Origin of the sequence: Lentzea flaviverrucosa, from assembly GCF_003350445.1 — a bacterium.
GTDB lineage: Bacteria > Actinomycetota > Actinomycetes > Mycobacteriales > Pseudonocardiaceae > Lentzea > Lentzea californiensis.
Genome location: NZ_QQAU01000005.1, coordinates 279,230 through 391,448, shown reverse-complemented (window position 1 = coordinate 391,448; position 112,219 = coordinate 279,230). Strand labels below are relative to the sequence as shown.

Here is a 112,219-nt window from a genome sequence, read left to right as displayed (position 1 = left end):
ACCATCCACTGAAGACTTGGTCTGACTGACGACCCCAGGCGACTGGGGGTCTAGCCCGAAAAGCTCGCGGAGAGCCTCCGCGTAGCCGGTACCACCAGGGGCGGAAGCGAGCTCCTTCACCCTGACGGTCGGCGTGTGCAGGAGCTTGTCTACAACGCGGCGCACCGTCTTGGCCAATTCACCGCGTGTCGCGGGGTCCAGTTCGGGAAGTCGCGAATCAAGACGGAGCAGTTCGGCGTCGACCACCTCGGCGGCCCGCTTGCGCAGGGCCGTGACGGTCGGCGTGACCTCGGCGGACCGCTGCCCGGCGAGGTAGGCCTTCACCTCACCGGCGACCAGCTGGACCGCCAGGCGGGTGTCCTGGCCGGCGGGCGCGTCGGAAAGGCGGCGCTGCAACGTCTCCAGGTCCACCACACGAACGTTCGGCAGCTCGGCGGCGGCCGGGTCGACGTCCTTGGGCAGGCCCAGGTCGCACACGACCAACGGCCGCGAGCGGGCGCTGATCATGTCCGCGCGGACGACCGTGTCGACCGACCCGGTGCACGCGAAGACGATGTCCGCGAGGTCGATCTCGACGGCCATCGCGGTCAGGTCGACGGCCGTCGCGGGGACGCCCTCGGCCTTCAGCGACGTGGCGAGACGCACACCGTTGGCCTGCGTCCGGTTCGCGATGACGACCTCGCCGATGCCCGCCCGGCGCAGGTGGGCGGCGGCCAGGCCGCCCATGGCACCGGCGCCGACGAGCAGCGCGCGCTTGCCGACGAGGGTGCCCAGCTGGGCCTCCGCGTCGCCGAGGGCCTCGGACACGACCGACGCACCCGCGTGGTCGATGCCGGTCTCGGTGTGCACCCGCTTGCCGACGCGCAGCGCGTTCTGGGTGAGCTCGTGGACGGTCCTGCCGACGGTGCCCGCCTCGTCCGCCGCCGCGTACGCACCGCGCAGCTGGCCGAGGATCTGGGACTCGCCGACGACCATCGAGTCGAGGCCGGCCGCGACGGAGAACAGGTGCTCGACGGCAGCGGCGGCGTAGTGGACGTAGAAGTGCTCGTAGAGCGACTGAGGCTCGATCTGCGCGTGCTGCGCCAGGACCTCGACGACCTCGGACATGCCGCCGTGGAACGACTCGACGACGGCGTAGACCTCGACCCTGTTGCAGGTCGACAGGACCATCGCCTCGGAGACGCTGGGGGCGGCGAGCAGCTGGCCGAGGACCTTGGGCAGGTTCGGCTCGGCCACGGTGACGCGTTCCAGGACCGGGACTGGGGCGGTGCGGTGCGAAAGCCCGACTACGAGCACGCTCATGCACTCACCACGTCTGCCGGAGCCGTCTGGCTCACGCTCACGGGCGAATCACCATCCCGTCCACACCGAGTCCGTTGTTGCCGACCGAGACGCTGGCAGCCTCGTCCGCACGCCGAGCGACGTGGAACGACAGGATCTGCATCTCGACCGCCAAGTCAACCTTGCGCACCTCGACGTTGTCTGGAACCTGAAGGACAACTGGTGCAAAGTTCAGAATGCACTGGACGCCCGCAGATACCAAACGGTCGCAAACCGACTGGGCGGCGGGCGGCGGCGTCGCGATGACGCCGATCGACACCTCGCGCTCCAGGCAGATCGCGGTGATCTCGTCGATGTGGTTGACGGGGATGCCCCCAACAGGGATTCCGACGAGATCGGCGTCCACGTCGAAGAGGGCGGTGACCGGGAAACCACGGCCGGGGAACCCGCCGTAGTTCGCGAGAGCGTGACCAAGGTTACCGATGCCGACGACGGCCACGGAGTGGTTGCGGGTGAGGCCGAGGATGCGCTCGATGTGGCTCACGAGGACCTCGACGTCGTACCCGACGCCCCTCGTGCCGTAGCTGCCGATGTAGCTCAGGTCCTTGCGGAGCTTGGCCGCGTTGACGCCGGCGGCCTGGCTCAGTTCCTCGCTGGAGACGGCGGTGACGCCACTCTCGGCCATGCCGGACAGCACGCGCAGGTACACGGCGAGCCGGGCCACGGCGGCCTCGGGGATCGCGCGGGCGCGCTCCTTGTCGGCAGCCTCTGCAGGGGTGGTGGTCGTCTCACCTTCGCCCCGCTGTGAAACCACGCTCTCCGACCTCCGGGTGTGCGACACCGCAGGGACCCCGCGGCGTTGGTGATGTGGACACCGTACCGCTTGTGAACGCATGCACAAAGTCGGTGATCGGGTGTCACAGCGCCGGTGACAGGGCGTGACCAGCGCTTCCTCGGTTCATGATCACTAGAGGGTGAGCGCCTACTCGACGGTGAAGGTGACCGAGTGCCATCCCGTCGCACCGTCGGGAACCGGGTCGAGGCGGGCCTGGTCCTGCGTGAAGCCGGATTTGTCGGTGGCCCGGCACTCGGCCGTGTGACTGCCCTTGCTGAGCTCCAGCTCGACCCGCCACATGCGCCAAGTCGTGTCGCTGACGTCGGCCCCGAGCTGGGCCTCCCGCCACGGTCCACCGTCGATCCTGACCTCGACCTTGGCCACGCCCTTGGGCTGGGCCCACGCCGTGCCGGCGATGACCGCCTTGCCCTGGACCTTGCCCATCCTCGTGGGCCGGTCGATGCGCGAGGACACCTTGATCGGCGCCCGCGTCGCCCAGCCCCGCGGGATCCAGTAGCCCTGGTCCTTCGCGAACGTCGTCACGTTGAGGTCGGTGACCCACTTGGTCGCGGAGACGTAGCCGTAGAGCCCCGGGACCACGAGCCGCGCCGGGAACCCGTGCTCGGCGGGCAGCGGTTCGCCGTTCATGCCGATCGCGATCAGGCCGTTCTCCAGCACGTAGTCGAGCGGGCTGCCCGCGGTGAACCCGTCGTCGCTGGTGCTGAACAGCTGGTCCGCGCCCGCCTTCACACCGGCTTCGCGCAGCACGTCGCCGATCCTGACGCCGACGAAGTTGGCCGTGGAGATGTACGGCCCGCCGACCTCGTTGGAGACGCAGGTCAGCGTGACGGTCTCCTCGACGAGGTCCCTGCTCCGGATCTCCTCGAACGTGAGCACCATCGGCCGCTCGACCATGCCGTGCACCCGCAGCGCCCACTCCTCGGCCCTGATCCGCGGCACGCTCAGCGCGGTGTCGATCCGGTAGAAGTCGTCGCCGCTGGTGATGAAGCTCGGGGTGCCGTCCTTGACGAAGTCGGCGCCGACCGGGATCTCCGGTGCCTTCACCTTCGGCGTCAGGTCGCCGACGGCCTGGCGCGAGCCCTCGACGTCCGTCCGGCTGCCGAAGAGCTGGCCCGCGACCCCCGCGAAGACCGCGAGCCCGGCGGTGATCAGGAAACCGCGCCTGCTCTCGCTCTCCTCGGCCTCGCGGTGCAGGTAGCGGAACGCGTAGACGCCCGCCGCCGTACTGGCGACGGGTGCGAGCACGGCGAGCTGGCCGACGTCGGGCCTGGTCACGACCGCCGCGACGCCCACGAACCCGAGCAGCACGGCCACCAGCGTCCCCGGCGCGGGACTGTTCCGGCTGGCCAGGCCGGCCCCGATGCCGATGCCGACGAGCACGACGCCCATGCAGATGAGCAGCACGAGCTTGTCGGCGGTGCCGAACGTGGTGACGGCGAAGTCCTTCAGCCACGACGGCGTGAGGTCGATCGCGGCGTTGCCCACGGCGAGGTACGGGGAGGCGCTCAGGCCCACGAAGGCCGCCACCAGGTGCCCTGCCGCAAGAGCCGTGGCTAGGGCGATCAGTCCGGTGAGTGCGGCCTTGGCGGGCTTCATACCTCTGATTCGACACCCATCCGCGGTTGGTTCGCCCGAGCCGTAAGGCCCCGGTAATCAACTACTGGGCGAGGGCCGCCCTGAGGCGGTCCTCCTCCACCTTCCAGTACCCGTGCTCCGCGCCGTCCACCAGGAACACCGGCACCCGGTCGCCGTACTCGGCGCGCAGTTCCGGATCGGAGTCCACGTCCTCGACGGACCAGGTCGCGCCGAGGTCGGCGCAGATCCGCTCGATCTCGACGGCGGCCTCCTCGCAGGAGTGGCACGACACCCGGCTCATCAACGTCACGTGGTGGGTCATGCGCGTCATGCTCCCAAAGGCCTGCGCAGGACGGCGCGGGCGAGCTTGCCGGTCGGCGAGTGCGGCAGGGCCGGGGCGAACTCCACCGACGTCGGCACCTTGAACTTGGCCAGGCGCGCGGCGCAGTGGGCCACCACGGCCTCCGGGGTCAGTTCCTGCCCGTCGCGCAGCACGAGCACGACCTTCACCGACTCGCCGGTCTTCTCGTCCGGCACGCCGACGGCCGCGGCCTCGAGCACCTGCTCCAGCTCGCCGATGACCTGCTCGACCTCGTGCGGGTAGACGTTGAAGCCGTTGACGATGATCAGGTCACCGGCCCGGTCGACCAGGTGCAGGTCGCCGTCGGCGTCGATGAAGCCGACGTCGCCGGTGCGGAACCAGCCGGAGGAGTCCGGGCCGTGGGCGCCGTCGGGCCAGTAGCCGCTGAAGAGGTTGTCGCCCTTCGCGGACACCAGGCCGGTGCCGGGCTCGTCCTCGTCGATGTCGAGCACCGAGCCGTCCGTGTCGACCAGGCGGATCTCGACGCCCGGCAGCGCCTGGCCCACCGAACCCGGCTTCGGCACGCCGCCGACCAGGGTGGACGTGAGCACGGGGCCGGTCTCGGTGAGGCCGTAGCCCTCGTAGACCGGGATGCCGATCGCGCCGCGCATCTCCGCGATCACGCCGGCGGGCAGCGGGGCCGCGCCGGAGGTGAACAGGCGGACCGTGGCGAGCTTCTCGCGCAGCACCTCGGCCGGGTGCGCGAGCATCGCCCGGTACATCGGCGGCACGCCGACCATCGTGGTGACGCGGTGCTCCGCGATGACGTCGAGGACGTTGGACGGCTCGAAGCGCTCCAGCAGGACCGCCGTGGCACCCGCGCCCGCCACCTGCAGCAGGCCGGGGCCGAGGCCGTAGACGTGGAACAACGGCAGCGCGAGCAGCACCCTGTCGGCCGCCGTGACCGGAGCGGGGCGCAGGGCGGCGCACTGCGTGACGTTCGCGAGCAGCGCCCGGTGCGAGAGCATCGCGCCGCGCGGCACGCCGGACGTGCCCGAGGTGTAACCGAGGACGGCCAGGTCCTCGCCGCCGCGGACGGCCTCGACGGGCTCGGCGGTCGCGGTGACGTCCGGAACCTCGACCACCGTCGCGTCAGAGCCCTCGCCGTCGCCGATCAGGAGGGTGGCGCCGGAGTCGGCGAGGATGCGCTGGAGCTCCCGCGGCGGGATGCCGGGGCCGGTCGGCACCACGACCCCGCCCGCGCGGAGGATGCCGAACACGGCGACCACGAACTCGGGGCTCGTGGGCAGCCGTACCGCCACCCGGTCGCCCGATTCGAGTCCTGAATCAGCCAAATGGCGGGCGAAAGCGTCGGTCGCGCCGTCGATGGTTTCCCACGTGAGGCTCTTACCGCTCGCTACGTCCACCAGGGCGACGTGGCTGGGTCCCCGCTGTGCCGAAGCACGGACCAGATCTGACACATTGCGAGCGGAAGTCAACATGGCCTCCTCATGAACAACTGGGCACTCCGGGCAGTCTTCCACGCGTGACGAGCGTCATGAAGCGGCGGTCGGCTCGTCTTACCATCGAAACCGTCCGCTACCTACTACGGAGTAACAACACGTATGCTGCCGCCACGGCGACTCTGTGGAGGTGCCGCGAGCCGATGACCGCGCGGGCACGACCGAACACGATCAGGACCACCCGAACCATGACGGGGGGTCAGCACGACAACGCCGCAGACGAGCCGTGGCAGCTCGTCAAGGCCGCCCAAGAGGGTGACACCGAGGCGTTCGGAGTGTTGTACGACCAGTACGTCGACATGGTTTTTCGCTATGTCCTCTTCCGGGTGGGCGGCGACCGCGCGTTCGCCGAGGACGTGACGAGCGAGACCTTCCTCAGGGCTCTGCGGAGCATCGCCTCGGTCAGCTACCAGGGTCGCGACGTGGGCGCGTGGTTCGTCACGATCGCCCGCAACATCGTGTTCGACCACGTGAAGTCGAGCCGCTACCGGCTCGAGGTCACGACCGCCGAGCTCCAGGACAACCGCGAGGAGACGAGCGGCCCCGAGCAGGAGGTCATGACCGAGGCGACCAACGCGGAACTGCTCCGGTGCGTCTCCCAGTTGGGGGACGATCAGCGGGAGTGCATCACGCTGAGGTTCATCGAAGGCAAGACGGTGTCCGAGGTCGCGCAGCTCATGGACCGCAACGAGGGCGCCGTGAAGGCCCTGCAACACCGGGCCGTGAGGCGGCTCGCACAGATCCTCCCGTCCTGGTTGCGGTGATCGTGATCGCAAGGGCGTAACCCAAAGCAGATCAACTTCGTTACTCGGGCTGAGATGGACGGCAAGGGAAGAACACCGCGGTGGCGGCAGACGGAGCACGAGCGGTTCGCTCGTGCCGTTGAAGGCGGCCCACAGCCGGTAGGCAACGACGACCTCGCTGAGGACCTCGCGATCGTCGAACTCCTCCGGCGGATGGACGTCGGCCCGGACGCCGAGACGCGCGAACGGATGAAACAGCGCGTTCTCACCGCGCCCCCACCGGACAAGCCACTGGTGCTCTCGTCGGTAAGACGGGTGGGAGCGCGCGCACGATTAGCGGTCGCAGCGGCCGCGGTCCTCTGCTTGCTGATGTCACTCGCCGGCATGAGTGTGCTGCTCAGCCGTGACGCGCTCCCGGGAGACCCGCTCTACGGCATCAAGCGCACCACCGAAAGCGCCTCGCTCGGCCTGACCTTCGACGACCAGGACCGCGCCCTCAAGCACCTCGAGTTCGCCGCGTCCAGGGTCACCGAGATGGAGACTCTGGCCGAACGCGCCTCGGACTCGTCCGCCCAGCTCACGGCACTGACCGACCTGGACGCCGATGCGGTCGAGGGTGCCCGCCAGCTCATCACGTACGCCACGGCGTCCGACGAGAAGGCGCTGCCCGACCTCCGCGACTGGGCGCTGGCCCAGTACGAGAAGGTCGGCACCCTGCGCCCCCGCCTGCCCGGCGACGCGGGCGCCCACGCGGACACGACGATGTGGTTGCTGGCGAGCATCGCGCAACGGGCCCACGACCTCGCGGCCCGCGCGGGCTGCGACGCCGTGACCAGCGGATCTTCGGACACCCTCGGCCCGCTGCCGGCCAAGGACGCGTGCGCCTCGGTCGTCACCGACCCGAACTCGTCACCGGGGAGCAAGCCGTCCTCGGTGCAGCCGACCCCGTCTGGTCTGCCCACGCCGTCCGGATCGGCGAACCCGTCCGCACAGCCCACGCAGTCGGTGGCACCGGGCACGTCGACCGCGCCGTCGGCGAAGCCGGGAACCTCGACCCCGCCCACGCCCGGCAAGCCGGGGATCACGATCCCGCTGCCACTCCCGCTGCCGAGCATCTCGCTGCCACTGCTGCCCGGGATCAGCTTCGGCTGAGCACGGCACCCCGCATGATCGCGAGCTCCAGCGGAGACGCCTGCTCGCGCCAGCGGTGGGCGACCGCCGCGTAGGTCGTGACGTCGTGCCAGCGGCCCTGCGTGTGGAACAGCTCGCGCAGGGTGGCCTCGCGTTCGAGGCCGGCGCCGGTCATGACGCTGCTCATCATCGAGTGGTCCGCCCGGTGCCCCGCCCACACGCGGTGGATGCCGAGAGGCCCGAACGCGTGCGCGAACAGCAACCTGCCCGCCTCCGAGCCGCAGCCCCTCACGGGCGAGCCGGGCAGGATCACCAGGCCGGTGCACATGGCGTTGCTGCCGTACTCCTCCAGCAGCAACGCGATCATGCCGGCCATCGTGTCGTCGTCGTGCGAGGTGATCGCGAAGACGAGCTTGCGCGGGGTGGGCGTGTAGAACGCGGCGGTGGCCTTCTCCGGGGTCATCCGGTCGACGCCGAGGTAGCGCGTGAGCACCGGACTGCCGTAGATGCGCTGGTAGACGGGCAGGTCTTCGTCCTTGAGCGGGCGCAGCCGGACGTTCGGGCCGATGAGCTCGGTCATGTCGCACCTCCGACGATCCGCTCGAGGTCGACGTAGTAGCGACCGGACGGCTGGGGCTTGCCGAGGAGGATGCGGCGGGCCGCGTCGGTGACGACGGCACCGCCGAGCATCGTGCCGGACGCGAGCTGCGGCCAGCTGCTCAACGTGCGGCCGATCTCGGACATGGCCTGCGTGAGGGCGGGGCTGATCCGGGTTCCGTCGACCATCTGCACCATCAGCCGCACCATCCCGGCGCGGTCGAGGCCGGCGACGTCGGCGGCCGTGACGTCGCCGACGCGGCCGTGCAGCAGCGGGCGGTCCGGCTCCAGGTCGTACCGCTCGACGTCGAGCAGACCCCGGTCGTTGGTGTCCATCAGCACGGGGATGCGGCGTGCGCGGGCCTGTTCCCGCACCGCGACCTTGACCCACGCCGTGTCGCACTCCTCCACGACCAGGTCCGCGCCGTCGAGGAAGTCGCCGAGGTTCTCGCCGGTCAGGCCGTCGCGCCAGATCTCGACGTCCAGGTACGGGTCGAGCTCGAACAGCTGCCGCGCGCAGAGCACCGTCTTCTCGACGCCGAGCTCGTGCACGCCGGTGCGCAGCCGGTTGAGGTTCGACAGACCGAGGCGGTCGAAGTCGGCCAGCCGGAAACTGCCTCCGACGCCCTCCATCGCGGCGGTCAGCGCGGCGCTGTTGCCGACGGACAACCCGATGACCGCGACGCACTTGCCGAGCAGGACCTCCTGCTCCTCGCGCGTGATCTTGTTCCGGTTGCGGTCGGTGCGGACGAACCTGAACTCGTCGCGCGGGAGCAGGTGCACCAGCCGCCCGCTCCACGGGTAGAACGCCCAGGTCCCGTACTCAGCCGACTCTCGCCCCTGGAGCACCTCGGCCTTGGCCGCGGCCCACTCACCGGGAGTCCTGACCTGACCGGGCCGCCGGGCGGAGATCAGTTCTTCCAACTGCTCGTCGATGCGGTCGTGCACAGCGGTGACGGGGGAGTTCGCGAAGAGGCCGGGGAGCTGTCCCGCTTCGAGGAGCCGAGGCCGCCAGGTCTCGCTGTCGTAGCACTCGGCGAGCTCGGGTAAAACGGAAATGATCTTGTTCACGGGCCAAGTAGATCATCTTCGCTACGCCGAACGGAGCACAACACGTCGTGGCGATCCGAACACACCGCGTGACGAGGAACGCGAGCTGAAACTCGCACCTCGTGTTCTCGCCCAGGTCTGAGCGGGTGTGGCGCCCTGATCGCTACGCTTGGGACATGGCAGGCAAGCGTGACGTGCAGAGCGACCGGCTGGCCGTACTGGCCGGCGAGGCATCGGCAGACGCGGCGATCCAGGCTGCCGCGATGGCGCCAGATCTCGAACAGTCGCTGAACGTCCCGCCGGACCTGACCGCGGCCGCCTTCTTCGACGTGGACAACACGATGATGATGGGCGCGTCGATCTTCCACTTCGCCCGCGGCCTGGCCGCACGCAAGTACTTCTCGTCCTCCGACCTGGCGGGCTTCGTCTGGCAGCAGATGAAGTTCCGGGTGGGCGGCCGGGAGGACCCGGAGTCCGTCAAGGCCTCCCGCGAGCAGGCCCTCTCCTTCGTCTCGGGCCGCAGCGTCGCCGAACTGGTCTCCCTCGGCGAGGAGATCTACGACGAGCTGATGGCCGACCGCATCTGGAAGGGCACCCAGGCGCTCGCCCAGATGCACCTCGACGCGGGTCAGCGCGTCTGGCTGGTCACCGCCACGCCCGTCGAGCTCGCCCAGATCATCGCCCGCCGGCTCGGCCTGACCGGTGCCCTGGGCACCGTCTCGGAGTCCGAGGACGGCGTCTACACCGGCCGTCTGGTCGGCGACCTGCTGCACGGCAAGGCCAAGGCCCAGGCCGTCCGCTCGCTGGCCGCCAAGGAGGGTCTCGACCTGCGCCGCTGCACCGCCTATTCGGACTCGTCCAACGACGTCCCGATGCTGTCCGTGGTGGGCACCGCGGTGGCCGTGAACCCGGACTCGCAGCTGCGCGAGGTCTCGCGCCGCAAGGGCTGGGAGATCCGCGACTTCCGCACGGGCCGCAAGGCGGCCAAGATCGGCGTCCCGTCAGTGCTGGGTGTCGGTGCACTGGCCGGAGCCGTGGCCGCCACGCTGGCCTACCGGCGCCGGGTCAGGTAGCAGCCCGAGCTCCCGCCACCCCTGCTCACCTGCGGGTGTGAGCACGACGGCACGGCTGGTCCCGATCCGGCGCACCCACCCGCGTTCGAAGAACTCCCCGCAGAGGAACGCCCCGGCCGCGCCGGCCAGGTGGGGCACCCGCTCGGTCCAGTCCAGGCAGGCCCGGCTGACCACCCGCTTGGACGGCTCGAACCCGAGCTCCTTCAACCAGACCAGCCCGGTCCCGGTGACCGCGAGCCCGTCGCCGACCACGCCGAGCTCCACCAGTCCCGACCTCAGCGAGATGCCGAGCCGGCCCGCGAGGTGGTCGTAGCAGGTGCGCCCGCGGGCCATGGCCTCGGAGACCGCAGCCGAACGGAGCGACCGGGGCCGCGTACCGGGTCCGGCGAAGGCGGCCATCGCCTCCAGCAGCTCGGCGACGTGCGGCCCGGCCAGTGCCACGTACCGGTGCCGTCCCTGCCGGTGCTCGACCAGGACCCCGCCCGCGACCAGCCGGGTCAGGTGCTCGCTCGCGGTGGACGCGGCCACCCTGGCGTGGGCGGCCAGCTCACGCGCGGTCCAGGCCCGTCCGTCGAGCAGGGCTCCGCAGATCGCGGCACGGGTCTTGTCCGCGAGCAGTCCGGCGACCTGGGCGAGTGCTTCCACACCGCCATTCTGCGGCCGGAACGCTTCGGCCGGCACCGAACCGTCCAGGCCCTAGCGTCGTCCGCATGAGCGAAGAGCTGCTGCGCCTCCCGGTCCCCGAGGTCCCGCCAGGCGAAGCGGGCGTGGCCTGGCTCAGGTCGTCCGTCGTCAGGTTCAGCAACGGTGAGGCGCACGCCCGCAGACGCGCTTTGACGGCCGGCCTCGTCGAGGACCTGGACGTCACCACCCTCGACGAGCTGGCCGCCGCACTGGGACTTCCGGGCTCGCTGGACGCCATCGCCGTGATCGCCCCGTGCTACCAGCCGCACGAGCCCGTGACCGCGGCTGCCGACGCCGCGGTGGAGCGCCTGGCCGCCACCCACGACGAGGAGACGGCGGCGAGGATCGGCCTGCTCGTCCAGGCCTGGGCGGCCACGAACGCCCTCGCGGAGCACCTCGTCACCGGTGACCAGAGCCCTCCGGTCCCGATCACGCGCAGGCAGACGCGGCAGGGCGTCGTCGAGGTCAGCCTGGAGCACCACCCGTTCGGTCACGGCCCGCACGCCTGCCCCGGCCGGCGGCTGGCCACCCGGATCGCCAAGAACATGGCGTTCCGGGCGCTGCACCACCGCGACGAGCCGCTGGTCCTGCCCAACGCCTGGGACTACACCTCGGCGGCGGCCCTGCACGCGGCGGGCTTCACCGCGATCGGCACGACGAGCCTCGGGGTGGCCGCCGCGCACGGCATCCCGGACGGCATGGGCCTGGCCGGTGGTCAGGCCGTCGCGCTGGCGAAGCTGCTGAGCACCCTGCCGTGCCCGGTCACCGCCGACCTGGAGTCGGGCTTCGGCAAGCCGCCACCGGAGGTCGCCGAACTCGTCGCCGGCCTGGGCGTGGCGGGCGTCAACCTGGAGGACGGCCGCCCGCACGGCCTGGCCACGCCGGAAGAGCAGGCCGCGCTCATCACGGCCGTCAAGGAACGCGCGCCGGGGGTGTTCCTCAACGCCCGGATCGACACCCACTGGCTGGGCATGGCCACCGAGGAGACCGAGGACCGGGCACGCCGTTACGTCGACGCCGGCGCGGACGGGATCTTCGTGCCAGGCCTGACCGAGCCGCGCGAGATCGAGAACCTCGCACACCTGGCGCCCCTCAACGTCCTGGCTCAGCGGCGCACGCCGGAGGAACTCGGAAACCTGGGCGTGAAGCGGATCAGCACCGGCTCCCTGCTGTTCCGGGCAGCCCTGCACCACACCGTCGCGACCGCGCAGGCGGTGCGCGACGGCGGCACCAGCGCCGCGTTCGGCTACGACGAGGTCCAGGCGCTGGTCAGCCGAGGAACACGTTCCGACGCTGGGTGAGCAGCCGGTACAGCGTCTGCTGGATCGTCTCCCGCACCTGGTCGGTCAGGTTGAAGACGAGCATCGGGTCGTCGGCCGCGTTCTCACCGAACACGTCGGTGCGGATCGGCTCGCCGAACTCGATGTACCACTTCGAGGGCAGCGGGATGGCGCCCAGCGGCCCCAGCAGCGGGAAGAACGGCGTCACCGGGAAGTACGGGAAGCCCAGCAACCGGGCCAGCGCCTTGATGTCGCCGATCATCGGGTAGATCTCCTCGGCCCCGACGATGGAGCACGGGATGATCGGCGCCCCGGTCTTCAGCGCCGCCGACACGAAGCCGCCGCGGCCGAAGCGCTGCAGCTTGTAGCGGTCCTTGAACGGCTTGCCGATGCCCTTGAAGCCCTCCGGCCACACGCCGACGAGCTCGCCGGACGACATCAGCCGTTCGGCGTCGGGGTTGCACGCCAGGGTCTGGCCGGATTTGCGGGCCAGCGCGCCGAGCACCGGCGTGCGGAACACCAGGTCCGCGCCCAGCATGCGCATGTGGCGGTGCGCCGGGTGTTCCGACGCGATGCCGAACGACGTCATCAGGGCGTCGAGCGGCACGGTGCCGGAGTGGTTCGCCACGATCAGCGCGCCGCCGGCCGCCGGGATGTTGTTCAGGCCGATGGTCTCGACGCGGAACCACTTCTCGTACAACGGCTTCAGCGGCGGCATCAGCACGTTCTCGGTGAGGTCGCGGTCGAAACCGAACTCGTCGACCTGGTAGTCGCCGGCGATCCGCCTGCGCGCGAACGACAGCAGGTCGGTCAGCCTGCGTTCCCAGTCCGGTGTCGCGGACTGCTGCTGCTCCGGCTCCGGAACCACCTCGACGTGGCGCGCTTTCCGCGCGGCGTCGCGCTCCGGGTCGTGCAGCGGGATAACGCGTGCACCTGCCACTGCGTTCATCTCCTCAAGACAAGATCAGCGGAAACGAGCGGCCGCGTCGAGGATTCCCCGCTCGGCGGCGTCGATCGTCTCCGGGTCGATGAGCGGCTTCAGACCTCGGCCGCTCACGTAGTCGTCGAAGGCCTGCTGGGTGGTCCACCGCGGCGTGAACCCGAATTCCTTCTTCAGCAGGGTGGTGTCGACCACGCGCCCCCAGTTGAGGAACCTCATCTGGTCGGGCGAGAAGTCGACGAGCCGGGCGCTCCGGAAGAAGCCACCGACCGTGGGCACGGCCCCGCTGGGCACCGGCAGGTTCAGCCTGCCCGCCCGGCGGATCGCCTGCGACAGCAGCAGCACGCCGTCGCCTCCCACGTTGAAGACTCCGGGCAGGTCGTGCAGCGTCGCGCGTTCCAGGACCGCCAGGGCGTCCTCGGAGTGCAGCAGCTGCACACGAGCGTCGTAGCCCAGGACGGTGGGCACGACCGGAAGGGCGAAGTAGCGCGTCAGCACCGTGTCGATGCGCGGGCCGATGAAGTTCGTGAAGCGCAGCGTGGTGACGTTCACGTCCGGCCTGCGGCGGCCGAACCCGCGGACGTACCCCTCGACCTCGACGGCGTCCTTGGCGTAGCCGGACGACGGCAGGTCCTTGGGGCCCATGTCCTCGGTGAACACCGCCGGGTCGCGGCTGCTGGACCCGTAGACGGCGCTGGTGGACTTCACGACGAGCTTCTGCACCTTGGGCGACTTCTGGCACGCGGCCAGCAGCTGCATGGTGCCGATGACGTTCATCTCCTTCATCACCGTGCGGCCGGTGGGTCCTGCCGGGCTCGCGGTGACGGAGGCGTGGACGACCGTGTCGACGTTCGCGGTGGAGATGACCTTGCTGATCAGCGGGTTGCGGATGTCGGCCCGCACGAACTCCGCGCGGCCCATGCGGCGCAGCAGGTCGCGTGGCGGCGGCTCGGTGTCCACACCGAGCACGCGCTCGATGTCCGGGTTCGCGGCGAAGCGCGCGGCGAGGTGGCCGCCGAGGAAGCGGCTGACTCCGGTGACGAGGACGACCTTGGGCGTCATGCGACTCCAAGCACGAAGGGCGTTGCGATTGGTCGATGCTACAGACCAGATTGGGAACCGGAGGGGGCCGGAACGCCGTCTTGACGCAGGTCACGAAGGCTTTACGGGCTAATCACCCGAACGGCGGCCCTCGTTCCCGTGGAAGTGCGAGGCTGTCTCACGCAGTGATATTCCGTGCCCGCGCAAGCACCTGGGCGTGGCGACTGCCGGAGAAACGCAACCGCCGCCGGCCTCCTGCGAGAGGAGACCGGCGGCGGCAGAGCGCATGCGGGCTTACTTGCCGCGCTTCCTGCGCTGGACCCTGGTCTTGCGCAGCAGCTTGCGGTGCTTCTTCTTCGACATGCGCTTGCGGCGCTTCTTGATGACCGAGCCCATGCGGGTTCCTTAGCTCTAGACGTTGCTTTGACTGGCGCGCCCCAGCCTTGGCCGTGTCAAGCACGGCGCGCCGGTAAGCACGATCGGCCTACCAGTCTACCCGGCGGGATTCACCAGCCTTCAGCCAGCGTCGAAGTACGCGTTCTCCAGGTAGGCGTGGACCGCTTTTTCGGGCACCCGGAACGACTTCCCCACCCGCACCGCGGGCAGTTCACCGGAGTGCACCAGGCGGTACACGGTCATCTTGGAGACCCGCATCATCGAGGCCACCTCGGCCACGGTCAGGAACTGCACCTGAGCGAGGCCTGTTCGTTCGTTCTCCTTCGCAGGCATACATCACCGCATCCTTAGACACGTGTCGTGCCGTCGGTCTTCCCCACCGACGGTTCGACACGCACGTGCTGCCCTGAGAGTAGCGGGACTGGTGTGACTCCTGCGACGTCCAAGTGGGGTTCGCCCCTCACTTCGGCTCAGTCCTCGTGCTGACGGCCCAGTTCGGCGGAGCGGTCGCGGGCGCTCTCGATGGCCGCGAGCATGGCCGCGCGGACGCCGTGCTTCTCCAGCTCGCGGATGGCCATGATCGTCGTGCCGGCGGGGGACGTGACCGCCTCACGCAGGATCACCGGGTGCGAGGTGCCCTCGGCCAGCATCGTCGCGGCACCCACGGCCGACTGGATGATCAGCTGCGAGGCCAGGTCGCGCGGGATGCCGAGCAGGATGCCCGCGTCGATCATCGCCTCGACCAGGTAGAAGAAGTACGCGGGACCGGAGCCCGACAGGGCCGTCACCGCGTCCTGCTGCGACTCCGGCACCACTGCGACCTTGCCCACGGTCGAGAGCAGCTCCTCAACGATCTCGAGGTGCTCCGGGGTGGCGTTGGAGCCGCCGGAGACGGCGCTCATGGCCTCACCGACGACCATCGGGGTGTTCGGCATGACCCGCACCACCGGGGTGCCCTCGGGCAGCCTGCGCTCGTACAGGGCCGTCGGCAGGCCCGCGCACAACGACACGATCAGCGTGCCGGCCCGCAGCACCGGCGCGAGCTCGACCAGCAACGGCTCGATGTCCTGCGGCTTGACCGCCACGACCAGCACGTCGGCCTGCGCCGCCGCACCGGACACCGTGACGGCCTCGAACCCGTACTGCTCGGTGAGAGCACGAGCCCGTGACTCGTGCTTCTCCGTGAACATCAGATCCGAGGCCGCGCGACCACCCTGCAGGAGCCCGGACAGCAGCGCCTCACCGATCTTGCCCGCGCCGAGCACCGCGATCTTCGTCATCGGTCAAGTCTCACACAGCGGGCGTCAACGCAAGCTGCCGTGCCTGGCACACCAGCCGGCCGGCCGAGTCGATCACCGTGGCGTCCTCGTCGAACCACTGGCCGTGCACCGCCTGGCAGGTCACGTGGATGCGCAGCCAGCCGGGAGCGGGCCGCGCCCGCAGCAAGGCCGTCAGCTGCACCGTCGGCGACCAGCCGAAACGGCCGAGGTTGAACGTCACGGGCATCGACAGGTCCCCCGCGAGCAACGCGAAGTACGGGTCGGGCTGCTCGTCGGTCGGCCGCGCCCAGAGCTTCAGCGTCAGCGGCCCGTCCGTGCGCCGGTCGAGGAACGTCGCCGACTCGCGGTCCACCCGCAGGTCGCACAGCGCGCCCACCCGGTAGACCCCGCCGGTCGGGAACGTCGCCATCTCCACCGACCCCGGCGGAGGCGCGGCGGGCATCGACGGCAGGTTCACGTAGTCGGCCCGGTGCTCGGGTATCCGCCCGGTGGTCACCGAAGCCTCGACGCACACCTGCCCGCGCTGCTCCAGCGTCACCGCGATCACAGTCGCCGTCCGCCCTGCCTTGCGCACGTCGGTGCGGACCAGCACGGGCCCGACCTCCGGCGCACGGAGGAACTGCGCGGACACGGCCAACGGATCACCGTCGGCGACCTGAGCGGCCGCACGGGTCATCACAGCAAGAAGAAAACCGCCGTGGGGCTTGGGGCCCACGGTCCACTCGGCGGGCAGGGACGCGGTGAAGGTTCCGTCACCGAGCGACCGCACCGCACTGGACTTCGAGAAGGTCATGAGCGGCTGGCCAGCGACCGCAGGAAAAAGGTCACGTTGGCAGGCCGTTCTGCAAGTCGCCGCATGAGATATCCGTACCACTGCTCGCCGTAGGGGACATAAACACGAGTGCCGAGACGCCGCTGCTCCTCGGTCCGGATGCCGTACAGCATCTGGTACTCGAAGTCAGTTTTGTCATACCAGCGGGCTCGTTCGCCAATGATTTCGATCAACCGGGGGTCGTGCGTGGCGAACATCGGGTAGCCCTCTCCAGCGAGGAGAACGTTCAGGCACCGCACGTAGTTCAGATCAACCTCGGATGGATCCTGAATCGCAACCTCGGGAGGCTCCGCGTAGGCCCCCTTGACCAGCCTGACCCTGCTCCCGGGCCCGGACAGCTGCTTGCAGTCGTCCAGCGTCCGGTGCAGGCAGCTCTGCAACACCGCCCCCACCCACGGCCAGCTGCGCCGCAGTTCGTGCAGGACGCGCAACGTCGAGTCGGTGGTGGTGTGGTCCTCCATGTCGAGCGTGACCGTCGTCCCGCACTGCTCGGCGGCAGCGCAGATCCGGGAGGCATTCGTCAGGGCGAGCGACTCGTCGAGCGACTGTCCGACTGCGGACAACTTGACGCTCACTTCCGCGTTCTCGGCCAGCCCCGCCGCGTGCAACGCGTCGAGCAGCTCCAGGTACGCCTGAACGGTCTTCTCGGCCTGGGCCTCGTCCGTCGTGTCCTCGCCGAGGTAGTCCAGCGTCACCGGCAGCCCAAGCCCCCGAACGGCCTCGACGGCGTCCTTCGTGCTCTCGCCGGCGACGAACCGCTTCACGACATCACGGCTGATAGGCGCGTTGGCGACGAGGTGGCGGACCGCCTCGTTGCGAGACGCGGCCATGATCAACGCTCGCAGCGGGTTCACACCGGAACCCTAACCCGGACGAGCCACGGCAGTGCCGAACGACTCTTGCCAGAACCGCCCGCAGGCAACCCGCGACCCGCGACCCGCAGGTCTCAGCGGGACAGCCCCGGCCGAGCCTTCCCGGCGCCACCCTCGGCAGCCCAGTCCAGGTGCAACCGCGCGAACAGCAAAGACTCCGCGAGCATCTCCCGCCGAGCAGCCGGAGTCCCGGCCCGCCGGGTGTTGACCTCCAGCACGACCTGCCCGTCGAACCCACCCCGAGCCAGCAGCTCGCACAGCTCCGCACAGGGCTGGGTCCCCCGCCCGGGCACCATGTGCTCGTCCTTGGGCGCCCCGGACCCGTCGGCCAGGTGGATGTGCCGAAGCCCATCGCCCATCCGCTTCGCCAGCTCCAGCGCGTCCATGTGCGCGGCAGCGGAATGCGACAGGTCGAGCGTGTAGTTCCGGTGCCCGACGTCGGTCGGGTCGACGGACGGCTTGAACGCGTTCATCTCCACCGAGCGCCCACGGCCCAGAGGCCGGCGCACGGGGAACATGTTCTCGACCGCGATGGCGATGCCGCTCGAGTCCTCCAGCGACGAGACCAGCTCGGCGAAGCCGTCCGCGTACTTGCGCTGCCACCGGAACGGCGGGTGCAGCACGACGGTCGGTGCGCCCAGGTCCTGTGCCGCCTGGACGGCGCGGCGCAGGCGTTCCGACGGGTCCGGTGACCAGACCCGCTGCGAGATCAGCAGGCAGGGGGCGTGCACGGCCAGCACCGGCATGCCCGTCCGGACCGACAGCCGGTCGACCGCCCGGATGTCCTGCGACACCGGGTCGGCCCACACCATCAGCTCTACGCCGTCGTACCCCAGTTCGGACGCGATCTCGAACGCCGCTCCGGCGGGCTGCGGGTAGACCGAGGCCGTGGAAAGCCCGACCGGGATGCGCGAGGTCAACTCTTCACCAGCAGCATCGCCGCTGGTGAGACGGTCACGATGAGGCCTACGAGCACGGCCAGGACGGTGGTCTGCAGATCGTCCGCTCGGCGGATCTTTCGAACCAGCAACACCAGACCCACGGTAACGGCAAGCGCCACGACGAGTGCGGCGGCGGGTAGCGAGCGCCACAGGTAGTTGAACGCGAGCCACAGGCCCGCGCCGCCGAGCACGCCGACGGCGAGCTGGCCGATCATGATCAGCCATTCCTTGCCCGCCGAACGGGGTTCGGTGTCCGGGTCCTCCTCGGCCTCGCCCGCGTCGTCGAGGCCGGCGGGACCCTCGTCCTCGTCGCCTTCCTCGTTGTCCGCGAGGTAGTCGTCCTCGGGGCGGTAGACGGCGTACTCCTGCGAGTCGTCGTCGTCCACGTACGGGCCGGCGTGCGCCGCGGTCGACTCCATCGGCGCCATCGACAGGTCGGTCTTGGCGGCCGCCACGTCGTCGTCGCCGAACCAGGCGTCGGGCACGTTGCCCGGCAGCGGCTCCGGCAGCTTCGGCGGTGCGGGCGGCACGATCAGCACGGACTCGGTTTCGAGCGCGGCGATCTGGTCCACCGGCGCCTTGGCCGGGATGCGCGGGAGCTGCTCCGTCATCGCCTCGCGCGGCGGGCCGGGGACCGGCATCTGCACCGACGGCGGCACCGGCTTCGGCGGCCGGGTGATGTTCGTGCGCGACGGCGTCGACTGGTCGAGGCGCGCCTCGAGACGGCCGGGCACGTCCGGGCGCGGCATGCCGGAGTTCGACGGCTGGTCGCGGACCTGCGGGACCTGCCGGGTCTGCTCGGTCGCCGCGGGAGGCGGCGGCGCGGGCGCGGCCGGCTTGGCGGGGGGCGGCGCCGACTTGGCCGGTCTGCGGACCAGCGGAGGCTGCGCGGGCGGCACCGGCATCTGCTGCGACGGCTGCGGCACCTTCGGAGGCGGCGGTTTCGGCTGGTACGCCGTGCGCTCCGCGGCCGGGGGCGGCGGCGGAGCGGCCTGCGGTTCGGGGGCGGCGCGGCGACCGGGCTGCGGTACGTCGTCGTCGCGGATCGCCATCAGGCGGCCGCTGTCGGACAGGACCCGCTCGATGATCGACTGGGGCGCGGTCTCCGGCTGCTGGACGTCTTCCTCGTCGTCAGCGCGGCGGCGTCGCCGACGTGGCGCACTCTCTGCGCTGCCCCCGTACTGGGCGAGCAGCTCAGCGACAGTGCGCTGCGTCTGGTCCGATCCGCTCTCTCGACTCATCAACTCCACCGTGCCCCGGTCTGGCCAGTCCGTCCAGTATCGCTCTGGTCCGTCCCGTCAGTGTGGTCCAGCCGTCGGAGGATGACACCCTCCCGGAGTGCCCAGGGGCAAATCTCCAGCTGCGTGAGTGACAGGGCTCGCATTGTTGCCTCCGCGACCAATGCGCCCGCGACGAGCTGGTGGGCGCGCGACGTGCTCACGCCTTCCAGCTCAGCGAGGTCAGAGGCCGACATCCGGGAAATGAACGCGATCAGCTGCCGCAGGCCCGCGTCGGTGAGCACGCGTCGTGCCCTGGGCCCGGCAGACGATGGCGCGGCCCCGGTGAGCCGCGCCAGCGTTCGGAAAGTTTTTGAGGTCGCAACCACTCGATCGGGTTCACCCGCGCGTTTCAGCTTCCGCGCCACGGGCGCGAGCTGCTCGGCGAGCCAGTCGGTGGTCTCGCGGACCTCCGAGCGCCGGGGCGGGTCCTTCTTGAACCGGGTCCTGGTGAGCCTTCCCGCGCCGAGCGGCACGGAGAAGGCCAGGTCCGGGTTCTCGTCACGGCCGATGGCGAGCTCCAGGGAGCCGCCACCGATGTCGAGGCTGAGCAACTTGCCCGCGGACCAGCCGTACCAGCGGCGGACCGCGAGGAAGGTGAACTTCGCCTCGTCCTCGCCGGAGAGGACCTTCAGCTCGACCCCGGTCTCGGTGCGCACCCGGTCGAGCACCTCTGCCGAGTTGCCCGCCTCGCGCACCGCCGAGGTCGCGAACGCCATCAGGTCCTCGCAGCCGGACCGCTTGGCCGACGCCTTGGCGGCGGCAACGGCACGAACGAGCTGGTCAGCACCCGTTTTGGAGAGCTGACCGGAGTCGTCGAGCTGCTCGGCGAGACGAAGGATCGTCTTCTCGGACGTCATCGGGATTGGGTGGGCACCACGATGCGCGTCCACCACGAGTAGGTGGACGGTGTTGGACCCCACGTCGAGAACGCCCAGGCGCACGCCGGAAACGGTACCTGGTCGTGTCCGTCAGGACTCGAACTTGTAACCCAGACCCCTGACCGTAACCAGGTGACGGGGGGCCGACGGGTCGGGTTCGATCTTCGAACGCAGCCGCTTGACGTGCACGTCCAGCGTCTTCGTGTCGCCCACGTAGTCCGCTCCCCACACGCGGTCGATCAGCTGCCCCCGGGTGAGGACGCGGCCGACGTTGCGCAGCAGGTACTCCAGGAGGTCGAACTCCTTGAGCGGCAGGCTGATGTCCTGACCTGCGACGGTGACGACGTGGCGTTCCACGTCCATGCGCACCGGACCGGCCTCCAGGATCTGCGGGAGCAGGTCCTCGGACTCGCCGCCGCGGCGCAGCACCGCGCGGATGCGGGCGATGAGCTCGCGCGCCGAGTACGGCTTGGTGACGTAGTCGTCAGCGCCGAGCTCGAGCCCGACGACCTTGTCGATCTCGCTGTCGCGGGCCGTCACCATGATCACGGGGACGGCCGAGCGCTGACGGAGCTGCTTGCACACGTCCGTGCCGCTCATTCCCGGCAGCATCAGGTCGAGCAGCACGATGTCCGCACCGTTGCGGTCGAACTCCTCGAGCGCCTCCTGGCCCGTCGCGGCGAGCGCGGCGGTGAACCCCTCCTTGCGCAGCAGGAAGGCGAGCGGATCGGCGAAGGACTCCTCGTCCTCCACGATGAGCACTCTGGTCACAGCTCTCCTCCTGGCTCACCCGTGCCAGCCGGCACGAGAGTCGGGTTCTGTTCGGCCGCCGCGGCGGGGATCCGCAGCGTGAAGGTGGACCCCGTTCCCGGCAGGCTCCACAGCTTCACCTCACCGCCGTGGTTGGCGGCGACGTGCTTGACGATCGCGAGCCCGAGTCCGGTGCCCCCGGTCGCGCGCGACCGGGCCTTGTCGACGCGGTAGAACCGCTCGAAGACCCGGATCTGCTGGTCCTCGGCGATGCCGATGCCGCGGTCGGTCACCGCGATCTCCACGTGCCCGTCGACCAGCCTGCGGCTCACGCTGACCGGACTGCCGGGCGGCGAGTACGCGACGGCGTTGTCCAGCAGGTTCGTCAGCGCCGTGACCAGCAACGACCGGTCACCTGGCACGACGAACCCGCTGGGCTCGTCGACGTTGATCGAGATGTTGACGGACTCGGCGGCGAGCTTGGACCGCGACAGCGCCTCGTTGATCACGACGTCGATCTCGGTGTCGCTGAGCTCCGGCAGCTTCTCCGCACCCTGCAGGCGGGACAACGCGATCAGCTCGGTGACGAGCGTGCCGAGGCGGGTGGCCTCCTGCATGATCTTCGCGCTGAACCGGCGGACCTCGTCCTGGTCGTCACTCGCGTCCAGGACGGCCTCCGCGAGCAGCGCCAGCGCGCCGACGGGGGTCTTGAGCTCGTGGCTGACGTTCGCCACGAAGTCGCGCCGGGTCTTCTCCAGCCGCACGGCCTCGGACTCGTCGGTCGCGTCGACGACGATGAAGTTCTCGACGAGCAACCGGACCTCGGCGTGCACGGCCTCGGGCTGCCGGCCCGTCCGGTAGCCGTCCAACGGCGAGAGGTCGACGTACACGACCTCGTTGCTGCCGCGGACGCCCTCGGCGGCCTTGCGGGCCCGGTCGTCCACGCGGTTGTTGCGGACGATCCCGAGCTCTTCGGCCCGCGGGTTGTGCAGCACGACGTCGCCGAAGTGGTTCAGCACCACGATGCCGTCGTGGGAGTCGTGCACGATCTGCTGGATCAGGTCGGCCACCGTGAGGCCTTCCGGCTTCCTGGGGTGCCGCGGGGCGGTTGCCCTGCCGACGAGGAAAGCGGCGATTACGCCGATGAGCGCGAGGCCGATCGACACAGCGAGGTAACCCGTTGTGGTCACGAGGCGAATGGTAAGCAGCTCAGAGGTGTCTTGGCCTAGTGCGGAAGCGTGAACCGTGATACCCGCGACACCTCAATGGACGGTTGTTCCGTCCCTGGTCAGGCTGCGTTCACCCAATCGTGACTCTATCTGTGGCCGCTGCTTCGCAGACGACGGCGAGTTCGCCGGGAAGTCGGTCGTCCGGGCCCCGCTTCGCGCCGAATCGCCTGCGGCGGTTGACCCGAAGAGGGACCCGGACGACCGACGCGAACTCGCGGCCCACGTGGCCGGGTGGCTGACGCGAACTCGCGATGCGAAAGGCGCGAAAAAGGCGCACCCGGAGGCCGGGTGCGCCTTCTCGAAAAGTCTCTTAACGGCCCTGGTTCGCGACCGCCGCGATGGCGTTCTTCGCGGCGTCCGGGTCGAGGTACTCGCCGCCCGGCTTGATCGGCTTCAGGTCCTCGTCGAGGTCGTAGCGCAGCGGGATGCCGGTGGGGATGTTCAGCCCCGCGATGGCCTCGTCCGAGATGCCGTCGAGGTGCTTCACGAGGGCGCGCAGCGAGTTGCCGTGCGCGGCCACGAGGACCGTCTTGCCGGTGCGCAGGTCAGGGACGATCTCGCTGTCCCAGTACGGGAGCATGCGCTTCACGACGTCGAGCAGGCACTCGGTCAGCGGCAGGTCGGGGCCGAGGCCCGCGTAGCGCGGGTCGGTGTCCTGGCTGAACTCGCTGCCGGGCTCGATGGGCGGCGGCGGGGTGTCGTAGGAGCGGCGCCAGAGCATGAACTGCTCCTCGCCGAACTCCTCGAGCGTCTGCTTCTTGTTCTTGCCCTGCAACGCGCCGTAGTGGCGCTCGTTGAGGCGCCAGTCGCGCTTGACCGGGATCCAGTGCCGGTCGGCGGCGTCGAGGGCCAGGTTGGCGGTCATGATCGCCCGGCGCATCAGCGACGTGTGCAGGATCTCCGGCAGCACGCCCGCGTCGCGCAGCAGCTGGCCGCCCCGGCGGGCCTCCTTCTCACCCTTCTCCGACAGGGGAACGTCCACCCAGCCGGTGAAGAGGTTCTCCGCGTTCCACGTGCTCTCGCCGTGGCGGAGCAGGATCAAAGTTCCGACAGACATGGCAGCTAGCCTGCCATGCCGACCCGTCTGCCGTACCCCGGCCGGGCACCGTGATCCACGCCATGGGATTCGCCGGCGCCGATGAGTTCACGGGCCGCGCCTAGTCTGCACCGGCATGAGTGAGTCGAACGCCGATCCCGGCAAGGTCGTGGTCAACAGGGCGATGTCCCTGGACGGGTTCATCGCAGGTCCCGGCCACGCGATGGACTGGGTCTTCGAGCACTTCAAGGACAACCCGTTCCCCGAGGTCGAACAGGCCACCGGCGCCATGCTCGTCGGCAGGGGCACCTACGAGGTCGCCAAGAAGATGCGCCAGGAGGACACCACCTACGACGGCGGACCGCAGTTCGTCCTGACGCACCGGCCGCCGGACGAACCGGAGGCCGGCATCACGTTCCTCTCGTGCGACCTCGCGGAGGCCGTCGCCACGGCGCGCGCGGCGGCGGGCGGGAAGGACCTGGAGATCCTCGGTGCCGACGTGGCCAGCCAGTGCCTGCGGCAAGGGCTCGTCGACGAGGTCCTGGTGTACGTCCTGCCGGTGCTGCTCGGTGACGGCGTGCGGTACTCGACCTCGGACCTCGGGCGGATCGACCTGGAACCGTTCGCCAACACGCAGTCGGGTTCGGTGACGATGCTCCGCTTCCGCGTGCGGAAGCCGGCGGTCGGGCGCTGACGGCGAACGCCCTGGCAACGAGCGTTGCCAGGGCGTTCGAGTTCCGCAGCGGATCAGGCCTGTTCGCGGGCCCGCAGGTCCTTGCGCAGGATCTTGCCGGCGGCCGACTTCGGGATCGCCTCGATGAACTCGACCACGCGCACCTTCTTGTGCGGCGCCACGTGCGAGGCCACGAACGCCATCACGGCGTCGCCCTCGATGGACGAACCCGCCTGGCGGACCACGAACGCCTTCGGGACCTCCTCGCCGTCCGCGTCGCGCACGCCGATGACCGCCGCGTCGGCGATCTCCTCGTGCGTGAGCAGCACGGCTTCGAGCTCGGCCGGCGGGACCTGGTAGCCCTTGTACTTGATCAGTTCCTTGACGCGGTCGACGATCGAGACGATGCCGTCGGCGTCGATGACGGCCACGTCACCGGTGTGCAGCCAGCCCTCGGCGTCGAGGGTGGCGGCGGTGGCCTCGGGGTTGTTCAGGTAGCCCTTCATGACGTTCGGGCCCTTGCACCACAGCTCGCCGCGCTCGCCCACGCCGACGTCCTCACCGGAGGCGGGGTCGACCAGGCGGCACTCCAGGTTCGGGATGATCACACCGACGGTGCCGACCGAGATGTCGTCACGGCCGTCCGGGATCGCGTGGCTGACCGGCGACATCTCCGTCATGCCGTAGCCCTGCACGACGCGGCAGCCGATGCGCTTGCGCACGGTGGCGGCCAGTTCCTCGTCCAGCGGCGCCGCGCCCGAGAAGAGCGTCTTGAGCGGGGAGAGGTCGTAGTTGTCGACGATCGGGTGCTTGGCCAGGGCGACGGCGACCGGCGGGGCGATGTAGACGCGGTCGGTCTTGTACTCCGCGATGACCCGGAGGAACTCCGGCAGCTCGAACCTCGGCAGCGTCACGACGACACCGCCGATGTACAGGCCGCTGTTCATGAGCACCTGCATGCCATAGATGTGGAAGAACGGCAGCACGGCGAGGATCCGGGTGTGCTCCCCGACGTCGGCCATGATCGGGTCGCACTGCACGAGGTTCGCGACCAGATTGCGGTGCGTGAGCATCACGCCCTTGGGCAACGCCGTCGTGCCGGACGAGTACGGCAGCACCGCGAGGTCCTCGGACGGGTTGATCTCCACCTCGGGCACCGGGTGCGAGTTCGCCAGCAGCTCGGGCAGCGAGGGGTAGCCCTCGGCACCGTCGAGCACGACCACGTCGGTCACGCCGGCCTTCGCGGCGCCGGGAGCGGCGTTCGGCAGCAGCACGGACACCGTGAACAGCATCTTCGCGCCCGCGTCGTGCAGCTGGTGCGCGACCTCGTCGGGCGTGTAGAGCGCGTTGATCGTGGTCGCCGTGGCGCCCGCACGCAGGATGCCGTGGAACACGACGGCGTAGTAAGGCGTGTTCGGGCTGAGGATGCCGACGACATCACCTTTGCCAATACCTCGCGCGGCCAGCGCGGCGGCCATGCGGTCGACGGCTCCGGCGAGCTGCCCGTAGGTCATCGTCGCGCCGGACATGCCGTCGATCAGCGCAACCCGGTCCGCCCGGTCGGCGATGTCGCCGAACAACAGCTGGTGCAGCGACACATCGGGGATCTCGACATCGGGGTACGGACTGCGAAAGACCATGCGGCGACCTCATTCATTCGCTGTACAGCGCTGTACACCCAGCCTGTGGGCACATCGTGATCCAGCCCACTGGGCAGGTCAAGGACTCCTCGATCGCTACAGATGCGTTACTTAGCAGGTCTAAATACACTCGAATGGAGTAATACAAGCACTTGTGATCGCAAGGATGTATCTGAGAAGTTGATACCGCCTCCGCGAGTCGGCTCCCACGCTTACTCGACGAGCGCGAGGCACCGAGCGCGGTTCGTCATCCCCCGTCGAATCGCGTGGCCCGCTTGGGATCCGCAGGCTCCCCCCGTCCACGGATCCACAGCAGCGGGGACTTTGACGCGGAACGGCTCGAAGCGACTCCCCCTCTCTCCCGAGCCGTTCCGCGCATAACAAAGACACACTCTCAGTAGAACTTGATCACGCTGCTTCGTTCATCCGGGTGACGCGCCTGCGCTTGCGCAGCAGGTGGACCACTAGCGCGGCGGGCACTCCCAGCGCCACGACGAACGGCAGCATCGCGCCGACGCCGACCAGGATCACGCCCACCACCGTGACCAGCGCGTCCCAGCCACCGGCCAGTGCACCGAAGAACCCGACCTTCTCGGGCTCGGGCGCCGCGATCGGCACCGTCGCGACCCGGACGGTCAGCGTCGCCAGGGAGACCTGGCCCTTCAACGACGCGCTGCGCCGCTGCATCGACTCCAGGTCTGCCTGCCGCTTGGTCAGCTCCTGCTCGACCTGCGCGACCTCGGACGTCGACCCGGCCCGTTCGAACAGCACGCGCAGCCGCTCGACGCTGGCCTTCTGCGTCGCGATCCGCGCCTCGACGTCCACCAGCTGATCGGTGACGTCCTGGCTGCGCACCTCGCTGCGGGTGACCTCACCCACACTCGTGAGGTCCCGGACGACCTTGTCCAGCTCGGCCGACGGCACCCGCACGGTCACGGACCCGGAGCTCTTGGTCGAGTTCTCCTCGCCCGCGAACCCGCCGACGGCCGCCGCCCGGTCCTTGACCTGCCCGATCGCCTTCAGCACGTCGTCGCTGCGCAGGTCGACGTTCGCCGTGCGCACCAGCTGACGTTCCTGCTGCTGCACCGGCTGCACGGCCTGCCCGGCGTTGTTCTCCTGCTGCGGCGCCTTCTCCTGGGCCGCCTGCGGTGGAGCAGCGGCGTCCTTGGCCGACATCCCACCGCTGGAGCCACTGCCGCACCCGGTTGCTGCAACGGCCAGCAACGCGATTCCCACCCACACCCCTGGTCTGCGCATGCCTTTCGGACGGGCCGGAGTGATCCGGGGGTTGCCGCCTAGTCCGAAACGAGTCGCCCGCTACTCCGAAACGAGATGTTGGAACGCCTGCAGGTTCGCCAGCGACTCGCCGCGCGACACCCGCCACGCCCACTCCCGCCGGATCGCGTCGGCGAACCCGATCTCGAGCAACGGGTTGAAGTCGCCGTCCGCCGCCTCCAGCACCTGCCCGAGCACGCGGTCCAGCTCGTCCGCGGTCACGGCGTGCTTGCCGACCCGTCCGACCAGGTAGATGTCACCCTCGGCGTCGATCGTGTAGTGCACGCCGTACAGCCGTGCGTTGCGTCGCAGCAGGAACCGGTACACGTCCTCGAACGCCTGGTCCGGCCGCCGGCATACGAAGGCCTCGACCACCAGCGCGTGCGCCGTCTCGACCAGCCAGGCGTTGGTCTGCAGCTTCTTGGTGCCCGGCAGCGTCACGAAGAACTTGCCCGGCTCGCGCCGGTCGTACTCGAGCTCCCGTTCGTCCAGGAACTCCTTGATCACAGCGTCGACGCTCAAGCGAAAACCTCCCGGCGGAACACTTCTCCCGCCTCTTGATACCCCTCGAGCAGGGCATCAGTCGTGCGGTCCCACGAGAAGCGTCGCGCATGGCCCACGGCGTTGCTCGCCAGGTGCTCCCGGTGCGGCAACGCCACCCCGCTGATCGCCGAGGCCCACTCGCCGGGCTCGTGCCCGTGCACGAGCACCCCGGACACGCCGTCGTTGACCGCCACCGGCAGCCCGCCGACGGCCGCCGCGACCACGGGCGTCCCGCACGCCTGGGCCTCCAGCGCCACCAGCCCGAACGACTCGTTGTGGCTCGGCACCGCGACCAGGTCCGCCGCCCGGTAGACCTCGGCCAGCGTCGGCCCCGGTTGCGGCGGCAGGAAGCGCACCACGTCCGTGATCTGCAACTGCGCGGCCAGCTCCTCCAGCGCCTTCGGTCGTTCGGTGCCGGAGCCGGAAGGCCCGCCGACGATCAGCACGACCAGCTTCGACCGCAGTCCGGGATCGCGCACGAGCATCTCGGCGGCGGCCCTGAGCAGCACGTCGGGAGCCTTCAGCGGCTGGATCCGGCCGACGAACGCCAGCACGACCGCGTCCTGCGGGATGCCGAACCAGTGCCGCGCCCGTGCCTGGTCGCCGGGCGTGAAGCGGTCGAGGTCGACACCGGGCGGCACGACGGCGACCTTGGACGGCTCCGCGTCGTAGAGCTTGATCAGCTCGCTGGCCTCGATGTCGGTGTTCGCGACGAGCCGGTCCGACTCGTTGACGACCTGCTCCTCGCCGATCACCCGCATCCGGGGCTCCGGGGCGTCGCCCTCGGCCAGCGCCAGGTTCTTCACCTTCGCCAGCGTGTGCGCGGTGTGCACCAACGGCACGCCCCAGCGTTCACGGGCCAGCCAGCCGACCTGCCCGGACAGCCAGTAGTGCGAGTGGATCGCGTCGTAGTAGCCCGGCTCGTGGCGTGCCTCGGCCCGCAGGACGCCCGCCGTGAACGCGCAGAGCTGACCGGGCAGTTCCTCCTTGCCCAGGCCCTCGAACGGCCCCGCGGCGACGTGCCGGACCCGAACGCCGGGCACGAGCTCGGCGACCGGCGGCAGCTCCGACGACGTGGCGCGGGTGAAGATCTCCACCTCGACCCCGCGCTGGGCCATCCGGGTGGCCGTCTGCACGATGTAGACGTTCATCCCGCCCGCGTCACCCGTCCCCGGCTGTTCGAGCGGCGACGTGTGCACTGAGAGCACCGCGACGCGCTTCATCGGGCGACTCGCAGGAGGTCGGCGGCGAACCGCTCCGGCCGCTCCAGGAAGGGCGCGTGCGCGGTGTCGGGGTACAGGCTCAACTCGGCTCCGGGGATCAGGGCGGCGGAGTACTCGGCGGCCGCGGGGGCGACCACCTCGTCTTGAGTTCCGTGCACGACCAGGGTCGGCACGTCTACGGCCTTCAACACGTCGGCGCTGCCCACGTCCCTGCGGAACAGCTCACCTCGCACTTTATGGCTGACCGAGGTGGCCGAGGCAGTGAGCGTGGCGACCGTCTCAGCAGGCAGGACGGGTGCCATGGCCGCGCAGAACGCCGCCATCACGGCGTCGTCGGTGATCGCGCCGGGCAGGGCGTTCCGCATCACCGGCCCGGTCTCGCCTCCGGGGCGACCGCGGCCGATCTCGGTGATGGCGCTCACGAACACCAGCGCGGTGATCTGCGCGGTGCCGTGGAAGCGGAGGTGGTCGGCGATGACGAGCCCGCCGTAGGACCACCCGACGACCGTCGCCGGTCCGGTGTGGTCGAGCACGGCCTTGAGGTCCGCGGCCCACCGGGAGGAGTCGCGGTAGTCGCCGAAGTCGTCTGATTCGCCGTGTCCTCGCAGGTCCACGGCGTAGGTGTGAAAATCGGGCAGGTCCCAGACAGCACCCGTCTGCGCCCAGCCGTGGATCAGCACCACCGGTGGCGCTCCAGGCCTGCCTGCCTCACGAACGGCCAGTCGTCCCCCGCCGGCCGCCGTCACGTGTGTGAGCTGCACACCCGTACGAACGACCTGGTCGGGGGACGCATTCCCGCCGGTCCTACTTGATGGCGGACTTGCCCTTCCACTGCTCCCACGAGAGCTGCCAGTCGTACCAGTCGAACTGGGCCGGCAGCGTCGTGATCGAGCCGGTCACCTCGACCGGGTCACCGACCAGGGCCGAGTCGTAGTACGCCTTCGCGTCGGCTTCCAGCAGGTTCGCGCAGCCGTGCGAGGTGTTGTTGGTGCCGATGTTCGCCGCGTTGTCGTTGTTCTCGTGGATGAACTCGCCGTGGTTCGAGAACCGGACGGCCCACTTCTTCACGACGTTGGTGTAGCCGTAACGCGGGTTGTCGAACGAGAACGTGTCGTTCTTAGCCATGACCACGAACGTGCCGTTCGGCGTCGTGAGCTCGGGGTCCGCGTCCTTGCCGAACGACGCCGGGTAGTCCGCGACCTGCGCACCGTCCCGGAACACCTTGAGCCGGTGCGTCGGGTTGTCGATCTTCACGACCTGGTTGCGGCCGATGGTGAAGTCGCTGGTCACGTCGGCCTTGCCGAACGCGCCGCCGCCGTAGTTGACGCCGTAGAGCTTGGCCTCGACCTTGACGGTGGTGTTCGCGGGCCAGTACTTCTCCGGCCGGTAGTGCACCTCCTGGGCGGTGAGCCAGGCCCACGAGCCCTGCACGTTCGCCGAGTTGGTGACCTTGAGCGCCTTCTCGACGGTCGCCTTGTCCTGCACCGGCGCCTCGAACTTGACCATGATCGGCGCCGCGACGCCGACGGTCTGGTTGTCGGAGGGCCAGAGCGTCGCGCGGGTCTGCGAACCGGGCGCGACGGTGGTGAACGAGCCCTTGAGCTCGACGGGCTTGCCGTCGGAGCCGACGGCCTTGCCGGTGTAGCTGTACGTCTTGCCGTAGCCCAGCGGCTCGGCCGTCGTCCAGCCCGACTTGTCCTCGGTGAGGGTGCCCTTGACGTCGGCGCCCTCGGGTGACTTCAGTGCGACGGACTCGATCTTGCCGTCCACCACGGTGACCTGGACCGGGGTCGTGACCTGCACGTCCTTGGTTCCGTCGACCGGGGACAGGGTCACCTTCGCGGACGGCAGCGAGCTGTCCGCCTTGGGTGTGCCCGTCTCGACACTCGAGCAGCCGGTCAGCAGCGTCAGTCCAGCGACCAGCGCGACAAGTGTTCTCTTCACGGTTTCGACCTCCCACCATGGTGGACGTCCAACACCCCGTTGCGGTGTGGGTGATGTCGGTCACAACGGGCTCGGCAGCCTACGATCGAAGTCGTGAATCGACCTGTCGCAGTTGTGACCGGAGCTAGCGCGGGCATCGGCGAGGCCACCGCGCGGCGGCTGGCCGCCGAGGGCTTCCACGTCGTGCTCGGAGCACGTCGTCTGGACCTCCTCCACGTTATCGCGAAGGAGATCGAAGGGACGGCCATCGAGCTGGACGTCACCGACGAGACCTCCGTCGCCGCTTTCGCGGACCGGGTACCCGAAGCGAACGTGCTCGTGAACAACGCGGGCGGTGCGCGCGGGCTCTCGACCGTGGCCGAGGGCGTCGCCGACGAGTGGCGCTGGATGTGGGAGGCGAACGTCCTCGGCACCCTGCTGGTGACCAAGGCGTTCATCCCGAAGCTGATCGCGTCCGGGGACGGGCACATCGTGTCCGTGACCTCCATCGCGGCGTACGAGGCCTACGACAACGGATCCGGCTACACGAGCGCCAAGCACGCCCAGTCGGCGTTGCACCGCACGTTGCGCGGCGAGCTGCTGGGCCAGCCGGTGCGGGTCACCGAGATCCAGCCGGGCATGGTCGAGACGGACTTCTCGGCGAACCGGTTCGGCGGGGACACCGACCGCGCGGCCAAGGTCTACCAGGGCATCACGCCGCTGGTCGCGGACGACGTGGCGGACGTGATCGCGTTCGCCGTCACCCGGCCCTCGCACGTGAACCTCGACACGATCGTGCTCAAGCCGCGGGCCCAGGCCTCCGCGACTCGGGCACACCGGGAGTGAGCAAGTCCACGTCCAGCTGACGCAGGACGGGCTCGACGGGGTTCGCGAACCCTCCCGAAAAGGATCCCTTCGAGCCCGATCCGGCGACGTACAGGCCGACGACGAAGTTGTCGGCGTCGACCAGCACGGCCCCGCTGTCGCCGTGGTCGCCGAAGCGTTCGGACGAGTGCACGCGGATCTGGTCGCGCAGGGTCCGCACGCCGATGCCGCCACCGAAGTCGAGCCGCAGCGTCGAGTCCGTCGACTCGATCACGCCGTAGGTGAGTTCGGTGGTGCGGCCGCGTTTGCGCACGGTCGAGCCGATCTGCGCCTTGGCGCTGCCCATGACCGCGCCGATGTCCAGCACCTCCGCGCGGAACGGCCGGGCACCCATCCGCAGCCCCGCCGCCGACACCGCACCCGCGAGCGCCGCCCGGTCCAGCACGGCGACCCGGTCGGCACCGGGCACCCCACCGTCCACTCTGGACGGATGCACGAACTCGTCGCCCACCGCCCACGAGTCGTCGACACAGCCGACGTGGAAAGTGGTGAGCCCCAGCACCTTCCGCGACTCGTCCCGGGTGATCACGAACGCGCCGAGCGTGCCGGCGATCACGAACTCGCCGGCCCGCTCGACCTCCGGTGGCACGACCCGGAACGACCTCGCCGGGCCGATGCCGATGCCACCCCGCAGCACCTGGTGCCGTTCCGCCGCAACGGGTTGCTCGTCCTCAGCACGCGTGATCCTGGCCCGGTGCAGCACGATCGACTCGGCGACGACGTCGGTCGGCACGCCGCCGACCTCCGCCGGGATCTGCTGCGGGTGACCAGGGCCCTTGGCGCACACGTAGACCACGATCGCGACCTTGCCCGTCGGGCGTCCGCCGGTGACCTTCTCGCCGATGTCGACACCGATCACGCCCGGCCGGGACAGGAACTCGTCTTCGACCATGCGCTTGACAGGCCTGACGACCGCCCGCGCGTTCTCGTCGAGGTAGCCCATAGCGACCTCCGTTCCACCCCTACCACAATGAAACACGCCTGGTAGCGGTTCGTCACACGGAGTCACCCGGACGGACTTACAGCTGAACGCCTACGAAGACCGGTTCGGGGTGCAGTTCGACGCCGAACGCGGCCCGCACGCCGTCGCGCACCTCGCGGGCGAGGTCCAGCAGGTCCTCGGTCGACGCGCCGCCGCGGTTCGTCAGCGCCAGCGTGTGCTTGCCGGACAACGACACCCGGCCGCCGGGACCCTGGTGGCCCTTGCGGAAGCCCGCGCGTTCGATCAGCCACGCGGCGGAGAGCTTCCTCTTGCCGTGGCCCGCCGGATAGCTCGGCACGTCGACGTCGGCGCCGAGGCGTTCGGCGATGCGGATCAGCACGCCGTTGAACGTCGAGTCGTCGATGATCGGGTTGGTGAAGAACGAGCCCGCGCTCCACGTGTCGTGGTCGGTGGCGTCGAGCACCATGCCCTTGCCGCGCCGCAGTTCCAGCACGGCCTTGCGGGCCTCGTCCGCCGGCACGCGATCGCCCTGCGCCACACCGAGGACGCGCGCCAGCTCGCCGTAGCGGATCGGCACGGACATACCCCCGGCGGTCAGCGAGAACCTGGTGCGCAGCACGACCGCGTTGTCCGTGCCCTTGAGCACGCTGGTGCGGTAGTCGAGGCCCAGCTTGGCGGCGGGCACCTGGTGCACCTTGCCGCTGCGGCGGTCGAGCAGGTCCACCGACTGGAGCACCTGGGAGATCTCGACGCCGTACGCGCCGACGTTCTGCACGGGCGTGGCGCCGTTGAGGCCGGGGATGCCGGACAGGCACTCGAGCCCGCCCAGGCCCTGCGCGACCGCCTCGGCGACGACCGCGTCCCACTCCTCGCCCGCCTCGACGGTGAACTGGACGATGCCGCCGCCCAGCGGGTCGAGCCGGAAACCCTTGGTGGCGACGTGCACGACCGTGCCGTCGAAGCCGCCGTCGGAGATCACGAGGTTGGACCCGCCGCCGAGCACGAGGACCTTCTCGTCGGCGGCGGCGTCGGCTGTTCGCACGGCTTCGACCAGCTCAGCGGCGGTCGTGGCGTGGACGAACCGCGCGGCCGGGCCACCGAGTCGGAGCGTGGTGCGCTCGGCCAGAGGTACGGACTGCGTGGTGGTCACAGACGTCAACGGTAGCCTCCGCGACATGGCACGCCGCATCGAGCACCACACCACGTCACCCCATTCGGCGGAGAAGGTCTACGGCGCGATGGTCGACGAGACCTATCTGCGGGACCGGCTGGCCGCGATCGGCGGCAAGGACGCCCAGCTCGTGACGTACTCCAGCACCGGTGAGAAGACGTCGTACCAGCTCAAGCAGGGCGTGCCCGCGGAGCACGTGCCGTCCGCGGTCAAGGCGGCGCTCGGTGGCGACCTGGTGATCCAGCGCACGGAGACGTGGGCGGCGGGCGCCGGCACGGTCGAGGTGGCGGTGGGCGGCGTGCCCGGCCGCCTCGACGGCTCGTTCACCGTCCTGGACAACGGATCCGGCTCGAAGCTCACCCTCTCGGGGGAGGTCAAGGTCAGCATCCCGTTCCTCGGCGGCAAGATCGAGAAGCTGATCGCCGAGCAGGTCGCGGTGCTGCTCGACAAGGAGAACGAGTTCACCTCGCAATGGCTCGCAAACCGCGGCTAGCCGCAGGCCGGGCCCGCGCGCTCGGCGTTCCGACCCGCGGCACGACCAACCCGAACCGCCTGCGCCGGGTCGACCGGTGGATGACCGGCACGCTGTCCGGCTTCCTGCTGGACGCGCCCGACCCGCTCGTGGTCGACCTCGGCTACGGGGCCACGCCGATCACCACCGTCGAGATGGCCGCGCGGCTGCGGGCCGTCCGCCCCGACGTGCGCGTGCTCGGGCTGGAGATCGACCAGGACCGGGTGGACGCGGGCAAGGCCGTGGCCGCACCGCCGTTGCTGGACTTCCGGCGCGGCGGCTTCGAACTGGCCGGTGCGCGGCCGGTGTTGTTGCGCGCCTTCAACGTGCTGCGCCAGTACACCGAGGAGCAGTCGTTCGAGGCGTGGGACACGATGCTGTCCCGCATGGCTCCCGGCGGGTTGGTCGTCGAGGGCACCTGCGACGAGATCGGGCGCCGCTGCACGTGGGTGACGCTGTCCGCCGACGGGCCCCTGCGGTTCACGCTGGCGTGCAAGCCGTCCGGCATCGACGTGCCGTCCGACCTGGCCGAGCGGCTGCCCAAGGCGTTGATCCACAAGAACGTGCCCGGTGAGCGCGTGCACGCGTTGCTGACCGACCTGGACGCCTGCTGGGCCACCGCGGCGCCGTTCGCGCCGTTCGGGCCTCGCGCGCGGTGGGTGGAGTCGGCGCGACTGCTGCGCGAACGCGGCTGGCCGGTGCTGGACGACCGGCGGCGGTGGCGGCTCGGGGAAATCACGCTCGAATGGGCGGCCGTCGCACCCTAGGGTGGAATCTGTGGACTTCGTCGCGCAGATCGAGACCCAGGCTTCGCTGATGCGTTCGGCCGTCGTCAAAGCCGGTCCGGACGCCCCCGTGCCCTCCTGTCCCGAGTGGACGGTGCTGGACCTGGTCCGGCACATGGCGGAGGTGCACACGTGGGCGGGGCAGGCCGTCGTGACCGCGCCCGAGGACGGCCGGCCGAAGTGGCCGAAGGCTCCGGAGGGCTTCGACGAGACGCTCTCCTGGTGGGAGACAGGGCTTTCCACGCTCCTGGAGCGGCTGCGCGAGGTGCCCGCCGACCGTCCCGCGTGGACGTTCAGCGGCCCGCAGCTCGCCGGTTTCTGGGCGCGCAGGCAGGCGCACGAGACGTCGATCCACCGCCTGGACGCGGACCTGGCCACCGGCCACGAGCTGCCGCCGCTGGTGTTCGACCCGGAGTTCGCCGCGGACGGCGTCGACGAGTACCTCACCGTGATGGTCCCGCGCCGGATCGAGCTGGGCCAGGGCGTCAAGGCGACCGGCCGGCTGCTGGTGCACGCCGCCGACGCGGGCCGCACCTGGGAGGTCAGGCTGACGGAGGGCGAGCCGCTGGTCGTCACCGCACCGCAGGACTCGGCCTTCGACGAGGACGCCACCCTCGCGGGCACCGCGGACGCGATCTACCGAGCCGTCTACGCCCGGCCGGGCCACGCGATCGTGACCGGAGACGAGTCGCTGTTGGCGGCGCTGCCCAGGCCGTGAATACTTCTGCGGCGTGTCATCGCCTGAACGTCGCTATGTGATCACCTTCGGCTGCCCGGACCGCACCGGCATCATCGCGAGGATCTCGTCGTTCCTCGCGGACAACGGCGGCTGGATCGTCGAGGCCGCGTACCACACCGACCCGGAGACGGGCTGGTTCTTCACGCGCCAGGAGGTCCGCGCGGACTCCCTGCCGTTCGGCGTGGACGAGCTGCGCTCCCAGTTCGCCGAGGTGGCCGCCTCGCTGGGCGCGCAGTCGACGTGGACGGTGACCGACACGGGCGAACGCAAGCGCGTGGTCATCCTGGTGTCGAAGGAGGGCCACTGCCTGTACGACCTGCTGGCCCGCGTCGCGACCGGCGAACTCGACGTCGAGGTGTCCGCCGTCATCGGCAACCACCCGGAACTGGGTGACATCACACGCGCGCACGGCATCCCGTTCCACCACGTGCCGTTCCCGGCCAACGACCCCGAGGGCAAGCAGGCCGCGTTCGCCCAGCTGCGCGAACTGGTGGAGAAGCACGACCCGCACGCCGTGGTGCTGGCCCGCTTCATGCAGATCCTGCCGCCGGAGATCTGCGCCGCCTGGACCGGCCGCACGATCAACATCCACCACAGCTTCCTGCCGTCGTTCATCGGCGCCCGCCCGTACCACCAGGCGCACCGCCGCGGCGTGAAGCTGGTGGGCGCGACGTGCCACTACGTCACCGCCGACCTGGACGCCGGGCCGATCATCGAGCAGGACGTGATGCGCGTGCACCACGGCGACTCGATCGCGGACATGGTGCGCAAGGGTCGTGACATCGAGAAGGTGGTGCTGGCGCGCGGGTTGCGGTGGCACCTGGAGGACCGGGTGCTGGTGCACGGCAACCAGACGGTGATCTTCTAGCGCTGGGGTCTCGGGGGGAGACGCGTTGACCGAGAACGAGAACAACCGCGGGTGGCAGTGGCTGTTGCCCGTCAGCCTGGTGGCCGACGTGTCGGCGATCGTGACCGTGCTGTCCGGATCGGCGTCGACGGCGGCGTTGGTGATCGGAGTCGTCGCACTGCTGATCGGCGCGGGCCTGGTGGCCGCGAAGATCGGCAAACCGGTCGACAAGGTGGTCCTGCTGGCGATCGTCGGCATCATCGCGGGAACAGCGGCGGTCACGGTCGTCGCCACCCGCGCCCTGACGGTCGTGCCCGGTCAGGTTTCGGGTGCGGCCTCGTCCGGTTCCGCCACCACGACGCTCCCCTCGATGAACACGGGTACCTCTCCGGCCGCTCGGACCACGACCACCACGCCACCGCCGGAGGAGGCGCCGGGGGTCAGGCGGACGAGCAAGGACAGGTTGATCCAGCTCACGCAGGGCTACGGTGTCGACCTCGACTCGACGGCGCTGGACTGGGGCGCGGTGAGGACGAACGAGTCGGACCAGAGGTACGACCTGTCCTACGACGGCTACAACCTCACGGCACGCGAGGACCTGGCGCCCGTCAAGGCGGACGCGACCCTCGACGACTGCGTCAGCGCCGGGTACAAGCGTTCGATGAACGGCAAGGGGATCGCTCCCGACGCCACGTTCTGCGTGAAGACCAACGGCGGGACGTTCGCCCGCGTCCGGCTGGCTGACGTGAGAAGCGGAGAACTGCTCGTGCTGGACGCTCTGGTGTGGGACCCGAAGAGCTAGCACTGTGGTTTGAACGAGCAACCAGTACAGGCAGGGTGTCGCCCAAGCGAGCGCCGGGGCGCCTTCACGGCGCCCCGGCATTGCTGTCAGATCTTGTTGGCTGCTCTGCCCACCGCCTCTACCAGCCACCCCGCGTCCGCCGCCGACATCACGGCCGGCGGGGTGAAGCAGACCGTGCGGCCGCGGAAGTCCGCGAGCACGCGCGACCTCAGCAGCTCGCCGGTGAACACGTCGGCGGCCCGCTGGTCCGGCAGTTCGACGCCTAGCAGGAGGCCTCGGCCGGTCGCGTGCGCCTTGCCGGCGACGACGGCGCGGAGTCCGTGCAGCAGCTCGTCGCCGAGCAGTTTGGCCCGTTCGACCAGGCCCTCGGCGGCTGTGACGCGCAGGCAGGCGTTCACGGCGGCGGACGCCAGCGGTGACACGGCTTCGGAGCCGCGCAGCAACGGCACCTCCACCTTGGCTGAGGCGACCACGGCGGCGATCGGGAGCACGCCGCCGGACAGGCCCTCGCCCACCAGCATGATGTCCGGCGTCACGCCGTCCAGGTCCACGCCCCACCACACGCCCAGGCGGCCGAGGCCGGAGCGCGTCTCGTCCACCACGAGCAGGGCGCCGGACTCGCGGCACACCTCGGCCACGGAGCTCAGGTAGCCCGTCGGGGGGAGGGTGGCGCCGCGGACCGGTTCGACGAGCACGCACGCCGGTGGGCCGGAGGCCAGGGTGGCGCGCAGCGCGTCGATGCCGCCGTACGGGACGTCGCCTGTGGTCAGCACGCGTGGGCGGCCGTTCGCCTGTGCGAGGGCAACAGCGAACTGGGCTGCCTCGGAGGCCGAGGCGAAGGTGTGGACGTGGTCGAGCCCGTTGGGGGTGACCAGGTCGAGCATCAGGCGGTCCAGCAGTGACGGCCGGCGCACCTGGCCGACGACGGCCTGCACGACGGCCGGGTGGGCGTGGCCGAGCAGGGGGACTCCGTACCCACCGCAGTCCAGGTGTTCGACGCGGTGGGGATCTACTACTCGTGCGCCTCTGGCGGCGCATCCGGTCAGCAGTTCGGTGGCCATGGCGGGGAACCTTTCCTGGGCAGCGCGGCCCGCGGCCGCTCGTCTCGGGACGGCGAGCGGACCTCAGTTCCCACCAACTCATTCGGATTCCACGGCACGTTGGTTCGCCCGGGGCATAGGCTTTTTCCCGTGCGGATCGAAATCACCGACCTCGACCAGCTGCGGGCAGCCCCTGACCTGCGCAAAGCCGTCATCATCGGCTTGGACCTCACTCGCGAGGACGTGCGGGTGCCGTTCGACGGGGCGCTGCTGCTCGGCTGCACCCTCAGCGAGACGATGCAGCGCAGGGCGGAGGCCGCGGGAGCGCTGGTGTTCCCGGTCATCCCGGACCTGCCCTACGACGTCTACCGGTCGAAGCTGTACACGCCCGCGGAGCTGTTCGCGGGCTTCGACCCGGCCGAACCCAAGTCGTACGCCGACACCCCGGACGCGGAGATCTACCGGCACAGCAGGCAGCAGGGCCACCACCCGGACCCGTTGCACGCGCTGGCCGAACGCCTGCACGACCACTCGATCACCGAGGCCCTCGACGACACGCTGACGGGCTCACCGATCGCGGTCATGGGCGGCCACGCGCTCGCCCGGGGCTCCGGCGGCTACCGCAGCGCGGTCGCGCTGGGTGCCGCGCTGGGCAACGCGGGCTTCACCGTGCTGACCGGCGGCGGGCCGGGCGCGATGGAGGCCGTGCCGCTCGGCGTCCGGCTCGGCGAGGTGAACGACGACGTGCTCGGCACCATCGCGCAGGCCCCGTCGTTCGGCCACGACGACGAGTCGATCGGCAGGTGGCTCGCGGCGTTCCCGGAGGTCCGCCGCTTCGACACGCCGCGCACGATCGGCATCCCGACGTGGTTCTACGGCCACGAGCCGCCCAACCCGGCCTGCGAGCTGCACGCGAAGTACTTCGCGAACTCGGTGCGCGAGGAGGGCCTGCTGACCGTCGCGACCGGCGGCATCGTCTACACGCCGGGCAAGGCGGGCACGGTCCAGGAGGTCTTCCAGGACTTCACGCAGAACTACTACGGCAGCGTCGGCCCGGCCGCTCCCATGATCTTCCTGGGCAAGGCCTTCTGGACCGACGAGATCCCGGCCGCGCCGCTGGTGATGAAACTCGCGGCGGGCCGGGAAGCCGAGCAGTGGATCCTCGTCACGGACGACGTGGACGAGGCGATCGCACTACTGCAGAAGTACCAGTCCTAGTCGTCACTGGTAGCGGTAGCCCGTGCCCGTGAGTTCGACGTCGCCACCGGCGCTGCGGTCCCAGGTGCAGGGCCAGCCGTTCAGCACGCTGTCCTCGTAGTAGTTCTTGTTGCAGTGGCCCCAGTTGCCCTTGCCGAGGCTGGAGATGCAGGCACCGTTGCGGTAGAGCGCGCCGTTGCGGAGGTTCTCCCAGTACACACCGGCCGACGCCTTGTCATTGCTGTTCTGGTCCTGCACCCACCAGTGGTCGCCGCCCTTCTCGTAACAGATCTCGACGGCCGTGTAGGAGTGGCACGTCAGCTGCGAGCGGGGCGGCAGCGTGCCGGCGACGGCCAGCTGGATGCCGTCCGCCGCCGCGGCGACGTCGGACACCGCCTGCACCGACGGGGCCTCCGCCGAGGCGGACGCGGGCATCATCGAGCCCATGACGGCCAGGAAGGCCATCGAGAAAGCAAGCACGAGCTTGCGCATAGAGATTCCTCCAGTTTGCAAGGGTTCCCGCCTCGGAGGAGACGGAAGTCGAGTGGGCTCAGCCGATCTCGCTGAGCGGCACGGCGAAGATCGCTCGCCGGTCGATGAACGTGCTGCGGTCCTCGGTCCAGGCGTGCTCGGAGACCGTCCAGAGCTTTCCGGCGGTGATTCCCGGGCCGTGCTCGTGGTAGAGGTCCTCGCCGCCGATGGCCCAGCTGTTGGTGCTCGTGGCTCCGCCGAGGGAACCGAAGTGCATCCAGCTGTGGTTGCGGTTCGAGCTGCGGCCGAGGTAGTAGGTGTCCTTCCAGGTCTGGACGCCCTGGAGGTTGCTGCGCGGCACGGTCACCACGTCCTGCGGCACGGCCTTGCCGCTGGTCAGCGTGAGCTGCCGGGACGAGGCGTCGACGCGGTAGCGGACCACCCGGCCACCGTCGACGGCGACGTCGGTGCTGCGCTCGTCGCGGTACTCGCCGACGACGAGCGTGTCCGGCGTGGTGCTGCGGTCCAGCGACAACGACGAGAAGCACAGCTGCGCGGCGCTCGGCACGCAGTCGTCCCGCACGGCCTGCCGGTACCAGCCGACCTGCGGCAGCACGTACTTGTAGTTGTAGGCGTAGTAGTCGCTGCCGCTCTTGCCGATGCTGTCCTGCGCGTCGGACACCTCGAGGAGGCGTTCGACGTCGAACACGCGCAGGCCGCCGGAGGTGTCGGCCACGTAGAGGTAGTGGCCGAGCCAGGCGAGCCCGCCGGCGTGGATCGGCACCGCCTTGTAGTCGGCGTTCGCGGTCGGCTCGACCAGCAGCACGTGCCGGTACTTGCGGTTCTTCATGTCCACGAACGAGATCCGCACGCCCTTGTCCGGCGCGGAGCCCTTGTAATGCCAGCTGACGAGCAGGATGCGGTTCTCGCCCCACAGGCCGTCGTCGTCGGCGTCCGACGAACCGGTGACGCCCTGGGGGATCCAGTAGGCGACCTTGCTGTCACCGGGGTCCCAGCAGAACTTCTCGCTGCTGTGCAGGATCTGCCCGGACGTCAGCGGGTAGTCCGTTCGGTCGTAGTTCTCCGGAAGCGCGTGCTGCTGCGCGCTGTTGCAGGAGGCGATGTCCCGGTTCGCGTCACGCAGCAGTGCGGCGACCGACGTCGTGGTGCCGGCCGCGGCCTGCAACCGCGCCGCGGAGGACTCCAGACTCCAGTCCGGGGTCAACGCGAACGCACCCGTTGGGCGGCTGTGGATTAGGTCGTCCGCCGCCTCTTGTGCCTGCACGGGCAACGCCGTGCTCAGCACACCCGTCAACGCCACTAGAAGTGCTGTGCGCCAGCGTCTGGTCATCATCGCTCCTGCTCAGCCCGAAGTCGTTGCGGCACCAGGTTTAGAGCGGGTTGAGTTGATCAGGCAGTGGCGCAGGCGCTTTTCAATCAACTCAGATCAACTGGAGTCCGAGTGGGTAGACGAGAGCGGCCGATCGACCCCGAGGAGGGCCCGGTCCAGCGGTTCGCCTGGGAGCTCCGGCAACTGCGGGAGAAGGCGGGCTCGCCGAACTACCGGACGCTCGCCCAACGCGCGCACTTCTCCGCCACCGCGCTGTCGCAGGCCGCCGCGGGAGAGCAGCTGCCGTCGCTGGCGGTGGCGCTCGCATACGTCCAGGCGTGCGAAGGTGATGTGGCCCAATGGGAGCAACGCTGGCGGCAGGCCGCCAAGGGGCACGACGACTCGCCGCCGTACCTCGGGCTGACGGCGTTCGGCACCGGCGACGCGGACAGGTTCTTCGGACGGGACGACCTCGCCGCCGACATCGTCGATCGCATCCGGAGGCAGCGCGTCGTCGGCGTGTTCGGGCCGTCGGGGTCGGGCAAGTCCTCGTTGGTCCACGCCGGGGTGCTGCCGGCGCTGGAGGACTGGACGGTGATCACCGCGACGCCGACGACCTGGCGCGGCGGCCAGGCCGATCTCGTCGTGGTCGACCAGTTCGAGGAGCTGTTCACCCACTTCGACAGCGCGGTCGACCGGGAGGCGTTCGTCGCCTCGCTGCTCGACGGCGGCAACCGGGTGCTGCTGGCGGTGCGAGCGGACTTCCTGGGCCACTGCGCCACGGTGCCCGCGCTGGTGGACGCGTTGCGCGACGCCCAGGTGCTGGTCGGGCCGATGACCGACGACGAACTGCGGGCCGCCGTCGAGCTGCCGGCCGTGCGCGCCGGGCTGAAGGTGCAGCCGGACATGCTCGCGGCCGCGATGGCCGACGTGCGCGGGCAGTCGGGTGCGCTGCCGTTGCTGTCGCACGCGCTGCTGGAGACGTGGCGAAGACGCGATCGCGGCAGGCTGACCCTGGAGGGCTATCGGGCCAGTGGCGGCGTCACCGGCGCCGTCGCTGCCACGGCCGAGAGCACCTACGCCGAACTGTCCGTTCGTGGTCGAGCCGTCGCGCGTGCCGTCCTGCTGAGGCTCGTGCAGACGCACGACGACGTGAACGACCTGCGTCGCCGTGCTCCGCTCGACGAGGTGATGGCGGCAGGCAGACCTTCCGACACCGCACACGTCGTGAACGTCCTCGCCAACGCACGGCTGATCGTCGTCGCGGACGGCGTTGTGGAGCTTGCGCACGAAGCACTCGTGCGCGCGTGGCCACGGTTGCGGCAGTGGATCGACGACGACCGGGAGTCGTTGCGTCTGCACCGCGACTTCACCACCGCCGCGGCGGCGTGGCAGTCGGCCGGTCGCGATCCCGGCGAGCTCTACCGGGGCGTCCGGCTCGCCGCGATGCGTGAACTGGCCGGCCGCATCGAGTGGCCGGTGTCGTCCAACGAACTGGAGCGCGAGTTCCTGCAGGCGGCGGTGGACGAGGAGAACGCGTCCCGGCAGGCCGCGGACCGGCAGTCCCGCCGGTTGCGCACGCTGGTCAAGTCACTGGCCGTGCTGACCGTGGCGTGCCTGGTGGTGACGTTCGTGGCCGTCGTGCAGGGCAACGCCGCCCTGAGGGAACAGCAGATCGCCGAGTCACGCCAGATCGCCGTGCAGGCACAGGAACTCAGCGCGTCGTGGCCGGACGCCGCCGCACGGCTCGCCGTGGACGCCTACCGCACGTCGGCGACCGCCGAGGCGCGCGGGGCGTTGCTCAGCACCGCGGCCTACAAGCCGGCCCGAACGGTGTTGAAGGACCATCGCGGGCCGGTTCGCGCGGTCGCGTTCAGCGCGGACAGCTCGTTGTTCGCCACCGCCGGCGACGACCACTCCGTGCTGCTGCGGTCGCCCTCCTCCGTAGCCGCACCGGCGGTTCTGGCGCAGCACAACGGTGCCGTGCGTGCACTCGCGTTCATGCCCGGCGGCACGACCCTGGTGTCCGCGGGTGATGACCGGCGAATCATCCTGTGGGACACCAGAACGCGCCTGCCGTTGCGGACCGTCTCTCTCGACGCCGGGGTACGAACGCTCGTGCTCTCAGCGGACGGCTCGACCGCCGCGGTCGCGACCGCCGACGGCCTGATCTCCCTGTGGCGCACGGACGACTGGACGCGAACAGACAGCATCTTGCACGAACTGGGCGAGGTCCACGCGTTGTCGCTGAACGGATCCGTGCTCGCCGCAGGTGGCGAGAAGGGCACGTTGGTGGTGGAGAACGGCGTCACGCGCACGTTCACCGATCACGTCTCAGCCGTCCGCACGGTCGCGTTGAGCCCTGACGCCCGTGTGCTCGCTTCTGGCGGAGACGACCACCAGGTGGTGTTGCGGGTGCTCGCGACCGGCAAGACGTACGGGCTGCGCAGGCACGTCGGCGGCGTGCACTCGGTGCAGTTCGACGCGACCGGCACCAAGGTCGTGTCCACCAGCGACGACGGCAGCATCCGCTGGTGGACCGTGCCCGACGGCGGGTGGCTGACCGGGTTGATCACCCGCACGCACCCGTTCTACGTGGCGGCGCTCAGTCCGGACGGCAACTGGTTCGCGGCGGGCGGCGACGAGAGCGTGAGCCTCTGGAACCTGCCGCTGCCACCCCTGACCGGCCACACGAGCCCGCCGGACGGCATAGCGCTCTCCCCGGACGGCGCGGTGCTGGCCACCGGCGGGCGCGACCGGATGGTCCTGCTGTGGAACCGCGAGGGCAGGCAGATCGGACGCATCGACGTCCCGGCGCACGTCACCTCGCTGGCGTTCCGCAACGACACCGAGATCGTGGTGGCCGACATGCGTGGCGTGCTGTCGTCGTGGCGCACCGACGGCCGGCTTCTGCACACCTGGCAGAGCCATCGCGGCGCGATCAAGAGCCTCGTCGTGTCGGGCGACCGCGCGGTGACCGGCGGCGCGGACGCCGCGGTCGTCGTGCAGGACCTGAACTCCGCCGAACCGGGCCGCGCGCTGCCCACCGGACATTCGGGTCCGGTGAACACCGTGGCGTTGCTCGGCGACCTCGTGGTCTCGGGCGGAGCCGACGGCCGCGTGCTGCGGTGGTCCGGTGACCAGGTCGAGGTGGTCCGGGAGACCGGCCCCGCGGTGAAGTCGATCGCCGCCGTACCGCGGTCGGACCTGCTGGCGGTGGGCGACGCGGGCGGTGAGGTCTCCCTGTGGGACCGCAACGGCAAGGCGCGCACACTCGTCACAGGCCGAGGCGCCATCGGAGCGGTCACCGCCAGCCGTGACGGCACGACCGTGGCGGCCGCCGCGAACGACAGCTTGATCACGTTGTGGCAGGTCACCGACGGCGCGCAGGTGGCGACGCTGACCGGGCACACCGGCCCGGTCAACGCCGTGCTGTTCGACGCGGGCGGCGACCTCACGTCGTCCGGCCCGGACCCGCGGGTGATCAGGTGGGAGCTCGACCCGGACCAGGTGATCGCCCGCCTGTGCGCGCCGGACTGCTAGCGAGCCAGATCCGGCAGGACCTCGGCCCCGGTGAGCTTCATCAGCACGTCACCGGGGATGAGGATCTTGCTGCCGCGGATGCCGCTGCCCACGACCAGTTCGGGGGCGGCGGCCACCTCGGGCGAGACGAGGATCGGCCAGTCCGCGGGCACACCGATGGGCGTGATGCCGCCGTACTGCATGCCGGTCAACGCCACGGCCTCGTCCATCGGCGCGAACGACGCCTTGCGCGCGTCGAGCCGCTTGCGGATGACCCCGTTGACGTCCGCACGCATGGTCGCCAGCACCATGCAGGCCGCGAAACGGACCTGGTCACCGCGCTTGCCCGCGACGACCACGCAGTTGGCCGACGCTTCGAGCGGCGACCCGTAGTGCGCGCAGAACTCGGCGGTGTCCGCCAGGGAAGCGTCGATCTCGGCGACGGCGACGCGGTCAGCGCCGTCCAGGGTCTTCAGCGCGGCCGCGACCGGTTCGGGCACCAGGTCTAGGCGAGACAGCACGGGGACGGGTTGCAGCGATCCAGCGATGGTCCACACGTCGCCCATCCTGCCAAATTCCCCTTTGACCTTTACGTTGCGTCAACCCCTACCTTCATTTCCAGAGCGCGAAGGAGGAACCGAATGGCCTGGTCGATCGCCCAGGTGGCCCGGATGTCGAAGGTGACGTCCAGGACGCTGCGGCACTACGACTCGATCGGGCTGCTGCCGCCGGCCTGGATCGGCGACAACGGTTACCGCTACTACGAGAAGGAACAGGTGCACCGCCTGCAGCAGATCCTGCTGCTGCGCGACCTGGGCCTGGGCCTCGACGTGGTGGCGAAGGTGCTCGACGGCACGGACCAGCTGACCGTCCTGCGCAACCACCACCGGTGGCTGCGGGACGAGCGGAAGCGGCTGGACCGGCTCGCGAGCACTGTCGCGCGGACGATCGAAGAACTGGAAGGAGGGGACGAAGTGAAGATGGAAGAGTTGTTCGACGGCTTCGACGCGAAGAAGCAGGAACGGCACGAGGCCGAGCTCGTCGAGCGCTACGGCGAGGGTGCGCGGGAGCACATCGCCGAGAGCCGCAAGAAGATGCAGGGCTGGACGCGCGCTGACGCCGACCAGTTCATGGCCGAGTGGCGGGACATCGCGGAGAAGCTCGGTGCCCTGTACACGGAGGGCGCGGCGATCGACGCTCCGCGGACGCAGGAGCAGGTCGACCGCCACTACCGCTGGATCTGCCTGAGCTGGAAGCCCAACCGGGAGTCCTACAAGGGCCTCGGCGACCTCTACGTCGACTCGGACGAGTTCCGGGTCAACTTCGAGGTCGACGGCGGCGGCAACATGGCCGAGTGGACGCGTGACGCCATGGCGCACTACGCCGACACCCGCCTCTAGAAGATCACCGGGAGCTGCAGATCCCGGTGATCACCCCAGGTCGAACGCCTTCAGGGCTTCCCGGTTGAACGCCGGCAGGTCGCCGGGGTTGCGGGACGTCACGAGTGTCCACCCGTTCATGTCGCACACCCGGACCTCCTCGTCGGCCCAGTCGCCGCCCGCGTTGCGGATGTCGGTCCGCAGGCTCGGGAACGAGGTCAGCATCTTGCCGCGCACCACACCCGCCTCGACCAGGAGCCACGGCCCGTGGCAGATCGACGCGATCGGCTTGCCTGCGGCGACGAGGGCCTTCACCAGCTCGACGGCGTCGTTGTCCATGCGCAGGAAGTCGCTGTTCGCGACGCCGCCGGGAATGACGGCACCGTCGTAGTCGTCGGCGTCGGCGTCGGCGAAGGTCGTGTCGACGGGGAACGCGTCGGCGGGCGTGAGGTGGTTGAAGCCACGCACCTCACCGAGCTTCGGCGCGAGCAGGCGCGGTACTCCGCCGGCCTTCTCGACGTGCGCCCACGGATCGGTGAGCTCGACCTGCTCGATGCCCTCTTCGGCCACCAGGAAAGCGATCTTCTTCTGTTCAGCCATGCACTTCGGCTACCCGGCGAAGAAGGAGACCAACCGGTGCCGGATCTCGGTCCGATGGGTGATCATCGGTGAGGGCGAGTCGATCAGCCACAGCTCCCCGGCGGGGAACGCCGCCGCTGTCGCCTTGGCCACGTCCTCGGGGTGCAGCGGGTCGCCGACGGCGCCGATGACCAGCACCGGAACGGACACGGCAGCCAGCACGGAGGCGTCGGGAACGGCCACCTGGCCGGGCAACTGCTCGGCGGCGGCCTCCAGCCGGGCCAGCGCGGCCCTGCGCTCGGCCACGTAGACCGGTGGCCCGACGGTCAGGTCGGACAGCTGCTGCAGCGTGAACGACTCGCGACGCTGGTCCAGCACCGCGGGCAACAGCAGGGCCACGCGAGCGAAACGGTCGGGTTCGACGGACAGCAACCGCACCAACGCGCCGGCGCCCAGCGACACACCAACGGCCTGATCAGCGGGAACGGCGCCCAGATCGGCCGCGATCCGGCCGTAGTCCCAGTAGCCCTCCGGCGCGTCCGGGGCGTCGCCGTGCGAAGGCAGGGTCACCACGACGCGGGTGCCGGGCAGCCCGGAGGCGGGGATCCTCGCCTCGCCGGGCGTGGCGCCGAGCCCGTGGGCGACCAGGGTCACCGGTGAGCCGGAGCCGTACGAGTGGGTGATCACCAACGCGGGCCGCGCTGGACCTCGATCAGCTTGGGGCGCACGTCCACCATGTACACGAGCACCGCGATGAGGCCGGCCAGCCAGAAGATCGACCCGACGCCGCCGGGGCCGAACAGCAGCAACGCCGCCGTGCCACCGCCGGTGATACCCAGCCAGGCGGGCTTGGTCATGCGTTCGATCGCGTTGTACGCGTCGACGCGCTGGGTCAGCGCATGGAAGAACGCGAACAGCCCCATGATGCTGAACCCGAGGTCGAACACGAAGTACACGACGGTGTCGAGGTACCAGATGCTGAAGATCGGGATTTGGAACACCCGACCAGACTACGTGCACGTACGCCGGGAGGGGAGCAGCCCTCGCGGACTGCTCCCCTCCCGGTGGTTCTCAGCGACTCACTTGGTGGTGTTCGGCGTGGTCTTCTTCGCCGCGGTGGTCGTGGTCGTGGTGCGGGTCGTCGTCGCCGGCTTGCGCGGCGCCGTGCGGTTCGCGGTCTTGCGGGCGGTGCTGCGGACCTCGTGCGCGGCCTCGCCACCGACCTCGACGATCTCCTCCGCCAGCTTCTCGGCGGCGTCCTCGACCTCGAGGGCGACCTTCTCGCCGACCGAACGGGTGCGGCGGGTCACCTTGCCGAGCACGTCGTCCGCGATCACGCGGGCGTCGGCGGCAGCGGACCCGGCGCGCTTCTGCGCGGCCTCGACGGCCTGCTCGACCTGCTCCACGGCCTGCTTGACCTGCGGCTGGGCCTTGATCTGCTCCAGCGTCTGCTCGCCCTGGTCGGCGAGGTAGGTGTACAGGTTCACCGCGGAGGCGGTGTAGGCGTCGACGAGCTTCTTGAGCTCGGCCGGCTGCAGCTTGTCGCGCAGGTCGTTCAGCTCGGTCGGGAGGTCCTTGGCCTGGGTGCGGGCCTCGTCGGCGCGCTCCTTGGCCTTGGTCAGGGCCTCGACGACCGCCTTGGCGGCGAGGTCACCGGCACCGAGCGCGGCGAGCAGCGCCTGGCGTGCGGCGTGGGCGCCCTGCTCGGCGGCCTTGCGAACGTCGTCCTGGGTGAGCTTCGGCATGGAGATCAGTCCTCCTCGTTGGTGGCGGTGTTCTCCCGCCGGAAAGATTCGTAGACGTCGAGCAGCACCTGCTTCTGCCGCTCGGTCAGATCGGTCGCGGCGACGATGGCGTCCGCCAACGCACCGCCTTCGCGCTGCTGGAGGATCCCGGCCTCGACGTAGAGCACTTCGGCCGAGATGCGCAGGCCCTTGGCGATCTGCTGAAGGATCTCCGCGCTGGGCTTGCGCAGTCCTCGCTCGATCTGGCTGAGGTATGGGTTGGAGACACCCGCCTGCTTCGCCAACTCCCGCAAGGAGATCTTGGCGGTGTTGCGCTGCTCGCGGATGTACTCACCGATGTTGCGGCCGAGGTCCGCGACTGCCTTGTCGATGGACTTGTCCACTGTTCCCGCTCCCGTTCCTCGTGCCACCGACCACGTTAGCGACGAGTGCTAGCAGTTGCAAGCACCCTGCAAGCAATCGCTGCGTGTGCTCCGCCACAGGGATACCGTGGGGGTGACATGGACGACGCCGGGGCCCTGCGCACCGAGCTGGCGAACCAGCTGCTCGGCGACGGAGTGCTGCGCGATCCCAAGTGGCACAGGGCTTTCCAGGCCGTCCCCCGGCACGAGTTCCTGCCGCGCTTCTACCGCCAGCTGCACAGCGGCGACTGGGAACCGCTCACCGCGAGCGACCCCGGCTGGCTGGAGCTCGTCTACGCCGACCGGGTGTGGGTCACCCAGTTCGACGGCGACGACACGGTGACCGGCGGCACACCGACCTGCTCGTCCAGCATGCCCACGATCATGGCGATCATGCTGGAGGCACTGGACGTCCACACCGGACAGTCGGTGCTCGAGGTCGGCACGGGCACGGGCTACAACGCGGCTCTCCTGTGCCACGCCGTGGGTTCGGGCAACGTGACCACGGTCGACGTCGACCCGAACATCTCACGACGAGCACGCGAACGCCTGCACGCCAACGGTTTCTCCCCCACCTGCGTGACGGGCGACGGCGCGCTCGGCCACCCTGGCCGCGCACCGTACGACCGCGTGCTGGCCACCTGCTCCGTCGCGACGATCCCGCTCGCCTGGATGGAGCAGACGAAACCGGGCGGACTGGTGGTCACGACGCTGCACCGCCCGATCGGCGCCGGCCTCGTCCGCATCGTCTCCCACGGCGACGGCACCGGCGAAGGACGCGTGCTCACCGAGGACGGGCGCTTCATGCCGTTGCGCGCCCACGCCCACCGTCCCGCGCCGGGTGGCGAGGGCGCGTTCGAGCGCAGCACCACCACGCTGCCGTTCACCACGGTGCTCGACCCGTCCAGTCCGTTCGAGTTCTTCGCGGGCATCTCGCTGCCGGGCGTCGTCGCGGGGCCCAACTGGTTGGCCCATTCGGACGGTTCCTGGGTGCACCACCACGGCTCCCACGTCGACCAGGGCGGCCCGCGCCGGCTGTGGGACATCGCGGAGGACGCACTCGTCGCCTGGCACGAGCTGGGAAAACCCCGCCGCGGCCAGTTCGGGATCACGATCGGACCAGAGGGCCAGCACCTGACGCTGGGCGGTCTCCGGTGGCACCTGTGATCAACAATCAAACGTCACGACACGGGTCACTGAATCGACCCCTCGCGGATGCGGTGCGTCATGATGCGACGCATGTCCAGATTCCGTCAGCAGGCGTTGCTGACCGGTTGCGTGCTGACCGCGCTCCTCACCGCGGCCGGGCTGTTCGTGACCGACCACGGCATCAACGCGCACCTGTGGCTGATCGTGCTCGCGGTGGCGTTCCTGGGCTTGCTGGCTCTGCTCGATCCGTGGGTGCGGCGCAGGCACAACGCCGAGCTGAGCACCGACGAGCACCTCGACGCCGCGTGCCGCGCGCTCGCCGTCGGCCTGCAGGCGCAGTGGAACGAGGAGGTCCGCTCGCGCGGCCTCACCGACCCCGACCTGCTCGACCTGCACTGGATCGCGCCCGAACTGGACGTGAGCGACGAGCCGGCCGCGCCCCCTGGACGCAGCGACGCGGTGGTGGGCGCGTTCCAACGGCAGATCAACCGGCGCATGGTGGTCATCGGCGAGGCCGGCACCGGCAAGTCGACGGTCGCGATGCTGCTGACGTGCGGCCTGCTGGACCGCTACGACGGCGGCATGGTGCCGGTGCTGCTGCCCCTGTCGACGTGGAACCCGGCGGTCGAGGACATCCGCACGTGGCTCACGCGCAGGCTGTACGAGGACCACCCGGCGTTGCGCAACACCGAGCTGTACGGCAGCTACGCCGGTGACCTGCTGATCGAGCAGCACCTGGTCCTGCCCGTGCTCGACGGCCTCGACGACATCCCCGCGCACCAGCGCGCGGACGCCCTCGCGCGGATCGCCAAGGCGTTCCCCGCCAAGCGCCCGCTGGTGCTGACCTGCCGCACCGGCGAGTTCGCGCAGGCCGTCCACCTCGCGGGCCCGCTGCCCGGCGCGGACGTCGTCGAACTGGCCCCGCTCGACCTGGACGAGGTCGCCGCCTACCTGCGCGCGAGCGCCGACAGCTGGGGTGCCGCGCGCTGGGAGCCGGTGTTCATCCAGCTGCGCGAGGAACCGGACGGCAGGCTCGCGGACGCGTTGTCGACGCCGCTCACGATGTGGCTCGCCAGCATGGTCTACGCCGACAGCGAGGCGGAGCCGACCGAACTGCTCGACCGCGGCCGTTTCCCGGACGCGCGGGCCATCTCCGACCACCTCTGCGACGAACTGGTGTCGCGCGCGTTCGGCAACAGGGCGTTCGCGCACCACGCCAACGCCACGCAGGTGTGGCCGCGGGACAGGGCGCGCAAGTGGCTCGAGTTCCTGGCCCACGAGATGCGCGACCGCGGCATCCGCGAACTGGCCTGGTGGGAGCTGCGCCGGTCGGTCGGCAACACGTGGCTCGCCGTGCTCGGCGCGCTGGCGCTGGGCGCGATCGGCGGGTTCGGCGTCGGCTGGCTGATGGCGTACTCGATCACGCCGTCGCTCGCCCCGATCACCGGCCTGGTCGCGGGCATCGCCGTCGGCGCCGCCGCGCTGACCGCGTCCCACGAACGCAAAGCCAAGCCCCGCCTGGGGATCTGGCGCAGCCTGCTGCTCGTGCCGGGGGTCGTCGGGCTCGCAGGCGGGCTCGTCTTCGGTGCCCTGTACGGACTTTCCGCCGGACTCGTGGTCGGGCTCGGACTCGCCGTCGCGATCGCGCTGCGGTTCGCGTTGTCGAGCGCCGCCGAGCTGTCGCAGGCCTCCAGTCCTCAGTGGACGATGGCCCGCGACCGGATCGCCGTCTGGACCGGATCTCTCGTGCTGGCCGTGGTGTTCGGCTCGGCCGCGGCGCTGGTGTTCGGCCCCGCCCAGACCGGCATGGTCGGGCTGGGACTCGCGTCCGGGCTGATGCTCGGGTTCGCACTGGCCGTGCTGCACCTGCGCTGGTGGTGGTTCACCGTCGCCCGGATCTGGCTGGCACTGCGCGGAAAGCTGCCCTGGGAGCTGATGGTGTTCCTGGAGGACGCGCGCAAGCTCGGCGTGCTCTGCCGGGCGGGAGCCTGCTACCAGTTCCGGCACGGACTGGTGCAGGACCGCCTGGCAGAGCACGAGATGACGTCCAGGACTACTCGGTCCGCAGGCCCAGTGCGCCGGTCGCCCTTCTCAGCGAGGGCAACGTCAGAGCGGTGACCAGCACGACCATCCCCACCGAGATGCCGGTGACGAAGCCGATGCCGGCCCAGTCGTAGTGGACCTCGGCGTCGAACGCCCTCGTGACCAGCACTCCGAGCAGGATGCCGGTGCCCACCGACACCACCGTGGAGATCACCAGCGGGATCGCGTTCTGCCACACCAGCGACCGGGCGAGCGTGCCGCGGGGCACCCCGCCGGCCGCCATCGCCGCGAGCGGACGGCGACGTTCCCGCACCTGCTCCAGCCCCACGACCAGCAGTGACGCTCCTGCGAGCAGCAACGTGAGCAGCGCGGCCCCGTAGAGCGCCCTGCGCACCGCCAGGAACACCTGCTCGATCTCGGACGAGTTCTCCTGACCGAAGAAGACGGTGTACACCCGCCACGAGTAGGGCGCGAGGGCGTTGCGCACGTGCTCCGCGACGTCCGGCCGCGTCGTGTCCATCTCGGCCTGGATCTCGGCGTACGTGTGGGTGAGGTCGAGGTTCCCGGCCGCGGCCGGGGTGACGAAGAGGCCGAGGCGGGTACCGGTCCTGCGCTCGAACGCCGGCACCGTCCAGGTGGCGCCGGTCTCCTCGAACTTGACGACGTCACCGGCCTCGGGGTCACCGAGACCGTTGCCGGTCGGCACGAGGTAGGTCTTGCCGTCCGTGCAGTCCGCGAGGTCCACCACCGTCTTGAGCGCGGCGCACGTTCCGACCGCGATGGTGGTGTGGCCGTCGTCGGGTGTTGTCGCCCAGGTGCGCAGAAGGCTCTGCACTCCGACCACGCCCGGTGTCCTGGCCAGCACGTCCGGCAGTTCCGGGAGCGGGGTGGCCTCGTTCACCGAGATGGTGAGGGAGTTCCTGCTCGCCGACCGCGTGTCCTCGGCCTTCACGTCGTTCTCGACGCCCGCGAGGATCACCTGCAGCGTCACGGTGCCCGCGAGCACGACCGCCACGCCGCCGACGACCCGTGCCGCCGTACCCGCGTCGAGCTGCAACCGGCGCACGGCCAGCTGCAACGCGGGCGTGGCGCCGCTCATCCGGTGAACGGCCCGTTCGACCAGCCACGGCAGCAACGCCGGGACGGCGAACATCAGCAGGACGACACCGGCGATGATCGGCCACTCCTCCGGCTTGGCCTGTCCGCCGAACCTGCCGAACTGGCTGGCCAGCAGCGCCGCGCCGCCCAGCGCGGGCACGACCCGCCACCACAGCCTGCGTTTCACCGGTTTCTGCTCGCGAACAACGCCGAGCGGTTCGACGATCGTGCGGCGCATGGCGAACACCGAGGTCAGCACGGCCAGAACCGGCACGGAGATCACCACGACGAGCGTCAACGGCAACGTCGGCGTGAGGTCGCTCGGGAACACCGCCACCTCGGGGAGGGGGATGTCATCCGCGAGCGGCCTGATGGCGAACAGCAGCCCGAAGCCGATGACCAGCCCCGCCACCGCACCGGCCAGCGCCTCGCCGGACGCGATCAGCCGCACCCGTGCCGCACCAGCGCCGACCAGCCGCAACGCCGCCAGCCGGCGATCACGCTGAGCGGCGGCCAGCCTGGTCGCGACGCTCACGAACACCAGCACGGGGAACAGCAGCACGACAGCGCCGACGATGCTGAGCATCAGCAGGATCGTCGGCAGCCCACCGCCGGCGTACTGCTGGCCGAACGCGTAGACCTGGTTGCCGTCGTTCCGCTGGATCTTCGTGTCCCCGGCGAGGAACCTGAGGTCCTGCGGCCCGTCCATGCCCTGCGGCGCGAACGTGCCGATGACCTTCTGCGGGAACCTCGGCCGCAGCAGTTCGCCCTCGGGGCTCGCCAGCAGGTCCGCGAGCCGTGGCGACACGATGATCTCGTTGTCCCCCGGCAGCCGCTCGACTCCGGGCGGCTTGGGCGCGTCCGCCACCATGGCGCGCACGTACGCGCCGCTGACGAAGTCGGACCGGTACGCGACCGACCCGTTCTCCAGCAGCAGCGGCGCCGCCCCGGTGCCCTCCTCCACGACGTTGCGGGCGTCTCCCCGCTGGTCGCGGTTGCCGAACGCGGTCGGGATGGACGCGGCGAGCAGCAGCACCGCCACGCACATCCCGATGCCGACGCCTTGGAGCGCGAGCCTCACCCAGGACTTCCGGCTGCCCCCGACGGCCAGCCGGACTCCCAGGGCGAGGTCGCTCAGGACCCGGTTCACCTGACGAACTCCACGTCCCGTGAACGGCCGTCGCGCACGACGACCTCGCGGTCCGAGTACGCGGCGACCCGCGGTTCGTGCGTGACCAGCACGACGGCCGCGCCGGTCTCCCTGGCCGCGGTCGTGAGCAGGTGCATCACCCGCTCGCCGTTGAGCGAGTCGAGTGCGCCGGTCGGTTCGTCGGCGAAGACCACCTTCGGCGACGTGACCAGCGCACGGGCCACCGCGACCCGTTGCCCCTGGCCACCGGAGGTCTCGCCGGGTCGCTGGTCGGCGACGGTGTCGACCTCCAGCCGGGCCATCCACTCCTTCGACGCGCGCTCGGCGTCCCTGCGCTTCATGCCGCTCAGCCGCAACGGCAGCGCGACGTTCTCCAGGCAGGTGAGCTCCGGCACGAGCTGGCCGAACTGGAAGACGAACCCGAACTCGGTGCGCCGCAGCTCACTGCGGGCGCCGTCGTTCATCCCGGTCAGGTCGCGGCCGCGGTAGGTGACCGTGCCGGAGTCCGGCGGCAGGATGCCCGCGAGGCAGTGCAGCAGGGTGGACTTGCCGGACCCGGACGGGCCCATGATCGCGACGACCTCGCCCTCGCGGATCGAGATGCCGGCACCGTCCAGCGCGTTCGTCTTCCCGAACGACTTGTAGAGGCCCTCAGCGGTGAGCAGGGTCATCGGGCCACCTCCTCGGCGAGTTTGTCCAGACGGGCCGCGGTCAGCTCGAGCCACCGCAGGTCCGCTTCGAGGTGGAACAGGGCGAAGTCGCAGATGAGCTGGTCGGCGAGGTCGCCGTCCGTCTTGCGCCTGGTCAGGTCGCGCATCGTGGTGAGGTGCGCGGAGCGTTGGGTGTCGAGCACCTCGGTCGCGCTGCGGCCGGACAGCAGGGCCAGCACGACCTTCGCGTAGAGGGTGTTCTGCAGGTACGGCTCGGGCTTCTCCGGCGTGCCGAGCCAGCGTTCTACATCAGTCACCCCGGCGTCCGTGATCGCGTACCGCTTGCGCTCCGGGCCGTCGCCGGCCTCCACGCCCGCGTCGCTCACGAAGCCGTTCTTCAGCAGTCTCGACAGGGTCGAATACACCTGTCCGTAGTGCAGAGGCCGGTCGTGACCGAAACGCTCGTCGTACGCGCGCTTCAGGTCGTACCCGTGCCTTGGACCGCCCTCTAGCAGGCCCAACAGTGCGTGTCCGATCGACATGAGGAGCACTATACACACGATGTATACACCGAGTGTATTGCTCGGACGGCCTGACGGGCGTCCGCCGTGGCGCCTACAGTGGTGGGGTGACTGGTCTGACTGTCGGCTGGGATCACGACGTCGAGCTGCTGCTCGACTTCCTGAACACTCGACACGTACTGGACAGTGAAGCCTCCTGGCGCGCATGGGTGACCGAGCGCGGCCTCGGGCGGAGCAGTGAAATAGCGCAGGCGCGCGCCGCTCGTGCGGCGCTGCGGTCGTCCATCGAGGGGTCCTCAGGGCCTCAGACGGCAGCGGGCGTCGTCCACATCGAGCTCACCGACGGCGTCCCGGTGCTGTCGAGCTCGGACGCGCTCGGCGCTGTGCTCGCCGCTTCGGCCCGCCTCGCGGTACTGGGCTCGTGGGAACGCTTCAAGATCTGTCCCGCCGACGACTGCCTGCGTGCGTTCTTCGACCGCTCGCGCAACCGATCGCGCACCTGGTGCTCGATGCAGGTGTGCGGGAACCGCGAGAAGGCCCGCACGTTCCGAAAACGCACGAGAGCTCAGAACAGCACGTTGGCCACCGTGTAGATCACCAGGCCGGCGAGCGCGCCGACCACGGTGCCGTTGATCCGGATGAACTGCAGGTCCCTGCCGACCTGCAGTTCGATCTTGCGCGAGGTCTCCTCCGCGTCCCAGCGCTCGACCGTGTCCGTGATCAGCGTGGTGATCTCCGCGCGGTAGTTGCCGACCACGTACCCAGCGGCCTGCTCCAGCCAGCCGTCGACCTTGGCCCGCAGCTCCGGGTCGTCCGTGAGGTTGGTGCCGAGCGTGATCAGGCCCTGGGTGACGCGCCTGCGCAGCTCGCTGGACGGGTCCTCGGCAGCATCGATCAGCATCTTCTTGGCCGTGCCCCAAGCGCTGCTGATCAGCTTCTGGACGTCCGGGTGCCCGATCACCTGCTGCTTGACCTGCTCGGCGCGCTGCATGGTCGCCTCGTCGGTCTGCATGTCACCGGAGAACTCGATCAGGAACTGGTCGACGGCGAGGCGCATCGGGTGGTTGACGTCGGTCTTGACCGCCCACGCGAAGTTGACCAGCTCGGTGTAGACCTTGTCGCCGAGCAGGGCGTCGACGAACTTGGGCGACCAGGTGGGCGCACGGTCCGTGACGATGAGGCTGACCTTGTCGGAGTTGTCGCGCACCCACTCGTAGGCGCGGTCGCACATGAGGTCGACGAGCTTGTGGTGCGCGCCGTCGGTCAGCACCTGCTGCAGCAGCTTGCCGAGCGGCGGCCCCCACGGCTTCGCCGTGACGCGCTTCACGATCGCCTGCTCCACGACCGCCTGGACCTCTTCGTCCTTGAGGACCGTGATCGCGCCCTTGAGGACGTTCGAGAGCTCGTTGGTGACCCGCTCGGCGTTGTCGGGCTGCTTGATCCAGGCACCGGCGCGTTCCGCGATGCCCGCCCTCCTCAGCTTGTCCTGCACGATCTCCGGGCTCAGGAAGTTGACGCCCACGAAGTCACCGAGCGTCTGGCCGAACACGGCCTTGCGTTCGGGGATGATCGCGGTGTGCGGGATCGGCAACCCCAGTGGCCTGCGGAAAAGGGCCGTGACGGCGAACCAGTCGGCGAGCGCGCCGACCATGCCGGCCTCCGCGGCGGCCCGCACGTAACCCACCCAGGCGCCCTCGAAGGCGTGCGTGCCGAAGAAGATGATCGTCGCGCCTATCAGGAAGCTCGTCGCGACGAGCTTCATCTTGCGCAGGTCGGTGCGCTTCTGCTGGTCAGCGGCGGTCAGTTGCTCCACAACGCCATTGTCCGTCAACTTCCGGATCTAGGGGCTGAGCTAGCAGTTCAGCTCCCGATCGGATCGCGTTTTCATCCATCACCGGCTGTCATGGACGAGGCCGCATCGCCGTTCGCACTCAGGCGGCAGGTTCGGGCACGTTGACAGGTGCCCACACCGAGCGCGCACGGTCGCGCACGTTGATCCCGGCGACGTGGTCGGACGGCCCAGCGAGGCCGCACTGACGACAGCAGAACCAGTCCCGATTGGGCCTGTTGTTGCGGGCTACGTGACTGCAGCGTGGGCACATCTGCGACGTGTACCGGGCATCCACAGTGATCACCGGGACACCGGCGCGCTTCGCCTTGTATGCGATGAACGCGCCAAGCTGCTGAAAAGGCCAGGAAGAGTGGGTAGCTCGCTGATCGCGGCGAGGCCGTACCCGGTCACGAATTCCGCTCAAATCCTCCAGAGCGATACCGCGACCGGTGCGTTGCGCGACAGCCACCATCTTCTTGGCGATCTCGTGGTTCACCTGAGTCACATGGCGATGCTCTCGCCGAGCCCGCCGACGCAGGCAACGGCTTGCTGATCTGGTGCCCTTGGCCTGCAGCTCGGCGCGCTTTCGCGCGTGCCATCGCCGGTAACGTTGCAATCGACGGCCCTGGAAGTTCTCGCCGTCCGACGTGGTGGCCAGGTTGACGATTCCGCGGTCCACGCCGATCCAGTCGTTCGGCGCAAGCACCTCGGCTTCGGGCACCTCGCAGGTGGCGATCAGCAGCCACTTGCCGCTACGGAACACCAGGTCGGACTCACCTTTCCGGTGTGCAACGAGAGTCGCGAGCTGCGCAGGATGCCCAGCGAACGGGACGCCCTTCAAGCGACCCATGACTGTCCAGATCGACACCGTCTTGTCGTCGTACCGCCACGAGAGCATGCGGTCGTCGAATGGCTGTGCCGCATCCTCCCGAAACCGGATCGCCTTGCTTTCAGCCTTGGCCTTGCGTGAGCCGACCAGACCGCCGATTCGGATTCTGGCGTGCACGCTCGAATATGCGTCGACGACCTTCTTGACGGTCCGAACTGCGGCTTGAGCTCCGAGCCCAGCAGCCCGCATGTCTCCGTAGACCAACTTCTGCAGATCGTTGCGAGAACTCACGGCTCGTTCGAACGCCGTTTTCGATGCATTGTCCGCAGCTGCGTTGCACGCACGCAGAGTCGCAACCAGTGCTGCCGCCTGCTCAGCACACGGCAGCAAACGAACCTGGACAACGACCTTCATCCGACAAATCTAGAACATACGTTCGACGACACACTTTTCGGGTGCGGCGACGGCGCAGATTTCTCACACCCAGGGGAGCCAGGCTTCCCTCAACACACGATTCGGGTGAAGATCCTGCGTTGTGCGGGTACCAGCGCTAGTTCCCCGGTTGCAGCCGTTCACGTCGACCATCTTCGCGGAGATGACGGCGCTGGCCGTGCAGCACGACGCCGTCAACCTCGGTCAGGGCTTCCCCGACACCGATGGTCCGTCGTCGATGCTGCAGGCCGCCCAGTCGGCGATCGCGTCGGGGGTGAACCAGTACCCGCCTGGGCCGGGCATGCCGGTGCTGCGCCGCGCCGTCGCCGCCCACCGCTCGCGGTACGGCCTGTCCTACGACCCGGACACCGAGGTCCTGGTGACGGTCGGTGCCACCGAGGCGATCGCGGCCTCGTTGCTGGCGCTGGTCGAGGCCGGTGACGAGGTGATCCTGATCGAGCCGTACTACGACTCGTACGCCGCCTCCGTGGCCCTGGCGGGCGCTACCCGGGTGACCGTCGGCCTGCGCGAGGACGCCTCCGGCCGGTTGGCGCTGGACGTCGACGCCCTGCGTGCGGCCGTGACGCCGCGGACTCGGGCCGTCCTGGTCAACACGCCGCACAACCCGACCGGCACGGTGTTCCGCTTGGAGGAGCTCCAAGCGATCGCGGCACTGTGCGTGGAGCACGACCTGCTGGCGATCACGGACGAGGTCTACGAGCACCTGGTGTTCGACGGGCTCGTCCACATCCCGCTGGCCTCGCTGCCGGGCATGGCGCCGCGGACGTTGTCGATCTCCGGCGCAGGCAAGACGTTCAACTGCACCGGCTGGAAGATCGGCTGGGTGTGCGGACCCGCCGAGCTGGTCTCGGCGGTGCGCGCGGCCAAGCAGTTCATGACCTTCGTCGGCGGTGCGCCGTTCCAGCCCGCCGTCGCGCACGCCCTGACCGCCGAACTGGACTGGGTCACGGGGCTGCGGGACTCGCTGGCGTCCAAGCGCGCTCGGCTGGCCGAGGGTCTGCGTGCGGCCGGGTTCGAGGTGCGTTCGTCCGAGGGCACGTACTTCATCTGCGCTGACGTCCGGCCGTTGGGTTACACGGACGGCCTGGCGCTGTGCCGTGACCTGCCCGCCCGGATCGGCGTCGCGGCCGTGCCGGTGCAGGTGTTCACGGACCGGCCCGACCAGTGGAAGCACCTGATCCGGTTCGCGTTCTGCAAGCAGGACGCCGTGATCGACGAAGCCGTGGAGCGCCTCCACAAGCTGTAGTTGTCCACAGGTGTGGATGAGTTCTTCCACAACTGTGGACAACCCACTTTCGGGTGAGGTGGGGAGCCGCGGCTGCGGAGTTCGACTCCAAATGGCATGGACTCGAACACTGAGGTTCTCGTGGCGTGGCGTTCCGGTCTCTCCGGCTGGGACGCCCTCGTCGACCGCTACTCCCGCCTGGTCTGGTCGGTGCCCAGATCGTTCCGCCTGAGCCAGACCGACGCCGCCGACGTCTACCAGTGCACCTGGCTCTGCCTGGCGGAACACCTCACCCGGCTTCGAGAACCGGACCACCTGGCGACCTGGCTGGTCCGTACCGCCACGCGCCAGTCGATAGCGGTCCTGCGCACGCGTGGCCGCGAGGTCTCCTACGACCTGTGGGAGCCGGAGTCCGTTCTGCCGAGCCCTGACGAGGTCGTGATCACCCACGATCGGCGGCGTCGGCTGTGGTCCGCGCTGATGACCTTGAACGAACGCTGCCAGCGGCTGCTGAGGATCGCTGCCCACAGCCCTGAGCTGAGTTATGCACAGGTTGCCGACGCCCTGGGGATGAACCTGGGGAGCGTTGGTTCCACACGCAGTCGTTGCCTCGCTGACCTGCGGCGGAAGGTGGGGGACCTGCGGTGAGCGATGTCCAGCCCCGGCCAGTTGTCCACAGGCTGCTCGATTCCGGAGGTGCACGATGAGGGACTCGCTGCTCGACGAGATCGCCGACCTGTTCAGTTCGGACACCCCGCCACCTGCCCTCGCACCACGCCCGACGGGTCTCGAACCGATGGCCCCTGTGGACGAACCGGTGCGCGGCCCGTCCCGCCAGCTCGTGTTCCACCTCGGCACCGGCCGCCTGCACCTGCAGCTCGACCCCGGCCACCTGACCGGCGTGCTGGACGACAGCGGCCTCGCCGTCGAGATCCATTCGCCGTCCAGCGTCCAGGCGCTGCGGCCCGATCCCGAGGGCTGGTTCCGCGCGACCGTCAGGCCGGGTCCGGTGTGCGTGACGGTGCCCGGCCTGGGCCTCACGACCGGCTGGTTCGTCGCGTGAGCGCGAGCGCCGACCCGCGGGCCACCATCGCGACGACCGAGGTCCGGGGCACCAAAGTGCAGCGTGCCGACGCCCTGCACGACCTCAGCGTCGCCCACGTCGAGCTCGGCCACCTCGACGTCGCCGCGCGGTTCGCCCGGCGCGGGTTGCGGCTCACCGGCGAGGCGCGGTTCCACCTCACGCTCGCGTGGATCGAGCTGGACCGGGGCCGCCGCAAGCAGAGCCTCCAGCACCTCGACCTCGCGACACCTCGGCTGCACGGCAGGGAACTGGCTCGGGCCAGGTGCCTGCGGGGGTTGCACCTCTGCCAGGACGCCGAGCCGCGGCTGGCGATCGCCGAACTCACGGCGGTCATCCGGGAGCTGCGCCGGTACGGCGACGAGAGGTGGCTGGCCAACGCGCTGATCGGACGCGGGATCGCTCGTTGCCACGCGACCAGGCTGCCGTCCGCCGAGGCCGACTTCAGGGCGGCGGAGACGGTGCTGCGGGCGCTGGGTGAGCCGGGCAGAGCGGCGATGTGCCTGCACAACAGGGGGTTCGTCGCGATGCTCGCCGGCGACCTGCCGCTGGCCCTGCGCAGGTACGAGGAGGCCGCGAAGGCCGGTCTCGACTCGGCGAGCCGGCCGGAGGCGCTCGTCGACAGGGCCGAGGCGCTGCTCGCGGCGGGGCTGACGGCGGACGCGCGACGGGTGCTGGCGCCCGCGATGGAGCTGCTGCGGCGGTGCGATCGGCATGTGCCCGAGCTGGCGGTGCTGAGCGCGCGCTGTGCGTTGCGCGACGGCGATCCCGCTCCCGCGATCCGGCTCGGCGGCACGGACGCCGAGTTCATGCTGGCGGCCGGGAAGCTCGACGCCGTTGCGGCGCACCGGTTTCGCGGACCTGCCCAGACGCGGGCGCTCGGGTGGCTCGCGCAGGCCAGGCGCTCTGACCGGCGAGGCGCGCTGGCCGCGTGCCGGGCGGGTGTGAAGGTGCTCGACGAGCACCACGGCGACTGGCCGCGACGCGAACTGACCGGGCACGCGCTCGGCCTCGCCAGGACGGCGCGCGAGGTGCTGCACTGGTCGGAGCACCACCGAACGTCGGTTCCCCTGCCTCACAACGACCCTGGGCTCGCGCAGGCCCTCACCGACCTGCGCCGGGCGAAGGCGTTCGGACTGCCGTTGGAGGCGTTGGAGCGGAACGTCCGAAGGCTGACCCTCGCCTCCAGGAGAAGCGTGAGCACGAGCACGGCACCGACGGGACTGCCCCTGGTCAGCTTCATCGTCCACGAAGGACAGATGAAGGCCGTCACGCTCGTCGACGGGCGGGCCCGGATGCGCGTGGTTCCCGACCCCGCGGAACTCGTCCGCACCGCGAAGCTCGCACTGCGGGCCGGGCGCACCGTCACCACCGACCTGCTGCCGGACGCGGAGGAGGTCGTCGTCATCCCCGACGGGGTGCTCGACGAGATGCCGTGGGCCGCGCTGGGCCGCCGAGTTCACGTCATCCCGGCGTTGAGCCGGTGGAGGCCGTCCGGTCGAGGTGGCCACCGGCTCTGGGTCACCGGCCCCGGGCTGTCCCACGACGAAGTGCCCGCCCTGCAACGGGAACACGGCGGCACGATCGTCGAGTCCACTGTGGAATCAACTCTGGCACAGTTGAACGGTGCCGGGATCGTGCACATCGCGGCGCACGGGCACGTCCACCCGGACAACCCGCTGTTCTCCCACCTGGACCTGCGGGACGGCCCGCTCTACGGCTACGACGTCGCGAGGATCGAGCACCCGCCCGAGATCGTCGTCCTGTCGGCCTGCGAGTCCGGACTCGCCCGCGCGTTCCTCGACGCCGGCACCAGAGCGGTGATCGCGAGCGTGCTGCCGGTGCCGGACGCGCGGGTCGGCGCGGCCATGGCCGAGGTCCACCGCCTCGCCGACCACCCCGCGGAGGCCGCGCGAGCCGTCGCCCACCTGGGCTTCAGCTGCTACGGCACCGGCACGAGGGTGGCGGCGTGCAGGGCGGCGGCGAACGACGTACCGGTGCAGAGCAGCTGGGAGTCGCCGACCGCGGCCGGCACGTCGACCCCGGACGCGACGACGTCCACCCAGGGCCCGTGACCCGAGAAGGAGGCCGAGGCGCCCACCGCCGTCACCGAGGGCAGAGCGGCGGGCCACCACGGACGTCCGGAACCGCCGTTGCCCGCCGCGGCCACCACGTTGCCGCCGCAGCCTGCCAGGACCGGCGGGCAGAGGTCGTCGAACGAGTAGGTGCCGGACGCGACCAGCACCACCGGCAGGTCGCGGGTGGCGCGCAACGCGGCGGCGAGGGTGAGGTCGTCACCGAAGCCCGAGGCGCCCAGGACGGGGAACGGACGCACCGAGGCGCCGTGGTGGCGGAGAACCCCGGCGACCAACGCGCCGTGCGGGGCGTCGAGAGGGGTGTCGAGCAACGCGACCGTGCCCTCGCCCAGCAGATCCGGGAGGCGCTCGCCGATCACCGGCCGGGAGGTACCGATCATGATCGGGCAGGCGAGGTGGACGTGGTTCGGAGTGGCACCCACCTCGGCGGCGATCTCGGCGACGCGCGCTCGTTCGGAGGCTTTCAAGTGCACGCGGATGGCGCCCGAAGCGATCTCCTCGTGCGAGTAGACGCCCCGCAAGCGCTTGCGCACAGTGGGTGCGTCCACTGGCAGGACGACCAGTTCCCCCGAACGGAGCAAGCACTCATTTGGACCCGCCGGATCGTGCACGACCACCGGACCGAGTGCGGCGGAGGCGTGATCGACCAGCTCAGAGAGGCTGTTGACCTGCTTGGGCGCGTCCACATCGGACACCATCCCCCGCCGCGACACGGTCCACACGGGACCGACGCGCGATGTCACTCGATCCGATGACGACACAGACGGTGTTCATGCCTGATCAGGGCAACACGGACAGCCGCACGAGACCGCCCTTCCGGGTGTTTCACGCCGAGGTGGTTCGCAAAGTCACTCACCGGTGCTAGACATAGCTCTACGTCGACCTCCGACGGCGCTGTGCGTTGAAGGTGACCCGAAACGGTGGACGGGTGGTGATCCTGTGGCAGGTGGTGGAGTTGGTGCATTGCTGCTGCGGACTGCTGCCCTCGGCGGGCTCACCGCCGCCGGTTGGCTGCTGAGCGGCACCACTGCGTCCGCCAGCCCCGAGGAACCCCCCGCCGTCGAGATCACCACCGAGACCGCTGCCGAAGCCCCACAGTTGCTCGAGGACCCGGCCGGGTGGGCGGAAGCCTTCACCGCGTCGTTGGCCGAGAAGCACCAGCCGGAGAAGTTCGTCCCACCGCCGGTCCTGCCGCCGGTCCTGACGGAGCCGGAAGAAGAGCCGCAGGAAGAGCCCGACGAGGGCCCGGTCCTCGACTTCACCGGCGGTTCGAGCAGCAACTCGCGGTCGGGCACCATCTCGAACCAGGCGCCGCCCGCGGTCATCGAGGCCAAGGCCAAGGTCCGCGCCGCCAAGATCGCCGCGAGGCTCGCGGCCGAACTCCCGCCGCCGCCTCCTCCGCCACCCGCACCGATCTCGGTGGCGAAGCAGGCCGTGCAGCTCCTGCCCGACCTTCCGGTGCCCGCTCCCGTGAAGACCGAACCCGCGCCGGCGAACGACTACAACTGGTCCGCTCCCGGCCCGGACGCCCCGCTGCCCGCACCGCAGCAGGCCCCCGCCGTGGTCACGACGGTCTCCACGTCGTCCGGCCACACCGACAACTCCGGCGGCACGCGCGGCGTGCTCGCCGTTCTGACGTCGCACAACTCGCTCTTCCCGCCCGCCACGTGGTCGGTCGAGGAGCGTCGCGACGGCACTGAGCCCGGCAGCATTCCGGGCCTGCCCAGCACGTCACCCGACTGAGTCCGGCAGGACCAGTCTGCCCTCTGCGCGATTTGTGACCGTCTCGTGCCGTCGCGCCAGTAACTCCTTCTGTCATTTCCCGTTGTACGCAAGGAACCCCCAGTCTTCCTGACCTGCCAACCGCGCCCTGGCAGGTCGGGTCTGGTCCGAGTGCCGCGCTGCCCCCGCAGTCTCGGACCACACGGGAAACCTGCGGACGGGGAACGCCAATCCCTGGGACGTTCCCCTCCGCAGGCCTCTCGTTTGCAAGTTCGTCGGCCCGGTCTCCCCCGCTGCGGGAGACCGGGCCGACGTGTTTCACGCGACCGGCGTCGACAGCTCGGCATCCGCCGGAAAGCCTGTACCTGCAACAGAAGCAGCTATCACACCCAAACGGCCTATCGCTTCTCGCAGCACTTCGGGTGACTGCGTGTACGGCACTCGGAGCATCTGCTCGCACCCTCCGTGCACGGCCCACCTGGGTCCGGGCACGATCCGCAGGCCGTGGTTCTGCGCCATCACGGCGATCCTGGTGCTGACCGGCGCGTCGAGCGTGCACCACAGGCCGAGACCGCCGGCCGGGACCTTGAAGTTCCACTGTGGACAATGCTCCGCCAGTGCCTGCACCGCGACGTCCCGCTGCGCGGCGAACTCCAGGCGCCGTTGCCGCAGGACCGGTTCCGGATCCCGCAGCAGGTCGGTCAGCACCAGCTGCTCGAACACCGGCGTGCCCAGGTCGATCGCCGCCCGCGTGGACGTCAGGCGGTGCACGATCTCCGCCGACGCCCGGATCCACCCGACGCGCAACCCGCCCCAGTGCGACTTGCTCGCGGACCCCAGCGTCACCACCAGGTCCCCGCCGAACGCCGCCATCGGCAACGGCATCGGCTCGTCGGTCAGCGACAGCTCGACCAGCGTCTCGTCGACGACGAGCGGCGTGTGCGCCTTGCGCAGCACGGCGACGAGCTTCTCCCGTCCCGCGGAGGGGAGAAGCAGTCCGGTCGGGTTCTGGAAGTCGGGGATGAGGTAGGCCAACCGGGGCCCGACCTGCCGCAACGCCGCCTCGTAGGCGTCGACGTCCCAGCCGTCGTCCGTCATCGGCACCGGCACCGGGATCGCCGACGCCGCCCGCACCGCCTCCAGCGCGTTGGGATAGGTCGGCTGCTCGACCAGGACCCGGTCGCCGGGCCCGGCGAACAGCCGCAGCGTCAGCGCCCACGCGTGCTGAGCCCCTGACGTGACCACGATCTGGTCCGCGGAGGTCGGCAGTCCTCTCGCGGTGTACCGATCGGCGATCACCTGGCGCAACGCGGGCAGTCCGCGCTCGTGGTAGCCGTGCGACCCGAGGTGCTCGGGCATCTGGTCCATCGCGGCGACCATGGCCTGCCGCAGTCCGGGGTGCGCCGGCGGCGCACACCGGGTCAGGTCGATCAACGTGTCGTCGCCGCCCGTGATGCCGCCGCCTGCACCGACGGGACCGTTGATCCACGACCCGGCACCGCGCCGCGACTCCACGACCCCCTCGGTGCGCAGCTGGTCCAGGGCGGATGTGATGGTGGTACGGCTCACTGGCAGCGCGTCGGTGAGCTCGCGTTCGGACGGCAGCCGGGTCCCCACGGGCAGCCGTCCGTCCGCGACCAGCAGTTTCAGCGCCGCGGCGAGGTCGGTGGACCCCTGCCGGGCACCGCTACGACGCCACTCACCCAGCAGTCGGGCGAGCCGGGTACCGGAAATACGTCCACCTGGCGGGAGCATGAGGCCAATTATCCCGAATTGGCTATGGATTACCAGGCCAATCGCAGCGCAACATGGCCACATGGCCTCCATGACCGCACTCCACCAGGTCTCCGTCCGGATCTCACCCGCCCGGCGCCTCCCACAGCTCCTCGCAGGTCTGTGGCTCTACGGCGCGAGCATGGCGATGCAGATCCGCGCGACCCTCGGCCTGAACCCGTGGGACGTGCTGCACGAGGGCCTCACGAAGATCACCGGTCTGAGCTTCGGCCTGATCACCGCGATCACCGGCGTGCTCGTGCTGCTGGCGTGGATCCCGCTCAGGCAGAAGCCGGGCATCGGCACGATCGCGAACGTCGTGGTCATCGCCGTCAGCGTCGACGTGACGCTCTGGCTCCTGCCCGCCCCCGAAGGACTCCTGCCCAGGATCGTGTTCCTGACGCTGGGCATCGTCCTGAACGCCGTCGCGTTCGCCGCGTACGTCGGTTCCCGGCTCGGACCGGGCCCGCGCGACGGCCTCGTCACCGGGTTCTGCCGCCGCACGGGCATCTCCCTGCGGCTCACGCGGACCGTGCTCGAACTGATCGTGCTCGGCACCGGCTGGCTGCTCGGCGGCACGGTCGGCATCGGCACGGTCCTCTACGCGCTCGGCATCGGCCCGCTCGCACAGCTGTTCCTGCCCGCACTCACCTGGCGCGAGCGCTCGCGGCCCGCTTGCGAAGCTCCTCGTACGTGACTCCTCGCTCGGTCAGCACCTCGGCCGCGATTCCCTTGCCCTGCAACAACGCCAGCAGGATGTGTTCCACACCCAGGTAGTTGTGGCCGAGGTCGCGCGACTCGCGCAACGAGTTCTCCAACGCCTTCTTGAAGTCCTTTTCCAGCGGCATGCCGAACCACCGCCGGCGTGGACCTGGCCGCAGCACCCCGGTTCCCAGTGACTGCTCCGCCGACTCGATCACCGCGTCGACGTCGATCCCCAAGCCCCGCAACGCTTCCGAGTCGGCCTTGGTCAGCCCGCCCTTGCGCCGGTAGTCCTGGAACGCCGTCTCCAGCTCGTCGCGCGGCAGGTCGAACCCGGCCAACGCCGGCGCGTCGAGCAACGCCAGCAGCAGGTGCTCCACGCCGACCTCGGCGGCGTGGACCTGTTCCGCCTCCCGCACCGCGGCCTTGACCGCCTCACGGGCTTCCTTGGTGAACCGTTCCGCGATCATCATCGACCCCCGTGCTTCTTGTGGACCGCCTGGCGGGACACCCCGAGTTCCGCCGCGATGTCCTGCCACGACCAGCCCTGTGCCCGCGCACTGCGGACCTGGGCGGCTTCCAAGTGTTCGAGCAGTCGCCGCAGCGCGGTGACGGCCCGCAACCCGACCTTCGGGTCGCGGTCCCCGGCCGCTGTGGCGAGATCCGTCGCTTCTGTCATGATGTCAACGTACGTTGACAACCGGCATTCGTCAACCGAAGTTGACACGTACCGTGAGGGCGTGAAGATCGAGACCGCCGAGCAGGGGGCTCCGGGCCGAGTCACCGAAGATCGGATCCGGGTGCTGCCGAACGCCGTCCTCGTGCTCGACGGCGTGACCTCGCGAACCAGACCACCGGAGCGCAATGGCGGTTGGTACGCCTCGAAACTCGCCGACGAACTGGCCCGGCTGCTCAACGACACCGATCCGCTGACGGACCTGCTCGCCCGAGCCATCACGAACCTCGTGGCGGAACACGACCTCGTCCGCGGCGACTCGCCCTCCGCGACCGCGTCGATCATCCGCTGGAACGACGACACGATCGACGCGCTCGTGCTGTGCGACACCCCGGTCGTCGCGTTCGGACAGTCCACCCGAGTGCTGGAGGACACGAGGCTCGAGGATCTCCGGCCCGATCCGGACATCCTCCGGTGGAAGAACGAGCCGGGCGGTTACTGGGTCGCGGAGGCCGATCCCGTCGCGGGGCACCAGGCCCTGACGGCGACGTGGCGCCGCGACGAGACCGAGAGTGTGATCGCTCTCACGGACGGCGTCTCCTGCGGAGTGTCCGAGTACGGACTTTTCGCGTGGGAGGACCTGGCGCATTTGCCACTCGGCGACGTGCTCGACCGAATCCGCGAAGCCGAACGCGGTGATTCGGAGCACCAGCGCTGGCCCCGCTTCAAAACGCACGACGACCAGGCGATCGCCCGAATCAGCTTCAGCGCATGACGAAAGAAGCCCCGCAGAAACTCTGCGGGGCTTCTTTCGAAGAAGGTATGGCCAGGGGCGGGGTCGAACCGCCGACCTACCGCTTTTCAGGCGGTCGCTCGTACCAACTGAGCTACCTGGCCATGAGCTGTAGCAATCAACTACAGAAAAGCGACCCAGACGGGACTCGAACCCGCGACCTTCGCCGTGACAGGGCGACGCGCTAACCAACTGCGCCACTGGGCCTTGCTTCGTGCTGTCTTACCGTACCGTACTTTACTGCGTGCCCCCAACGGGATTCGAACCCGCGCGACCGCCTTGAAAGGGCGGGATCCTAGGCCGCTAGATGATGGGGACTAGCTGGTCTCTGGAAGCATCGTAAGCATATGCCATAGGTCCGCGCACCTCCAAAACGGGGGTGCCACTTATGCGCTGACCTGCTGAAACCACCTTCTGGGCCAGATCGCCCAGATCAACAAATGCCTGCTCAGGGCCGTTCGGGCCCGTCACGCCGGTTCAGAAGCAGTTTGTGATCCAGACAACTCCCACCCGGAGGCCGCGACACTGGGCAGCACGTGCCCCAGGATCTCGCGGATCCGCTCGGGGAAGTCCGTGCACGCCGTCGTGGCCGAAGAGATCAACCGCGCACCGAGAGCCGCGCTGCACAGCGTCCTGGCGACGGCCTCCGGATCGACGCCGACGCGCAGGTCCCCGCGCCCGGCCGCCTCGACCACGTACCCGGCGACGAGCTTCTCCCATATGAGGTGCGTGTTCGGGACGCCCGGATAGCCGACCTCGCGATCGGCGTTGAGCCGCACACCGGCGCGCAGCACCACGTCGGCCGCCATCCGGTCGGCGGACTCGGCGAACATGCCGTGCAGGGCGCTCAGCGGGTCGACGCCGCGCAGCCGCCACGACTCCCTCACCTGCGCCCACAGTTCGCCCTGCCGCTCGATCAGGGCGTCGGCGACCGCTTCCTTCGAGGGGAAGTGGAAGTAGAACGCGCCCTTGGTCAGTCCGGCACGCGCGAGCACGGCGGTCAGCGACGTGCGCTCGTAACCGAGCCGGTCGAACTCCTCCGCCGCGGCGTGGAGGATCGCCTCACGGGTCGCGTACGCCCGGTCCTGCTGGGGCATGGTCGAAGGTTAGCCGTTGCCGCTAAAGAGACCCGTGGGTATGTTTCGGGATGCGGCCCTGTTCTGCAGACGCGCTCCGGGGGGTGCGCGCCTGGAGTCAGGGCCGCTTTCGCGTCCGCACGACGTTCACCGCTGCGCGTGGGGCAGCCCGCCGTCCTCGCCCGGTGACAGGCCCAGCATGTCCAGCAGCATCCGGCAGTCCTCGGCGCCCAGGGCTCCCCTGGCGACCGCGAGCCTGGCCCGGTGGACCTGTTCGTCGGAGATCCGCGAGGGTTCTCCGTTGCGCTGGGCCGGCACGTTCGGCCCGCCCTGCCGCGACACGCTGTCGTCCTGTGTGAACAGGAACTTCCGCACTTCCAGTGACCCGCTCATGAGCACCCTCCCCGACTTGAGGTTGGCGCGAGGCTAAGCGACCTGGGACAACGGCCGCAGCCCCCCGCAGAGTGATTCCATCGGCACCCAGCGTTACTTTCCGTACTGGTGCCGTCCGTGCCCGGTGGAGAACTGGCCAGTGGATGATGGACAGATGACCGACCCCACGCCGGAGCCTTCCCCCGAAGCAGAGGGCCAAAACGCGTCCCAGACACCTTCCGCGGCCGACCAGGAGGCGATCTTCAAGGCGCTCAGCGGCATCGACCTGAACACCATCGACGCCGACATCGAGTCCGCGTTCGGTTCGCGGATGGCCGAGCTAGACAAGATGCTCGAGGGCCTCGACGACCTGGTCAACAAGATCGAGAGCGACATCCAGAACCTGGACCAGCCCAAACCCGACAGTCCTCAGTAGAGCCTTTACCCCAGGGGGGTATAGACTCGGAGCTCCGAAGAGAGAAAGGGCTCCGATGTCCGTCAGCGCCACCTACACCGTCACCGGCATGACCTGCGGCCACTGCGTCAGCTCCGTCACCGAGGAGCTGACCGAGGTCTCGGGCGTCACGGGTGTCGACGTCGTCCTGGAGACCGGTGCGGTCACCGTGACCAGCGACCGCGAGCTCGACCGCGCCGAGGTCGTCGCCGCCGTCACCGAGGCCGGGTACCAGGTCGCATGACCACGACCGAGCCTCGTCACGTCGAGCTCAGCATCAGCGGCATGACGTGCGCTTCCTGTGCGAACCGCATCGAACGCAAGCTGAACAAGCTCGACGGCGTGTCCGCCACCGTGAACTACGCGACCGAGAAGGCCAGCGTTCAGTTCCCGGACAACCTGCGCGTGGACGACCTCGTGTCGACCGTGCGCGCGGCGGGCTACGACGCGGAGGAGCCGCAACCCGAGGCTCCCGACGTGGACGAGGCTGGTGAACTGCGGCTGAGGGTCACCCTGGCCGCGGTGCTCGGCGTGCCGGTGATCGCGTTCTCGATGGTCCCGGCGTGGCAGTTCCCGACCTGGCAGTGGGTGTCGCTGGCGCTGGCGAGCGTGGTCGTGTGGGTGTGCGGCTGGCCGTTCCACCGTGCGGCTTTCGTGAACGCACGGCATGGCGCCAGCACCATGGACACCCTTGTGTCGATGGGCGTCACGGTCTCGTACCTCTGGTCGCTCTACGCGCTGGTGTTCGGCGAGGCCGGCGTCATCGGCATGCGGCACGAGTTCAGCCTGCTGCCCCGTCCCACCACCTCCGGCGACATCTACCTCGAGGTCGCGGTCGGCGTGACCGTGTTCCTGCTGCTCGGACGCTGGCTGGAGGCCCGTTCGAAGCGCAGCGCGGGTGCGGCCCTGCGGTCGTTGCTCGCGCTCGGCGCCAAGGACGTGGCGGTGCTGCGCGACGGCGCCGAGACCCGCGTGCCGGTCGGTCAGCTCCGGGTCGGCGAACGCTTCGTGGTCCGTCCGGGTGAGCGCATCGCCACCGATGGTCTAGTGGTCGACGGCAGTTCGGCCGTGGACCGCTCGATGGTCACCGGCGAATCGGTGCCGGTCGAGGTCAGCGAGGGCGATCCGGTCGTCGGCGGCACCGTGAACGCGGGCGGCAGGCTCGTCGTGGAGGCCACTTCGGTCGGCGCGGACACACAGCTCGCGCGGATGGCCAGGCTGGTCGAGCAGGCCCAGGCCGGCAAGGCCGGCGTGCAGCGGCTGGCGGACCGGGTGTCCGCCGTCTTCGTCCCGGTCGTCGTGCTGATCGCGCTGGCGTCGTTCGGCGCGTGGCTGCTCGCCGGGCGGCCGCTGGAGTTCGCGGTGACGACGGCGGTGGCGGTCCTCGTGATCGCGTGCCCCTGCGCCCTGGGCCTCGCGACGCCCACGGCGTTGCTCGTGGGCACCGGTCGCGGCGCACAGCTCGGCATCCTGGTGAAGGGCCCCGAGGTGCTGGAGTCGACGCGGCGGGTGGACACCGTCGTGCTGGACAAGACCGGCACCGTCACGACCGGCCGCCTGACGCTGGTCGACGTGATCCCCGCGGCGGGCGTGGACCCCGACGAGGTGCTGCGGTGCGCGGCGGCCGTCGAGAACGCGTCCGAACACCCGATCGGCGCGGCGATCGTCCGCGAGGCCGGCGAGTTCCCGCCGGTGTCCGATTTCGCCTCCACGGACGGCGTGGGCGTCAGCGGAACGGTCGAAGGCCGGCGCGTGGTCGTGGGCCGCGTGCGGAACGTCGTTCTTCCGCGGGAACTGACTGAGGCCGCAGTTGCCCACACAACTCGGACTGTTGTCGCGGTTTCCTTTGATGACAAGGTTGTCGGGCTCATCGTCGTGTCGGACGTCGTGAAACCCACGTCCGCACAAGCGATTCGGGAACTGAAGGCACTCGGTTTGCGGCCGGTGTTGCTGACCGGCGACAACGCCTCCGTGGCCGCGGAGGTCGCCGCCGAGGTGGGCATCGACGAGGTCATCGCCGACGTCCTGCCGTCCGGCAAAGTCGAAGCGGTCCGGAATCTCCAGGCACAGGGCCGAGTTGTGGCCATGGTCGGCGACGGCGTGAACGACGCGCCGGCCCTCGCGGCCGCGGATCTGGGGCTGGCCATGGGAACCGGCACCGACGTCGCGATCGAGGCGAGCGACCTGACGCTGGTGCGCGGTGACCTGCGGGTGGCGGCCGACGCGATTCGGTTGTCCCGCAAGACGTTGGGCACGATCAAGGGGAACCTCTTCTGGGCGTTCGCCTACAACGTCGCTGGACTTCCACTCGCGGCCCTCGGTCTGCTGAACCCCATGATCGCGGGCGCCGCGATGGCCTTCAGCAGCGTGTTCGTTGTTACCAACAGCTTGCGACTACGGGGTTTCCGCTCATCGGCGGCATAAGAATCTCGTGGTGAACACTCCCCAACGAGCGCGTGCGCGTGCAACAATCCAAAAGCTGACACACCCCCGGTCAGCGCCTGTGGAGATCCCCTCCGGCCCCCGCGTTCCTCCCCCTGGCGCGGGGGCCTCCGCAGCTCCGCGGACGCCCTGCCCCGGTGCTCACCGGAGATCCACTCTGAGTAGAGCCATTTACACCTTGGGGTGACCCGGCTCACAGGGGTTTGGCTTCCGTGACCGAGCCGTTATCGTGTCCCGGTGCCCATTGGATCCCTCGGACGCTCCAAGTCCGGCCGTCACCGCCCCGCGGACGAACCGCAGCAACCGGAGACGTCGCACGACGAAGAGCTGACCTCCTACCTGGCCGCCCTGGCCCCGGACGCGGACAACGAGACCACCGCCTCGGGCTTCGGCAGCGCGCAGGTGTACCAGCTGAGGCTGCAACTCATGGCGAACGAGCAACTGAAGGAACTCGCCGCCGAACGTCAGACCTCCCCGCAGGCTCTCGCCACGGAGTGGGTCATGCAGCGCCTGGAGTGGGAAGCGCGGCAGCGCGGCCACTAGACCCAGCGAACAACGAAGAAGGACCCTCGACCGAGCCCGGTCGAGGGTCCTTCTCACGTACGACTTCAATTGCGGCGTGTTACAAACCTCAGACCGCGCGGACGTTCTGGGCCTGCGGACCCTTGGTGCCCTGGCCGACCTCGAACTCCACTCGCTGGTTCTCCTCCAGGGTGCGGAAACCCTGACCCTGGATCTCCGAGTAGTGGACGAAGACGTCAGCGCCGCCGTTGTCCTGGGCGATGAAACCAAAGCCCTTTTCGGAGTTGAACCACTTGACAGTGCCCTGTGCCATGTACCTGCCTCCATCGCAGGAAAGCTTGGGGCTGCACCGTGCAACCCCGGCCGTCCCGGGGGCGTTAGGCAAACTCGCTGAGAGCGCACCGCACGCCCGCGTGTCGTTCCGCGAGCGTGTGAAGCACGAACACAGAAACCACGGCCTGCGCGGGTCAGCCTAACGTGTGATTGGTCATAGCACTACAGGTCATTACCGGCCGGTCAGGTGCCTCAAAGGGAGGAAAGCCGCTGGTCCGGGTGGGTGATCGCAATTCGCGAGCAACGTGTTCCACCGCCGCGCGTCCTCATGTTCGTTGGACGAGGGGATCTTGGGGAGACACGTGATCCGGCCACTGGTTTTGGCTCTACTACTGGGATTGACCGCCTGCAGTGCCGCACCCGACGGTGCGCCTGGGGCCGGTTCACAGGCCACTGCACCGGCTGCGGAGCAGAAGGCGAAGGCAGTACTGACGGTGACGCCGGCATCGGGCGAGGGGATCAGCCCTGCCGGACCATTCGAGGTCGGAATGACCGGTGGCGCGCTGACCTCCGTCGTGCTCACGGGTGCCGACGGCAAGGTGGTGAAGGGGGAACTCTCCGCCGGCCGCTGGGTCGCGACCGAGGACCTGGGCTACGACAAGGCCTACACCTGGTCCGGCTCGGCCAAGGGCGAGGACGGCACCGACGTCCCTGTCACCGGGTCGTTCCGCACCATCAAGCCGCAGCGGCTCACCAGCGCGAAGCTCAACGTCGACGACAACCAGACCTACGGCGTCGCGATGCCGTTGAAGGTGACCTTCAGCGCGCCCGTGCAGGACAAGGCTTCCGTGCAGAAGGCGATGACGGTCAAGACGTCCGTGCCGACCGAGGGGGCGTGGGCGTGGCTGTCCGACACCGAGGCGCATTGGCGGCCGAAGGAGTACTGGAAGCCGAACACCGAGGTCGCGCTCGACGCGAACGTCTACGGGGTGCCGTTCGGCGGGGGTGCCTTCGGCAAGAACGACGTGCACGCGCAGTTCAAGATCGCGGACCGGGCGCTGGTGGCCAAGGCGAACACGCAGACCAAGCGGTTCGAGATCTACCGGGACGGCGTGCTGCTGCACGACCTCCCGGCGTCGTACGGCAAGGAGAGCGACCCGGGCAGGGTGACCCGGTCCGGCATCCACGTGGTGCAGCAGAAGGAAGCCTCACGCCGGATGAAGAGCACCGTGTACAACTACGACGTCCCGGTCACGTGGGCGGTGCTGATCTCGCAGAACGGCGAGTTCGTGCACGAGAACAACGACACGATTCCCAGTCAGGGCAAGGAGAACGTGTCGCACGGGTGCGCGAACCTGTCCGGTCCCAACGCCAGGATCTTCTTCGACCTGACGATGGTCGGTGACCCGGTCGAGGTCGTGGGTTCCACGGTGCAACTCGGGCTGGCCGACCCGAACGGGCCTGCCCACAACGACTACTGGCAGTGGACGCTGGACTGGGCGGCCTGGACCGCCAAGTCCGCCGCCATCGGCTAGCTCTTCTCGGTGATCTGGGGTGGCTGCGGGATCTCGTAACCCGACGGACCGACGTTGCGTTCGAGGGCCCGCTTCCACTCCCCGCTCGAAATCATCTTCTCGATGGCCTCGTTCACGGCGTCGCGCGACTCGGCGTCACCCTTCGGGACGCCGATGCCGTAGCGCTCCTTGGAGAACGTCTTGCCGACGAGCTTGAGCAGCTCGGGGTTCTCCGCGGCGAACCCGGCGAGGATGACCTCGTCGGTCGAGACGGCGTCGACGTTGCCCGCCATGAGAGCGATCACGCAGTCGGAGTACTGGCCGTACTCGACGAGCTGCACGTTCTTCGAGTAGTCCGACTTCACCTTCTGCGCGGAGGTGGAACCCTTGACGGAGCACAGCTTGCGGCCGTTCAGGGTCTCGGGGCCCTGGACGGCATCCTCGGTGTAGCGCACCAGCATGCCCTGGCCCGTCTCGAAGTACGGGCCGGCGAAGGCGACCTTCTCCTTGCGGGCGTCGGTGATCGAGTACGAGGCGATGATCAGGTCGGCCTCGCCGTTCTCGAGCATCGACTCGCGGGCGGCGCCACGGGCTTCCTTGAAGGTGATGCCACCTTCCTCCACCCCGAGCTCGTTCGCCACGTACTTGGCGACGTCCACGTCGAAGCCGACGTACCGGCCGTCGAGCCGGCGCTGGCTCATGCCGGGCTGGTCGTAACGGATGCCGATGGTCAGCTTCCCGGAGTCGGCACGTCCGATGACTGTGGTGGTGTCACCGCTCCCACAGGCGGTGGCGAACACCGCTACGGCAGTCAGGAGCGCGGCACGACGGATCACGACAGGCCTTCCGGGGGTGTTGTGGATTCGTGCGCAATGCTACGGACCTGCGGCGATGATCGACTGTGATGTATGACAACTACGGAAGCCTCGCTTTGCTGGGTGTCACATGCCTGCCGTGACGTTCGATCGCCCGCTTCAGATGGCCGGGCGGAGCGAGTCTCCTGATCTTGCCGGGGACCATAAGCGCAGCTCGGCGCATCAATCGCAGCCAGCGGTCGGCATGCGCGTACGGCTCGCGGCCGTGCAGTTCGAGCGCCCAGTCGGGTAGTACCGAATAGGCCAGGTGGCCCACGAGAACCCGGTACACGGGCAAGCCGTGGCGGAGCCACCCTTGCACCGGAGGGCCGTGCAAGAAGTCGTAGATCACATCGGAATCGGTCGTTCGGCGCAGAACGGGACGCATCCGGTCGAAGTATTCGGCCATTTCGCGCCTGGATCCCGGTACTTCATCCGGGTGCAATCCGACCAAAGCGGCTGCGAATCGCTGCTCGGCGTAGTAGAGGTCCTTCTGCCTGCCGGACAGCCCGTACCCCGCGCGGTCGAGCACTGTTTCGAAGCAGGAAACCTCCGAGCAATGAACCCAGAGCAGCAGCTCGGGCTCGTCCACGCGGAACGTCCGGCCGTCGACGACGCCGCGCAGGTTCCGGTGCGTGGCCCGCACCCGTGCCGCAGCGGTGGCGATCTCCGCGTCGGTGCCGTAGACGCCCAGGTCGACGAAGTCCGCCGTGCGCTTGAGCCTGCCGAGCGGATCGGCCTGGAAGTTCGAGTTCTGCACTACACCCGCGACCGCCCTGGGGTGCAGTGCCTGCAGGTAGAGGCTCGCGATCCCGGCGATCCACATCGTCGGGTCGTCGTGCAACTGCCAGCTCACGGAATTCGGGTCGGGCATGCGGACATCGTCCCGCCTCGCCAGGATGAAGACCATGGACCTGGACCAGGCACGGGAAGTGCTCCGCAGTCAGCACCGCGCGGTGTTCTGCGCACTGAAGTCCGACGGCACGCCGGCCATGTCGCCGGTGCTCGTCGCGCTCGACGACAACGGCGACGTGCTCGTCTCCACGCGCGCCACCGCGTACAAGACGAAGCAGGTCGAACGCGATCCGCACGTCTCGCTGTGCGTGCTGCCGGACAGCTTCTTCGGCCGCTGGATCCAGCTCAACGGAACCGCGACGGTCGTGCCGTTGCCCGAGGCCATGGACCTGCTGGTCCAGTACTACCGGACGATCTCCGGCGAGCACTCCGACTGGAACGACTACCGGGCCTCGATGAAGCGCGAGCAGCGCGTCATCCTGCGGATCTCGCTGAGCTCCGCCGGGCCGGACAAGACGGGCTGAGCTGTAACACCGTTAGCGGGCGCAACGATTCCACGGGGACGGCGGCTACCGGGCAGGCGGAACCTGGGGAGCGGAAGCGATGACTGGTGTCAGACGCCGCGGCTACTTCGCAGCTGCGGTCGCGGTGATGGGCGCTGCCCTGATCGCGGCTCTGTTCGCGGCACCCCCGGACAAGCCCGTCGACATCCGCCTGGTCGCACCGCCGCCCCTGCCACCCGAGGTCGTCACCGCGACCGCCACCACCACCGTCTCCGCCGTCGGGGTCCAGCGGCCGCAACCTCCGCCTCCGCCGCCACCACCCCCACCGCCCCCGCCCGGTGCCGCCGACCGGCCACCGCCTCCACATCCGGGGCGAAGACCGCCGCCTCCACCGCCACCGGGCAAACCCCGGCCCAACCTGCACGACCTGCTGCGGTGCGACTCGGAGCTCTTCGGCGACGACTTCAAGCACTGCCTGAAGTGGCCGCTCGACGCCAGGGAGTTCTGCGACTTCCTGGAGGAGCACCAGCTCGAACCGATCGACCTGCGCGGGCCGGAGGGTGGCCGGTTCGACCACTTCGACCGGTTCGAGCTGAGCTGTGACGACGACAATTAGGCCTTGAGCTCCCTGAGTTTCGCGAGGTTCGCTTCCGCCAGCGCGCCGAGCAGCTGGGCCTCACCGAGGTAGTGGTCGTCGATCAACGCCTCGACCTCGTCGTCGTTCATCGCCGGCACGATGCGCGCGGCCATCCTGTTCATGTTGCGATAGCTGCCCTGCAACAGGAACGGCCGCTCGGACTCCTCGGCCGCAGACGCGATGTACGCCTGGTTGACCTTGAGCACGACCTGCTGGATCCGTTGCAGCTTCCGCACGACGGACAGCATCCGTTCGAGCTCGACGGTCTCGTACTCGTGCCGGACGCTCTCGCCGTTCGCGAGGCGCACCAACGGTTCCACGTCGACACCGCCCAGTGTCGGGTTCGAGCCGGACGCGTTCTCCAGGTAGCTCAACGCGAACAGCGCGTCGCGGCCGGACAGCACGTCGCCCAGGTTCCACACGTCCGCGCGGTTCGCGAGCATGTCGGGCACCCGGAACGCACGACCGGTCTCGGTGTACGGGTTGCCGGCCATCGACACCGCGAAGCGCTTGCCCCGCAGGTCGAACGTGCGCGGCTCGCCGTCCCAGACACCCTCGACGCGGCGCTGGGCGTCGCACAGCGAGATGAACTTCTGCAGCAGCTCCGGTGAGGTGTGCTGGATGTCGTCGAGGTGCAGCAGGACGTTGCTGCCCAGGGCGAACGCGAAGTTGATCCGCTCCACTTCCTGGCGCGCGGTGGCGTTCGGTGCCTCCTCCGGGTCGAGCGAGGTGACGCCGGTGCCGAGTGCCGGGCCGTTGACCTTGACGAACACCATGCCCAGGCGGTTCGCGACGTACTCCATCAGCGTCGTCTTGCCGTAGCCGGGCGGGGAGATCACCATCAGCAGGCCGGTGCCGTCGCCCAGCTGTTTGCTGAGGTTGTCGCCGATCAAGGGCAGGTAGACCTCGTTCAGCAACCTGTTGCGCACGAACGTGTTCAGCACGCCCGGCTGGTAGTCGTCCAGCCTGAGCCTGCGGCGTTCCGCGGCCAGCAGTTCGTCACGCCGGCGTTGGTAGGCGCGGAACGCCGGTACCTGTTCGGCGGTGAAGGACCTGAGCCTGGTCAGGGTCTCGTCGAGGCGCAGTTCCATCGACTGCTGCCGCACACGGGGGTGCGTGCCGAGCAGGCCCGTGACGGTCTCGGTCAGCGCCGCGCTGGAGTCGTAGCGCGGCAGGTCGGTGAGCAGGATCGCGACGACCTCGGGGAACTCCGGGCAGTCCTCGTCCTTCAGGAACGCGCTGAGCCACGCCTCGATCAGGTCGCGGTCGTGCAGTTCCTCGGTGACCACACCGCGGAACCTGTCGATCACCGCGCGGGCGGCCTTGCTGGTGACGAACCCCCTGGGCTCGCAGGCGAGTTCCTCGAACAGGTACTCGGCGGTGAGGTCCTCGAGCCCGAACTGCTCGCACAGCTCCGGAATCCCGTGCGTGCCACCGAAGATCGTACGAGCGCGGGCCAGCGACTCGGCCTTGCGCGTCCACACCGCGCGTCGGTCCTCGGGCTGCCCGGACCAGAAGACCTGTGCCTCGGCCCGGTTCCGCGGCGGATACCTGAGCAGCCCGGCACCGGCGTGAAGTCGTTGCAGGACGGCGAGGATCTTCTCTGCGTCGTGGTCGTGGACGCCCTTCTCGTAGCCCTCGTCGTAGCGTTCCGCGGCGGCGTTCGCGACGTCGGTGCGGCCCTCGGCGAGGAGACTCCCCGCGAGGTGCTCGGAGCGGTAGACGTGCTGGGTCTCCGAGACGAGCAACTGGTCCCAGAACGGCCTGGTGGCCTCGAAAGCGGGGTCGGTGACCTCGCTGCGGTAGTCGGTGCCGGTGACCGCGTAGAACAGCCTGCCGTCGCGCGGCACGAGGGTGAGGTTCATCGGCTCGGTCGTCACCGGGAAGCGGTGACGGCCGAGCACGATCGACGCGCCGTCGTACAGATCGGCCCGGTCGCGCAGTGCCCGGCCTCCCTCTTGCCGGGCATCGCGCAGACTCGCGTCGAGCTCGTCGGCCCTGGCGTCGCCGAGTTCCCTGAGCTGCTCGGCGACGGCGCGGACCTTGGCGACCATCGGGTCGCCGGCGAAGTAGGTGTTGATCTCGTCGTTCGAGGTCAGCTTCCCGACGCGGCGGCGGATCGTGCCGAGCACCCGTTCCGCGGACTGGACGAGCCTGTCGGCCCTGCGGGCGCGTTCGTCGAGCAGCGTCTGCTTGCGGGCGGAGAAGGCCTCGTAGACGTCCGTGCGCTTGGCGCCGACCTGGGCGAGGAAGTCGTCGAACTCGCCGAACCGCGACTCCAGGTTCTCGAGCTGCAGCAACAACCTGCCGAGCTGGTCGTCGCACCGCTGCGGGCTGTCCGCGACCGACAGCGCGCCGGTGATGGCCTGGCCGAGCAGCGCGAACTCCGCGGCGAACTCGGCGCGGCCCTCGGCGTTCGCGAGCTGGGCGCGGCGACCGTCCACAGTGGCGCGGGCGCGGTTGACCGCGGCCAGCACCTCGCCGATGCTCGCGAGGATCTGCGTGCGGGTCGTGGTGTCGGCGGCGTCGAGGGTGCTGACGACCTCGGTCAGCACCTCCAGCCCGGCCTGCTGCTGCGCGAGCCGTTCGCGCAACGGCTTCGCCTCGGCGGCGGTCTGCAGCTCCGCGGCCGCGATCTGGTCGATCTCCTCGTGGTACTGGGAGAACGCGCCCTCGCCGCTGAGGAACGCGACAGCCCTGCGCGCGGACGCACCGAGTTCCTCGACCAGTTCGGCTTCGCGCCGGTCGATCTCCTCGACGTCGACGTACTTCAGGTCCTTGAGGGTGATCAGCCGGCCCTGCGCGGACCGCAGGTCGGCCAGCAGGCGCACCCACTCGTCGGCGCTGCGCGGTGCCGCCGACCTGGCGAGCCTGATCAGGCTCGCCAGCTTCTCCGCGGCCTGGTGGAGCTGCTCGGCGGCGTGCTCGGTGAGCGTGCGGACGGCCTCGAACTCGTCCAGCACCTGCTCGGCCGTGGCGCGCACGGCCTGGACGTCCTGCTTGAGTCCCAGCTCGTCGAGCCAGTGGACGCTGTCGATCACCCTGGTGCACAGGGCGATCAGGCCCTCGAACACCGGCACGCTCGGGGTCATCTCGGCGCTCATCCTGGTGATGGACAGGCAGTCCGAGATGCCGCGGACGAGTTCGGCGTTGCCGATGCGGGCGAGCGGTCCCGCCTGGTCCGGCAGTTCCTCGTCGACGACGAACGGCGTGCGCCACACCTGCATCGGGTGCACGCGCACGGCCTCTGAGCTGGTCTCGCGGAACACCACCAGCGTGCCGTCGGCGAAGAGCGAGTAGCCGTGGCAGGTGATGGGGGTGGCGACTTCCTTGCGGATCACGTTGTAGGGCAGCAGCAGGCTGCGGCCCTCGCGGCGGGCGTGGAAGACGAACAGCACGTCCTCGCCGTTGGCGGACCGGACGACCCTCTCGAACTCCAGCTCGTCGGTGTCGACGTCGAACGTCTTGTCCGCGCCCGTGACCAGGTAGTAGCCGCCGGGGAAGATGATCCCCTGGTCCTCCGGCAGGCGCTGGCAGGCCTGGCCGATGCCGTCGAGGCGGGTCACGACCTTGGTGCGGGTGTTGAAGACGAGGTGCCGCCACGCCGTTTCCTTGTACGGCAGGACGCGTAGCAGGATCAGCGGGCCGACGCGGGCGTAGTGCACGTCGGCGTCCGCGAGGCTCTGCAGCGGTTCGTCGACGGGCTCCTCGTAGACGCCCTGGCCGGACTCGGTGTTGTTCTCGATCTTGACGGTCAGCGTGCCGCCGACCGTCTCGACGAAGACCTCGTCGTCGATCGCGATGTGCGGGTGCCGGCCCAGCACGTGCTGCTCGCGGGTCGTCTCGACCCACGTGAAGTCGTGCGAGGGCGGGAAGACGTGGTCGCGGTCGCCCCGGTTGTCGACGTAGGTGACCGTGCCGTCGACCTTGACGTCCCAGCGCAGTACACGGATGTCCTCGATCTGCGCGCCGGTCTGGAACACCGCGAGCAGCCGCGACTCGACCGTGCGCAGCTGGAGCAGCCGCGTTTCGCGGTAGTACCGGTACAGCTCCGCGAAGTCGTTGCGGAACCTCGGGTCCTGCAGGAACTCCGCCTCGACCGTGGCGAAGTCCCTGCCGTGCACCGCGAAGACGTCGTTGACCTTGGTCTCGGGCTTGAGACCCATGAACACGTTGTAGCCGAACAGCATCACGTCGCCGAGCGCGACGATGTCGCGCGGCACGCAGTTGTTCTCGGTGCGGATGCGCTCGGTGGCGACGAGTTCGAGGGCCGTGCTGCCGAACGTCTCGACGCGCTGGGCGTTCAGCGCCTCGGTGTCTCTTGCGAGCCCGGCCGCCTGCTCGGCCAGCCGGGCCCGCAGCACCTCATAAGTGCCGGCGTCGAGAACGGTCATGCGTTCTGGCCGTTGTTCTTGGCCATTTGGGTGAGCGCGATGGCGGCGGCGATGTTCTGCGCGTCACCCGTGGTGAAGGAGCTGAGGATCTTGGTCAGGTCCTCGGGGAAGTTCGCCGAGCCGTCCATCCACTTGGAGCCCAGCGACTGCACGACGTCCGAGCCGCCGACGAAGGCGTCGACCTGCTTGCCCGCGGTGATCGAGCTCGCGATCCGGTCGAAGAACATCGTGTCGCCACCGATGATGTCGATGTCGGCCTTCTCCAGGCCGGCCGCGAGGACCATGGCCTGGGCCTCGGCGATCTCGCGCTGCACGTCGATCCCCCTGAGGCGGATCTCCTTCTCGGCCTCGAGCCGGAGCCGGTACTCCTCGTGCTCGCGGGTCGCGGTGTCGAGCGCGGCCATCGCCTCCGCCTTGTGCGACAGGCCTTCGGCCTCGCCCTTGAGGCGTTCCTTGATGCCCTCGGCGTCGGCGAGAGCCTTCTCGCGGTCGACCACGGCCTCGGCGCGACCGAACGCCTCGGACGCGGCGGCGTCGCGTTCCTTGACCATCGCGTCCGCCAGGCCCTTCGCGGCGGCCTCGGCCTGCGTGCCCTCCGCGAGACGGATCTTGGAGCGGGTGTCCAGCTCGGCGGCCTTGTTGCGCGCCTCGGCGAGCACGACCTCCTCGCGGGCCTTGTGCTGCGCGGACTGCTCCGCGGCCTCGGCGGCCTTGATGTCCTTGACTAGCGACTCCTGCGCCTCGGCCTCGGCGCGGATGATGATCTGCTGGCGGTCGCGCTCGGCCTCCTCGACCGCGCGCAGGCGCTTGATGTTCTCCTCCTGCTCGGCCACCGTCTTCTCGACGGCGACCCGCTCGCGCACCAGGTCGGCGATCGCGCGGCGCTCGTGCTCGAGCTCCTTGTCCTTCTCGATCATGCGCAGCGAGGTCTCGCGTTCGCGGGCGATGACCTCCAGCATGCGGTCCTTCTCGATGCGCTCGGTCTCGACGGCGATCACGCGCTCGCGGTTCTTCTCGGCCACGGCGATCTCGCGGGCCTTGTTCTCGGTCTGGATGCCGAGCTGCTCCTCGGTGCGGATGAACGCGGTGTTGGCCTTGAGGCGTTCCTCGGCCTGCACCTTCTGCGTCTCCGCCTCCTGCTGCGCGCGGGCGGTCTCGATCGCGCGCTTCTGCTTGATCTCCGCGTCGGCCTGGCGCCGTTCGAGCTCGAGGATCGCCTCACGCGCGCTGACGTTCTGGCGCGTGATCTCCTTCTCCTCGTTGCGGGTGAACTCGTTGGTCTTGACGTGCTCGATCGCGGTCAGCTCGGTGATCTTGCGGATGCCCTGCGCGTCCAGGATGTTCGCCGGGTCGAGCTGCTTGAGCGGCGTCTGCTCCAGGTAGTCGATCGCCGCGTCCTCGAGGCTGTAGCCGTTGAGGTCGGTGCCGATGACCTGCACGATCCGGTCGCGGAACTCGTCGCGGTGGGTGTAGAGGTCGACGAAGTCGAGCTGCTTGCCGACGGTCTTGAGCGCCTCGGAGAACTTGGCGTTGAACAGCTCCTGCAGCGTCTGCTCGTGGCTCGCGCGCTCGGTGCCGATCGCCTGCGCGACCTTGATGACGTCCTCGACGGTCTTGTTGACCCGCACGAAGAACGTGATGCGGATGTCCGCGCGGATGTTGTCCTTGCAGATCAGGCCCTCGTTGCCGGCCCTGCGGATCTCGATGGTCTTCACCGAGATGTCCATCGTCTCGCACCTGTGCAGCACAGGGAGCACAACGGTTCCCGTGAAGGTCACGTCGACCTTGCGCATCTTCGAGACGATCAGCGCCTTGCCCTGCTCGCACTTCTTGAAAAGTCTGCTCAGCGTGATCAACGCCAAGATCAGCACTACGGCGATCAAGGCGATCATCACGATCAGCCCTGTGGAGATCGCACCCATTGTCAGCCCCCTGTGGTGATGTCCACGACCCAGAAGAACTCGCCCTCTGCGTCGTAGTCGAAGATCAGCGCGGTCTGGCCCGCGATCAGTTCGGTGCTCTGCGCCGCTCGCACCTGCACGACCGCCGTGCCGCCGTCGTCGGCGGTCACCTCGGCCTGCCCGTACCGCTCGGTGACCCTGGACGTCCTGACGATCGCGGTGCGGCCCACGAAGTCGTTGCGGGACGCCGGTTTCTCCGGTTTCGTCCAACTCTTGACCGGGATGAGAAGGATTTTCGTGACGAGCGCGCCCACGAGCAGCGAACCGGCGAGGACGGCGTACCGGAGCGAGCCTTCTGGCGTGAGCACCGTGCCGACCAGCGCGGCGAACCACGTGACCACGACGAACATCGAGATGGAGATCGGCATCACCGGGGCGTCGAAGTCCAGGCCCACCAACGCCACCGTGAGCCAGTAAGCCAGCACTATCAGCAACAAGAAGCTGAACACCACGGTCGGAAACGCCAGCGCGGCAGCCAGGAACTCGGTCATCATCGCCCCCCTTCTCGTCATTCTGATGCGCGAAGTGCCTGATCCGTTGCACTTTCGGGAATGATCGATGGAAATCGATGGTTTGCTCGATCATGGACATCGGGGTGCAGGGGCTCAACATCGGTAACACGGCAGGGCCGGACGAGACGCGGCGGCTCGCCCGACTGGCGGAATCGCTCGGCTATCGATCTTGGTGGGCGTCCGACCACGTGGTGCTGCCGTCACCGCGTGTCGACCCGTCACCGTCCGAACCGGACACCGTGATCGTGGATCCACTGGCCCACCTGAGTTATGTGGCAGCAGTCACGTCCACGCTGGAGCTCGCCACCGGGATCGTGATCCTGCCGCAGCGCAACCCGCTGGTGCTCGCCAAACAGGTGGCGTCGCTCGACCTGCTCAGCGGCGGGCGGTTCACGCTCGGCGTCGGCGCGGGCTACGTGCCGCAGGAGATGACCGCGATCGGTGTCTCGTTCGACGATCGCGGCGCGCGGACCGACGAGTACCTGGACGCGATGGACCAGCTGTGGCACGCCCCGGCGCCCTCGTTCGCGGGCAAGTTCGTGTCGTTCTCCGGCATCGACGCCCACCCGCGTCCGTCGAACGTGCGCGTGGTCGTCGGCGGGCACAGCCCCTCGGCGTTCCGGCGGGCGGTGACGCGCGGGCAGGGCTGGTTCGGCATCGGGACGCCGGACGACGTCAGGGGCCACCTCGCCCGGTTCCCCGAGCGCCCCGACGGCTTCCGGATCAGCGTGTCCACGCAGGTCCCGCTGTCGGCCGCGGTGGTGCGGGAGTACGAGGACCTCGGCGTGGACGAGCTGGTGATCTACCCGCCGATGTTCGACGGCACCGTGGACGAGGTGCTGGAGAGGAACGCGGAGTTCACCGGCTAGCCTGGAACGTCGTGATCCCCGTAGTCGTGCTCGCCGGCTTCCTCGGTTCCGGCAAGACCACCCTGCTCAACCACCTGCTGCGCACGTCCGGCGGCACGCGGATCGGCGTCGTGGTGAACGACTTCGGCCAGATCAACATCGACGCGTTCGCCGTCTCGGCCCAGGTCGACTCGATGGTGTCGCTGTCGAACGGCTGCCTGTGCTGCGCCGTCGACGGCACCGAACTGGACGGCATGCTGACCCGCCTGGCCTCGGCGGACCTGGACGTCATCGTGATCGAGGCGTCCGGCCTGGCCGAGCCGGCGGCGATGGTGCGGATGGTGCTGCAGGCGCCGGGAGTGTCGTACGGCGGGCTGATCTACGTGGTCGACGCGGTGGAACTGGACGCCGTACCGGACCTCTCCCGCGACCTCGCGCTGGCGGACCTGGTGGTGCTGAACAAGGTCGACCGGGTCTCGTCACCGCCGGCGCTGCCCTGCTCCGCTCCGGTGCTCCCGGTGTCCTTCGGCCGGATCGACCCGGCGCTGCTGTTCGAGGTGCGGCCACCGGACCTGGGCCCGCGCCAGCTGTCGTTCGACGACCTGGACGACCACTCCACGCACGCGCACGCCCTGTACGACAGCGTGTCCTTCGAGTCCGCGGATCCGTTGCACCCCAAACTGTTCATGGACTTCCTGAGCGCAAGGCCAGAGGGGTTGTTCCGCGCCAAGGGTTTCGTGCGGTTCCCCCTCGGCACGTTCATGCTCCACACCGTCGGCGCGTACGTCTCGTTCACGCCAGTCGACGACGCCCCGACTCAGCTGGTGCTGATCGGGGCGGGCATCGATCCGGAGGCGCTGACGGACTGGCTGATGGCGTGCGTCGCGGACGAACCGGTGACCGAGCAGGACATGCTCTGGGTGCTCCGGTACGCCCGCTGACGTCACTTCTTGCAGAGCGCGGTGTCGATCACGTCGAACACCTGCTGGAACTTCTTCGCCGGGTCGTCCCCGAACGTGCCGGGCAGCGCGGTGAGCGTGACCGCCGCGTTCTTGCCCCCGTCGGTCGCACCGCCGAGCGACGCCCAGCCGTGGATCGACCCGCCGTGCCCCCACCAGACCCCGCCGCAGCTGAGCTCGGTGCTCTCCAGGCCGAGCCCGTAGGCGCTCTTCTCGTCGACCGCGACGGTCCTGCGCATCTCGTCGAGCTGCGGCTTCGCGAGAAGACCACCCTGCAGCAGCGTCTTGTAGAACTTGGCGACGTCGGCGGGCGTGGAGACCATCGCACCGGAAGCCCACGCGGCGGACGTCTCGATCTCCGTCGCGTTGACGACCTTCGACTTCGGGTCGAGCAGATCGCTCAGCGCATAGGCCTGGGCGTGCCGCCCGCGGATGCGTTGCTCGCCCTGGTTCGGCCAGTACGTGTCCTTGAGCCCGGCCTTGGTGATGACCTTCTGGACGGCCTCGCCGACCGGCCGCCCGGTGACCTTCTGGATCAGCAGCCCGGCGACGACGTAGTTCGTGTTGCTGTACTCGTACTTCTCACCCGGCTGGAACCTCGGCGACTGGCTCAGGGCGACGTCCAGCAGTTCGTGCGGCGCGAAGTACCGGTCGCGGATGTCGGCGATCTTCGGAACGCCGACCTGGATGACGTAGTCCGGCAGCCCGCTGGTGTGCTGCAGGACCTGGCGCACGGTGATGCGGCTGTCCTTGATGTGCGGCACGTACCGGTTGACGGGCTTGTCGAGCTCGACCCCGTTCTCAGCGACGAGCTGGAGCGTGGCCACCGCCATGAACGACTTGGTGATGCTCCCGATGCGCACCTGCCCGTTGACCGGCGCGTTGCCCCTGGCGAGGTTGTGCCCGTTGACATGAGCCTCAACGCCGGGCGTGCCGTCCCTGACGATCTGGTCGAGCTGCTGGGGCACGAGGAGAGTGAGCGCCGTGAGCGCGGCAACCGCGATCACTTGGCACCACACAAAGCAGCGTCCACAGTGGCCAGAACAGCCTCGTGAGCCTTACCGGCTTCCTCCGGTGTGTCCTGGAACGTACCGGGCAACGCAGTGACAGCAACGGAGAACGCCCTGCCGGTGTCCGTGACCCCACCCCGAGTCTCGTAACCGTGGATGTCACCACCGTGACCCCAAGACCGTCCGCCACAGGACAGCGGCGCACTGGCGATGCCGAGCCCGTACTCCACACCAGGCCACATCTCACCCGCGGTGTCGACGGTCTTCTTCATCTCGTCCAGCTGCGCCTTCTTCAGCAGATCGCCCTTCAGCAGCCCGCGGTAGAAGGCGTTGAGGTCCTTGGTGGTGGAGATGATCTGACCGGCCGCCCAGCCCCACGACGGGTCGATCTCGGTGACGTCCTCGATACCGTTGCCGGTCTTGGAGTACCCGTGCGCGTGCTTGCCGCGGATGCCCTGCTCACCGACGCCGGGCCAGTAGGTGTCGTTCAGGTTCAGCTTCCGCACGATGCGCTGGTCGACGTTCTCCGCGACCGGACGCCCGGTGACCTTCTGGACCAACAGCCCGAGCAGCACGTAGTTCGTGTTGCTGTACTTGAACTTCTCGCCAGGCTGGTTGGTGACGGGATGCGCGTTGCCGATGTCGAGCAGCTCACGCGGCTCGAAGTAGCGGTGCCGCTGCTCCTCGAACTTCTCCAGCCCCATGTAGTTCGTGTAGTTCGCAAGCCCGCTGGTGTGGTTGAGCAACTGCCGCACCGTGATCCGGTCATCCTTGACAGCGCCCGGCAGGTAGTGGTTGATCGGCTTGTCGAGCTCGACCTTGCCCTCACCGACGAGCTGCATGACCACCACGGCGACGAACGCCTTGGTGTTGGACCCGGCACGCACCTGCCCGTTCCTCGGAACAGGAGTGCGCTTGTTCAGCTCAGACGTCCCCGAGGTGTAGGCGACCGTCCGACCGTTGCCGTCGGTGATCGTCGCCAGCGCCGCCGGGAACTCGTGCTGCTTCGTGAGCCCGTCGAGCTGCTTCTGCACGTCGCTCGCCGACGCGGCCATCGCCGTCCCGGTGAACAACATGGCCGTTGCCAGCACTCCTACCAGCGTCTTCTTCATCCTGTGCCTCCCCTTGCCGTGGTGAGAACAGGTTGCCAATCAGGGTGGTGCCGGCGCAGTCACGCACGCTTCCGTTCCCGGGGTGGAGCAGGCTCTACCCCGGCGGGAACCGGTTCTCGGGCGGACTCCAGGGCACCCGCGCCATGCCCGCGCCCCTGGCCAGGGACGCGAACTCGCGTCAACCGTGAGGTTGGGAACCCGGAGGACATGCGGAGGTGGAGATCGGTAGGCTGTCCCGGCGAGGGCTGCTAGCTCAATTGGCAGAGCAGGAGACTTTTAATCTTCGGGTTCAGGGTTCGAGTCCCTGGCGGCCCACCAAACCCCCAGGTCACAGGCCTGGGGGTTTCGCATTTCAAGATCGCTGATGCGCCTTTGATGCGCTTTACTCCTCGACTCTCAACTTCCGGCCTCTCCCGGTTCGTCCTGCTCAGGCCGGTCGAGTGCCCCTTCCAGCGCGTCAGCGGCCTTTCGATCGACCACCTTCCGAGCCAGGTAGGTGTCCTGCGTCATCGACGGCCGAGCGTGCCCAAGCTGGTCCGCGACGACCCGCGCAGAGAGCCCCGCATCATCGAGAATCGTGGCCGCCGTCTTCCGGAAGACGTGCGACGTGACCCACGCGAACTCATCGCCGCCACGAGCCTTGCGGAGGTCCCGACGGGTGTTCGAGGGGTCCCGCAGCCCACCGAGGCTGTTCGGGAAGACCGGCCCGTCCGGGAACAGCGTGACCTCACGTCGCCGCCGCAACATGTCGAGCGCCCACCTGGGCAGCGGAAGCGTCCGCTCACCAGCCTCTGTCTTGGTCGACTTCCTGATCAACCCGAGCCCCTTGGCCCGGATCACCGTGTAGTTCACGTCGACCGTGCCCGCCACGAAGTCGACGTCGTCCCAGTAGACGGCCAGTGATTCACCGATACGCACGCCCGTGGCCATCATGAAGCGCGAGAGGTCAGGCAGGTCCTTCCGGACCGCCACCGGGTCGGACTCCAGCATGTCCAGCCACAACAAGCGCTCCTCCCGCGTGAGCGCCCTCGGGCTCTTCTTCCGACCGCTCTCCAGCGGGTCCGTATCGCGGACGGGATTCGTGTCGAGCGCCTTGTCCCGGACAGCGATCCGCAGGGCACCCGAGATCACCGAGCGAGCCGTCTTGGCACTGTCGACACCAACCGACCGCCAGACCGTGCCCAGGAACGCATCGATCCGCGCAACACTCATCTCACGAATCCGCAGCTCACCGAGACCCGGCAGGACATGCCGGCCGAGGACGCTCCAGTAGGTGTCGAGGCTGCTAGGCGACCGCTTGCCCATGTCCACGAGCTTCTGGAACTTCGCCTGCCACATCTCCAGCGCTTCCTTGAACCGGCTGTCAGGCGTCAACGAGTCTCCAACTGGACCTTTGCGTTCGGTGAACGCCTTCTTGAGCCTCCGCTCAGCCTCGGGCTTGGTCTTCCCCCGCCGGAGTACCGGCCGCGTCTTGCCGTCGAAGTCACGGTAGTTCGCAACCGCGATCCAGCCAGATTCCGTTTGACTGCAACGAATCTTGCCGTACGTGCCGATGTCGAGTGGTGGACGAGGCATCAGGCAGCCTCCTCAAGCAGGTGCTCGAACCAGCTCCGCACCTCAGACGGCAGGTACCGCAGGTGCTTCCCCAAGCGCCGAGCGGGCGGGCCGTAGTTCTTCGTCCGCCAGCCGTAGAGCGTGTGGACCGGGACGTTCAGGTAGGCCGCAACGTCACTGACTGTCCACAGTGGCTCAAACTGGTGTGTCTCCATGATGTTCCCCCTTAGATCAAGCAGCGTGCGGTGTTGCCGAACTCCCCGGAGGTCCGGCGGAAGCGAGCAGCGCGGCCGTGTATTCGGCCTTCCACCTGCGGCGCTCTGCGACTGCGCTCAACAGCAGGTGCGCCCGTGGCGGCACGTTCGGGTCACCGGGCTCGACGTTGTTCCAGACGACCCGTTGGGGCTGGTCCTCGGGCTTGATGCCGACGTCCGCGAGCAGTTGCCGAACGAATGTCTTCCGGTCGTGCTTGTGGTCAGCGAGCGACTTCCCGGACCACTTGCGCGACACGAGGACCCGACGACCGGCGACACCGAGCGTGGTTCGCTTGTGCGCCTTGCCTTTGCACTTGCCCGGCACCGTGGACAGTCGAGCCCCACGAGGCTGGACGCCGTAGAGCAGCCACACGGGACACTGCGGCGAGCAGGGCGTCACGGCCAGCTCAGCGCACAGCCGTTCGGCGTGGTCTTCCTGCCGAGCGGTCTGGGCGTCGAAGCACTCGTTGATGCTCTTGGTGAGGTACTTCGTCAGGTAGCCGATGTGGCGGCCGGCCTCTTCGGTGCCGCCGAGGATGCCCTTGGAGTGCACCTGCACCCCGAACCGCGTGACGTGTGCGGGTCGCTCCACCTGGTCGATGGCGTCTTCCCAGGTAGGCAAGGCCTTTCGAGTCTGCGGATCAACGAACCCTTTGGCCCGGACGTCCCAGACCGGCAGGTTGTCACCGCTGTACTTGATCTCGTCGTGCTCGGGCCACCAGACCTGGTGATACGTGGCCTCAGCAACCGCCCGCAGCTCAGCCCGCGAGATGCTGCCCCGAACCGCCGCGTGCCAGTGCGGAGCCAACCGCCTCTGCGGCTCGACCGCCGAGAAGTACTGAACCTCCCAGCCGACGCACCTCCGAAGGTTCTGAACGAACCGGTCCAGCAGCGCCGCGAAGTGCACCGCGTCCCGAGCAGCACGCCGGTAGTTGTAGGTGGCCGGATCAACAGGCGTGCCATCGCTCCGGACCTTGCCGTAGGTGTCGAGCGTCAGCGTGAGGAACGTCGAGGGCTGGTACTTGCCTCCGAACACCTTGCCGACCGTGCGCTTGCTGACCGGCCGCCGAGGCAGATTGGGCGCGTCCTGCCGCCGCTTGGTCGACCGCTTCCGAGCTGCCTTCAGCGGCACTTCCAGGGAGGGGAGTGAACCGCGGACTCCGAGTTGCCGAAGTTCGGCGTCGACCTCCGCAACGTCTTCCCGGACCTCTTCGGCCCCGACCTCGTCACCCTCATCGAGGGCCAGGCGGTAAGCCTTGACGAGGTCAGCCCGGTAGGCGGTCAACTCCCTCTGATCATCACTCGGAGCATCCGGTGTGAAGTCGGGTTCCTCAGTCAGGTGCCATCCCTCGCGACACTGCGCCATGCGCAGACGCCGGTTCTTCTCCGCGCAGGTGGGGCACACGCTGGCCACGGTCGAGCCGCACGGCACGGGCACGATGTCGACGCGTCCGGTGTCGAGGTCGATCCGCTCCTTGGCCAACGGCCGGATGCAGACGCCGTGCTCTTCAGCGACAGCACGAACCACATCGAGCGCGGCCGGCTGCTTCATCCGCTCCGAGCGAGTCAGGTACTCGGTCATGCCGCAGCCCTCCCGTCAGTCAGCTCGGGGAACTCGTGGACAGTGGCTGGAGCGAGGTAGACGCCCAGCTCGACCAGGTCCGCGTCTGTGACGTTGAAGGCCCGTGCACGCTCGGGTTCGCGCTGCCCGTCCTCCTTGCCCCAGGCGACGCCGGGCGTGTTCTCGCTGATCTCATGGGCAGCCGCACCGCGTTGCCGAACGCCATCCCCAAGCACCATGTCCACCTGCACCGGCTCATCGAGGCGCAACGCCACACGAGTCGTGAACAGGTGCCGGAAGCCGACGATCTCTTTGCGCGGGTCCTGGACCAGGCCGACGACGGCGTAGCCGGGTGCGCGGCCCTGCGAGGTGATCGTCTGGATAGCCCGCGTCGCATGCTCACGGAGGTTCCGGTCCGCTTGGTAGGCAATCAGGTCCGCCAGCTCATCCACGATGAGGACCGTGAACGGCTCGCCCGTGCTGCGCGCCCAGAGTCGCCGGATGCCCCGGTAGCGAGTGGCGCGTTCCTTGACCTCTGCGGCGATTTCTTCAAGCAGGGCAACAGCTTCCGGGCCGTTGTCGTAGACCACCTTCTCGAACGCGTCCGGACACTGCCCCAGCTCCATGCCGCCCTTGGGGTCAATGCCGACGAGCCGGACCATGCCGGCTTTGATGGCCGGGGCGAGCTGCCAGACGATCGACCACAGCACCGAGCCTTTGCCAGCGCCGGGCACTCCGACCACGAGCACCTGAGAGCCGAGCAGCCTCAGCCGCCAGGGCTTGCCGGTCTCCGTACGGCCGACGACCACGCGCTTGAGGTCGACCTCTCCAGGATCGGCGAGCTGCGGCACCGCGACCGGACGCGCCAGCGGGTCAGCGTGGATGAAGTCGAGCTCAAGCACGCGAGGCTTGAGCACACGAACACGGCAGGACCGCGCGTTGAACGAGTGCGCCAGGTTCTCCCGCCGCAGCTCCCACTGTTCCGGCGACTGCGCCGGGATCATGCGCACCCGGACCTTGTCCCGCCAGCCCTCGGAGCGCACGCGGCGCAGCTTCGGCCGGTACTCCCGCCCCCGGTTGTCCTTAGACAGCTCAGCAAGCCGCATCACGGTGCGCCACTGCGGCACGTACACCGTGAGCCGCCGCCACTCGGTAAGGACGCGGTACCAGCCGTGCCGGAGAAACGAGCCCCGATCGAGGCCGTACCAGACGGTCAAGGCGCACACGAGCGACAGCAACGCGATCACCAGCGGCGAAAGGCCGAACTGGCGATATGCGACGAAGCCGCCGGTGCCAGCCGTGGCTGCGACCGGGTATCGAACCGCCAGAACGGCCAACCGCACCACCAGGCGGACGGCGAGCCAGACCAGTGCGAACGGCGCGAGCACAAGCTTGACCCAGCCGGGAAGCCATACCCACCAAGGGACCTGCGGACGTGCGCCCTCGAACGGCGCGGGGTCTACCCAGCGGTTGCCCTTCATCGCGCACCGCCAGCGCACGCGACGCACTGAAAGACACTGCCGACGCTTGGAATGCGTCCAACGGGCACGAAGGCTTCCGTACCTGTGGAGCACTGCGTCTTACAGGTCAGGCATTCGAAGCCCTCAGCCTGTGCGGCCGTGAGTTCCATCGTCTCCAACGAGCCACCGTCGAGCATCACGACGTAGCTGGAAACGGTCTGCTTGCTGGAGATCATTCGATCCCACAACAGTTGCTTTGTGGCCCTGTCTAGCGCACGGATGCGCTCAGGCTCTACGCTCATCGTTGTTCACTCCCGAGTTGGGTGGACAACGCAGGAGCGGCGAGGTTGGTAGCCGGGTTCCGCTCCTGCGTCTCACGTTCTCTTTGCACCGCAACAAGACGTGCGGCATCGCCACGTGACCCAGCAGAGTCACGCGCTCTGTCCAATAAGGACTTTCGCTACTTCTTCGCCGTCTTCGTGACCTTGATCGCCTCCCCCTTCTCGCGCTCACGGTTCGCCCAGTACATGGCCTCGTGGTGGTGACTGCGGTCGGTCTCAGCAACGCGTGCGTAGATGGCGGCCGAGCGGAGGTAGTAGTCCTTCAACACGTCGGGCGCGGACTTGGGGTTGGGCAGGAGCTTGCTCAACACGTCGTGCGCTTCGCTCAGCGTCCGAGCCTGTTCCGCAAGCCCCCAGTGCATGGCGTTAACTGCGGGCATCGGGAGCCTCCTCCGCGAGCGCGTGACGCCCTTCCTGGTTGCCGAGGTGATCAGCCAGCTTGGCCGCCTCACGCGACAACTCCCGGCAGAACCGCATCAGCACGTCCGAGCCGCCGGGGAAGGGCGGGAGCTGGATCGCGATGTTGACCGGGTCGAGGTAGATGGCCAGCGCCGGAACCTCGGGCGTCACCCGGATCATGGCCGCGCCCGCGTCTTGACCGGGTGTACAGGTGGCGTTGAACCCCATCACTGACCACCTCGCGCCGCATCGAGAGCCGTCTGTCCCTCCGCGACCGCCTCAGCAAGCCGGGGCAGCGCTTCCGCGTCGACCACCAGGACGGCCGGGAACGCGTTGCCCAGCCGGAACTCGACCCGTCCGGCGAAGACGAGCGGTTCCACCCGGATCGGCAGGTTCGCCGTCAGGTGCAGGCGCATCAAGTCGGGCACGGATCACGCCGCCTTAGGTGCGGGCTTGGCCGCGACGATGGCCTTCATGCCGGTGGCCCGCAGGCTGTAGCCCAGCTTCGCCCGGCAGCGGTGACGCTCACCGACGTGGCCACCACGGCAGCCCTTGTCATCGATCCACGGCGTCACCGTCAGGCCCTCGAACATCGCCGGGCGGATGTCCGTACCCGGAATCGCCTCCGGCGGCACCGGCTGGTGAGGTGCCGAAATCTTGACCGTGACCGCAGCGTCCGCCTTGCGCTCCGCAGCCTGGTCGATCACCAGGACGGACCACACGAGCTGACCGGTCTCCTTGTCCTTCTCCTGCTCGACAGGGAGGCCCTTGGCGCGCTCCTCAGCCGACTGGAACTTGAGCACCGGCTCGACGCCCATCACGAGCGCACCCCTCGGGAACACGAAGTCGTGACCCGCAGGGAACCTGCTCCCACCTGTGATCGCCATCGTCGTTCTCCTGACGTTTGTGCCGGTCGGGGCCGCTCCCCGACATCTCGACACCTACGACTTTCGACGAATCGAGAGGACGTCAACACCACACAACAGGACAACTACAGACGTCTCGGCTACATTGAAGTCGTCCCTAGTTGTACGGAGGGTGGCACATGCCGAACCAACGCCTGCGAGATGCGTTGCTGCGCAACACTTTGGGCTTCGATGAAGTTGCCAAGGCAACCGGCGTAGACCCGAAGACCGTCGAACGGTGGATTACGCAGGACCGGACGCCGTATCCACGCCACCGGCACGCCATAGCCGCGATGGTCCGCGAGACAGAGACCTACCTCTGGCCGGACGCCGTCGCGCCGGAGAAGAAGAAAGAGATCAACGAGTCCGAAGTCGTGCAGGTCTACGCACACCGCCACGCGGTGTCGCACGACATCTGGGGACACCTGATCGAGCAGTCCAAGATCAGCATCTCAATCCTGGTCTACGCCGGCATGTTCCTGGTGGACAACCCAGCCCTGATCAAGACGCTGCGCCAGAAGGCAGAGAGCGGCGTCAAGATCCGATTGCTGCTCGGGGACCCCGCAAGCCGAGAGGTCGCGCGCCGCAGCGAAGAAGAGGGCATCGGCAAGACCACGCTTGGCGCGAAGATCCGGAACGCTCTCGCGGTCTACAAGCCGTTGGCCGAGGTGTCCGGCATGGAGATCCGGGTTCATGGCACGACGCTCTACAACTCGATCTACCGGTTCGATGACGAGATGCTCGTGAACACACACGTGCATGGCTTCATGGCAGCTCACGCGCCGGTCCTGCACCTACGGCGGTTGTCCGGCGGCGACCTGTTCGAGACGTACGCCGAGAGCTTCCAAGGCGTCTGGGATGGCGCGAAGCCGCCGAAGTGGTAGGCAGGTAAGCATGGCTCGCACTGATCACTACAACGACCCGAACGCACCGAAGGCGACCAACATCGTCGTGGCGGTCACAGCGTTCGTGCAGGACGAGCACAGCCGGCTGTTGATGATCCGGCGAACCGACAACGACCTGTACTCGATCCCCGGTGGAGCGCAGGACGTCGGCGAGACCATCGGCCACACGGTCATCCGCGAGGTCAAGGAAGAGACCGGGATCGACGTCGAACCCGTCGACATCATCGGCGTGTACTCCGACCCTGCACACGTCATCGCGTACACGGACGGCGAGGTGCGGCAGCAGTTCTCCATCTGCTTCCGAGCGCGGCCGATCGGCGGCGAACTGCGGACGAGTAACGAGTCCAGCGAAGTTCACTGGGTAAGCCGCGGAGACCTCGACGCGCTCAACATCCACCCGTCCATCCGGCTTCGGATCGAGCACGGGTTCGAGGAGCGCTCGACGCCCTACTTCGCGGTGTAGTCGATGCCTGCCGCGCGGAGCCGTTCCTCGGTACGCTCCACTGCAGCAACGATTTCAGTCCGAGCCTGCCGAATGAAAAAAGCGACGACATGCTCGGGTCCGTAGCGTTCTTGAATCTCTTCAATTCTGTCGTGAACGTTAGTTGATACACCATCGGGAGTGGTGGTCATATCCGCCCACCAGAGTGCATCTCGAAGACTCGTCCCTTCATCACTCCATTCAGCCAGCTCAGCCGACATCCCACGCAGTTCGGCTTCTTGATGCGCGCATGAGTGATGGGCCACGAGAGCACATAGGCGCCGTGGAGCTCCAATACTCTTAAGAAACAGAGCGCCATCCAACGGATGAAATCCGCTATTCGCAATTTTGGGACTGTAGCCAATGTCGTGCAGTAGCGCAGCTGCGATAAGCAACGAACGCTCATCATCCAGGAACAAGTGACCTGCCGCACGCGATTTGGCAGCAACTCCCTGAACATGCTGCCAGCGCTGCGGAAGATCGCTCTTAAGGCACCAGCGCGCAAGGAGATACGGATCGAATTCCAACGCCACCTCCAAATTTGAGAACTCGACAACCCCGCCCTGCGTAACCCAAGGAAGTATATTTAGACTAAAGCACCAACGCTATCACCCCAACTCCTCAAGCTTCGAAATCATAGCTTCGATCCTTTTAGTCAAATCGCCGATACGGACATCAGAAGGGATTTCAAGGCCATGGACCACAACATTCCTGAAGCGGCGAAGCCGATCGATCTCCATATAAGTATCTAGGTCAACAATTCCCTCAGATAGAAGTTTTCCTACCGTGGCAGCTGGCGCCATTATTCCATTTTTACTAGGGATAAGATCGTGCATCAGCCGCTCAAGCTGTGCCCATTTTCCCAGGAACATTCCGGAGTCGAAATAGATCTTATCTTTATCAGACACCCCATCCGAAAGCCCTTCAAAATTCTTTCGAACTTCTCGATATGTGTCATAGCGAGACTCGTCTTCACCCAGTACGCTATCGATGATCTGGTCGGATAGGGGTCGCTTTTCGAGGTCGCCGTGAATAGACAGAAGATAGGGCTTCAAGTCATTCGGCGTCCGAAGACCGAGCCTGTTTATCAACGCAAACAATAGATCTACTCGGCCCATGCCCTGATCCGTGATCTCATTGGGGCTGATCTCTGACGCGCTACTCAGCAGATGCGCGGCAAGTTCGTAGTGATTTGAGAACGGGCGATCAGACTCCGCCACTCTCACTTCTCCTGCACGCTGCAATTGTTCAAGGCTTATCTCACCGGCCAACACGAGCCCATTCAGCTGATCAAGCAATGAATACTCTTGCTCCGACAGCTGCCCTTCGAACGGCTTATATACGAGATCATGCTCAACCTCAGACCAAGCGTGCATCAGCACAGACGCGACTTGAATCTCAATATTGGCCGTTGCATAACGCCGCTCAGACTCATCGAGCTCTGAGGCACGAAGACGAACTCTATAATGGGTGGCAGAGTAACCGGAAAACCGTCGATCGGAGGACTCGGAACCGACAGGGAAGTCTCTTATAAGCTGACATTCAAACAGCCTGAGTACTAGGTTACCCACCTTTTCTCGCTCTGCAGGAAAATACAGAGCCACGCGAACACCCGCAAGATCAGCAATACCCTCATAAATCTCATCGATCGACGAATAAGGGTTTCGAGCGTTTCTCTTCATAAGCTTGTCTTTTAGGCGAACGATAGTCTTGGCTCGGCTCGTCACAATCGCACGCACACCTTCGGATTGCAAGCCCGCCTCGACCTTTCGGGCAGCTAAACGTGCGACCTGGTCATAGTAGTCAAACTCCTTCGCATACTGGGCCATGAAAGTTTCAAGCAGATCCACGAAGAAGATCCTTTCACCAGGCGCATGCGGTGCACAGCATTTTGTCACGACTTCACTCTGAACGGTATGACGGATCTAGCGACCTGCGGCTGCTGTGGACCACGACACGCCAGCACGTGTTGTCGTCCCGTCTGTATGACGAGCCAGTGTTCTCATGAACTGCTTTGCCGAATCTGGCTCTACGGGATCAAGGCCGCCGCTGGCGGCACGCTCCGCGCGTACGGCGAACACCTTCCATCCCGGCACTCCCGGCATCCGCTTCGCTGCGCCGGTCGGCCGGGCGGCGCAGCGCGCCGTCCTCCGGTCTTGCCCCAACCGATGAGCTCGCTCGTGGAGCCATGTCGTCCAGCAGCTCCCTACGAGCGCCGTCAGGGTCACTGCGGACTGCTGGTCCTGGCGCTCGACTGCCGCGACGGCTGCGCCGCCTTGCCACCGATCAGGCACCAGACGAAGCAGCGGGAACGCCCAGAGAGCGCCAGGCCGAGCCATTCCGACGCCGCGAGCATGACAACGGCCGGCAGCGCCGCGTCAAGGCTGGAACGAGTACCTTGACCCAGCACCACCGGCCGCGTTCGAGGCTCAGCGTCGGGATGATGGCAGGGGTGTGGGCGGTCCAGGAGGACCAAGATCATGATGCGCTTTAGTCTCGTAAAACGTCGATAGACGTCGAGAAGCGACTGTCCACAGTGCTCAGTTCAGGACTGCATCCGCGCAGGTAGTGAGCACTGTCGAGGAAGATCGGCGAACAACGCCAAGCGAAGGCTCTTACTCTTCGGGTTCAGGGTTCGAGTCCCTGGCGGCCCACCAAACCCCCAGGTCACAGGCCTGGGGGTTTCGCTTTGCAAGAGCGCCGTCCCACTGCCCAGTCACCTTGCCACCGAGCGAAGTCCAAGGCTCAACCGAACGTTTCCAACGTGCCGAGGCCGTAGAAGCCAGACAAGTCAGTGGGCCACGATGTCACCGGACGTGGTGGTACGGCTCGGCAGCAGGAACGCCACAACGATCGTCGCCGCAGCCAAGACCGTCGCGATCACGAACGCGACCTTCATGCCGCTCAACTGTGCCGCGCCCGCCGCGGCTCCCTCAGCGACCAGGCTGGTGGCGCGGGCCGACATCACGGTGACGACCAGGGCGGTGCCCAGGGCTGCTGCCACCTGCTGGAGGGTGCCGAGGATCGAGCTGCCGTGCGGGTACATGTTCGGCGGGAGGGCGCCCATGCCGAGGGTGAAGATCGGGGTGAAGGTTGCTGCCAGGCTCACCATCAGGAGGGCGTGCAGGGCCAGCACCTGCCAGTACGGCATGGTCATCGAGATCTGGGTGAAGCCTGCCAGGGAGAGCACGATGCCGATCGAGCCCGGGATGACCAGCGGGCGGCTGCCTAGGCGGTCGTAGATGCGTCCCACCTTCGGGCCGAGGATGCCCATGGCGAGGCCGCCGGGCATGAGGAGCAGGCCCGTTTGCAACGGGGTGAGGCCTCGCAGGTTCTGCAGGTAGAGCGGCAGCAGGATCATCGAGCCCATCATCGCCAGGAACGCGATGCACATGAGGGCCAGGGACAGCGCGAAGGTGCGGTGGGTGAGGGTGCGGAGGTCCATCAGCGGGGCGCCGGTTCGCTGCAGCTTGAGCTGGCGGAGGACGAAGAACGCGATCAGGGCTGCGCCCGCGATGACGATGCCGATGCTCGGGCCGAGGTTGGACTTGCCTTCGCCGAAGAGGCTCAGGCCGTAGACCAGGCCGCCGAAGCCGAGGGTTGCCATGGCTGCCGATGCCCAGTCGAGAGTGCTGACCTGGGGTTCGCCGATGTTGTCCAGGTGGCGGAGGCCGAAGTAGGTCACGGCGCCGGCGATCGGCAGAACGGCCACGAAGAGCAGGCGCCAGGAACCCAGCTGCAGGATCAGGCCGGAGATGGCCGGGCCGAGGGCCGGGGCCACCGAGATCGCCAGGGTCACGTTGCCCATGACTCGGCCTCGGTCCTGTTCCGGGACGACGGTCATCAGCGTGGTCATGAGCAGCGGCATCATCACGGCCGTGCCTGCGGCCTGCACGATGCGGCCGAGCAGCAGGATGGTGAACGTCGGTGCCGCTGCGGAGAGGGCGGTGCCGGCCAGGAAGACGCCCATCGCGATCGCGTAGCCCTGGCGGGTGGTGACTCGCTGCAGGAACCAGCCGGTGACGGGGATCACGGCGGCCATGGTGAGCATGAACGCGGTGGAAACCCACTGCGCGGCCTGTTCAGTCACGTGCAGTGACTCCATCAGGCGCGGGATCGCGTTGATCATCAGCGTTTCGTTGAGGATCACGACGAACGTCGCCAGCACCAGCAGACGCACCACCAGCGGTGTTTTGCCCGCTTGGGCGGTAGGTCGGTCTTGGATCGCAGCAGGCATGTCAGGCCCTCACTCGGTAGCTGGCATCAGGTTCTTCGTGACACCGGAGAAGACCTGCAGCGTCGAAGGAACTCATCGGTACGTCCGAGTCTCTCTCATCACCGCGTAGGTCTCATCCCGGTTTTCCGGTCCATCTACCTGTGTGTCGAACGGCCAGACCTCGAATCGACATGGTCGTCCGTAGTTTTTTCGCATGGGGTTGGGCGAGCTGATCGCGAAGTACGACGTGCCGGGCGCCCAGGTGGCCGTGCTGAAAGCCGGGAAAATCTGGGACGAGGCCGCAGGTCTGTCCGGCAGCGGGGAGCAGGTCACGAGCGACTCCGCGTTCCGGGTCGGTTCGATCACCAAGATCTGGACTGCGACGCTCGTGCAGCGGTTGGTGGACGAAGGGCGGCTGGACCTCGATCGCCCGGTTTGCCGCTACCTGTCTGGGTTCACGCCGTCACTCACGGCGCGTCACCTCCTCACGCACATGGGCGGACTCGACAGCAACCACTTCTTCGGCATCGGGCACGGTGACGACGCGCTCGAGAGGTACGCCAGTGCGCTCGCGGCGGCGGAGCACCCCATTCCGCCCGGCACGGTGTTCTCTTACTCCAACAGCGGGTTCGTGGTGCTCGGCAGGCTGGTGGAGGTGCTGAGCGGCAGGCCGTTCCACGACGTGCTGCGCGAACACCTGGTGGAGCCCTTGGAACTGAAGACCGTTGTCACCGAGGTGGGTCACGGCACGGCGCCCGGCGCGTCGGATTTTGCGATGAGCGCTCGGGAACTGCTGCGGTTCGTGCGGCTGCACCTCGACGACCCGAAGCTCGCGGTGCTGCGGGACACCCAGGTCGAGGCCGTGCCGGACTTCGGAAGCGGGGTCCTCGGATGGGGACTGGGGTGGATGCTCTACCGGGACGGTGTGGTCGGCCACACCGGGGTTACGAAGGGGCACAAGGCTTTTCTGCGTGTGGTGCCGGGCTCCGGAACCGCGGTGGCCGTGCTGACCAACAGCGCGGACAGCGAACTGCTGGCGCGCGAGGTCTTCGCCGAGGTGCTGGAGAGCATCGAGACGCCGCCAACTCCTGCAGCGGAGCCCGGACAGATCGCGGACTGGATGCGCGGCACCTATCGCAACCAGCTGTACGACATCACGCTCACCACCGAGGACGGTCGGGCTGTCCTCGTCTACCGGCCGCGCACCGAACTCGGCCGGGCGAAACGCGTCGATGTCGTGCGGTACGGCGACAGCTCGGTCATCGCCGTGACTCCCACGAGCGACGGCTACCAGGTGTTCTCGCTGGTCGGGAAGGACGGGAGCGGGCGGGCGCGGTTCCTGCACAACGGGTCGGCGGCCTACCGGGTCACTCCGCCACGGTGACCACGACGTTGCCGCGCTTGTGACCTGCGTCGACGTAGCGGTGCGCGTCGGCTATCCGGGCCAGCGGATAGGTGCGGTCGACGATCACGCGCAGCGTTCCGTCGTGCAGCAGGGAGCTGATCACGGGCAAGGTCGCACGCTTGTTGACGGACATGCCGACGATGACGTGCTTGCCGCCGCGCAGGGCCGTCCACAGTGCCCAGAGGTTGTTCTTGAGGCCGGTGGTCGGGAGGTATGTGCCGCCGGCGCGCAGAGAGCGTCGAGACGCGCGGAACGAAGACTTGGTCACCGTGTCGAAGATGACGTCGTAGGTGTCCAGGTCGGAGGTGAAGTCGTGCGCGGTGTAGTCGATGACCTCGTCGGCGCCCAGTGACTTCACCAGCTCTACGTTCGACGGGCCGCAGACCGCGGTGACGGTGGCGCCCAGGTGTTTGGCCAGTTGGACGGCGTAGGTGCCGATGCTGCCGGACGCCCCGTTGATCAGGACTCGGTCACCGGGGCGGACCTTCGCCTTGTCGCGCAGGAAGAACAGGGCCGTGGTGGCGCCGTCCACCGCGGCGGCGGCCTCGATGAAAGTCAGACTCGAAGGCATCAAAGTAAGTGAGCCGGTGGCGGGGAGGCGGACGTAGTCGGCGTGGGCTCCTACCGCGAAGCCGGTGAAGCCGAAGACCTCGTCGCCCACCTGGAAACCCGTCACCGCGGAACCCACCGAGTCCACCACGCCGGCCACCTCGAGGCCCAGGGTGCGCAGTGCCGCACGTGGTCGGCGCAGGCCGAGGATCACGCGGCCCCACAACGGTTCGCCGCGGCGCATGGCGCACTCCGCCGAGGTCACCGTCGTGGCGTGGACCTTGATCAGGACGTCACCCGGACGCAGGGTGGGGAGTGGTTTCTCCACCACCTGGACGACGTCCGGTGGGCCGAAGCTCGTGTGCACGGCGGCTCTCATGTGCTGACGGTAGAGAGCGCCGGACCCGTTGCGGGGAAACGGTTCCGGGAATCAGGGAGAAAGCAGGGTGCCACCTAGGGGTCTAGGACCACGGGCCGAGTGGCGAGTCGGACCGCGGGCCGATCAGAAGTCGTCACGACGGTGACAGCGTCTACGGCCATGAGGTTTCCGAACGGGTGGATTGGTGGCGCGGCGCTGATCGCCGGGCCGGTGCTGTTGCTGGCGGGCACGCTGTTGCGGTCGCCGTTCCACTTCTTCTTCCCCGACCAGTTGCGGGCGGTGGCCGAGCATCCGGGGTTGGTGCAGGCCGCCTACACCGCGTTCCTGGCGGGCAACGTCGTGATGTGGGCGGCGGTGGCGTGCCTGGCGGATCGGATCGGAGTGCGAAGTCCCAGGTGGGCGGCCTGGGGTGGGGTGCTGGTGACGATCGGGCTCTTCGCGCGGACGTTCCACGCCGGGGTCGACCAGGCGGCGTTCAGCGCCACCAGGCGCCTGGGGGTCGAGGGAGCCACGGAACTGGTGGCGCGCGGGTACGGAGACCTGCACCTGTTCAGCTTCCTGTCCTTCACGATCATGTTCGGCTGGTTCGTGCTGGCGATCGGGACGTACCGCGGTGGCGTGCTCGGCAAGGTCCGGGCGGTGGCGCTCGCGACCATGGGCTTGCTGCCGCTCGGCGTGCTCAAGGGCACCGAGGTGTTGTCGATCGTCGGGACGGTCGGTCTCTGCGTCGCGTTGGTGCCGCTGGGGGTTCAGGTGCTGAGGGAGCAGCCGCGGCCCACGAGGAAGAACGTGCTGATCGCGGTGCCGGTGGCGGTGGGACTAGGAGCGCTCGCCGTCCTGAGCACCATGGGCTGAGGCGATCGGCAGCGCGAACCAGAGGCCGGCGAAGATGACGAACGCCAGCGCGCCGACCAGCACCGCCGGCCAGCCGCCCAGGATCACCTCGGCGAGCAGCAGGACCGTGCCGGTCATCGCGAGGGCCAGGAAGGCCAGACCGGTCAGGGCGAACGTGTTGCCCGAGCGGACCACCTCCTCGCGGCGGCCCTGGCGGAACAGGACGCGGTGCCACGCGGCGGGGGCCGTGAGGAAGGCGATGGCCACGGCGGCGCACAGCACGGTGACGAGGTGCGTGACGCGGATGTAGCTGCTGACGGACTCGTACTTCCCGGTGAACGCGATCGAGAGCAGGAAGCCGAACAGGATCTGCACACCCGCCTGGGCCACGCGGAGCTCCTGGAGGAGCTCGTTGAGGTTGCGGGCGAGTCTGCGCTGGTCCGACTCCTCTGCTTCGCTCATCGTCTCCGCGTACCCGCCTCTGACCTGTCGAAACGCCGAAACGGCGTAACTAGGCCGTTCGAACGGGGCCTATACGCGGTTGATCACGAAGAAATCGGTCACGAACGCGACCGGGTCGCCTGCGGTGTTGCGGCCTACCCAGGTCGGGTAGACGCCGTCGCCCCAGCCCGTCGAGAACGCCACGACGTTCAACCCGGACCTGGCGTCGGTCACGTTGGCCGGGCCACGGCCGCCGCCCACCGCGCCGAGCGCGTCGATCAGGTCGCAGTTGCCCGCCTCGTCGTCGCTGGCCAGCCGGTCCAGCGCCGAAGCCGCGGCGAGGTCGAAGAACGCGCCGGTGCTCGACTTCACGTCGTACCCGAACTCCGGCATCACCGGCAGCATGGGCACGTGCTCGCCCGCCGTCACGGCCGGACGCCACGAGTACGCGGGCTCGTCCTTCACCGTCACCCTGGCGGCCGCGACGCGGTAACCCTGCCGCTCGTCGGGAAGGCCGTCGCCGTCGATGTACGACACCAGCGAGACCGACACCGGGTAGCTGCCCGGCTCGACCACGTCGGTGAACGGCTCGGCGTCGTCCGGCCACACCACGAACGGGTCGGCCGCGACGAGCCTGCCCGTCGGCAGGGCCAGCTCACCCACCTGCCGCACGCTGATGACCTGCTGTTCACCGCCGCCGGTCGACTTGCCCACCGGCCCGTCGACGAAGAACCGCTCGAACCCGGACCTGATCAGTTCAACCGCCCCCACAGGTACGCCACCTCCGACTGCATGTTGGCAGAAGGGTCTGACACCCGATCGGGGCACCGGGGGTGTTCGCGTTCGGTGAAGTCCGCTACGCCGCAACGAATCCGCTGCCGTGCTGGTCAGCATGGCGGACGCGGGTCTGGTCGCGCTCGGTGGCTGCCTCGTCACCGGCGACGGCACCGATCCGCATTCACAATGCCCGCAGCTACACCGGCGGGCCGGCGATGAGCGTGACGAACATCGCAGCCAGGCGGCGGTCTTCGACGCCGTCGCGGTCACTCTCGGTGAAGATCGCGGCAGGTCAGTGCCGTAACCTGAAGGGCGTGTCCGTTCCCTCCACGCTGAAGATCGGCCCGTTCGCCGTCGACCCGCCCGTTGTGCTGGCCCCCATGGCCGGCATCACCAACGTGGCGTTCCGGCAACTGTGCCGTCAGTACGGGGCAGGGCTCTACGTCTGCGAGATGATCACCGCGCGGGCCCTGGTCGAGCGCGACGCGATGACCATGCACATGATCACGTTCGACGAGGGCGAGAGCCCCCGGTCGATGCAGCTCTACGGCGTGGACCCGAAGAACGTCGGCGAGGCCACGAAGATGATCGTGGACGAGAACCTCGCCGACCACATGGACATGAACTTCGGTTGCCCGGTGCCCAAGGTGACGCGCAAGGGCGGTGGCGCCGCGCTGCCGTACAAGCGCGAGCTGTTCCGGCAGATCGTGCGGGCCGCGGTCCGCAACGCCGGGGACATGCCGGTCACCGTCAAGTTCCGCATCGGCATCGACGACGACCACCTGACGTACCTCGACGCCGGGCGCATCGCGCAGGACGAGGGCGCACAGGCCGTGGCACTGCACGCGCGCACGGCGTCGCAGCGGTACTCCGGCAAGGCGGACTGGTCGGCCATCGCACGGCTCAAAGAGGCCGTGACGAGCATTCCGGTGCTAGGCAACGGCGACATCTTCAGCGCTCAGGACGCCCTCGACATGGTCGCCGAGACGGGCTGCGACGGCGTGGTCGTCGGGCGTGGCTGCCTCGGCCGGCCGTGGCTCTTCCGCGACCTGCAGGCGGCGTTCCGCGGCGAGCCGATCCCGCAGGGCCCGAACCTCGGTGAGGTCGCCGAGGTGCTGAGCCGCCACGCGCGGCTGCTCGCGGCCCACGACGGCGAGCACAAGGGTCTGCGCGACCTGCGCAAGCACATGGCCTGGTACTGGCACGGCTTCCCGGTCGGCGGCGACACGCGCCGGGCGTTCGCGATGGTGTCGAGCCTGCAGGAGCTGGACGACCTCATCGGCACGCTCGACAAGTCGGTGCCGTTCCCCGAGAACGCCGAGGGGCCGCGCGGCAGGCAGGGTTCGTCGGCGAAGGTCGTGCTGCCCGAGGGGTGGCTGGACGACCCCGAGGACGCCACGGTGCCGTCCGGTGCGGACGTGATGCACTCCGGTGGCTGAACGCGTCGCGGTCCTCTTCCTCGCGCTCGCGCTGCTGGCGGGCTGCGGTGGGCCGGTCGCGGGCACGGCACGGCCGGTGCGGCTCAGCGACGACGGCCGCGCGAAGTTCAAGGAGTACTACGCCCGCGTCAACAAGGCGGGCGAGGAGGGTGCGTCCCAGCAGTCGAAGCTGCTGAAGGACACGCAGCACCCGGACTTCCGGCAGAAGACGTGCGACCTGCGCGGCGCGACGATCAAGGTCGAGCCGACGTGGGGGACGCTTCGCATGGACGCCGACTGGGCACCCCCCGGTGAGAAGGCTCATCCCCGGGGTGACGTGTACGTCGTCGCGGTGACCATCACGTTGCGCAAGGAAGACCAGGCGATCGGCAGCCAGATCGGGTCCATGCACGTGGTGCTCCTGGACGACGAGGTGTACGGGTTCGCGCCCTGCCTCGGTGGCTGAACGGGTTGTTGATCTTCCAAGCTCACTGGATCGGAGCAGCTGACGGTCAACCGGACGGGGGAAATCCCACCCCCACACGTCCTTCTAGCTCAAGCGCCGCCCCTTGGGGGACGACACCTGGCAGGTAAGGAGGTGACCGCGATGACCGCACTGCGACCCGAGACCGCAGAGATCCAGCAGGCCGACGCCCCAGTCGACAAGCAGGGTCCTGACCTGGTGGCGCTGCACGAGTCCATCGCGACGTTGCTCGCCTCCCGCGGCCAGTGGCGCCAGGCGTACCAGCACCTGCGTTCCGCGCTCGACCTCGTCCACGCCGACCAGGTCGAGGAACCGCACGTTCCGGAGCAGCTGCGCCGCGAGGTCGAACTGCTGCGCCGGGAGCACGCCGAGGCCCGCGAGCAGAGCCTGCGCGACAGCCTCACCGACTCCTACAACCGCCGTTACCTCGACCAACGGCTGATGGACATGCTGACCGAGCACGGAGCGTGCCGGGACGGGCTCGCCATCGCGCTGATCGACCTCGACTGGTTCAAGCAGGTCAACGACACGTTCGGCCACCTCCTGGGCGACCGGGTGCTGCAGCGCGTGGTCGAACTGCTGCAGCAGGGCCTGCCGGAAGGCGCCTTCTGCGCCCGCTACGGCGGCGAGGAGTTCGTGCTCGTGCTGCCCCGCGTGGACGCCACCGCCGCCGTGGAGATCGCCGAGGCGGCCCGCGAACGTGTCGAGCGTCACCCGTGGCAGGACGTCGCACCGGGGCTGCGCGTGACCGTCAGCGCGGGCCTCGCCTACGAACCGGCCGCGGACGAGGCGCCGGAACGGCCGGCGGTCAGCGCCGAGCAGCAGCTGCTGCGCGCCGACAGCCTCCTCTACACGGCCAAGCAGTCCGGACGCAACGCGGTGGCGTACCGTGCCGACGGACGGGTTCGCCTCGCGGGTGCTGCCTCAGGCAGGCGTGCGATCACCGAGTCACGTGTTCTCGGTTACTACTGAGTGAGCTGGCTCACCCGTTCAGGGCAAGCGCCCTACTCGTAATCGCGTAGAGATCGCAGTTGTATCACCCGGAGTGGTCGTCAGAAGTCGCCTGCATCCGTAGTATCGCGGGCGCAACTGACACGACTGACACGCCGATGATGCAACCCTTGTGTCCCGGTCGTCGTCACTTCGTAATGACGAACCGCTTTTGCTTCTGACCCAGAAGGGAGATTGGGTGCCCGACGACCCCCGACGTGGCGGCCCCTCTTCCCGTGGTGATCAGGATCCCCAGCACGACCAGCCGACCGGCCGTAGACGTCGCTCGATGGAAGGCTCTGGGGGCCTGAGCGTCTCGGAGCTCATCGAGCAGCACAGCAGGACGAACATCCCCCGGCCCGTCCCGCCAGGCTCGCCCGACGAACCCACGACAGGCAGGCGTGCCCTGCCGGAACCCCCCGAGGCCACGGGCAGGCGTGCACTGCCTGATCCCCCGGCCCACCCGCAGCAGCCTCCTGCGGCACCGCGGCAGCAGCCGCCCGCAGCTCACCGGCCTGGTGAGCAGACGGGCACGCGCCCGCGGCCGGAGCAGGCAGCCCCGCAGAACTTCACCGGCGACCCGAACGCCAGGCGGCGCAGGCCCGACGCCCCCGCCGAGCCGAACGGTGCCCAGCAGACCGGCACGCGTCCGCGTCCCGTGCCCGGTGAGCAGACCGGACCACGGCAGAGGCCTGTCCAGAACCCGGTCCAGGGTCCAGCCCAGACCGGGCAGCGACCGAGGCCCGACGGGACGGGCATGCAGCGCCGCCCGGTGCCCGGGGAGCAGCCAGGCGGTCCCGCCCGACGCCCGGCACCAGGCGAAATGCCTCCGGCACGGCGGCCCGCCCCCGGCGACGCACCGTCGTCCAACGGCATCCCGCGCCCCCCTGCGCCCGACGTCACCGCCAACGGCATGCCCAGGCCGCCGGCTCCCGGCGACCCGCGGCGGATGCCTCCCGGCGACGCGCCCTCCTCGAACGGCATCCCGCGGCGTCCCGCGCCCGGTGGTGCGCCCGAGGCAGGTCTGGCCGGCGGAGCGGTCCGCCGACCGGCACCCGACGGGGCACCGCCGCGCAGGCTCCTGCCGGGCGACGCGCCGTCGTCCAACGGCATCCCGCGCCCGCCGGTACCCGGCGACGTCGGCTCGAACGGCATGCCCCGCCCGCCGGCTCCCGGTGAGGCCTCGCAGCCAGGTCCGAAGCGGCCGGTTCCGGGCGAGGTCTCGCAGCCAGGCGCCCTCCAGCGTCCCCCCGCACCGGGCGGGTCGCCGGACGGCCCCGCACCTCGCCGCCTCCTGCCGGGCGACGCACCGTCTTCCACCGGCATCCCGCGTCCTCCCGTCCCCGGTGAGGGTCCGGACAGCGCCGGCCGCCGCCCCATGCCCCCGAACGGGGACATGCCGGGCAGGCAGCCGATGCCGTCACGCGCGGAGTCGAGCGGTTCCCGGCCGATGCCCCCGCGGGCGGAGTCGAGTGGTCCGCGGCCGGTTCCCGGCGGCCTCGCCAACCGGCTCGGTGAGCCCGCGGGCGAGCCCAAGGCCGACGCGCCCGGTCCCGAGGCCACCCAGATCGCCCCTGCGGCGGGGGTGGCCAAGGTCGAGAAGCGCGAAGAGATGGACCCGCTGAGCCTCACCACCGAGATGGAGGCCATCGGCGACGACGTGAAGAAGCGTCGCGAGGTCGACCACACCCTCGCGCGGTTCTCCGCGGTGCACGACGAACTGCTCGAGCAGGAGCGCCAGCGCAAGGAGCGGCGCGCCAAGCTCATGCCGTGGGTCAAGGACGGCGAAGAGGGTGAGCTCGTCGACGAGGCGACCCAGTTCGCCGAACCCGTCGTCCCCGACGAGGAGGACGGCGCGCAGCGCCCCACCGGCCGCACGCCCAAGCAGCGCAAGCTGATGCGCACCGCCAGGGTCGGGGCGATCGCCGCCGCGGCCGTGGTGTTCGCGTCGACGGGCATCGGCTGGGCCGCGATGCAGTGGGCCGACTCCAAGATCCCGAAGATCGACGCGCTGGGCGGCAACTCGCAGGCCGTGCAACAGGCGGAGAAGCAGCTCGGCGACGAGAACTTCCTGCTGGTCGGCTCGGACACCAGGGCGGGCGCCAAGCCGGGCGACAACGTCGGCACGCAGGCGCAGGAGGGTGGCGCGCGGTCGGACGTGATCATGCTCGCGCACATCCCCAAGGACCGTAAGCGCATGGTCGTCGTGTCCCTGCCGCGCGACGTGCGGGTCGACCGTCCCGCGTGCCGCAGCTGGAACCCGGACAACGGGCAGTACGCGGGCCCGCTGGCACCGGAGAAGGGCGTCCTCGCGAACTCCGTCTACAACGACGGTGGACCCGAGTGCGTCGCGAACATGATGACCCAGCTGAGCGGCCTCAACATCAACCACTACGTCAGCATCGACTTCGTGGGCTTCCGCGAGATGTCGACGGCCATCGGCGGCGTGGAGATCTGCACGCCCACGAAGATCGTCGACGACGAGCTCGGCGTGGTGATCGACAAGCCGGGCAAGCACACGCTCAAGGGCGACCAGGCGCTGCAGTACGTGCGCGCCCGCAAGGTCCAGGCCCAGGGCGACAGCGGTACCGACTTCGACCGGATCAAGCGGCAGCAGGGTTTCCTGTCGGCGATGCTGCGCCAGTCGCTGTCGAACGAGGTGCTGCTGAGCCCGACCAAGCTCAACAACTTCATCAACGCGCTCACGAAGTCCACGGTCGGCGACAACATCGACGTCGCCTCGCTGCTGGAGCTCGCGAACTCCCTGCGGAGCCTCGACGCCGGCCGCGTGTCGTTCGTGACGATGCCGCACTGGACCGACGAGGGCCCGACGAAGGCGAACACCGACAACATCGAGCGACTCAAGGACGACGACATCAAGGCGCTGTTCCAGACGATCATCGACGGAACGCCGTTGCCGCAGGAGAAGGTGACCGACCCCAAGGCCGGCGACACCAACGCTCCCGCGCAGCCCGGCACCCTGGTGGACCCCAAGGAGGTCAGCATCCAGGTGCTCAACGGCGATTCGTCGAACGACGGTGCTGTCGGCAGGACGGCGAACGCATTGGTGCAGCAGGGTTTCAAGGTCGTCAAGCGGGACAACGCGCCGGAGCAGGCACCGAAGACGATCATCAAGTTCGCCAAGGGCAACGAGAACAAGGCCGCGACGCTCAAGGCCGCGGTGCCCGGTGCGGAGCTGGTCGAGTCGCCCGAGATGGGCGGAGCGGTCCAGTTGGTGATCGGCAAGGGCTTCGACGGCAAGGTCCAGCCACCGAAGCCGGGCGCTCCGCAGGGACAACCGCAAGGTCAGCCCGGCACCGATCTGTCCATTGTGAACGCGGCACAGGACCCCTGCGCGGCGAAGTGATTCGCCTGGGGTTCACCTCCGGTTCATCCTGGCATGTCGCTGCCGCGATGGTCGGGACGTAGGCTGAGCGCCATGCGCGAGGCCTACCACGACCAGCTCGAACAGCTCGCCGACCAACTGGCCGACATGACCGGCATGGTCGCCGAGGCGATGCAGAACGCGACCGCAGCCCTGCTGCAGGCCGATCTCGGCCTGGCGGAGCAGGTCATCAGCGGCGACCAGAAGGTCGACGACGTCCGCTCCAGCATCGAGGAGCAGTCGTACGCGCTGCTCGCT

113 protein-coding genes and 4 tRNA genes (2 of these 117 cut by a window edge) are annotated in these 112,219 nt (G+C 68.8%); 44 read left to right on the top strand and 73 right to left on the bottom strand.

Features of this window, described 5'->3' with window-relative positions; translation table 11 throughout:
* From DFR72_RS18675 to DFR72_RS18655, 5 genes are all read right to left on the bottom strand, one after another.
* Positions 1–1,302, bottom strand: partial view of a glutamyl-tRNA reductase gene (locus DFR72_RS18675; RefSeq protein WP_090065982.1) — the 5' portion only. 12 nt of this gene lie to the left of the window's left edge; the window shows 1,302 of its 1,314 coding nt (coding positions 1–1,302); its start codon is at positions 1,300–1,302; the stop codon falls past the left edge of the window.
* Positions 1,303–1,339: 37 nt separating this feature from the next.
* Complete coding sequence (locus DFR72_RS18670; protein ID WP_245983131.1) at positions 1,340–2,095, bottom strand: redox-sensing transcriptional repressor Rex; 756 nt, start codon at positions 2,093–2,095, stop codon at positions 1,340–1,342.
* A 168-nt stretch (positions 2,096–2,263) separates the two neighbouring features.
* Entirely contained in the window at positions 2,264–3,733 is a 1,470-nt protein-coding gene (locus tag DFR72_RS18665; protein WP_090065984.1) for a molybdopterin-dependent oxidoreductase, read from the bottom strand.
* A 61-nt stretch (positions 3,734–3,794) separates the two neighbouring features.
* On the bottom strand, positions 3,795–4,034 hold the full coding sequence (locus DFR72_RS18660; RefSeq protein WP_090065985.1) for a glutaredoxin family protein: 240 nt from the start codon (positions 4,032–4,034) through the stop codon (positions 3,795–3,797).
* A gap of 5 nt (positions 4,035–4,039) precedes the next feature.
* Positions 4,040–5,515 carry an AMP-binding protein gene (locus tag DFR72_RS18655; protein ID WP_090065986.1) on the bottom strand — a complete coding sequence of 492 codons (1,476 nt, stop codon included), beginning with the start codon at positions 5,513–5,515 and terminating at the stop codon, positions 4,040–4,042.
* 209 nt (positions 5,516–5,724) lie between these two features.
* Here DFR72_RS18655 and DFR72_RS18650 point away from each other — a divergent pair, with 209 nt between their 5' ends.
* Both DFR72_RS18650 and DFR72_RS18645 read left to right on the top strand, forming a co-directional pair.
* The gene (locus DFR72_RS18650) at positions 5,725–6,300 is read left to right on the top strand and encodes a sigma-70 family RNA polymerase sigma factor (protein ID WP_245983129.1); all 576 of its coding nucleotides are present in this window, start codon (positions 5,725–5,727) and stop codon (positions 6,298–6,300) included.
* 54 nt (positions 6,301–6,354) lie between these two features.
* Positions 6,355–7,431: a DUF5667 domain-containing protein gene (locus DFR72_RS18645; RefSeq protein WP_090065988.1), complete on the top strand. Its 1,077-nt coding sequence runs from the start codon at positions 6,355–6,357 to the stop codon at positions 7,429–7,431.
* Here the strand turns inward: DFR72_RS18645 and DFR72_RS18640 are convergent.
* Both DFR72_RS18640 and DFR72_RS18635 read right to left on the bottom strand, forming a co-directional pair.
* The gene (locus DFR72_RS18640) at positions 7,418–7,990 is read right to left on the bottom strand and encodes a GNAT family N-acetyltransferase (RefSeq protein WP_090065989.1); all 573 of its coding nucleotides are present in this window, start codon (positions 7,988–7,990) and stop codon (positions 7,418–7,420) included. The two genes, DFR72_RS18645 and DFR72_RS18640, sit on opposite strands and share 14 nt — an antisense overlap.
* Positions 7,987–9,078, bottom strand: coding sequence for a ThiF family adenylyltransferase (locus DFR72_RS18635; protein WP_211335459.1), 1,092 nt, complete (start codon positions 9,076–9,078; stop codon positions 7,987–7,989). The genes DFR72_RS18640 and DFR72_RS18635 overlap by 4 nt, the downstream gene beginning before the upstream one ends.
* 155 nt (positions 9,079–9,233) lie before the next feature.
* Here DFR72_RS18635 and DFR72_RS18630 point away from each other — a divergent pair, with 155 nt between their 5' ends.
* Positions 9,234–10,130: an HAD family hydrolase gene (locus DFR72_RS18630; RefSeq protein WP_090065990.1), complete on the top strand. Its 897-nt coding sequence runs from the start codon at positions 9,234–9,236 to the stop codon at positions 10,128–10,130.
* Here the strand turns inward: DFR72_RS18630 and DFR72_RS18625 are convergent.
* A complete protein-coding gene (locus DFR72_RS18625; protein ID WP_090066315.1) occupies positions 10,059–10,775 on the bottom strand; it encodes an ArsR/SmtB family transcription factor in 717 nt (238 codons plus the stop codon). The two genes, DFR72_RS18630 and DFR72_RS18625, sit on opposite strands and share 72 nt — an antisense overlap.
* A 65-nt stretch (positions 10,776–10,840) precedes the next feature.
* On the opposite strand from DFR72_RS18625, the gene DFR72_RS18620 reads away from it, so the two are divergent.
* Positions 10,841–12,115: an isocitrate lyase/PEP mutase family protein gene (locus DFR72_RS18620; RefSeq protein WP_090065991.1), complete on the top strand. Its 1,275-nt coding sequence runs from the start codon at positions 10,841–10,843 to the stop codon at positions 12,113–12,115.
* On the opposite strand, the gene DFR72_RS18615 is transcribed toward DFR72_RS18620, so the two are convergent.
* The 13 genes from DFR72_RS18615 to DFR72_RS18555 form a co-directional block, all read right to left on the bottom strand.
* A complete protein-coding gene (locus DFR72_RS18615) occupies positions 12,084–13,043 on the bottom strand; it encodes a lysophospholipid acyltransferase family protein (protein ID WP_090065992.1) in 960 nt (319 codons plus the stop codon). The genes DFR72_RS18620 and DFR72_RS18615 overlap by 32 nt on opposite strands.
* A gap of 15 nt (positions 13,044–13,058) precedes the next feature.
* Positions 13,059–14,096, bottom strand: a complete 1,038-nt coding sequence (locus DFR72_RS18610; protein WP_090065993.1) for an NAD-dependent epimerase/dehydratase family protein — start codon at positions 14,094–14,096, stop codon at positions 13,059–13,061.
* A 273-nt stretch (positions 14,097–14,369) separates the two neighbouring features.
* Positions 14,370–14,471, bottom strand: a complete 102-nt coding sequence (locus DFR72_RS18605; RefSeq protein ID WP_015105422.1) for a 30S ribosomal protein bS22 — start codon at positions 14,469–14,471, stop codon at positions 14,370–14,372.
* 120 nt (positions 14,472–14,591) lie between these two features.
* On the bottom strand, positions 14,592–14,804 hold the full coding sequence (locus DFR72_RS18600; RefSeq protein ID WP_030477960.1) for a helix-turn-helix domain-containing protein: 213 nt from the start codon (positions 14,802–14,804) through the stop codon (positions 14,592–14,594).
* Positions 14,805–14,941: 137 nt separating this feature from the next.
* The gene (proC, locus tag DFR72_RS18595) at positions 14,942–15,751 is read right to left on the bottom strand and encodes a pyrroline-5-carboxylate reductase (RefSeq protein WP_090065994.1); all 810 of its coding nucleotides are present in this window, start codon (positions 15,749–15,751) and stop codon (positions 14,942–14,944) included.
* Between the two features lie 10 nt (positions 15,752–15,761).
* Complete coding sequence (locus tag DFR72_RS18590) at positions 15,762–16,544, bottom strand: thioesterase family protein (protein WP_090065995.1); 783 nt, start codon at positions 16,542–16,544, stop codon at positions 15,762–15,764.
* The gene (locus DFR72_RS18585; RefSeq protein ID WP_090065996.1) at positions 16,541–17,437 is read right to left on the bottom strand and encodes a proline dehydrogenase family protein; all 897 of its coding nucleotides are present in this window, start codon (positions 17,435–17,437) and stop codon (positions 16,541–16,543) included. The genes DFR72_RS18590 and DFR72_RS18585 overlap by 4 nt, the downstream gene beginning before the upstream one ends.
* A 92-nt stretch (positions 17,438–17,529) precedes the next feature.
* The gene (locus DFR72_RS18580; RefSeq protein WP_090065997.1) at positions 17,530–18,375 is read right to left on the bottom strand and encodes a sugar phosphate isomerase/epimerase family protein; all 846 of its coding nucleotides are present in this window, start codon (positions 18,373–18,375) and stop codon (positions 17,530–17,532) included.
* On the bottom strand, positions 18,372–19,637 hold the full coding sequence (locus DFR72_RS46960) for a hypothetical protein (RefSeq protein ID WP_090065998.1): 1,266 nt from the start codon (positions 19,635–19,637) through the stop codon (positions 18,372–18,374). The genes DFR72_RS18580 and DFR72_RS46960 overlap by 4 nt, the downstream gene beginning before the upstream one ends.
* Positions 19,637–20,617, bottom strand: coding sequence for a Ppx/GppA family phosphatase (locus DFR72_RS18570; RefSeq protein ID WP_090065999.1), 981 nt, complete (start codon positions 20,615–20,617; stop codon positions 19,637–19,639). The genes DFR72_RS46960 and DFR72_RS18570 overlap by 1 nt, the downstream gene beginning before the upstream one ends.
* Positions 20,618–20,644: 27 nt before the next feature.
* Positions 20,645–21,325 carry a response regulator transcription factor gene (locus DFR72_RS18565; protein WP_030477953.1) on the bottom strand — a complete coding sequence of 227 codons (681 nt, stop codon included), beginning with the start codon at positions 21,323–21,325 and terminating at the stop codon, positions 20,645–20,647.
* On the bottom strand, positions 21,322–22,494 hold the full coding sequence (locus tag DFR72_RS18560; protein ID WP_090066000.1) for a sensor histidine kinase: 1,173 nt from the start codon (positions 22,492–22,494) through the stop codon (positions 21,322–21,324). Before DFR72_RS18560 ends, DFR72_RS18565 begins: the two co-directional genes overlap by 4 nt.
* Positions 22,495–22,843: 349 nt before the next feature.
* Positions 22,844–23,590 carry a phosphoglyceromutase gene (locus tag DFR72_RS18555; protein WP_090066001.1) on the bottom strand — a complete coding sequence of 249 codons (747 nt, stop codon included), beginning with the start codon at positions 23,588–23,590 and terminating at the stop codon, positions 22,844–22,846.
* Between the two features lie 115 nt (positions 23,591–23,705).
* Between DFR72_RS18555 and DFR72_RS18550 the strand changes: the two genes are divergently transcribed.
* Positions 23,706–24,263 (top strand): dihydrofolate reductase family protein, encoded by a 558-nt coding sequence (locus tag DFR72_RS18550; RefSeq protein ID WP_090066002.1) that lies wholly within the window; start codon positions 23,706–23,708, stop codon positions 24,261–24,263.
* Between the two features lie 53 nt (positions 24,264–24,316).
* Here the strand turns inward: DFR72_RS18550 and DFR72_RS18545 are convergent, their stop codons facing one another.
* The 6 genes from DFR72_RS18545 to DFR72_RS18520 all read right to left on the bottom strand — a co-directional run bounded on the left by DFR72_RS18545 (position 24,317) and on the right by DFR72_RS18520 (position 30,867).
* Positions 24,317–25,882, bottom strand: a complete 1,566-nt coding sequence (locus DFR72_RS18545) for a 4-coumarate--CoA ligase family protein (RefSeq protein ID WP_090066003.1) — start codon at positions 25,880–25,882, stop codon at positions 24,317–24,319.
* Positions 25,883–26,290: 408 nt separating this feature from the next.
* Positions 26,291–27,118 carry a DUF4349 domain-containing protein gene (locus tag DFR72_RS18540; protein WP_170176310.1) on the bottom strand — a complete coding sequence of 276 codons (828 nt, stop codon included), beginning with the start codon at positions 27,116–27,118 and terminating at the stop codon, positions 26,291–26,293.
* An 81-nt stretch (positions 27,119–27,199) separates the two neighbouring features.
* Positions 27,200–27,679, bottom strand: a complete 480-nt coding sequence (locus tag DFR72_RS18535; protein WP_090066005.1) for a type III secretion system chaperone family protein — start codon at positions 27,677–27,679, stop codon at positions 27,200–27,202.
* Positions 27,676–28,923 carry a D-inositol-3-phosphate glycosyltransferase gene (gene mshA / locus DFR72_RS18530; protein WP_090066006.1) on the bottom strand — a complete coding sequence of 416 codons (1,248 nt, stop codon included), beginning with the start codon at positions 28,921–28,923 and terminating at the stop codon, positions 27,676–27,678. Before mshA ends, DFR72_RS18535 begins: the two co-directional genes overlap by 4 nt.
* On the bottom strand, positions 28,920–29,684 hold the full coding sequence (locus DFR72_RS18525) for an alpha/beta fold hydrolase (RefSeq protein WP_090066007.1): 765 nt from the start codon (positions 29,682–29,684) through the stop codon (positions 28,920–28,922). Before DFR72_RS18525 ends, mshA begins: the two co-directional genes overlap by 4 nt.
* 43 nt (positions 29,685–29,727) lie before the next feature.
* Positions 29,728–30,867: a L,D-transpeptidase gene (locus DFR72_RS18520; protein ID WP_090066008.1), complete on the bottom strand. Its 1,140-nt coding sequence runs from the start codon at positions 30,865–30,867 to the stop codon at positions 29,728–29,730.
* A gap of 93 nt (positions 30,868–30,960) precedes the next feature.
* On the opposite strand from DFR72_RS18520, the gene DFR72_RS18515 reads away from it, so the two are divergent.
* On the top strand, positions 30,961–31,692 hold the full coding sequence (locus tag DFR72_RS18515) for an SDR family NAD(P)-dependent oxidoreductase (protein ID WP_090066009.1): 732 nt from the start codon (positions 30,961–30,963) through the stop codon (positions 31,690–31,692).
* Here the strand turns inward: DFR72_RS18515 and DFR72_RS18510 are convergent.
* On the bottom strand, positions 31,646–32,674 hold the full coding sequence (locus DFR72_RS18510) for a chymotrypsin family serine protease (protein WP_090066010.1): 1,029 nt from the start codon (positions 32,672–32,674) through the stop codon (positions 31,646–31,648). The genes DFR72_RS18515 and DFR72_RS18510 overlap by 47 nt on opposite strands.
* A gap of 76 nt (positions 32,675–32,750) precedes the next feature.
* Positions 32,751–33,851 carry a UDP-N-acetylmuramate dehydrogenase gene (locus tag DFR72_RS18505; RefSeq protein ID WP_245983127.1) on the bottom strand — a complete coding sequence of 367 codons (1,101 nt, stop codon included), beginning with the start codon at positions 33,849–33,851 and terminating at the stop codon, positions 32,751–32,753.
* Between DFR72_RS18505 and DFR72_RS18500 the strand changes: the two genes are divergently transcribed.
* The 5 genes from DFR72_RS18500 to DFR72_RS18480 are packed head-to-tail and all read left to right on the top strand — an operon-like array spanning position 33,850 to position 37,529.
* A complete protein-coding gene (locus tag DFR72_RS18500; protein ID WP_177224553.1) occupies positions 33,850–34,338 on the top strand; it encodes a DUF2505 domain-containing protein in 489 nt (162 codons plus the stop codon). The two genes, DFR72_RS18505 and DFR72_RS18500, sit on opposite strands and share 2 nt — an antisense overlap.
* Positions 34,317–35,123, top strand: coding sequence for an SAM-dependent methyltransferase (locus tag DFR72_RS18495; protein WP_090066011.1), 807 nt, complete (start codon positions 34,317–34,319; stop codon positions 35,121–35,123). The genes DFR72_RS18500 and DFR72_RS18495 overlap by 22 nt, the downstream gene beginning before the upstream one ends.
* A 10-nt stretch (positions 35,124–35,133) precedes the next feature.
* Positions 35,134–35,859 carry a maleylpyruvate isomerase N-terminal domain-containing protein gene (locus tag DFR72_RS18490; RefSeq protein ID WP_245983126.1) on the top strand — a complete coding sequence of 242 codons (726 nt, stop codon included), beginning with the start codon at positions 35,134–35,136 and terminating at the stop codon, positions 35,857–35,859.
* Positions 35,860–35,896: 37 nt separating this feature from the next.
* A complete protein-coding gene (gene purU, locus DFR72_RS18485; protein ID WP_305728244.1) occupies positions 35,897–36,748 on the top strand; it encodes a formyltetrahydrofolate deformylase in 852 nt (283 codons plus the stop codon).
* 25 nt (positions 36,749–36,773) lie between these two features.
* Entirely contained in the window at positions 36,774–37,529 is a 756-nt protein-coding gene (locus tag DFR72_RS18480) for a hypothetical protein (RefSeq protein WP_090066013.1), read from the top strand.
* 86 nt (positions 37,530–37,615) lie between these two features.
* Here the strand turns inward: DFR72_RS18480 and DFR72_RS18475 are convergent, their stop codons facing one another.
* Positions 37,616–38,590, bottom strand: coding sequence for an aminotransferase class III-fold pyridoxal phosphate-dependent enzyme (locus DFR72_RS18475; RefSeq protein WP_090066014.1), 975 nt, complete (start codon positions 38,588–38,590; stop codon positions 37,616–37,618).
* Positions 38,591–38,719: 129 nt separating this feature from the next.
* Between DFR72_RS18475 and DFR72_RS18470 the strand changes: the two genes are divergently transcribed.
* On the top strand, positions 38,720–39,787 hold the full coding sequence (locus DFR72_RS18470) for an LOG family protein (protein ID WP_090066015.1): 1,068 nt from the start codon (positions 38,720–38,722) through the stop codon (positions 39,785–39,787).
* A 3-nt stretch (positions 39,788–39,790) separates the two neighbouring features.
* Here the strand turns inward: DFR72_RS18470 and DFR72_RS18465 are convergent, their stop codons facing one another.
* Together DFR72_RS18465 and DFR72_RS18460 are read right to left on the bottom strand one after the other, a co-directional pair.
* Positions 39,791–40,258, bottom strand: coding sequence for a hypothetical protein (locus DFR72_RS18465; protein ID WP_245983124.1), 468 nt, complete (start codon positions 40,256–40,258; stop codon positions 39,791–39,793).
* Between the two features lie 58 nt (positions 40,259–40,316).
* Positions 40,317–41,588: a hypothetical protein gene (locus DFR72_RS18460; RefSeq protein WP_143086717.1), complete on the bottom strand. Its 1,272-nt coding sequence runs from the start codon at positions 41,586–41,588 to the stop codon at positions 40,317–40,319.
* Positions 41,589–41,699: 111 nt separating this feature from the next.
* Between DFR72_RS18460 and DFR72_RS18455 the strand changes: the two genes are divergently transcribed.
* Positions 41,700–45,110 (top strand): WD40 repeat domain-containing protein, encoded by a 3,411-nt coding sequence (locus DFR72_RS18455; protein WP_090066017.1) that lies wholly within the window; start codon positions 41,700–41,702, stop codon positions 45,108–45,110.
* On the opposite strand, the gene DFR72_RS18450 is transcribed toward DFR72_RS18455, so the two are convergent.
* Entirely contained in the window at positions 45,107–45,655 is a 549-nt protein-coding gene (locus DFR72_RS18450) for a YbaK/EbsC family protein (RefSeq protein WP_090066018.1), read from the bottom strand. The two genes, DFR72_RS18455 and DFR72_RS18450, sit on opposite strands and share 4 nt — an antisense overlap.
* Before the next feature lie 75 nt (positions 45,656–45,730).
* Here DFR72_RS18450 and DFR72_RS18445 point away from each other — a divergent pair, with 75 nt between their 5' ends.
* Positions 45,731–46,489, top strand: a complete 759-nt coding sequence (locus tag DFR72_RS18445; protein ID WP_090066019.1) for a MerR family transcriptional regulator — start codon at positions 45,731–45,733, stop codon at positions 46,487–46,489.
* 30 nt (positions 46,490–46,519) lie between these two features.
* Here the strand turns inward: DFR72_RS18445 and DFR72_RS18440 are convergent, their stop codons facing one another.
* The 5 genes from DFR72_RS18440 to DFR72_RS18420 form a co-directional block, all read right to left on the bottom strand.
* Complete coding sequence (locus DFR72_RS18440; protein WP_090066020.1) at positions 46,520–47,068, bottom strand: type 1 glutamine amidotransferase domain-containing protein; 549 nt, start codon at positions 47,066–47,068, stop codon at positions 46,520–46,522.
* A gap of 9 nt (positions 47,069–47,077) precedes the next feature.
* Positions 47,078–47,734, bottom strand: coding sequence for an alpha/beta fold hydrolase (locus tag DFR72_RS18435; protein ID WP_090066021.1), 657 nt, complete (start codon positions 47,732–47,734; stop codon positions 47,078–47,080).
* Complete coding sequence (locus DFR72_RS18430; RefSeq protein WP_256239397.1) at positions 47,731–48,024, bottom strand: DUF2516 family protein; 294 nt, start codon at positions 48,022–48,024, stop codon at positions 47,731–47,733. Before DFR72_RS18430 ends, DFR72_RS18435 begins: the two co-directional genes overlap by 4 nt.
* Before the next feature lie 102 nt (positions 48,025–48,126).
* Positions 48,127–48,792 carry a hypothetical protein gene (locus DFR72_RS18425; protein WP_090066022.1) on the bottom strand — a complete coding sequence of 222 codons (666 nt, stop codon included), beginning with the start codon at positions 48,790–48,792 and terminating at the stop codon, positions 48,127–48,129.
* Positions 48,793–48,797: 5 nt separating this feature from the next.
* A complete protein-coding gene (locus tag DFR72_RS18420; RefSeq protein ID WP_090066023.1) occupies positions 48,798–49,175 on the bottom strand; it encodes a helix-turn-helix domain-containing protein in 378 nt (125 codons plus the stop codon).
* 117 nt (positions 49,176–49,292) lie between these two features.
* On the opposite strand from DFR72_RS18420, the gene DFR72_RS18415 reads away from it, so the two are divergent.
* A complete protein-coding gene (locus DFR72_RS18415) occupies positions 49,293–50,360 on the top strand; it encodes a methyltransferase domain-containing protein (RefSeq protein ID WP_090066024.1) in 1,068 nt (355 codons plus the stop codon).
* 72 nt (positions 50,361–50,432) lie between these two features.
* Positions 50,433–52,460 (top strand): NACHT domain-containing protein, encoded by a 2,028-nt coding sequence (locus tag DFR72_RS18410; RefSeq protein ID WP_245983121.1) that lies wholly within the window; start codon positions 50,433–50,435, stop codon positions 52,458–52,460.
* Here DFR72_RS18410 and DFR72_RS18405 read toward each other — a convergent pair.
* The 3 genes from DFR72_RS18405 to DFR72_RS18395 are packed head-to-tail and all read right to left on the bottom strand — an operon-like array spanning position 52,396 to position 55,825.
* Positions 52,396–54,633, bottom strand: a complete 2,238-nt coding sequence (locus DFR72_RS18405) for an FtsX-like permease family protein (protein ID WP_090066025.1) — start codon at positions 54,631–54,633, stop codon at positions 52,396–52,398. The genes DFR72_RS18410 and DFR72_RS18405 overlap by 65 nt on opposite strands.
* Positions 54,630–55,304 (bottom strand): ABC transporter ATP-binding protein, encoded by a 675-nt coding sequence (locus tag DFR72_RS18400; RefSeq protein ID WP_090066026.1) that lies wholly within the window; start codon positions 55,302–55,304, stop codon positions 54,630–54,632. The genes DFR72_RS18405 and DFR72_RS18400 overlap by 4 nt, the downstream gene beginning before the upstream one ends.
* Complete coding sequence (locus tag DFR72_RS18395; RefSeq protein ID WP_090066322.1) at positions 55,301–55,825, bottom strand: PadR family transcriptional regulator; 525 nt, start codon at positions 55,823–55,825, stop codon at positions 55,301–55,303. Before DFR72_RS18395 ends, DFR72_RS18400 begins: the two co-directional genes overlap by 4 nt.
* An 86-nt stretch (positions 55,826–55,911) precedes the next feature.
* On the opposite strand from DFR72_RS18395, the gene DFR72_RS18390 reads away from it, so the two are divergent.
* On the top strand, positions 55,912–56,397 hold the full coding sequence (locus tag DFR72_RS18390) for a CGNR zinc finger domain-containing protein (RefSeq protein ID WP_245983119.1): 486 nt from the start codon (positions 55,912–55,914) through the stop codon (positions 56,395–56,397).
* Here the strand turns inward: DFR72_RS18390 and DFR72_RS18385 are convergent.
* Positions 56,370–57,617 carry a DUF445 domain-containing protein gene (locus DFR72_RS18385; protein ID WP_425459896.1) on the bottom strand — a complete coding sequence of 416 codons (1,248 nt, stop codon included), beginning with the start codon at positions 57,615–57,617 and terminating at the stop codon, positions 56,370–56,372. The genes DFR72_RS18390 and DFR72_RS18385 overlap by 28 nt on opposite strands.
* A gap of 118 nt (positions 57,618–57,735) precedes the next feature.
* The gene (locus DFR72_RS18380; RefSeq protein WP_090066027.1) at positions 57,736–58,878 is read right to left on the bottom strand and encodes an RNA-guided endonuclease InsQ/TnpB family protein; all 1,143 of its coding nucleotides are present in this window, start codon (positions 58,876–58,878) and stop codon (positions 57,736–57,738) included.
* Between the two features lie 121 nt (positions 58,879–58,999).
* Between DFR72_RS18380 and DFR72_RS18375 the strand changes: the two genes are divergently transcribed.
* The 5 genes from DFR72_RS18375 (at position 59,000) to DFR72_RS18355 (ending at position 65,062) form a co-directional block, all read left to right on the top strand.
* Positions 59,000–60,163 (top strand): pyridoxal phosphate-dependent aminotransferase, encoded by a 1,164-nt coding sequence (locus tag DFR72_RS18375; protein ID WP_090066028.1) that lies wholly within the window; start codon positions 59,000–59,002, stop codon positions 60,161–60,163.
* Between the two features lie 96 nt (positions 60,164–60,259).
* A complete protein-coding gene (locus DFR72_RS18370; RefSeq protein WP_090066029.1) occupies positions 60,260–60,790 on the top strand; it encodes an RNA polymerase sigma factor in 531 nt (176 codons plus the stop codon).
* Between the two features lie 55 nt (positions 60,791–60,845).
* Positions 60,846–61,205: a hypothetical protein gene (locus tag DFR72_RS18365; protein WP_114773712.1), complete on the top strand. Its 360-nt coding sequence runs from the start codon at positions 60,846–60,848 to the stop codon at positions 61,203–61,205.
* On the top strand, positions 61,202–63,298 hold the full coding sequence (locus DFR72_RS18360) for a CHAT domain-containing protein (protein ID WP_114773711.1): 2,097 nt from the start codon (positions 61,202–61,204) through the stop codon (positions 63,296–63,298). The genes DFR72_RS18365 and DFR72_RS18360 overlap by 4 nt, the downstream gene beginning before the upstream one ends.
* 984 nt (positions 63,299–64,282) lie before the next feature.
* The gene (locus tag DFR72_RS18355; RefSeq protein WP_090066032.1) at positions 64,283–65,062 is read left to right on the top strand and encodes a hypothetical protein; all 780 of its coding nucleotides are present in this window, start codon (positions 64,283–64,285) and stop codon (positions 65,060–65,062) included.
* A gap of 297 nt (positions 65,063–65,359) precedes the next feature.
* Here the strand turns inward: DFR72_RS18355 and yczR are convergent, their stop codons facing one another.
* Positions 65,360–66,796 (bottom strand): MocR-like transcription factor YczR, encoded by a 1,437-nt coding sequence (gene yczR, locus DFR72_RS18350; protein ID WP_090066033.1) that lies wholly within the window; start codon positions 66,794–66,796, stop codon positions 65,360–65,362.
* A 61-nt stretch (positions 66,797–66,857) separates the two neighbouring features.
* Between yczR and yczE the strand changes: the two genes are divergently transcribed.
* Complete coding sequence (yczE, locus tag DFR72_RS18345; RefSeq protein ID WP_090066034.1) at positions 66,858–67,511, top strand: membrane protein YczE; 654 nt, start codon at positions 66,858–66,860, stop codon at positions 67,509–67,511.
* On the opposite strand, the gene DFR72_RS47525 is transcribed toward yczE, so the two are convergent.
* Together DFR72_RS47525 and DFR72_RS18335 are read right to left on the bottom strand one after the other, a co-directional pair.
* Entirely contained in the window at positions 67,462–67,989 is a 528-nt protein-coding gene (locus DFR72_RS47525) for a Clp protease N-terminal domain-containing protein (RefSeq protein WP_281273388.1), read from the bottom strand. The two genes, yczE and DFR72_RS47525, sit on opposite strands and share 50 nt — an antisense overlap.
* Positions 67,986–68,195 carry a helix-turn-helix domain-containing protein gene (locus tag DFR72_RS18335; RefSeq protein WP_086665473.1) on the bottom strand — a complete coding sequence of 70 codons (210 nt, stop codon included), beginning with the start codon at positions 68,193–68,195 and terminating at the stop codon, positions 67,986–67,988. Before DFR72_RS18335 ends, DFR72_RS47525 begins: the two co-directional genes overlap by 4 nt.
* A gap of 61 nt (positions 68,196–68,256) precedes the next feature.
* Here DFR72_RS18335 and DFR72_RS18330 point away from each other — a divergent pair, with 61 nt between their 5' ends.
* On the top strand, positions 68,257–68,967 hold the full coding sequence (locus DFR72_RS18330) for a hypothetical protein (protein WP_090066036.1): 711 nt from the start codon (positions 68,257–68,259) through the stop codon (positions 68,965–68,967).
* 48 nt (positions 68,968–69,015) lie between these two features.
* On the opposite strand, the gene DFR72_RS18325 is transcribed toward DFR72_RS18330, so the two are convergent.
* The 5 genes from DFR72_RS18325 to DFR72_RS18305 form a co-directional block, all read right to left on the bottom strand.
* Positions 69,016–69,089: transfer RNA gene (locus DFR72_RS18325), tRNA-Phe, on the bottom strand.
* A 29-nt stretch (positions 69,090–69,118) separates the two neighbouring features.
* Positions 69,119–69,192, bottom strand: a tRNA-Asp gene (locus DFR72_RS18320).
* Positions 69,193–69,230: 38 nt separating this feature from the next.
* Positions 69,231–69,303, bottom strand: a tRNA-Glu gene (locus tag DFR72_RS18315).
* Positions 69,304–69,452: 149 nt separating this feature from the next.
* Entirely contained in the window at positions 69,453–70,082 is a 630-nt protein-coding gene (locus DFR72_RS18310; protein WP_090066037.1) for a ScbR family autoregulator-binding transcription factor, read from the bottom strand.
* Positions 70,083–70,208: 126 nt separating this feature from the next.
* Entirely contained in the window at positions 70,209–70,454 is a 246-nt protein-coding gene (locus DFR72_RS18305; RefSeq protein WP_090066038.1) for a hypothetical protein, read from the bottom strand.
* Positions 70,455–70,608: 154 nt separating this feature from the next.
* Here DFR72_RS18305 and DFR72_RS18300 point away from each other — a divergent pair, with 154 nt between their 5' ends.
* From DFR72_RS18300 to DFR72_RS18285, 4 genes are all read left to right on the top strand, one after another.
* Positions 70,609–70,869: a hypothetical protein gene (locus DFR72_RS18300; protein WP_090066039.1), complete on the top strand. Its 261-nt coding sequence runs from the start codon at positions 70,609–70,611 to the stop codon at positions 70,867–70,869.
* Between the two features lie 55 nt (positions 70,870–70,924).
* Positions 70,925–71,131 carry a heavy-metal-associated domain-containing protein gene (locus DFR72_RS18295; RefSeq protein ID WP_030477906.1) on the top strand — a complete coding sequence of 69 codons (207 nt, stop codon included), beginning with the start codon at positions 70,925–70,927 and terminating at the stop codon, positions 71,129–71,131.
* Positions 71,128–73,311, top strand: coding sequence for a heavy metal translocating P-type ATPase (locus DFR72_RS18290; RefSeq protein ID WP_090066040.1), 2,184 nt, complete (start codon positions 71,128–71,130; stop codon positions 73,309–73,311). The genes DFR72_RS18295 and DFR72_RS18290 overlap by 4 nt, the downstream gene beginning before the upstream one ends.
* 255 nt (positions 73,312–73,566) lie before the next feature.
* Positions 73,567–73,872, top strand: coding sequence for a hypothetical protein (locus DFR72_RS18285; protein ID WP_030477904.1), 306 nt, complete (start codon positions 73,567–73,569; stop codon positions 73,870–73,872).
* A gap of 88 nt (positions 73,873–73,960) precedes the next feature.
* Here the strand turns inward: DFR72_RS18285 and DFR72_RS18280 are convergent, their stop codons facing one another.
* On the bottom strand, positions 73,961–74,164 hold the full coding sequence (locus DFR72_RS18280) for a cold-shock protein (protein ID WP_030477903.1): 204 nt from the start codon (positions 74,162–74,164) through the stop codon (positions 73,961–73,963).
* 454 nt (positions 74,165–74,618) lie between these two features.
* Between DFR72_RS18280 and DFR72_RS18275 the strand changes: the two genes are divergently transcribed.
* Positions 74,619–75,659, top strand: coding sequence for a L,D-transpeptidase (locus DFR72_RS18275; RefSeq protein WP_245983118.1), 1,041 nt, complete (start codon positions 74,619–74,621; stop codon positions 75,657–75,659).
* Here the strand turns inward: DFR72_RS18275 and DFR72_RS18270 are convergent.
* Positions 75,656–76,471: a glutamate ABC transporter substrate-binding protein gene (locus DFR72_RS18270; RefSeq protein WP_090066326.1), complete on the bottom strand. Its 816-nt coding sequence runs from the start codon at positions 76,469–76,471 to the stop codon at positions 75,656–75,658. The genes DFR72_RS18275 and DFR72_RS18270 overlap by 4 nt on opposite strands.
* A gap of 82 nt (positions 76,472–76,553) precedes the next feature.
* The gene (locus DFR72_RS18265; RefSeq protein ID WP_090066327.1) at positions 76,554–77,366 is read right to left on the bottom strand and encodes an oxygenase MpaB family protein; all 813 of its coding nucleotides are present in this window, start codon (positions 77,364–77,366) and stop codon (positions 76,554–76,556) included.
* A 34-nt stretch (positions 77,367–77,400) separates the two neighbouring features.
* Here DFR72_RS18265 and DFR72_RS18260 point away from each other — a divergent pair, with 34 nt between their 5' ends.
* On the top strand, positions 77,401–77,811 hold the full coding sequence (locus tag DFR72_RS18260; RefSeq protein WP_090066041.1) for a PPOX class F420-dependent oxidoreductase: 411 nt from the start codon (positions 77,401–77,403) through the stop codon (positions 77,809–77,811).
* 79 nt (positions 77,812–77,890) lie between these two features.
* On the top strand, positions 77,891–78,406 hold the full coding sequence (locus DFR72_RS45605) for a hypothetical protein (protein WP_170176309.1): 516 nt from the start codon (positions 77,891–77,893) through the stop codon (positions 78,404–78,406).
* Here DFR72_RS45605 and DFR72_RS18250 read toward each other — a convergent pair.
* Genes DFR72_RS18250 through DFR72_RS18240 form a run of 3 tightly spaced genes read right to left on the bottom strand, consistent with a single transcriptional unit; the run spans position 78,403 to position 85,273 of the window.
* Positions 78,403–82,821 (bottom strand): DNA repair ATPase, encoded by a 4,419-nt coding sequence (locus tag DFR72_RS18250; RefSeq protein ID WP_090066042.1) that lies wholly within the window; start codon positions 82,819–82,821, stop codon positions 78,403–78,405. The two genes, DFR72_RS45605 and DFR72_RS18250, sit on opposite strands and share 4 nt — an antisense overlap.
* Positions 82,818–84,743 (bottom strand): flotillin family protein, encoded by a 1,926-nt coding sequence (locus tag DFR72_RS18245; RefSeq protein WP_245983116.1) that lies wholly within the window; start codon positions 84,741–84,743, stop codon positions 82,818–82,820. Before DFR72_RS18245 ends, DFR72_RS18250 begins: the two co-directional genes overlap by 4 nt.
* A 2-nt stretch (positions 84,744–84,745) precedes the next feature.
* Positions 84,746–85,273, bottom strand: a complete 528-nt coding sequence (locus DFR72_RS18240) for a hypothetical protein (protein WP_090066328.1) — start codon at positions 85,271–85,273, stop codon at positions 84,746–84,748.
* A gap of 92 nt (positions 85,274–85,365) precedes the next feature.
* On the opposite strand from DFR72_RS18240, the gene DFR72_RS18235 reads away from it, so the two are divergent.
* Positions 85,366–86,163 carry an LLM class F420-dependent oxidoreductase gene (locus DFR72_RS18235; RefSeq protein ID WP_090066043.1) on the top strand — a complete coding sequence of 266 codons (798 nt, stop codon included), beginning with the start codon at positions 85,366–85,368 and terminating at the stop codon, positions 86,161–86,163.
* 11 nt (positions 86,164–86,174) lie between these two features.
* Positions 86,175–87,083, top strand: a complete 909-nt coding sequence (locus DFR72_RS18230) for a CobW family GTP-binding protein (RefSeq protein ID WP_090066044.1) — start codon at positions 86,175–86,177, stop codon at positions 87,081–87,083.
* Positions 87,084–87,085: 2 nt separating this feature from the next.
* On the opposite strand, the gene DFR72_RS18225 is transcribed toward DFR72_RS18230, so the two are convergent.
* Together DFR72_RS18225 and DFR72_RS18220 are read right to left on the bottom strand one after the other, a co-directional pair.
* On the bottom strand, positions 87,086–88,108 hold the full coding sequence (locus DFR72_RS18225; protein WP_170176308.1) for a serine hydrolase domain-containing protein: 1,023 nt from the start codon (positions 88,106–88,108) through the stop codon (positions 87,086–87,088).
* Positions 88,105–89,223, bottom strand: a complete 1,119-nt coding sequence (locus DFR72_RS18220; protein ID WP_090066046.1) for a serine hydrolase domain-containing protein — start codon at positions 89,221–89,223, stop codon at positions 88,105–88,107. The genes DFR72_RS18225 and DFR72_RS18220 overlap by 4 nt, the downstream gene beginning before the upstream one ends.
* Positions 89,224–89,465: 242 nt before the next feature.
* Here DFR72_RS18220 and DFR72_RS18215 point away from each other — a divergent pair.
* A tRNA-Lys gene (locus DFR72_RS18215) sits at positions 89,466–89,541 on the top strand.
* 78 nt (positions 89,542–89,619) lie between these two features.
* Here the strand turns inward: DFR72_RS18215 and DFR72_RS18210 are convergent.
* From DFR72_RS18210 to DFR72_RS18170, 8 genes are all read right to left on the bottom strand, one after another.
* Positions 89,620–90,798 (bottom strand): site-specific integrase, encoded by a 1,179-nt coding sequence (locus DFR72_RS18210; protein ID WP_090066047.1) that lies wholly within the window; start codon positions 90,796–90,798, stop codon positions 89,620–89,622.
* Entirely contained in the window at positions 90,798–90,992 is a 195-nt protein-coding gene (locus DFR72_RS18205) for a helix-turn-helix transcriptional regulator (protein ID WP_065915790.1), read from the bottom strand. The genes DFR72_RS18210 and DFR72_RS18205 overlap by 1 nt, the downstream gene beginning before the upstream one ends.
* Positions 90,993–91,008: 16 nt before the next feature.
* A complete protein-coding gene (locus DFR72_RS18200; protein ID WP_090066048.1) occupies positions 91,009–92,613 on the bottom strand; it encodes a replication initiator in 1,605 nt (534 codons plus the stop codon).
* Entirely contained in the window at positions 92,610–94,073 is a 1,464-nt protein-coding gene (locus DFR72_RS18195) for an FtsK/SpoIIIE domain-containing protein (protein ID WP_090066329.1), read from the bottom strand. Before DFR72_RS18195 ends, DFR72_RS18200 begins: the two co-directional genes overlap by 4 nt.
* Before the next feature lie 439 nt (positions 94,074–94,512).
* Positions 94,513–94,773, bottom strand: coding sequence for an AMED_5909 family protein (locus DFR72_RS18185; protein ID WP_245983114.1), 261 nt, complete (start codon positions 94,771–94,773; stop codon positions 94,513–94,515).
* Complete coding sequence (locus tag DFR72_RS18180) at positions 94,760–95,020, bottom strand: hypothetical protein (RefSeq protein WP_143086718.1); 261 nt, start codon at positions 95,018–95,020, stop codon at positions 94,760–94,762. The genes DFR72_RS18185 and DFR72_RS18180 overlap by 14 nt, the downstream gene beginning before the upstream one ends.
* A complete protein-coding gene (locus DFR72_RS18175; protein WP_090066052.1) occupies positions 95,020–95,220 on the bottom strand; it encodes a hypothetical protein in 201 nt (66 codons plus the stop codon). Before DFR72_RS18175 ends, DFR72_RS18180 begins: the two co-directional genes overlap by 1 nt.
* A 3-nt stretch (positions 95,221–95,223) precedes the next feature.
* A complete protein-coding gene (locus DFR72_RS18170) occupies positions 95,224–95,679 on the bottom strand; it encodes a hypothetical protein (RefSeq protein WP_090066053.1) in 456 nt (151 codons plus the stop codon).
* Between the two features lie 158 nt (positions 95,680–95,837).
* Between DFR72_RS18170 and DFR72_RS18165 the strand changes: the two genes are divergently transcribed.
* Positions 95,838–96,581 (top strand): DUF5919 domain-containing protein, encoded by a 744-nt coding sequence (locus tag DFR72_RS18165; RefSeq protein ID WP_090066054.1) that lies wholly within the window; start codon positions 95,838–95,840, stop codon positions 96,579–96,581.
* Between the two features lie 10 nt (positions 96,582–96,591).
* A complete protein-coding gene (locus DFR72_RS18160; RefSeq protein WP_090066055.1) occupies positions 96,592–97,065 on the top strand; it encodes an NUDIX hydrolase in 474 nt (157 codons plus the stop codon).
* Here the strand turns inward: DFR72_RS18160 and DFR72_RS18155 are convergent.
* From DFR72_RS18155 to DFR72_RS18145, 3 genes are all read right to left on the bottom strand, one after another.
* Positions 97,050–97,610: an HD domain-containing protein gene (locus DFR72_RS18155; RefSeq protein WP_090066330.1), complete on the bottom strand. Its 561-nt coding sequence runs from the start codon at positions 97,608–97,610 to the stop codon at positions 97,050–97,052. The genes DFR72_RS18160 and DFR72_RS18155 overlap by 16 nt on opposite strands.
* An 81-nt stretch (positions 97,611–97,691) precedes the next feature.
* The gene (locus DFR72_RS18150) at positions 97,692–98,933 is read right to left on the bottom strand and encodes a RelA/SpoT domain-containing protein (RefSeq protein ID WP_090066056.1); all 1,242 of its coding nucleotides are present in this window, start codon (positions 98,931–98,933) and stop codon (positions 97,692–97,694) included.
* A 941-nt stretch (positions 98,934–99,874) separates the two neighbouring features.
* Positions 99,875–101,266 carry an MDR family MFS transporter gene (locus DFR72_RS18145; RefSeq protein WP_245983112.1) on the bottom strand — a complete coding sequence of 464 codons (1,392 nt, stop codon included), beginning with the start codon at positions 101,264–101,266 and terminating at the stop codon, positions 99,875–99,877.
* A gap of 247 nt (positions 101,267–101,513) precedes the next feature.
* Between DFR72_RS18145 and DFR72_RS18140 the strand changes: the two genes are divergently transcribed.
* Positions 101,514–102,683, top strand: a complete 1,170-nt coding sequence (locus tag DFR72_RS18140; protein ID WP_090066059.1) for a serine hydrolase domain-containing protein — start codon at positions 101,514–101,516, stop codon at positions 102,681–102,683.
* Here the strand turns inward: DFR72_RS18140 and DFR72_RS18135 are convergent.
* Complete coding sequence (locus DFR72_RS18135; RefSeq protein WP_090066060.1) at positions 102,667–103,632, bottom strand: NAD(P)-dependent alcohol dehydrogenase; 966 nt, start codon at positions 103,630–103,632, stop codon at positions 102,667–102,669. The two genes, DFR72_RS18140 and DFR72_RS18135, sit on opposite strands and share 17 nt — an antisense overlap.
* Before the next feature lie 159 nt (positions 103,633–103,791).
* Here DFR72_RS18135 and DFR72_RS18130 point away from each other — a divergent pair, with 159 nt between their 5' ends.
* On the top strand, positions 103,792–104,487 hold the full coding sequence (locus DFR72_RS18130) for a hypothetical protein (RefSeq protein WP_090066061.1): 696 nt from the start codon (positions 103,792–103,794) through the stop codon (positions 104,485–104,487).
* Here the strand turns inward: DFR72_RS18130 and DFR72_RS18125 are convergent.
* On the bottom strand, positions 104,452–104,928 hold the full coding sequence (locus tag DFR72_RS18125) for a DUF6328 family protein (RefSeq protein WP_090066062.1): 477 nt from the start codon (positions 104,926–104,928) through the stop codon (positions 104,452–104,454). The genes DFR72_RS18130 and DFR72_RS18125 overlap by 36 nt on opposite strands.
* A 69-nt stretch (positions 104,929–104,997) precedes the next feature.
* A complete protein-coding gene (locus DFR72_RS18120; protein ID WP_170176307.1) occupies positions 104,998–105,678 on the bottom strand; it encodes a DUF4241 domain-containing protein in 681 nt (226 codons plus the stop codon).
* Positions 105,679–105,787: 109 nt separating this feature from the next.
* On the opposite strand from DFR72_RS18120, the gene DFR72_RS45600 reads away from it, so the two are divergent.
* The 6 genes from DFR72_RS45600 to phoU all read left to right on the top strand — a co-directional run.
* Positions 105,788–105,988: a hypothetical protein gene (locus tag DFR72_RS45600; protein WP_170176296.1), complete on the top strand. Its 201-nt coding sequence runs from the start codon at positions 105,788–105,790 to the stop codon at positions 105,986–105,988.
* Positions 105,989–105,998: 10 nt separating this feature from the next.
* Entirely contained in the window at positions 105,999–107,123 is a 1,125-nt protein-coding gene (gene dusB, locus DFR72_RS18115; RefSeq protein WP_245983111.1) for a tRNA dihydrouridine synthase DusB, read from the top strand.
* Complete coding sequence (locus tag DFR72_RS18110; RefSeq protein WP_090066064.1) at positions 107,116–107,568, top strand: hypothetical protein; 453 nt, start codon at positions 107,116–107,118, stop codon at positions 107,566–107,568. Before dusB ends, DFR72_RS18110 begins: the two co-directional genes overlap by 8 nt.
* 141 nt (positions 107,569–107,709) lie before the next feature.
* A complete protein-coding gene (locus DFR72_RS18105) occupies positions 107,710–108,558 on the top strand; it encodes a GGDEF domain-containing protein (protein WP_090066332.1) in 849 nt (282 codons plus the stop codon).
* Between the two features lie 307 nt (positions 108,559–108,865).
* Positions 108,866–111,943 (top strand): LCP family protein, encoded by a 3,078-nt coding sequence (locus DFR72_RS18095; protein ID WP_143086720.1) that lies wholly within the window; start codon positions 108,866–108,868, stop codon positions 111,941–111,943.
* A 72-nt stretch (positions 111,944–112,015) separates the two neighbouring features.
* A protein-coding gene (gene phoU, locus DFR72_RS18090) for a phosphate signaling complex protein PhoU (protein WP_090066067.1) crosses the window boundary here: on the top strand, positions 112,016–112,219 show its 5' portion. Its footprint extends 462 nt past the window's final position; only the first 204 of its 666 coding nucleotides appear in the window; it begins with the start codon at positions 112,016–112,018; the stop codon falls past the right edge of the window.

Excerpts from the sequence above, each read along its gene's own strand:
- DFR72_RS18665 (WP_090065984.1), bottom strand. The coding sequence starts at position 3,733 with ATGAAGCCCGCCAAGGCCGCACTCACCGGACTGATCGCCCTAGCCACG.
- DFR72_RS18660 (WP_090065985.1), bottom strand. The coding sequence starts at position 4,034 with ATGACCCACCACGTGACGTTGATGAGCCGGGTGTCGTGCCACTCCTGC.
- DFR72_RS18655 (WP_090065986.1), bottom strand. The coding sequence starts at position 5,515 with ATGTTGACTTCCGCTCGCAATGTGTCAGATCTGGTCCGTGCTTCGGCA.
- DFR72_RS18650 (WP_245983129.1), top strand. The coding sequence starts at position 5,725 with ATGACGGGGGGTCAGCACGACAACGCCGCAGACGAGCCGTGGCAGCTC.
- DFR72_RS18645 (WP_090065988.1), top strand. The coding sequence starts at position 6,355 with ATGGACGGCAAGGGAAGAACACCGCGGTGGCGGCAGACGGAGCACGAG.
- DFR72_RS18640 (WP_090065989.1), bottom strand. The coding sequence starts at position 7,990 with ATGACCGAGCTCATCGGCCCGAACGTCCGGCTGCGCCCGCTCAAGGAC.
- DFR72_RS18630 (WP_090065990.1), top strand. The coding sequence starts at position 9,234 with ATGGCAGGCAAGCGTGACGTGCAGAGCGACCGGCTGGCCGTACTGGCC.
- DFR72_RS18620 (WP_090065991.1), top strand. The coding sequence starts at position 10,841 with ATGAGCGAAGAGCTGCTGCGCCTCCCGGTCCCCGAGGTCCCGCCAGGC.
- DFR72_RS18615 (WP_090065992.1), bottom strand. The coding sequence starts at position 13,043 with ATGAACGCAGTGGCAGGTGCACGCGTTATCCCGCTGCACGACCCGGAG.
- DFR72_RS18610 (WP_090065993.1), bottom strand. The coding sequence starts at position 14,096 with ATGACGCCCAAGGTCGTCCTCGTCACCGGAGTCAGCCGCTTCCTCGGC.
- DFR72_RS18605 (WP_015105422.1), bottom strand. The coding sequence starts at position 14,471 with ATGGGCTCGGTCATCAAGAAGCGCCGCAAGCGCATGTCGAAGAAGAAG.
- DFR72_RS18600 (WP_030477960.1), bottom strand. The coding sequence starts at position 14,804 with ATGCCTGCGAAGGAGAACGAACGAACAGGCCTCGCTCAGGTGCAGTTC.
- proC (WP_090065994.1), bottom strand. The coding sequence starts at position 15,751 with ATGACGAAGATCGCGGTGCTCGGCGCGGGCAAGATCGGTGAGGCGCTG.
- DFR72_RS18590 (WP_090065995.1), bottom strand. The coding sequence starts at position 16,544 with ATGACCTTCTCGAAGTCCAGTGCGGTGCGGTCGCTCGGTGACGGAACC.
- DFR72_RS46960 (WP_090065998.1), bottom strand. The coding sequence starts at position 19,637 with ATGAGTCGAGAGAGCGGATCGGACCAGACGCAGCGCACTGTCGCTGAG.
- DFR72_RS18555 (WP_090066001.1), bottom strand. The coding sequence starts at position 23,590 with ATGTCTGTCGGAACTTTGATCCTGCTCCGCCACGGCGAGAGCACGTGG.
- DFR72_RS18550 (WP_090066002.1), top strand. The coding sequence starts at position 23,706 with ATGAGTGAGTCGAACGCCGATCCCGGCAAGGTCGTGGTCAACAGGGCG.
- DFR72_RS18545 (WP_090066003.1), bottom strand. The coding sequence starts at position 25,882 with ATGGTCTTTCGCAGTCCGTACCCCGATGTCGAGATCCCCGATGTGTCG.
- mshA (WP_090066006.1), bottom strand. The coding sequence starts at position 28,923 with ATGAAGCGCGTCGCGGTGCTCTCAGTGCACACGTCGCCGCTCGAACAG.
- DFR72_RS18510 (WP_090066010.1), bottom strand. The coding sequence starts at position 32,674 with ATGGGCTACCTCGACGAGAACGCGCGGGCGGTCGTCAGGCCTGTCAAG.
- DFR72_RS18500 (WP_177224553.1), top strand. The coding sequence starts at position 33,850 with ATGGCACGCCGCATCGAGCACCACACCACGTCACCCCATTCGGCGGAG.
- DFR72_RS18505 (WP_245983127.1), bottom strand. The coding sequence starts at position 33,851 with ATGTCGCGGAGGCTACCGTTGACGTCTGTGACCACCACGCAGTCCGTA.
- DFR72_RS18495 (WP_090066011.1), top strand. The coding sequence starts at position 34,317 with ATGGCTCGCAAACCGCGGCTAGCCGCAGGCCGGGCCCGCGCGCTCGGC.
- DFR72_RS18475 (WP_090066014.1), bottom strand. The coding sequence starts at position 38,590 with ATGGCCACCGAACTGCTGACCGGATGCGCCGCCAGAGGCGCACGAGTA.
- DFR72_RS18465 (WP_245983124.1), bottom strand. The coding sequence starts at position 40,258 with ATGCGCAAGCTCGTGCTTGCTTTCTCGATGGCCTTCCTGGCCGTCATG.
- DFR72_RS18460 (WP_143086717.1), bottom strand. The coding sequence starts at position 41,588 with ATGACCAGACGCTGGCGCACAGCACTTCTAGTGGCGTTGACGGGTGTG.
- DFR72_RS18450 (WP_090066018.1), bottom strand. The coding sequence starts at position 45,655 with ATGGGCGACGTGTGGACCATCGCTGGATCGCTGCAACCCGTCCCCGTG.
- DFR72_RS18445 (WP_090066019.1), top strand. The coding sequence starts at position 45,731 with ATGGCCTGGTCGATCGCCCAGGTGGCCCGGATGTCGAAGGTGACGTCC.
- DFR72_RS18440 (WP_090066020.1), bottom strand. The coding sequence starts at position 47,068 with ATGGCTGAACAGAAGAAGATCGCTTTCCTGGTGGCCGAAGAGGGCATC.
- DFR72_RS18425 (WP_090066022.1), bottom strand. The coding sequence starts at position 48,792 with ATGCCGAAGCTCACCCAGGACGACGTTCGCAAGGCCGCCGAGCAGGGC.
- DFR72_RS18415 (WP_090066024.1), top strand. The coding sequence starts at position 49,293 with ATGGACGACGCCGGGGCCCTGCGCACCGAGCTGGCGAACCAGCTGCTC.
- DFR72_RS18410 (WP_245983121.1), top strand. The coding sequence starts at position 50,433 with ATGTCCAGATTCCGTCAGCAGGCGTTGCTGACCGGTTGCGTGCTGACC.
- DFR72_RS18400 (WP_090066026.1), bottom strand. The coding sequence starts at position 55,304 with ATGACCCTGCTCACCGCTGAGGGCCTCTACAAGTCGTTCGGGAAGACG.
- DFR72_RS18395 (WP_090066322.1), bottom strand. The coding sequence starts at position 55,825 with ATGTCGATCGGACACGCACTGTTGGGCCTGCTAGAGGGCGGTCCAAGG.
- DFR72_RS18380 (WP_090066027.1), bottom strand. The coding sequence starts at position 58,878 with ATGAAGGTCGTTGTCCAGGTTCGTTTGCTGCCGTGTGCTGAGCAGGCG.
- DFR72_RS18370 (WP_090066029.1), top strand. The coding sequence starts at position 60,260 with ATGGACTCGAACACTGAGGTTCTCGTGGCGTGGCGTTCCGGTCTCTCC.
- DFR72_RS18365 (WP_114773712.1), top strand. The coding sequence starts at position 60,846 with ATGAGGGACTCGCTGCTCGACGAGATCGCCGACCTGTTCAGTTCGGAC.
- yczR (WP_090066033.1), bottom strand. The coding sequence starts at position 66,796 with ATGCTCCCGCCAGGTGGACGTATTTCCGGTACCCGGCTCGCCCGACTG.
- yczE (WP_090066034.1), top strand. The coding sequence starts at position 66,858 with ATGGCCTCCATGACCGCACTCCACCAGGTCTCCGTCCGGATCTCACCC.
- DFR72_RS47525 (WP_281273388.1), bottom strand. The coding sequence starts at position 67,989 with ATGATGATCGCGGAACGGTTCACCAAGGAAGCCCGTGAGGCGGTCAAG.
- DFR72_RS18335 (WP_086665473.1), bottom strand. The coding sequence starts at position 68,195 with ATGACAGAAGCGACGGATCTCGCCACAGCGGCCGGGGACCGCGACCCG.
- DFR72_RS18310 (WP_090066037.1), bottom strand. The coding sequence starts at position 70,082 with ATGCCCCAGCAGGACCGGGCGTACGCGACCCGTGAGGCGATCCTCCAC.
- DFR72_RS18305 (WP_090066038.1), bottom strand. The coding sequence starts at position 70,454 with ATGAGCGGGTCACTGGAAGTGCGGAAGTTCCTGTTCACACAGGACGAC.
- DFR72_RS18300 (WP_090066039.1), top strand. The coding sequence starts at position 70,609 with ATGACCGACCCCACGCCGGAGCCTTCCCCCGAAGCAGAGGGCCAAAAC.
- DFR72_RS18295 (WP_030477906.1), top strand. The coding sequence starts at position 70,925 with ATGTCCGTCAGCGCCACCTACACCGTCACCGGCATGACCTGCGGCCAC.
- DFR72_RS18290 (WP_090066040.1), top strand. The coding sequence starts at position 71,128 with ATGACCACGACCGAGCCTCGTCACGTCGAGCTCAGCATCAGCGGCATG.
- DFR72_RS18280 (WP_030477903.1), bottom strand. The coding sequence starts at position 74,164 with ATGGCACAGGGCACTGTCAAGTGGTTCAACTCCGAAAAGGGCTTTGGT.
- DFR72_RS18265 (WP_090066327.1), bottom strand. The coding sequence starts at position 77,366 with ATGCCCGACCCGAATTCCGTGAGCTGGCAGTTGCACGACGACCCGACG.
- DFR72_RS18260 (WP_090066041.1), top strand. The coding sequence starts at position 77,401 with ATGGACCTGGACCAGGCACGGGAAGTGCTCCGCAGTCAGCACCGCGCG.
- DFR72_RS45605 (WP_170176309.1), top strand. The coding sequence starts at position 77,891 with ATGACTGGTGTCAGACGCCGCGGCTACTTCGCAGCTGCGGTCGCGGTG.
- DFR72_RS18250 (WP_090066042.1), bottom strand. The coding sequence starts at position 82,821 with ATGACCGTTCTCGACGCCGGCACTTATGAGGTGCTGCGGGCCCGGCTG.
- DFR72_RS18245 (WP_245983116.1), bottom strand. The coding sequence starts at position 84,743 with ATGGGTGCGATCTCCACAGGGCTGATCGTGATGATCGCCTTGATCGCC.
- DFR72_RS18240 (WP_090066328.1), bottom strand. The coding sequence starts at position 85,273 with ATGACCGAGTTCCTGGCTGCCGCGCTGGCGTTTCCGACCGTGGTGTTC.
- DFR72_RS18235 (WP_090066043.1), top strand. The coding sequence starts at position 85,366 with ATGGACATCGGGGTGCAGGGGCTCAACATCGGTAACACGGCAGGGCCG.
- DFR72_RS18220 (WP_090066046.1), bottom strand. The coding sequence starts at position 89,223 with ATGAAGAAGACGCTGGTAGGAGTGCTGGCAACGGCCATGTTGTTCACC.
- DFR72_RS18210 (WP_090066047.1), bottom strand. The coding sequence starts at position 90,798 with ATGCCTCGTCCACCACTCGACATCGGCACGTACGGCAAGATTCGTTGC.
- DFR72_RS18205 (WP_065915790.1), bottom strand. The coding sequence starts at position 90,992 with ATGGAGACACACCAGTTTGAGCCACTGTGGACAGTCAGTGACGTTGCG.
- DFR72_RS18200 (WP_090066048.1), bottom strand. The coding sequence starts at position 92,613 with ATGACCGAGTACCTGACTCGCTCGGAGCGGATGAAGCAGCCGGCCGCG.
- DFR72_RS18195 (WP_090066329.1), bottom strand. The coding sequence starts at position 94,073 with ATGAAGGGCAACCGCTGGGTAGACCCCGCGCCGTTCGAGGGCGCACGT.
- DFR72_RS18185 (WP_245983114.1), bottom strand. The coding sequence starts at position 94,773 with ATGCCCGCAGTTAACGCCATGCACTGGGGGCTTGCGGAACAGGCTCGG.
- DFR72_RS18180 (WP_143086718.1), bottom strand. The coding sequence starts at position 95,020 with ATGGGGTTCAACGCCACCTGTACACCCGGTCAAGACGCGGGCGCGGCC.
- DFR72_RS18170 (WP_090066053.1), bottom strand. The coding sequence starts at position 95,679 with ATGGCGATCACAGGTGGGAGCAGGTTCCCTGCGGGTCACGACTTCGTG.
- DFR72_RS18165 (WP_090066054.1), top strand. The coding sequence starts at position 95,838 with ATGCCGAACCAACGCCTGCGAGATGCGTTGCTGCGCAACACTTTGGGC.
- DFR72_RS18160 (WP_090066055.1), top strand. The coding sequence starts at position 96,592 with ATGGCTCGCACTGATCACTACAACGACCCGAACGCACCGAAGGCGACC.
- DFR72_RS18140 (WP_090066059.1), top strand. The coding sequence starts at position 101,514 with ATGGGGTTGGGCGAGCTGATCGCGAAGTACGACGTGCCGGGCGCCCAG.
- DFR72_RS18135 (WP_090066060.1), bottom strand. The coding sequence starts at position 103,632 with ATGAGAGCCGCCGTGCACACGAGCTTCGGCCCACCGGACGTCGTCCAG.
- DFR72_RS18130 (WP_090066061.1), top strand. The coding sequence starts at position 103,792 with ATGAGGTTTCCGAACGGGTGGATTGGTGGCGCGGCGCTGATCGCCGGG.
- DFR72_RS18125 (WP_090066062.1), bottom strand. The coding sequence starts at position 104,928 with ATGAGCGAAGCAGAGGAGTCGGACCAGCGCAGACTCGCCCGCAACCTC.
- DFR72_RS18105 (WP_090066332.1), top strand. The coding sequence starts at position 107,710 with ATGACCGCACTGCGACCCGAGACCGCAGAGATCCAGCAGGCCGACGCC.
- DFR72_RS18095 (WP_143086720.1), top strand. The coding sequence starts at position 108,866 with ATGGAAGGCTCTGGGGGCCTGAGCGTCTCGGAGCTCATCGAGCAGCAC.